This window comes from Methylobacterium sp. HJ2 (genome assembly GCF_056431005.1).
The window spans coordinates 618,713-734,055 of record NZ_JBWJYM010000001.1 but is presented as its reverse complement, the minus strand read 5'-3'; the positions used below and the strand labels follow the sequence as shown (position 1 = coordinate 734,055).

Here is a 115,343-nt window from a genome sequence, read left to right as displayed (position 1 = left end):
GTCGAGGTTGATCAGGCCTTCCTTGACCATCAGGTCGGTGATGCAGGCGACGCCCGAGTAGAGCACCTGGTCGGCCATCGCGAAGGCGTCGGCGAAGGTGGTCTTCTCGTTGGCGACCCGGAACAGGTTCTGGTTCGGGATCACGATCAGGGTGTCGACGGCGGCCTGAAGCTCCTGGATGCCGGCCTCGGCCGTGCGCATCCGGCGCATGCCCTCGAACTGGAACGGCTTCGTCACGACGCCGACCGTCAGGATGCCCATGTCGCGCGCCGCGCGGGCGATGACGGGTGCCGCGCCGGTGCCGGTGCCGCCGCCCATGCCGGCGGTGATGAAGCACATGTGGGCGCCCGAGAGCTGGTCGCGGATCTCGTCGATCACCTCGTCGGCGGCGGCCGAGCCGACCTCCGGGTGCGAGCCGGCGCCGAGGCCCTGCGTCACGCCGAGGCCCATCTGGATCACGCGCTCGGCCTTCGAGGAGGTCAGCGCCTGGGCGTCGGTGTTGGCGACCACGAACTCGCAGCCGAGGAGGCCGGACTCGATCATGTTGTTGACGGCGTTGCCGCCGGCGCCGCCGACACCGAACACGGTGATGCGGGGCTTGAGTTCGCGGATGTCGGGCGCCTGGAGGGAAATGGCCATGGTGTCGAGCCTCTCGTGACCTCGGTGTGGATGTTCGGCGCCGCGGCGCCGGATGCTCTCGATGGGCCCGCTCGAAGGTCGAGCGCGCCGGAAGACCTCAGAAGCTGTCGCGGATCCAGCGGCCGACCCGGGACAGGTAGCCGTCGGTGCCCGTGCCCGCGAAGGCGCTGTGCCCCCGCGGCTCGAAATGCTCGGCATGGGCGACCTGCGGGTAGACGAGCAGGCCGACCGAGGCCGAGAAGGCCGGTCCCTTGGCGGCTTCCGGCAGGCCGCGGATGCCCAGCGGCCGGCCGATCCGGACCTGACCCTGCATCACCCGGCGGGCGACCTCCGGCATGCCGACGAGCTGGCTGGCGCCGCCGGTGAGCACGACGCGGCGCCCGGCCTGGGCGGCGAAGCCCGCCGCGCGCAGCCGGTCGCGGACGAGCTCCACCACCTCCTCGACGCGCGGCTTGATGATGCGCACGAGCTGCGAGCGCGGCACGTGGGTGGGCGCCTCGCCCTCGTCCTCGCCGACGCCGTGGACGGCGATCATGTCGCGCTCGTCGGACGGCGTGGCGATGGCCGAGCCGTAGAGGGTCTTCAGCCGCTCGGCCGCGGCGACGCGGGTCGAGAGCCCGCGGGCGATATCCATGGTGACGTGGTGGCCGCCCACCGCGATGGCGTCCACGTGGACGAGGTGGCCGCCCTGGAACACGCCGACGCTGGTGGTGCCGCCGCCCATGTCGACGACGCAGACGCCCATCTCGGCCTCGTCGTCGACGAGCGCCGACAGGCCGGCGGCGTAGGGCGTGGCGATCACCGCCTCGACGCCGAGATGGCAATGCTCGACGGCGAGCATCACGTTGCGGGCGGCGGCGGCCTCCGCGGTGACGACGTGGAGATCGACGCCGAGCGCCTCGCCGATCATCCCCGAGGGGTCGATCACCGCGCCCTGGCCGTCCAAGGCGTAGCCGGTGGGCAGGGCGTGCAGCACGGCGCGACCGGGGCTGACGCCGTGGGCGCTCGCCGTCTCCAGGACGCGCTCGACGTCCTGGCCGGTGACGGTGCCGGTGCGGACCCCGACGCGGGCCTGGAAATGCTGGGAGGCGAGGCGCCCGCCCGACATGTTGACGATGACGGACTGGACCTCGACCTTGGCCATGCGCTCGGCGGCGTGGACCGCCTGACGGATGGCGCCCTCGGCGGCCTCGAGATCGACGATGGCGCCGCCCTTGAGCCCGAGGGAGCGCTGGTGGCCGATGCCGATGATGCGGGCGAGATGGGTGCGGCCCCTGAGCGTCGCCATCGCCTCGGCGGGCTGCAGCTCGGCCACGAGGCAGACCACCTTGCTCGTTCCGATGTCGAGCACCGACAGGATGGCGGAGCGGCGCGCGGAGAGCGGCTTCAGACGCGGCGTGAGGCCGTGATGGCTGTGCATCGAACGCTACCGGGCGACAGGAACGGGACGTGGCGGGCGGCTGGACGTCTGCGGACGGCTCATGTGGCCGCCCCCTTCTTGGTCTTCTTCTGCGCGTCCGCGCGCGCCGCGGCGGCTTCCTCGGTCAGGCGCACCACCACGCGGTCGGGCATGCGCAGGTCGACCGCGATGATGTCCTTCTCGAGAAGGCGGTTGTCGCGCTCCAGCGCCACGAGGCGGGCGAGGGCCGCGGCGGCATCGGCCTCGGGCAGGCGGATGTCGACGCCGTCGAGCTTCAGCGTCCAGCGCCGGCCCGAGACGTAGGTGCCGGCCTTAATCCGCTCGGCGAGCGGGCCGGCGCCGGCGATGAGCTGGAGATACTCGCCGAGCTTGGCGTTGGCGCCGTCGCCCACCACCAGCGGCAGGCTGGCGTAGCGGTCGTCCCGCATGGTGTCGATCACGGTGCCGTCGGCCGCGATGACGCTGACCTCGCCGTTCTTCTGCCAGAGGGCGGCGGGCTCGCGCTCGACCTGGTTGATGACGATCTCGTTGGGATAGATCTTGCGCACCGAGACCGAGGCGATCAGCGGCACGCGCAGCAGGCGCTCGCGCACCTCCGCCACGTCGAGGAAGGGCACGGAGGAGCGCCAGTCGATGCCGGCGGCGGCCAGCACCTCGCGCTCGTACATCCGGGAGATGCCCGAGATCGTCACCCGCTCGACGCCGAAGCCCGCGATCCGCGCCGCGATGTCGATGGGGCGGCCGTTCTCGGCGACGAAGCCGTCGTAGCGCCCGCTCGCCACGAAGCCGGCGACGGACAGGGCCGCGAAGGCCCCAGCGAGGCCGAGGGACCCGCCCCCGCGCGGCAGGCGGCGGTCGAGGGGAACCCGCGGGCGCAGGTGCCGGAAGGGCGAGCGCCCCAGAAGGCGGGGCAGCCGCTCCGTGAAGGCGTGGGCCAGCCGCCCGGCGATGCCGGGTGCGGCGGGGCTCAGCGGCCCAGAGAAGCGTCCTCCACCATCCATCGGACGAGCTCACCGAATCCGTAGCCCGCATGGGCCGCCATCTCCGGCACAAGGCTCGTCTGGGTCATCCCGGGTTGCGTGTTGACCTCGAGTACGACGAGGGCACCGGTTCCGCCCGGTGTGTCGTCGTAGCGAAGGTCAGCACGGCTGACGCCCCGGCAGCCCAGTGCTTGATGCGCCGTTAACGCCAACTCTTGGACACGCTGGTAAACATTTGGTTTAAGCTCCGCCGGGAGGACATGGATCGACCCCCCTTCGGCGTACTTCGCCTCGAAGTCGTACCACTCCCCCGATGCGGGCTTGATCTCGATGACCCCGAGGGCCTCGTCACCCATCACCGCGCAGGTGAGCTCGCGGCCCGCAACGTAAGTCTCCGCAAGGACTTCCTCGCCGTAGACCCACTCGTCGGAGGCCAGGATCTGGGGCGGGTGCGAGCGCCCGTCGCGCACGATGATGACGCCGACGGAGGAGCCTTCGGCCACCGGCTTCACCACGTAGGGAGGCGGCAAAGGGTGTGACTTCGCCGCCACGTGACGGTTAACGACGCGGCCCTCCGGCACGGCGACGCCGGCCGCCCGCATGACCACTTTGGCACGCTCCTTGTGCATGGCGAGCGCCGAGGCCAGCACGCCGGAATGGGTGTAGGGGATCCTCAGGATCTCCAGGAGCCCCTGGATCGTGCCGTCCTCGCCCGCCGGCCCGTGCAGGGCGTTGAAGGCGACGTCCGGGCGGAGCTCGGCCAGGACCTGCGCCACGTCGGCGCCGACATCGACCCGGGTGACGCGGTAGCCGACGCCCTCGAGCGCGGCGGCGCAGGCGGCGCCGGAGCTGAGCGAGACGACCCGCTCGCTGGAGGTGCCGCCCATGAGGACGGCGACGTGCTTGGACATCGGGGACTCCCGCGGATCGTCGGTTCGTGTGCTCATGCGGGATCGGCCGGCGACGGCCGGCCGATCCGCCGGATCTCCCAGTGCAGCTCGATCCCGGAGGTCTCGCGCACGCGGCGGCGGACCTCCTCGCCGAGGCCCTCGATGTCCGCGGCGGTGGCGCCGTCGCGGTTGATCAGGAAGTTGCAGTGCATCGGCGAGACCTGGGCCCCGCCGCGGGTCAGGCCGCGGCAGCCGGCGGCGTCGACGAGCTGCCAGGCCTTGCCGCCCTCGGGGTTCTTGAAGGTCGAGCCGCCCGTGCGCTCGCGGATCGGCTGGGCCGCCTCGCGGGCCGCCGTCACGCGCTCCATCTCGGCCTCGATCGCCGCGCGCTCGCCGGGCCGGCCACGGAACAGGGCGCTCGTGAAGATCACGTCCTCCGGCGCCGCGCTGTGGCGATAGGAGAAGCCCATCTCGGCATGGGTGAAGGTCCGGACGTCGCCGCGCCGGTCGATGCCGCGGGCCTCGACCAGCACGTCGGTGGTCTCTCCGCCATGCGCGCCCGCGTTCATCCGCAGCGCCCCGCCGATCGAGCCCGGGATGCCGCGGAAGAAGGCGAGCCCGTCGAGCCCCGACTCGGCCGCGGCCTTGGCGAGGCGCATGTCGGGCACCGCGGTGCCGGCCCGCAGGGTGTTGCCGTCGACCGCGATGCCCCCGAAAGCCTTGCCGCCGAGGCGGATCACCACGCCCGGCACGCCGCCGTCCCGCACGATCAGGTTCGAGCCGAGGCCGATCACCGTGACGGGCACCGCCGGATCGAGCGCGGAGAGGAGGAGCGCGAGATCCTCCTCGTCGGCGGGCGTGAACAGCACCTCGGCCGGCCCGCCGACGCGGAACCAGGTCAGGTCGGCGAGCGGCTGGTTCGCGAGCAGGCGCCCGCGGAGCTGGGGCGCGGCGGCGCGAATGGAATCGTGGAGGGCGTGGGTCATGCGGGGTTCTCCCCTCTCCCCGCCTGCGGGGAGAGGGCTTTGCCGACCTCGTCGTCGGCAAAGCGAGGCGGCAGCCGAGGGTGAGGGGGCGTTTCCGGATGAGACTCCCCCGGAAACGCCCCCTCACCGCCGCCCTGCGGGCTTGCCGCGCCGACGACGCGGTCGTCGCGGCCCTCTCCCCGCAAGCGGGGAGAGGACGGGAGCGCGGCGAGAACGGTTCCGAGAACGGCGTCGAGGCGTTCGGTCACGTCCGAGTTCCAGAACCTGAGCACTTGATATCCCTGGATGGCCAGAGATGCGTCGCGCCGGCGATCGTGCGCGCTGTCCGCGTGCTGGCTTCCGTCGAGTTCGATCACGAGGCGTGCCTCGCGGCAGCAGAAATCCGCGACGTAGCGGCCGATCGATTCCTGGCGCACGAACTTGAAGCCGCCGAGCCTGCGGTCACGCAGATGATTCCAGAGCCGGCGCTCACAGTCGGTCTGCTCCGCGCGCAGGGTCCGGCGGAAGCGCGTGCGTTCCGGCTTTCCTGCCCGCATGGCCTCATCACCGCTTCAGCGCGGCGAGGTCGCCCGGCAGCGCGTAGGCCCATTGGGTGATGTTGCCGGCGCCGAGGCAGACGACGTAATCGCCGGGCTTGGCCAAGCCCGCGACGAGGCCGGGCAGGTCCTCGGGGCGCTCCAGGGCCTGCGCGTCGCGATGGCCGCGGGAGCGCAGGCCGGCGACGAGGTTGTCGCGGTCGATGCCCTCGATCGGCGCCTCGCCGGCCGCGTAGACGGGGGCGACGATGACCGTGTCGGCGTCGTTGAAGCAGGTGCAGAAGTCGTCGAACAGCGATTGCAGGCGCGAGTAGCGGTGCGGCTGCACGATCGCGATGACGCCGTGATCGGTGGAGGCGCGGGCGGCCTTGAGCACCGCCTTGATCTCCACCGGATGGTGCCCGTAATCGTCGAAGATCTGGGCGCCGTTCCACTCGCCCGTGCGGGTGAAGCGGCGCTTGACGCCGCCGAAGCCCGCGAGCGCGTTGCGGATCGCCTCGGGCTTCACGCCGAGCTCGTGCGCCACGGCGAGCGCCGCGGTGGCGTTCAGCGCGTTGTGCTTGCCCGGCATCGGCAGGACGAGATCCTCCATCTCCATCCGGTAGCCGGGGCGGCGGTCGCGGATCATCACCCGGAAGCGGCTCTGGCCACCGCGCAGGTCCACGTCGATGAGGCGCACGTCGGCCTGCGGGTTCTCGCCGTACGTGATGATGCGCCGGTCCTCGATATGGCCGACGAGGTCCTGCACCACCGGATGGTCGATGCACATCACCGCGAAGCCGTAGAACGGGATGTTGTCGATGAAGCGCCGGAAGGCGTCCTTGACCGCGTCGAACGAGCCGAAATGGTCGAGGTGCTCGGGGTCGATGTTGGTGACGATGGCGACGTCCGCGGGCAGCTTCAGGAAGGTGCCGTCGGATTCGTCGGCCTCCACCACCATCCACTCGCCCTCGCCCATGCGGGCGTTGGTGCCGTAGGCGTTGATGATGCCGCCATTGATCACGGTCGGGTCGAGGTTCCCGGCATCGAGCAGCGTGGCGACGAGCGAGGTGGTGGTGGTCTTGCCGTGGGTGCCCGCGATCGCAACGCAGGACTTGAAGCGCATCAGCTCGGCCAGCATCTCGGCGCGGCGCACCACCGGCAGGCGCCGCTCGCGCGCGGCCTCCAACTCGGGGTTGTCGCGGCGGATCGCGGTCGACACCACGACGAGGCCGGCCTCCTCGACGTTCCGGGCGTCGTGCCCGACGAAGGTGCGCATGCCCTTCTCGGCGAGGCGGCGGACATTGGCGTTGTCGGACGCGTCCGAGCCCTGCACCGTGTAGCCGAGATTGTGCATCACCTCGGCGATGCCGGACATGCCGATGCCGCCGATGCCGATGAAATGGATGGGGCCGAGCTTCTCGGGCAGCTTCATGGCGGGACCATTCTGGACTTCGGGCGTGCGGCCGGAGCCGGGATCCCGGGACGATCAGGTGCGGGCGGCCGTCTCGGCGACCACGGTGGCGAGGCGCGAGGCCGCGTCGTGAATGCCCGCGCTTTTGGCCGCCTCGGCCGCGCGGGTCAATTTTTCGGGATTCTCGAAGGTGTCGACGAGGTCCGCCGTCAGCCGATCCGGCGTGAAGGCGGTCTGCGGCAGGGCGAGGGCGGCGCCGATCGCCGCGAGCGTCGCGGCGTTGGCGGCCTGGTCCTGGTCGAGGGCGCCGGGCAGCGGGACCAGGATGGAGGGACGCCCGATGGCGGCGAGTTCCGAGACCGTCGAGGCGCCCGACCGGGCGATGACGAGGTGGCTCGCGGCCATGCGGGCCGGCAGGTCCTTGAAGAACGGCGCCGCCTCCAGCCCCGCGAGCCCCATCGCGAGGTAGTGGTTCTGGACCGCGGTCAGGTCCTCGGGCCGGACCTGCTGGACGAGATGCACGCGCGCGCGGAGATCGGCGGGCAACCCAGCGAGCGCCTTCGGCACCACCTCGCCCATCACCCGGGCGCCCTGGCTTCCGCCGAAGACGAGCAGGCGCAGCACGCCGTCGGGCTCGAGCGGCGAGAAGGGCAGCTTCGCGGCCTCGATGACGGCGGGCCGCAGGGGATTGCCCGTGTGGATGCGGGGCGCGCGCGCCTTCTCGGGCACGCCGCGCACGTCCTTGAAGCCCGTGGCGATGGTGCGGGCGCCGCGCGCCAGGAAGGCGTTGGCGCGGCCCATCACGGCGTTCTGCTCGTGCAGGATCGTGGGCACCCGCAGGATCTGGCCGGCGAGGACCGGGGGCACGGTCGGGTAGCCGCCGAAGCCGACGATGGCGGCCGGGTTGATCCGGCGCACCTCCTGCACCGCGACCTTGAAGCCGCGCCCGAGGGTGAGCACCGCCGTGGCGCGGTGGAGCATCGAGCGCCCGGACGGCGTCGCCGCGGGGATGGTGACGATCTCCGAGGCCGGGAACTCCCCCTTCAGCGCGTCGACGCGGGCATCGGTCGCCAGAGCCACGGCGATGCCGCGCGCCCGCAGCGCGTGGGCGAGGCTCTCGGCGGGAAACAGGTGGCCGCCGGTGCCGCCCGCGCAGAGCAGGATCGTCGGGGTGAAGACCGTCACCGCATCACCCCCGCGACGAGGGCCGGCGCGGTGCCGGGCGGCTTCTGGCTGATCAGGGTCGAGCGCGGGCGCTTGCGGGTGAGCGCCACGAGGAAGCCCATGCCGAGCGCCAGGGAGATCAGCGACGAGCCGCCGTAGGAGACGAAGGGCAGCGTCATGCCCTTGGCGGGCATCAGCTGGGTGTTCACCGCCATGTTGATGCAGGCCTGCAGGCCGAACAGGCTGGTGAGCCCGGTGATCGCGAGCCGCGAGAAGGTGTCGTCGGTCCGGCGCGCGAGCCTGAGGCCGCGCAGGACGATGAAGGCGAAGAGCGCCACGAGGCAGAGACACACCAGCACGCCGAATTCCTCGCCGGTGACGGAGAAGATGAAGTCGGTATGTGCATCCGGGAGGTGGCGCTTGGCCACCCCCTCCCCCGGGCCGGTGCCGAACCAGCCGCCGGAGCGGAAGGATTCCTGCGACCAGAAGACCTGGAAGCTGTCGCCCGAATCCTTGTCGAGGAAGCGCGTGATGCGCTCGCGGACGTGGTGCAGGAAGGTGTAGGCGGCGAACACGCCGAGCAGGCCGCCGACGCCGAGCCCCGCCACCCAGAGCCAGTGCAGCCCGGCGACGAAGAACAGCGTGCACCAGACGATGCTGATCAGCATGGTCTGGCCGAAATCCGGCTGCAGCACGAGGGGCACGATGGTGACCGGCAGGAGCAGGATCGCCAGGAAGCCGCCCGGCATGTCGCGCCGCTGCGCGCCCTCCGAGAAGGCCCAGGCCGCCACCACGACGAAGGCCGGCTTCACGAATTCCGAGGGCTGCAGGCCGAAGGAGCCGAACTGGATCCAGCGGTGCGCGCCCTTGATCTCGGGGCCGAACTTGCCGGCCAGGATGCACAGGACGACGCCCGTCCCCCAGGTGACGAGGGCGAGGCGCCGGATCCCGCGCAGCGACAGGAACGAGACCGCGCAGATCAGCAGGATGGTCGGGGCGAGGTACATCGCCTGCCGGTTGAGGAAGTAGAAGGTCGGCAGGCCGATGCGCTCGGCCACCGGCGGTCCGCCGCCCATCAGGAAGACCAGGCCCGCCACCATCAGGGCGCCGAGCGCGGCGAGCAGGCCGCGATCGACGGTCCACCACCAATCCGTGAAGGGCGTGCGTTCCGCGCGGGACATCATGCGAGCGACCACTCCACGGCGCGCCGACCTGTGGCGGACCGCCCGCGATCCTGTCCCCGAATGGTAAACGCATCCTTATGCGGCCGCGGACGGATTTGTCGGGCGCGGATTACCGTCTGTTAATCCTCAGGGCACAACCTACAGGCGTACTTTTATCGAGGTTCGGGCAGCAGGGACCAGCCAGACCGGTCCCCTTCGCGCCGTCCGCGCCGCCCAGCGGAACACGCCCGCCATGTTCGAAGCCCGCAAGACGCGCGAAGCGCACGCGAAGCTCGCCGCCCTCGACCGGGTCCAGGGCGTCATCGAGTTCGACCTCGACGGCCGCATCCTGACCGCGAACGCCAACTTCCTCGACCTCGTCGGCTACACCCTGCCGGAGGTGACGGGGCAGCACCACAGCCTGTTCGTGGATCCGGCGATGCGAGAATCCGCGGAGTACCGCGCATTCTGGGAGCGCCTGCGCTCCGGCAGCTTCGAGGCGGCGCAGTTCCGGCGGATCGGCCGCGGCGGGCGCGAGATCTGGATCGAGGCCTCCTACAATCCGGTGCTCGACGGCCGGGGCCGCCCCTACAAGATCGTGAAGTTCGCCACCGACATCAGCCGGCAGCGCGCCGAGGAGGCCGACCGGGCCGGCCAGATCGCGGCGATCCACAAAGCCCAGGCGGTGATCGAGTTCGACCTCGACGGGCGGGTCATCGCGGTCAACGACAATTTCCTGGCCGCGATGGGCTATTCCCGCGAGGAGGTGCTGGGCCAACACCACGGCGCCTTCGTCGAGCCCGCGCACCGCGAGAGCGAGGCCTACCGGGCGTTCTGGTCGGCCCTGCGCAGCGGCACCTACCAGTCGGCGCAGTTCCGGCGCGTGGGCAAGAACGGCCGCGAGGTCTGGATCCAGGCCTCCTACAATCCGATCCTCGACGCCTCCGGCCGGCCCTACAAGGTGGTGAAGTTCGCCACCGACATCACCGAGCAGGTCCGCCTCCTGGGCAGCCTGCGCACGCTGATCGACAAGAATTTCGGCGAGATCGAGCAGGCGGTGGCCCACTCGACGCAGGCCGCCCTGCTCGCCTCGTCCGCGGCCGATTCCACCTCCGGCAACGTCCAGACCGTCGCGGCGGCGGCGGAGGAGCTCGCCGCCTCGGTCGCGGAGATGTCGCAGAGCATCGTGCGCTCGCAAGGGGCCACCGACACCGCCTATGCCTGCGTCCAGGCCGCCGACGGCCATACCAAGCGCCTGGCCGACACCGCGGCGGCGATGACGAGCATCGTCGGCCTGATCCAGAGCATCGCCGGGCAGATCAACCTTCTGGCTCTCAACGCCACGATCGAGGCGGCGCGCGCGGGCGAAGCCGGCCGCGGCTTCGCGGTGGTCGCCTCCGAGGTCAAGGCGCTGGCCGATCAGGCCGCGCGCGCCACCGACCAGATCAACAGCGAGATCAACAGCGTGCAGCTGGTCTCGCACGAGGTGGTCGGCGCCCTCGGCTCGATCGGCAGCTCGGTCTCGGTGATGCGCGAGACGGTGGTGGCGACGGCCGCCGCGATCGAGGAGCAGAGCGCTGTGACGCGCGACCTCGCCGAGAGCATGCAGAGCGCCTCGGGCGCGGTCAGGGCGATCACCGGGAACATCGCGGCGATCTCGCGCGCGGTCGGCGACGTCTCCCAGGCGGTCTCGACGACGCGCGAGGCGGCACAGGTCCTGGCGCGATAGAAACGCCTCAGGGCAGCGCGCGCACCAGCTCCCGGAAGCGGTCCCCGCGCTGCTCGAACGAGCGGAACTGGTCGTAGGAGGCGCAGGCCGGCGAGAGCAGCACCACGGGCTCCGGGGCGCTGGAGGCGGCGGCCCCCTCGGCGGCGGCACGGGTCGCCACGTCGAGCGTCTCGCAGCGGGTATAGGGCACGGCGCCCTCGAGGGTAACCGCGAAGGCGTCGGAAGCCGCGCCGATCAGGTAGGCGTGGGCGACCCGCTCGAAATACGGCACCAGCGGGAAGATGCCGCCCTCCTTGGCCTTGCCGCCGAGGATCCAGTGGATGTCCCGGAAGGCGGTGAGCGCCTTCTCGGTGGAATCGGCGTTCGTCGCCTTCGAATCGTTGACGAAGAGCACCCGGCCGCGCCGCCCGAGCAGCTCCATCCGGTGCGCGAGGCCCGGAAAGCTCGCGATCCCCGCCTGGATCATTCGCCGTTGCGCCTCCGGGTCCGGGTCGCCGAGGCCGAGGGCCTGGATCGCGGCGGCCGCGAAGCAGGCGTTCTGCGCGTTGTGCGTGCCCCGCAGGGTCTCGACCCCGGAGAGGTCGCACAGCACCTGCGCGGGCCCGGAGCGGGGATGCAGCACGACGCGGGTGCCATCGAGGCAGATTCCGGTCTCCAGCGGGCGCCGGACCGAGACCGGCAGCGCCGTCGCGTCGCCGCGGGGCTCGGCGTGGCGGGCGTAGATCGCGGCGCTCGGCGGATCATCGAGGCTCACCAGCGCCCGGCGGCTCCCGCCGATCAGCCGCTCCTTGATGGCGGCGTACTGCTCCAGGGTGCCGTGCCGGTCGAGATGGTCCGGGGTGATGTTGAGCAGGAGGCCGACGCTCGGGTCGAGCGAGGGGGTGAGATCGATCTGGAAGGACGACATCTCGATCACGTGGATCCGGCCAGGGGCCGGCGGCTCCAGCGACAGGATGGCGGTGCCGATGTTGCCGCCCATCTGCACGTCCGCGCCGGCCTCGCGCAGGATGTGGGCGATGAGCGCCGTCGTGGTCGACTTGCCGTTGGTCCCGGTGATGGCGATGAAGGGCGCGCCCGGGGCGATCGCCGCGCGCTCGCGGCAGAACAGCTCGATGTCGCCGATGATCGCGACGCCGGCGCGGCTGGCGAGGCCGACCGTCCAGTGCGGCTCGGGATGGGTCAGCGGCACGCCGGGGGCGAGGACGAAGGCGGCGAGGCCCGACCAGTCGATCGTGCGCAGGTCCTGCGTCTCGATCCCCTGCGCCTCGGCGCGCGCCACGCTCTCGGGGTTGTCGTCCCAGGCGAGCACCCGGGCCCCGCCCGCCTGGAGGGCCGCCGCCGTGGCGATGCCGGATCCGCCGAGGCCGAACAGGGCGAGCGTGCGCTCCGCGAAGGTGGTGATCGGGGTCATACGCATTCCGTTCGGCCCGGCCCGGTCGGGCCCGGGCCGCGCATCGTTATCGGGGTTGCGGCGCGCATCGACGCTCGCGAGGGTTGCGAGCGATACACGCGGCGCCCGCGCCGGCAAAGAGGCGGGGCTTGGCGGACCGCGACATTGCCGTGCGAGGCCCGGCCTCAGCGCAGCTTCAGCGTGGCGAGCCCCGCGAGCGCCAGGATCACCGCGATGATCCAGAACCGGATCACGACCTGCGGCTCCTTCCAGCCCTTCTGCTCGAAATGGTGATGGATCGGCGCCATCCGGAAGACGCGCTTGCCCGTGAGCTTGAACGAGGCGACCTGGATGATCACCGACATCATCTCCAGCACGAACAGGCCGCCGACGATGGCGAGCACGATCTCGTGCTTGGTCGAGACCGCGATCACCCCGAGGAGGCCGCCGAGAGCGAGCGAGCCGGTGTCGCCCATGAAGATCTGCGCGGGCGGCGCGTTGAACCAGAGGAAGCCGAGCCCGGCCCCGATCACCGCGCCGCAGACGACGGCGAGCTCGCCCGTGTCGCGCACGTAATTGACCTGCAGGTAGCTCGCCGTGAAGGAATTGCCGACGAGGTAGGCGATCACCCCGAAGGTGCCGCAGGCGATCATCACCGGGACGATGGCGAGGCCGTCGAGCCCGTCCGTCATGTTCACCGAATTGCCGGCGCCCACGATCACGAAGCCGCCGAACAGGACGTAGAACCAGCCGAGGTTGAGCAGCGCGTCCTTGAAGACCGGGAAGGCGAGCTGGTTCTGCAGCGCGACCGGCGAGTAGAGCGCGATCATGGTGCAGGCGGCCACCGCGATCAGCCCCTCGAGGGCGAGGCGGAACTTGCCCGAGAAGCCCTTGTGCGACTGCTTCGTCACCTTGAGGTAGTCGTCGTAGAAGCCGATCGCCCCGAAGCCGAGGGTCACCGTGAGGGTGATCCACACGTAGTGGTTGCGCGGGTTGGCCCAGAGCAGGATCGCCACGACGGCGCCCGCCAGGATCATCAGGCCGCCCATCGTCGGCGTGCCGCGCTTGGTCAGCAGATGGGTCTGCGGCCCGTCCTCGCGGATCGGCTGGCCCTTGCCCTGCCGCAGGCGCAGCAGGGAGATGATCCAGGGCCCGAACCAGAACACGAACAGACCCGCGGTGAACAGGGCCCCTCCGGTCCGGAAGGTGATGTAGCGGAAGACGTTGAGGGCCGAGAGCGTGCCGCTCAGGTCCGACAGGAGATACAGCATCCGTTCAGCCGAGCCCGCTCGTTCGGTGAGAGATGGCCGGGCGTCCCGGCCGGAGATGGCGCGCGCGCCGAATCAGGGCGCTGCCGCCGCAACGGGCGCGCGCTGCGTCGCGGCGTAGCGGGCTTTGAGGGCCTCGACAATCCGGCCCATGCGGATGCTGTTCGATCCCTTGACCATCACCGCGTCGCCCGGCCGCAGGATCCGGGCGAGCGGCTCGACCAGATCCGCGGAGGCGGCGGCGGCGATGCCGCGGCGCGAGACCGGCAGGGCCTCGAACAGGTGGCCCATCAGGGTGCCGGCGGTGAAGACGAGGTCGATCCCGGCCGCCTCGACCGCGGCGGCGAGATCGCGGTGCAGTCCCGGGCCCGCCTCGCCGAGCTCCAGCATGTCGCCGAGCACCGCGATGCGGCGACCGCGCGGCCCGGCGTCGATGTTGCTCAGGGTGGCGAGCGCCGCCCGGATCGAGGCCGGGTTGGCGTTGTAGCTCTCGTCGACCAGGAAGGCCTCGCCGCCGTCGAGATGGAGCGCCGTGCGCTCGCCGCGCCCGGCCGGCGGGCGGAGCGCGGCGAGCGACAGGGCGGCGCGCGCGAGGTCGGCGCCGAGGCTGTGCACCACCGCCATGATGCCGAGCGAGTTCAGGGCCGCGTGCCGGCCGGCCGTGCCGAGCTGGTAGGTCACCGGCTGGCCCATCACCGTGGCGTCGACCACCGAGAGATCGGGGCGCAGCACGATCCGGTTGGCCCGGACATCCGCCTCCGGATGCTCGCCGAAGCTCACCACGCGCCCGGCCCGGGAGGCCTGGGCATGGGCGAGGAGGCGAGGGAAATGCGGGTTGTCCCGGTTGATCACCGCGATCCCGCCGGGCTTCAGCCCGGAGAAGATCTCGCCCTTCGCGTCGGCGATCGCGGAGACGGAGGCGAAGTGCTCGATATGCACGGGCTCCACGGTGACGACCAGGGCCACGTCCGGCCGGACCTGGGCGGTGAGCGGCAGGATCTCGTGCGGGTGGTTCATGCCGATCTCGAACACGCCGTAGCGCGCCTGCGCGGGCATGCGGGCGAGCGTCAACGGCACGCCCCAATGGTTGTTGTAGGAGGCGACGGAGGCGTGCGTCGCCCCCTGCGCCCCGAGCACGTGGCGGAGCGCCTCCTTGGTGCCGGTCTTGCCCACCGAGCCGGTGACGGCGGTGATCGCGGCGCCCGTGCGGGCGCGCGCCGCCCGCCCGATCGCCCGCATGGCGTCGAGCACCGGGTCGGCGCACGCCCCCGGCACCGCGAGGACCGGCCCGAAGGCCGCGAGGTCGCCGGCCCGGCTCTCGGCCACCACGGCGAGCGCCGCGCCGCGTCCGAGGGCGTCCGGGACGAAATCGTGCCCGTCGCGGGCCTCGCCGCGGATGGCGAAGAACAGGTCGCCGGGCTGGAGCGTGCGGGTGTCGATCGAGGCGCCGGCCACGGGCCGGACCGGGCCGACGAGCCGGCCGCCGGTCGCGGCCTCTAGAGCCTGCGGGGCCCAGAGCGGTTCGGATGCGGTCTGCTGGCTCATGGCGGTTCCGATAGGCGTGCCGACGGGGCCCGCAGGCGCGGCGCTCATCGTCCGGCCTCGGCGATCGCGGCGCGGACCACGTCGTGGTCGGAGAACGGGAGGGTGCGATCGCCCACGATCTGGCCGGTTTCGTGGCCCTTGCCGGCCACCACCAGCACGTCGCCGGGCCCGAGGCCGCGGACCGCGACGCGGATCGCCTCGGCGCGGTCGCCGATCTCGGCGGCCCCCGGCGCGGCCGCCAGGATCGCGGCGCGGATCGCGGCCGGCTCCTCGCTGCGGGGGTTGTCGTCGGTGACGATCACGGCATCGGCGAGCCGCGCCGCGATGGCGCCCATGAGCGGGCGCTTGCCGCGGTCGCGGTCGCCGCCGCAGCCGAACACCACCACGAGGCGGCCGGGGGCGAAGGGGCGCAACGCCACGAGCACGCTCTCCAGCGCCTCGGGCTTGTGGGCGTAATCCACGAGGCAGAGCCCGCCCTGGGCCTCGCCGATCCGCTCCATGCGGCCGGGCACGCCGGTGAGATGCTCCAGCGCGGCGAAGACGCCGTCCGGGTCGGCGGCGCCCGCCGGCGTCTCCAGCACGAGGCCGGCGGCGACGAGGGCGTTCTCGACCTGGAAGGCCCCGACCAGCGGCAGGTCCAGGCGGCGCGAGCCGTGGGCGCCGTCGAGTGCGAGGCGCTGGGAGAAGCCCTCCGGCGCGGCCCCGACGAGACGGATCTCGGCGCCGGCGCGGCCGGTGGTGCGGACCGGGCGGTCGCTCGCCCGCGCCGTCGCGACGACCCGCTCGGCATAGGCGCCGTCGGCGTTGACCACGGCCGGGCAGCCGGGCGGCAGCAGCGTGTCGAACAGGCGCAGCTTGGCCGCGAGGTAGGATTCGATGTCGGGGTGGTAGTCGAGATGGTCGCGGCCGAGATTGGTGAAGCCCGCCGCCGCGAGGCGCACGCCGTCCAGGCGGCGCTGCTCGATCCCGTGCGACGAGGCCTCGATCGCCAGATCCGTGATGCCCTCCCGCGCGAGCTCGGCCAGCGTCCGGTGCAGGGTGACGGGATCGGGCGTGGTCAGCGAGCCGTAGCGCGCGCCGCGGTCGGTGACGATGCCGACGGTGCCGACGCTCGCGGCGCGGTGCCCGAGCCGCGTCAGGATCTGGCGCACGAAGTCGGCGACCGAGCTCTTGCCGGCCGTGCCGGTCACCGCCACCACGGTGCCGGGCTGCGGCCCGTGCAGCGCGGCTGCGGCGAGCGCCAGGGCGCGGCGGGCATCGGCGACGGCGATCCACGGCGTGGCGGGGGGGAGATCGGCGGGCCGCGCCCCCTCCCCGACCACCGCGACCGCACCCGCGGCGGCCGCCGCCGCCGCGAAGGCCCGCCCGTCGGCGCGGGTGCCCGGGACCGCCACGAAGACGGTGCCGGGCCCGGCCCGGCGGCTATCCGCGGTGATGTCGGACGCCGCGAGGCCGGACGCGTCCGCGCCGGCCTCGGGGAACAGCGCGGCGAGCGGCGTGCTCACGGGCCCGCCACCTTGTCGACGTGATAGGCGCCGAGCTTCACCATCAGGGGGAACGGCTTCACCGGCGGCTCGAATTGCGGCGGCAGGCCGAGGATCGGGGCCACGCGCTCGATCACCCGGCCGGTGACCACGCCCGAGTTCCAGGCGGCGGTGGCGTAGCCGCCGGATTCCGGCAGGCCCTGCGGCTCGTCCATGATGGTGACGAAGAGGTATTTCGGCTTGTCCATGGGCGCTGCGGCCATGAAGGTGGTGAACAGGCGGTTCTTCACGTAGCGCCCGCCGATCACCTTCTCGGCCGTGCCGGTCTTGCCGCCGACGAAGTAGTAGGGGATCGCGGCCTTCTTGGCCGAGCCCTCGGTGGCGTTGAGGCGCATGATGAAGCGCATCGCCTCGCTGGTGGCGGGCGAGAGGACGCGGGTGGCGCGCTCCTTCGCCTCGTCGGTGTTGCTCTTGAGGAAGGTCGGGCGGATCAGGTCGCCGCCGTTGACGATCGCGCCCACCGCCGAGGCCGCCTGGATCGGCGCGACGGCGATGCCGTGGCCGAACGCGATGGTGATGGTGTTGATCTCGGTCCAGCGCGACGGGACGATCGGGGCCGCGCTCTCGGGCAGCTCGGTCCGCAGGCGGTCGAGCAGGCCCATCTTGCGCAGGAAGGCGCGATGGCCGGGCACGCCGACGCCGAGCGCCATCTTGGCCGAGCCGATGTTGGAGGAATGCGTGAACACCTCCGGCATGGTGATGACGCGGTTGGTGCCGTGGTACTCGTGGATCTTCTGCCGGCCCCAGTTCAGCACGCCGCCGCGGGTGTCGAAGGTCGAGTTGACGTTGTACTTGCCCGACTCGAGCGCCATGGCGAGGGTCATCGCCTTGAAGGTCGAGCCCATCTCGTAGACGCCGACGTTCATCCGGTTGATGCGGTCGGGCGAGAGCGCGTCCTTCGGGTCGTTCGGGTCGAAATCCGGCATCGACACGAGGGCGATCACCTCCCCGGTCTGCACGTCGAGGATCATCGAGGCGCCGGCCTTGGCCTTGAAGTGGTCGATGCCCCAGGCCAGTTCGTCGCGCACGGCGAATTGCGCGCGCAGGTCGAGGGAGAGCTGGACCGGCTTGAGGTCGGTCTGCTTGTTGACGAGGCCGAACTCGTTGAGGGCGCCGTTGCCCTGGTTGTCGATGTACTTCTCGATTCCGGCGATGCCGATGTTGTCGAGGTTGGTCACGCCGAGGATGTGGGCGGCGGCCATGCCGTTCGGGTAGACCCGCTTGTGATCCGGCAGGAAGCCGATGCCGGGAATCCCGAGGCGGTGGACCTCGACCTGCTGCTTGGGCGTCAGTTCGCGCTTGACCCAGACGAAGCCCTTCTTGGTCGAGAGCTTGGCGCGCAGCTCCGTCGCGTTCAGCTCGGGCAGCACGGCGGTGAGCAGCTCGACCGCCTCGTCCTTGTCGTAGATGTTGCGGGGCTCGGCGAAGACCGAGACCGTGCGGATGTCGGTCGCCAGGATCTCGCCGTTGCGGTCGACGATGTCGGGCCGGATCGCGGTGGTCGCGGCGGCGGCGACCCGGTGGTCCTGGCTCGGGGGGGCCCCGAAGACCGCGATGGACAGCAGGCGCAGGCTGATGGCGCCGAACACGCCGAGGAAGGCGAGCCCGACGAGCGCGACGCGGGTGTGCGAGCGCTCGATCGCGAGGCGGAACAGGGAGCGCAGCAGAGGCACGATCCGGCCGCTTGGCGGCGCGACCGGGCGCTGCAGGGCGTCGGCGGCCGCCTGCAGGCGTGCGGGCCCGTCCGAGGCGTCGGCTTCGGGAGACGGATCGGACGCGTGCGAGGCGCCGGCCGCGTGCGAGGCGCCGGGCCCGTCCGCGATATCGGCCCTCTGCCCGGCATCCGCCGCGGCGTGCGCCGGCCCGTCCGCCCGCGCCGCGGCGCCGGCATCCGAAGAATCTGTACGGAAAACGTCTTCGGACACGGGCGGATTACCTCGATGCCGTGGTCGGGGTGCGGGTCGTGGCGACGGTGCGGGTCAGGGATCCGGTCGTGCGCGGCTCCGGCACGCCCTTCTCCTTGGGCGTGGCGGTGGCCGCCAGGAGCCGACCGATCTCGTCGCCGCGCTCGGGCCGGGCGGGCAGATCCGCGAGGCGTCCGAGATGGCTCGTGCCGATCGGCTCGAGGGCGAGGTGCTTCTCCACCGCCGCCTGGAGGCGGTCTGGCCGGGTCAGGAGCTGCCATTCGGCGCGCAGCACGGCGATCGCCTGCCGCTCCTGGTGCAGGCCGCTCTTCAGCTTCGAGACCTGACCGCCCTGATAGAGCGTGTCGTACTTGATCGAGTAGGCGTAGATCGCCGAGGCGACGAGGCCGCAGACCGCGAGGAGGTTGAGAAGACGGATCACCGGCGTGCGCCTCCGCGCGGGTCGGGCAGGCTCGCGAGCATGTGGATCGCCTCCAGCGGCGCCGGCACCGGCGCGTCGGTCCGCTCGCCGGCGCGAAGCTTGGCCGACCGGGCGCGCGGGTTGCGCCGCGTCTCCGCCTCGGAGGGCAGGACCGGCCCCTTGGTCACGGCCTGGAAGCTGCGGACCGGCGCGGGCCCGGCGACGCCCCCGGGCAGGTGCCGGGAGCCCTGCGCGGACCGGCCTGTCCGCGCCGCGAAGAACTGCTTGACGATGCGGTCCTCGAGCGAATGGAACGTCACCACCGCGAGCCGCCCGCCGGGCTTCAGGACCCGCTCGGCCGCGTGCAGCGCCCGCACCAGCTCGCCGAGTTCGTCGTTCACGGCGATCCGCAGGCCCTGGAAGGTGCGCGTCGCCGGGTGGATCCCGCTGCCGGGCTCGGTGCGGACGACGCCGGCCACGAGGTCGGCGAGCTGGGCGGTGGTCTCGATCCGGCCGCGACGGCGGGCCTCGATCAGGGTGCGGGCCACCGCGCGCGAGCGGCGCTCCTCGCCGTAATGGTAGAGGATGTCGGCCAGCGCCGCCTCGTCCGCCTCGTTGACGAGATCGGCCGCGCTCGGGCCGTCGCCACCCATCCGCATGTCGAGGGGGCCGTCGCCGCGGAAGGAAAAGCCGCGCTCCGGCTGGTCGAGCTGCATCGAGGAGACGCCGATATCGAGCACCACCCGGTCGATCGCCGTCTCACCGGCCGCTTCCAGCAGGGTATCGAGGGATCCGAAGCAGCCGGGCAGGAGGCGCAGGCGCCCGTGCGCTTCCGCGACGAGCGCGGCGCCGGCCGCGATCGCCGTGGGGTCCCGGTCGATCGCCACCACGCGCAGGGCGGGATCGGCGGCCAGCATCGCGCGCGTGTAGCCCCCGGCGCCGAAGGTGCCGTCGATGGCGAGGCCGGCCCCGGGCAGCGCCAACGCCTCGAGCACCTCGTCGAGGAGCACCGGCACGTGCGGCGCGCAGGCCGGCGCGCGCGATGCGGGCTCGGCCCGGTTCGCGGGCGACCTCATCGACCGGAAGCCCGGGATCGGAAGGGGAAGCCCCGCCTTGCGCACCGGACGGGCACGCGTTGCGGTTCGGCCGGAACGGCGCCTGCGGACATTCGGGTCATACGCACCTGTGCCCGGCCGCGACTGCGCCGACCGGTGAGCGGGAGCGCCGACGGATCGGCCGCGCGAATGCGCGCGTGCCCGGGCAATCCCCGCTCGGCGGTCGGGGCTGCCCGTCGATCCGAATGACGCCGTTGACGGTATGGTGCCGGTTAACATGGGCCTCGGAGGATCGTCAACGCACCCAAGACTGACGGGCGTCCCGAAGCGATCAGACCGCAGCAAGGTTAATCGAACGTTAGGTCCTCGAAAGATTTCAGGCGGCCCGGCGCAGCACGAATGACGTCAAGCCGTTGACGGGGCTCGGAGTTTTACACCCCCTCGCTTTCACGCGCGAAAGCTTCCGGGGCCACGCGCGAAGATTGCAGCAGCGCAGGGTCCGGCGCAGCCGGGACATGGGGGATCAGGCGGCCTGTAAGCCGGGTTCTGTAGGGCCCGGTGCTCCCGAAGGAGCGCCGGACGTGGCAGCCATTCCTCTGGGACGGTCGTTGCCGACCGCCTCGAGCAACCAACCCGGGCGACTGGCCTGGAGAGTGGGCCTGCCCCGCTCCGCGCGGGAGGGGGCGCGCCGCCCCTATTCGGTTTTGCTCCCGGTGGGGTTTGCCGTGCCGTCCGCGTTGCCGCGTCCGCGGTGCGCTCTTACCGCACCCTTTCACCCTGACCCCGCATCGGCACAGGCCGAAGCGGGGCGGTCTGCTTTCTGTGGCACTGTCCCTGGGGTCGCCCCCGCCGGAGGTTATCCGGCACCGTCTCTCCATGGAGCCCGGACTTTCCTCCCCGGGCACGAGGCCCGGAGCGGCCGCCCGGCCGCCTGATCCGCGGCCGGGATGCGCCGCGGCGGGCGCTCCGTCAAGGCGACGAGCGAGTACGGGCCGGACTGCCCAACCGCGCGGCACGCCCGGATTTCGCGCAGCCGCGTTGCCGATGCACCCGGTCCGGCACACCTCAGGACCCGAGGATGAAGCCCGCGCGGCGACGGTTCCGCGGGCGCCTCGATCGCGGAGGACGCCATGACGGAGACGACCTGGACGCTCGATACCGTGCAGACCCTGCGGGCGCTCGCCCGCGAGGGCATCCCGGTTCCGGTGATCAGCCTGAAGCTGAAACGGCCGATCGAGGCGGTGCGCGCCAAGATCGCCGAACTCGGGATCACGCCGCCGACCTCGGCGTGAGCGGCGCCTACCAGCTGCCGGTATTCTCCATCGAGGACCAGGGCTCCTGCGGCGGCTTCGCCCCCCCCTTCTGCAGGATCTCGATGGAGATGCCGTCGGGCGACTTGACGAAGGCCATGTACCCGTCGCGGGGCGGCCGGTTGATGGTGACGCCCGCGTCCTTCAACCTCTGGCAGAAGGCGTAGATGTCATCGACCTGATAGGCGAGATGGCCGAAATTGCGACCGCCCGAATAGGTCTCGGGATCCCAGTTGTAGGTCAGTTCGACCAGGGGCGATTTCGACGCCTCCGCGCGGGCGACGTCGCCGGGCGCCGCGAGGAAGACGAGGGTGAAGCGGCCCTTCTCGTTGTCGATCCGCCGGACCTCCTTCAGGCCGAAGATGTCGACGTAGAAGGCCAGCGCCCGGTCGAGGTCCGCGACGCGGACCATGGTGTGCAGATACTCCATCGGACGGCTATCCCTGTGCTGGGCCCTGGGCTGTCTCGGATGCCCTGAGCGGACGATCGGGCGAGCGGCTCCGTGCGGACGGCGCGCGCGAGCCACGCGATCGCCGCCGTAGCTAGCGCTTGGTCGTCCGGCGAGTAGGCCGCCGCCGGTGCCGGTTGACGGGCCCTGGTCTCGCCGGGCGTCCGCGGAGCGGGCGGAAGCTCCGCCCGATCCGGCGGGATGGCGTGCGGTCTCGCCGGCCGAGTCCGGGGCTGTGCGCCGTCGTCCACCCGCTCGAAACGTCCGCCGGCGATGCGCAAGCGCTGGACGTCGCCATTGCGATTGCCGCGGCGGCCCGTGTCGCGCAGCCGCCCGACGCTCCGGACCGCGGCACGACGCCGGGGGCCTTCCCCCGGAACGGGACCGCGCAAAGTGGCCGCATCCTCCGGGGTGGGGCTGTCGCCGGGAGGCCTGCGCCGACCCGTCACGGCGTCGGGCCCGTCCGCGGCCTGCACGGCTCGCGACGGGGATCGATCGGGCGCCTTCCGGCTTCAGCTCCCGAACGAAACAATCGTGCAGGCTGTAGGGGGGGCGCCAACACGCTCAAGCGCGTCTTCGCCAGGCCCGAGGAGGCGCCGCGCTGCTGCTCGCTACGACCTGCTGCGCGGCGTTGGCCGGTGCATGCGGTCCGCGCCCCCGCTCAGTGGCTTCCGCCGAGATAGGCCGCGCGGACCGCCGGGTCGTTGCGCAGCTGTTGCGCCGGGCCCTGGAAGCGAATGCGGCCGTTCTCCAGCACGTAGGCGTGGTCGGCGACGCCGAGCGCCGCCATCGCGAACTGTTCCACGAGGAGCATCGTCACCTGCTCGGCCTTGAGCTGACGGATGATCCGGAACACCTCCTCGACGAGCTTCGGGGCGAGGCCCATCGAGGGCTCGTCGAGCAGGAGGATCTCGGGCCGCAGCATCAGGGCCCGGCCCATCGCGAGCATCTGCTGCTCCCCGCCCGAGAGCGTGCCGGCGAGCTGCAAGCGCCGCTCCTTCAAGCGGGGGAACAGCTCGAAGGCCCTGTCCCTGTCGGCCGCGACATCGCCCTTGGGGCGCGAGCCGGTGAGCCGCGGAAAGGCGCCGAGGGTCAGGTTGTCCTCGACCGACAGCGTCGGGAACACGCGGCGGCCCTCCGGCGAATGGGCGAGGCCGAACCGGGCGACGTCGTAGCTCTCGAGGCCGCCGATCTCGCGGCCGTTCAGGCGGATCGACCCGGCCCGCGGCCGGATCATGCCGGAGAGCGCCCGCATCGTCGTGGTCTTGCCGGCCCCGTTCGAGCCGATGAGCGCCACGACCTGCCCCTTCGGGACCGCGAAATCGAGGCCGTGCAGCACCTCGATCTGTCCGTAGCCGGCGGACAGACCCTGGACCTCAAGCATGGGTCACCTCCTCGTCGGCGACCGGGCTGCCGAGATAGGCCTCGACCACCTTGGGATCCTGCTGCACGTCGCGGGCGCTGCCCTCGGCGATCTTGTTCCCGAAATCGAGGACGCTCACCCGGTCGCACAGGCCCATCACCACGTCCATGTGATGCTCGATCAGGATCACGGTGATGCCCGCATCCCGGATCTTGCGGATGATCGTGATCAGCTCGGAGATGTCCGGGGCGGTCAGGCCCGCGGCGGGCTCGTCGAGGAGCAGCAGGACCGGATCGAGGGCGAGCGCGCGGCCGATCTCGAGGAGGCGCTGCTTGCCGTAGGGAAGGTTCCGCGCCTCGACCTGCGCCAGAGACCCGAGCCCGACGAAATCGAGGATCGCCATGGCGCGGGCGCGCTGCTCGCGCTCCTCCCGGGCGCGACGCGGGGTGCCGAGGATCGCGTCGAACAGGTTGCCGCGGAAGCTGTGGTGGAGGCCGACCAGCACGTTCTCCAGCGCCGTCATCTCGCGGAAGAGCTGCACGTTCTGGAAGGTGCGCGCGACGCCCGAGGCCGCGATCTCGGCGGGCGTGCGCCCGTCGAGGCGCTTGGTCTCGCCCGCCCGGGCCAGGGTGACGGCCCCGTCGGTCGGCCTGTAGATGCCGGTGAGCACGTTCATCATCGTGCTCTTGCCCGATCCGTTCGGGCCGATCAGCCCGTGGATCGTCCCGGGCCGCACCGCGAGATCGACCCCGGCGAGCGCCTTCAGGCCGCCGAACTGCATCAGCACCTTCTCGACGGAGAGCAGGGGATCGGCGCCGGTGCCGCCGCTCTGGGCGCTCAGGGCCGCGCCCTCCGCGTGCAGGGCCTTGCCGGCCGCGGTGTGGACGGGGCGCAGGGCCGGGATCTTCTCGCGCACGAACCCGACGATGCCGTCGGGCAGGTAATACACCACGAACAGGATCAGCAGCCCGAATACCGTCAGGCGGAAGTCGGTGACCGATTGCAGGGCCAGGGTCGCGGGGAAGAAGGCGAGGCAGAGCCCGACCGGCACGAGCAGCGCGAACCGGTCCGGCCGGCGGCGCAGGAAGGCGAGTCCGCCCACGACGAGCGCGGCGAGCGCGATGAGGCCGGCCATGATGCGCACGAGTTCGATATCGGCCAGCACGTTGGGCATCATCACGATGATCGCCGAGCCGATGATCGGGCCCGCCCGCGACTTGCGCCCTCCCATCGTCACCGCGAGCAGGAACAGCACGGTCAACTCGAAGCCGTAGGAGTTGGGCGCCACGTAGCGCTCCGACCACGCGAACAGCGCGCCGGCGAGACCCGCGAGGGCCGCCGAGATCACGAAGGCGTAGACCTTGTAGCGGTAGACGCTGACGCCCATGCAGTCGCAGGCGATGGGCGAGTCGCGCAGGGCCTCGAAGGCGCGGCCGAAGGGCGAGCGCACGACCCGGTTGACCACCAGGATGGTGGCGAGCAGCGCGACGCAGACGAGATAGTAGAACTCGAGCTTGCGCCCGGCCGCACCCCAGGGGGCCTGGAGGCCCAGCAGCGAGAAGTCGAGCACGCGGACCGGCGGCAGGGTGATGCCCAGCGGCCCGTTGGTCAGCGGCGTCAGCTCGTTGATGAAGATCTGCACGATGGTGCCGAAGGCGAGCGTCACCATCGCGAGGTAAGGGCCGGTGACCCGCAGGGCCGGGACGGCGAGCAGGATGCCGAAGGCCGAGGTGACGCCGATCCCGGCGAGGATCCCCCACCAGATCCCGAGCTTGAAGTGCAGGAACAGCACGGCTGCCGCGTAGGCGCCGACGCCGAACAGGCCGGCATGGCCGAGGCTGACCTGCCCGGTATAGCCGACGACGATGTCGAGCCCGAGGATCAGGATCGCGTAGATCGCGATCACGATCATCAGGTGGATGTAGTACGAGCTCGTGACCACGTGCGGGAAGGCGGCCAGGAAGACCACCAGCAGCAGCGTGCCGGCCAAGCCGGCATGGCGGGCGAGGCTCGGGGCCGAGGCGGGCGCCGGGGCGGCGGGGGCGAGGGTCTGGGCCATGGCGTCAGGCTGCCGTGAGGGTGTTGCTTGCGGGCACGCTCAGACCTTCTTGATGACCGACTTGCCGAACAGGCCGACGGGCCGGATCGAGAGCACGACGAGGAGCAGGATCAGGCCCGGCACGTCCTTGTAGCCGGTCGAGATGTAGAAGCCGGTGAGCGTCTCCGCGATGCCGAGGATCAGGCCGCCCACGATCACGCCGAGGCCGGATTCGAGGCCGCCGATGATCGCCACCGCGAACGCCTTGAGCGCGAGGACCGAGCCCATCGTGGCGCCGGTCAGCGTCACCGGGGCGACGAGCACTCCCGCGAAGGCCGCCGTCATGGCGCTGATCGAGTAGGACAGCGTGATCACCCGCTGGGTGTTGATGCCCATCAGGCCGGCCGCGTCGATGTCGTTGGAGGTGGCGACCACCGCCTTTCCCCAGATCGACTTGCGGTTGAAGATCTCGACGGCGAGCATCATCAGGAGGGCGCCCGCGACGATGAGCAGCTCCATCGGCAGGATCCGGATGCCGCCGACCTGGATCGCCTGCTCGGGCAGCGGCGAGGGAAACTTCAGGTCGTCGCGGCCCCAGATGTTCTCCGCGACGTTCTTGAAGATGATGCCCAGCGCGATGGTGGCCATGATCCACCCGTACTCGGATTTGATCTTCACGGCCGGGCGTACGCCGAGCCGCTCGACGACGGCGCCGAGCGCGAACCCGAACACGAGAACGAGCGGAATCATCAGCCAGTAGCCGATGAACGGCACGAGGGTCAGGCCGAACAGAGCCCCGAGCGCGAGGGCCTCGCCCTGGCCGAAGTTCAGCGTCTTCGACGTGGCGAAGGTGAGCTGGTAGCCGAACGCGATCGCCGCGTAGATCATGCCGACCGCGATGCCGGACGCGATGAGCTGGAGCAGGATGGCCATGGGAGCGCCGTGGGAGGAGTAAGCGTGGCCCGGCGGTGGATCCGCCGAGCCGGTGGGTCCGGTGTGCGGCGGCCTCGCGGCGGCCGGAACCCGGAACGTCGGACGCGCGTCCGCCGAAGGCATTCGCCCGGGCAGGCACGCGAGACCGGACCCTGCGCGGGTGCCGTCGCGCGGGCCTCAGGCCGATCCCGGGCCAGCCCGGGATCGGCTTCGGCGAGACCTCAGTTCGAGGTCTTCTCCTTCACGCGCACGACGCCGGCGTTCTTGGCGTCCTCGGACTTGGCGTAGACGATCTTGCCGTCCTGCACCTTGCCGAACACGACCATGTTGCGCGAGATCGCGTTGTGGTCCTTGGCCGAGAACGGCTTGTCGTAGGTGGTGACCACGCCCTCGACCTTGGTGTTTAGATTCTCCAGGGCGGCGCGGATCTTCGGCCCGTCGGTGCCGCCGGCCTGCTTGATCGCGGCGGCGAGCAGGTAGATCGAGTCGTAGCCCTGGGCGCCGGCGACCGGGGTCGGAATCTTCGTGACGCCGTAGGTCTTGTAGTAGTTCTCCAGGAAGGCCTTGCGCTTGGGCAGGGTCTGATCCTCGATGAAGGTCTGAGGCATGATCACGCCGTTGCCGTTCGGGCCGGCGATATCGATGAAGCTCTGCATCGACGAGGGCCAGCTCGTGATCATCGGCACCTTCCAGCCGAGCTTGGACATGCCGTTGGCGATCTGCGCGAGCTCCGGCCCGATGCCGTAGGCGAGGATGACCTCGGCGCCGGCCTGCTGCGCCTTGAGCAGCTGGGCCGTCATGTCGACGTCCTTGATGTTGAACTTCTCGACCGCGACGGGTTTCACGTTCTTCGTGGCGAGGTACTTCTCGATGTCCTCGCGCCCGAGCTGGCCGTAATTCGTCGAGTCGGCCAGGATGGCGATCTTCTTGTGACCTTGGCCGAGGGCCTCGTCGACCATCAGGCCGGCCTGGAGGACGTCGTAGGCGGAATTCCGGAAGACGTAGTTCGCGTCGTAATCCGGCTCCTTGAACTGGTTGGTGATGATCGTCCCGGTGGCGACGTTGTTGAAGACCGGGATCTCGGCTTCCTGGTAGAAGCGCTGCGCGGCGAGCGCGACACCGGTGTTGATGAAGCCGACGCTGGCGACGACCTTCTCCTTGTTGATGAGTTCCTGCGCGACCTGGGCGCCGACCTCGTTCTTGGCCTCGTCGTCGCGCTCGATCAGCTGGATCGGACGGCCGAGGACGCCGCCGGCCTTGTTGATCTCGTCGGCGGCGAGCTTGGCGCCGTCGCGCATGGAGACGCCCATCGAGGAGGATCCGCCGGTGAACGGGCCGCTCAGACCGATCTTGATCGGATCGGCGGCTCTCGCTGGGGTGAGCGCGACAGCGCACAACAGCGCGGCGGCGGCCGCGCGTACCATGATGGTCATCGTTTCCTCTCCGGATCGGTCCGCTCGCGCGGCGTGCCCTTCGTTGTGGCACTCTGAATGCATCATTCATGGAGACGGCAGAGACCGTCAAGCTGTTGCCGATGCGAAGCGGCGACAATGAACACCGATCGTCGAGGGGCCAGGACCGGTGTCGTGACAGTCCAGTGCCGCCTTCTCCCGCCGGGCATCCGCAAGCTGGATTAAACCCGGCCCCTTGCCGTGTCCGAACGACTGGAAAAGACCGTCCGGCAAGCCGTGACCCTGCGACGCGTCCCGACGCCGAACCGGTTGAATGAACGTTCATTGACCTGTGAATGAACGTTCAATAGGGTGTGGACACACCGGTTCCGGCCGCGCCGCGGGCCGTCCATTCGGATGAAGCGAGATACCGCATGCACGCACCGGTCGGCAGGCTCGTCGAGATGCGGGGGGCTTCGGCTCTGCGGCGGGAGCAGATCCTGGAGGCGGCGCGCGCCTGCTTCGTGCGCAACGGCTTCCACCGCACGACGATGCAGGATCTCGCGCGCGAGGCCGGGATGAGCCCGGGCAACATCTACCATTACTTCGAGTCGAAGGAGGCGGTGGTGCTCGGCCTCGCCGCGCAGGAGCGGGCGGACGCGGCGACGCTCGTCGGCGCCTGCGAATCCGGGGGCGACCGCCGCGCCGCCCTGATCGCGATCATCGACCGCTACTACCTGGCGACCAGCCACGAGACGGCGGTGCTGCGGGTCGATCTCTGGTCGGAGGCGACGCGCAATCCCGACATCGCCGCCCTGATCGAGCACACCGAGGCGGAGGCCCGCGCGTGGTTCGTCGAGACCCTGACCGCGCTCGGCATCGCGCCGGGCCGCGACCCGGCCGAGCTGTTCACCACGATCAACGCCCTGATGAAGGGCGCCCTCGTGCTCCGCGCGCTGCTGCCCGGCCACGATATCGCCCCGGCGGCGGCCCACCTTCACACGCTCCTCGATTCGGGCGCGGACGCCCGACCCGCCGCCGAACACGCGGAACCGCACCGATGACCTCGATCCTCAAGGCCCTCGCCCCGGCCGTCCTGCGGACCGGGCTGGCGCTCGGCCTCGGGCTGTCGGCGGCCTCGTCGGCCTTGGCGGCCGACGGCCCGGCCCCCCGTACGCCCGCCGCCCCGACCGTCAGCGTGGTCGCGGCCGCGACGCGCGAGATCACCGAGAGCGTGATCGTGACCGGCACCCTGGTGCCGCGCGACGAGATCCTGGTGACGCCCGAGATCGAGGGCTACCGCATCACCGAGGTCCTGGCCGAGGAGGGCATGCGGGTCATGCGCGGCCAGGTCCTGGCGCGCCTGTCGCGCGACCTGATCGACCGGCAGCTCGCGCAGCAGAACGCCCTGGTGGACAAGGCGACCGCCGCGGTGCCGCAGGCCCAGAGCACGATCGAGCAGGCCGAGGCCGGCGAGACCGAGGCGCGCCTCGCCTACGACCGGGCCAAGCAGCTGATCCAGAGCGGGAACGCCACGGCCGTGGTGATGGAGGGCCGCACCGCCGCCCTGCGGCAGGCCGAGGGCAAGCTCGCCTTCGCCCGCAACGGCCTCGTCATCGCCAAGGCCGATCTCGCCCAGGCCCGGGCCGTGCGCGACGAGCTGGAGCTGCGCCTCGCCCGCACTGAGATTCGCGCGCCCGAGGACGGCATCGTCAACCGGCGCAGCGCCCGGGTCGGCATGGCCGCGACCTCGGCCTCCGAGCCGCTGTTCCGGCTGATCGCCCGCGGCGAGATCGAGCTGGAGGGCGAGGTCATCGAGACCAAGCTGCCGCTCCTGCGCGAGGGCGCGCCGGCCTGGATTGAGATCGGCGCCGGCGAGCGCATCCGCGGCCGCGTGCGCGCGGTCTACCCCGAGGTCGACCGCGCCACCCGGCTCGGCAAGGTCCGGGTGCGCCTCGACCCCGATCCCCGCCTGCGCATCGGCACCTTCGCGCGCGGCGCCGTCGAACTCGCCCGCACGCGCGGCGTGACCGTGCCGCAGGCCTCCGTGCTCTACGGCGGCGCCAGCCGCAGCAGCGTGCTGGTGGTGGTCAACGACGCGGTGGAGGCCCGTCCGGTCCGCACCGGCCTCTCGGACGACGACGACGTCGAGATCCGCGCCGGCCTCGCGGAAGGCGAGCGCGTGGTCGCCCGGGCCGGCAGCTTCCTGCGCGACGGCGACCGCGTCCACCCGGTCCTCGCCGCCCCGGCCGCGCCGCCGGCCGCCCGCGTCACCGCGGATGCCGAGGGGCCCTGACCGGGCCCCTCCCCCCTCCTCCAGCGGATCCCCCGATGCGCCTCAACGTCTCCGCCTGGGCGATCCGCAAGCCGATCGCGCCCCTCGTCCTCTTCCTCGTGCTGATCGTGCTGGGCCTCGTCAGCTTCCGCAGCCTCGCGGTCACGCGGATGCCGAATATCGACGTGCCGATCGTCTCGGTGGCGATCACCCAGGCCGGCGCGGCGCCCTCCGAGCTGCAGACCCAGGTGACGAAGTGGGTCGAGGACTCGATTGCGGGCGTGCGCGGCGTCAAGCACATCACCTCGGCGATCACCGAGGGCTCCTCCGTCACCACGGTCGAGTTCCGGCTCGAGGTGAACACAGACCGCGCCGTCAACGACGTGAAGGACGCGGTCTCGAAGATCCGCATCAACCTGCCCCGCACCATCGACGAGCCGGTGATCAGCCGCGTCGAGATCGCCGGCCTGCCGATCCTCGTCTACGGCGTGACCTCCCCCGCGATGACGCCCGCCGACCTCTCGTGGTTGGTCGAGGACAAGGTCGCGCGCACGCTCCAGGGCGTGAAGGGCGTCGGCGGCGTCGAGCGCGTCGGCGGCGTGGCCCGCGAGATCCGGGTCACGCTCCAGCCCGACCGCCTGCTCGCCCTCGGCATCACAGCGGCGGACGTGAACCGGCAGCTGCGCCTCACCTCCGCCGACATGGCGGGCGGCCGCGGCGAGGTGGGCGGGCGCGAGCAATCGATCCGCACGCTGGCGGGCTCGCGCAGCGTGCGCGACCTGAAGGCGACCTCCATCGTGCTGCCGGCCGGCCGCAAGGTCCGGCTCGACGATCTCGCCACCGTCGAGGATTCGATCGAGGAGCCGCGCACCTTCGCGCGCTTCAACGGCGAGCCGGTGGTCGCCTTCACGGTCTCGCGCGGCACGGGCGCCAGCGACGCCGAGGTGGCGGCGGCGGTGCAGACCCGCATCGCCACCTTCCGGGAGGCCTATCCCGACATCCAGTTCGAGCTGATCGATTCCTCGGTCCAGGCGACGATCGGCAGCTACGAATCGGCGATGCACACCCTGATCGAGGGCGCGGCGCTCGCCGTCCTCGTGGTGTTCCTGTTCCTGCGCGACTGGCGCGCCACCCTGATCTCGGCCGTGGCCCTGCCGCTCTCGGTCTTTCCGACCTTCTGGGCGATGGACGCGATGGGCTTCACCCTGAACGGGATCAGCCTGCTCGCCATCACCCTCGTCACCGGCATCCTGGTCGACGACGCCATCGTGGAGATCGAGAACATCGTCCGGCACATCCGGCTCGGCAAATCCCCCTACCGCGCGGCGATCGAGGGCGCCGACGAGATCGGGCTCGCGGTCATCGCCATCACGGCGACGCTCATCGCGGTGTTCGCGCCGGTCTCCTTCATGGGCGGCATCGCCGGGCGCTACTTCATGCAGTTCGGCCTGACCATCGCGGTCTCGGTCTTCATGTCGCTGCTCGTCGCCCGGCTGATCACCCCGATGCTCGCCGCCTACTTCCTGCGCGAGCACGGCCATCACGAGGAGCGCGAGGGGCCGGTGATGCGGGCCTACACCCGCCTCGTGGCGTGGTCGGTCCGCCACCGCTGGATCACCCTCGTGGTCGGTCTCGCGCTGTTTGCCGGCTCGATCGCCTCGACCGGCCTGCTGCCCTCGGGCTTCCTGCCCAAGCAGGACAACGCCCGGACCCTGTTCATGCTCGAACTCGCCCCCGGGGCGAAGCTCGCCGACACGGTGGCCCTGTCCGACCGGGCCGTCGCGCGCATCCGCGCCCTGCCCGAGGTCGTCTCCGTCTTCGTCGACGGCGGCCGGCAGGTCGGCGGCAAGAAGGAGACGCGGCTCGCGACCCTCACGATCAACCTGACGCCGAAGAACCGGCGGACGCGCAAGCAGGCGGCGATCGAGACCGAGATCGCCGCCCTGCTGGCCCAGGAGCCCGACATCCGCTCCTGGACCCTGCGCGACAGCGGCCAGCGCGACCTCGCCCTCGTGGTGGGCGGCCCGGACGTCGACGTGGTGACCGAGGTGGCGGCCCGCCTGCAGCGCGACATGGCGGCGATCCCGCACCTCGTCTCGGTGATGTCGACGGCGCCGCTCAATCGCACGGAGGTGCGCATCCGCCCCAAGCCCGGCGCGGCGGCCGATCTCGGCGTCACCACCGACGCCATCGCCGAGACGGTCCGCGTCGGCACGATCGGCGACATCGGCCTGAACCTCGCCAAGTTCAACGCCAAGGACCGCCAGATCCCGATCCGGGTGCAGCTGCCGGACAGCGCCCGCGGGGCGATCTCGCGCCTGGAGAACCTGAAGGTGCCGGCCAAGAACGGCGCGGCGGTGCCGCTCGCGGCGGTGGCCGACATCGAGCTCGGCCAGGGCCCGGGGGCGATCGAGCGCTACGACCGCGTGGTGCGCGTGGCCGTCGAGGGCAACATGGAGGGCTCCGACGCCCTCGGCGGGCTGATCGCCGAGGCGCTGAAGACGCCCACCGCGCGCAACCTGCCGCCGGGCGTCACCATCAGCCAGACCGGCGACGCCGAGATCATGGGCGAGGTCTTCTCGGGCTTCCTCATGGCGATGGGCGCCGGCATCATGATGGTCTACGCCGTGCTGGTGCTGCTGTTCGGCTCCTTCCTGCAGCCGCTCACCATCCTGTTCTCGCTGCCGCTCTCGATCGGCGGCGCGATCCTCGGACTCCTGATCCTCAACATGCCGATCTCGATGCCGGTGGTGATCGGCATCCTGATGCTGATGGGGCTGGTGACGAAGAACGCCATCATGCTGGTCGACTTCGCCGTCGAGGAGATGCGTGCGGGCGTCGACCGGGTGACCGCGATCGTCGATGCCGGCCGCAAGCGCGCGCGGCCGATCGTGATGACGACCATCGCCATGGCGGCCGGCATGGTGCCCTCGGCGATGGCGCTCGGCATCGGCGGCGAGTTCCGCGCGCCGATGGCGGTCGCGGTGATCTCCGGTCTCCTCGTCTCGACGATGCTGTCCCTGGTCTTCGTGCCGGCGGTGTTCCTGCTGGTGGACAGCCTGGGCGCGCTGTTCGGCCGGCTGCTCGGGCGCTTCGTCGGCGCGCGGGACGAGGCCCCCCTCGACGCGGGCGCGCATCGGGCCTGACGCCCGCAGGCGGGCCCCGGCGCCGATCCCGCCGGCCTCGCGGGCCCGCTCCTCACGCCACCCGCGCGGCGCGCCGGAGATCCGGATCGGCCCCGCGCGTGTGGTGGGCGAACTCGCCGATCGGCGCCGGCCGGCCGATCAGGTACCCTTGCGCCGATTCGCAGCCCTCGTCGGCGAGGAAGCGCAGCTCGCCCTCGGTCTCGACGCCCTCGGCCAGGACCGGCAGGCCCAGCCCGCGGCCGAGGCCGAGCACGGAGCGGACGATCGCCGCCGTCTGGGCGTTCGTGTCGACGGCGCGGATGAACGACCCGTCGATCTTGATCTTGTCGAAGGGGTAGGCCCGCAGGTTCGACAGCGAGGAGTAGCCCGTCCCGAAATCGTCCATCGCGATTCGCACGCCGAGCGCCTTGAGCTTGCGCAGGGTCGCTTGCGCCCGGGCGGGATCGCGGATCAGCGCCGTCTCGGTGATCTCGATCTCCAGCCGCTCGGGGCAGAGGCCGGTCTCGAACAGCACCTCCTGGACGCACGGCACGAAGTGGGGCGCGTGGATCTGCACGGCCGACACGTTGACCGCGACCATCAGCGGGTTGGGCCAGCTCGTGGCCTCCCGGCAGGCCTCGCGCAGCACCCATTCGCCGATCGGCAGGATGGCGCCCGTGTCCTCGGCGATCGGGACGAACAGGGCGGGCGAGACGGGCCCGCGCACGGGATGGCGCCAGCGCAGCAGCACCTCGAACCCCGTGACCGCGCCGGTCCGGACCTCGATCTGGGGCTGGTAGGCGAGATGCATCTCGCCCCGCGCGACGGCGTCGCGCATGTCGTGCTCGATCAGACGCCGCTCCCGCATCTTCGTCCCCATCGCCGCCTCGAAGGAGCGGACGGTGGCTCCGCCCTCCGCCTTGGCGCGGTAGAGCGCCATGTCGGCGCAGTTCAGGAGCGGCGCGCTCTCGGCGGCGTCGTCGGGATAGAGCGCGATGCCGAGGCTGGCGGCGATCGGCCCGCCCGCGCCGTCGGCGCCGCCGTCGCGCAGCGCCTCCAGGATGCGCTCGGCCAGCCGCCCCGGCGCGACGGCGGTCTCGCACGGCATCAGGACCGCGAACTCGTCGCCCCCGAGCCGGGCGATCATCTCGGCCTCGTCGAGGAGGCCGGTCACGACCTGCGCGACCCTGACCAGCATCGCGTCGCCGGCCTCGTGCCCGAAATGGTCGTTGACCTCCTTGAACCGGTCGAGATCCATGCAGAGGACGGCGAGCTTCCGACCGGTCGCGTCCGCGCGCTCGAGCTCCCGGTTCAGCCGCTCGGCGAAACGTGCGCGGTTCGCGACCCGGGTCAGGGGATCGTGATGGGCCAGGAACGCGATCTGCCCCTCGGCGCGGCGGCGCGCGCGCAGGTCGCGCACGGCGACCGCGTAGTGCGGCTGGAGCCCGTAGGTGACGGGCCGCACGATCAGCTCGACCGGGATGGTGCCGTCGGCAGCCCCGGCCAGCTCCGCCTCGACCGATCGATCCGGGTGCCCGACCCCCGCGCGGCGGGTGGCCGCCTCCGGCAGGAAGCGCGACAGCGCAACCCCCGCAAGGTCATCCGGGGTGCGGCCGACGAGCCGGGCGAAGCTCTCGTTGGCCGTCACGATCAGGTCGCCCCGGCACACCAGCAGGCCCTCGACGGCCGCGTTGGCGAGGCTGTGCAGCCGCTCGCGCTCCAGCGCGGCCTGACGCCGGTTCCGGATGTCGAGCGCGAGCGCGGCGCAGGCGAGGAGCAGGATCGTCAGGCTCGCCACCGCCACCGCGACCGCGAGCCAGCGCGCGGGCAGCGCCTCCGCCGAGACGGCGATGGCGGGATCGGGCACGATCGTCACCGCGCCCATCGCGGTGAAGTGGTGGCCGCAGATCGCCGCCAGCAGGAGGAGGCTCCCGGCGAAGCGGCCGACGGGGCTGCGGCCGCGATCGGCCAGCGCGGCGGGCAGAGCGGCCGCGCCGAGGAGCGTGCCGAGGGCGACGGAGGCCGCCACGAGACCGGGATCCCAGTGGATGCGCCCCGGCACCTCGAAGGCGGCCATGCCGGTGTAGTGCATGGCCACGATGCCGCCGCCGAGCACGAGCCCGCCCAGGGCGGGCGCCAGGGGAAAGGCCCGTGCTCGGGCGAGGGCGAGGCCGGCTCCGGTCAGGGCGATCGGATAGACCAGCGAGAGGCCGGTCAGGCCGAGATCGTACCCGCTCGGCAGGCCCGGTTCGAAGGCCAGCATGGCGACGAAATGCGTCGCCCAGATTCCGGAGCCGCCCGCGACGGCCGCGATCGAGAGCCAGACCCGGCGCGGTCGCCGGGTGGCCTCGTCGGCGTGCCGGAGCAGTTCGATGCAGGTGACCGCCGCGAGGCTGCAGATGGCCGCCGCAAGGCAGACCAGCCACGGATCGTGCCCTCCCGTATAGCAACCGATCACCTTGAGCATGGCACGCCGAAGCTGGATTCACGGGGCGTCCGCAGCCCTGACAGGCGCGCTACCGCTCCAGCATCGTGGCGCCAAACTCCTAATCCATGGTGTATCGGGGTAGTTTCCGCGTCAAACAGAAGACGCGATCACTATTCCAACGGCCGTGGAAGTACACGCTCCAGTTTAAAATCTCATCCATACTGCCATAAGGTTGCAGATCGGGCGCGGCGGCGTCAGGGGCCTGCCGCGCCGCGCCCGAGAGCATCCGATGTCTGGCGCGCGCGCCGCGTCAGGCGTTGTCGCCCCGGATGGCGGCGATGACCGCGTCCGTGACCATGCGGGTGGTGGCGCTGCCCCCGAGATCGGGCGTGTGCAGGCTCGGATCGGCCGTGACGCGCTCCACCGCCCGCATCAGGCGCTCGGCCGCCGGCGCCTCGCCGAGATGCTCCAGCATCTGGCAGGCCGTCCAGAAGGTGGCGATCGGGTTGGCGATGCCCTGTCCGGTGATGTCGAAGGCCGAGCCGTGGATCGGCTCGAACATCGACGGGTAGGTGCGCTCGGGGTTGATGTTCGCCGTCGGCGCGATGCCGAGCGACCCGGCGAGGGCGGCGGCGAGATCCGACAGGATGTCGGCGTGGAGATTGGTGGCCACGATGGTGTCGAGGGTCTGCGGCTTCATCGTCATGCGCATCGTCATGGCGTCGACCAGCATCTTGTCCCAGGTCACGTCGGGGAAGTCGCGGGCGACCTCGGCGGCGATCTCGTCCCACATCACCATGGCGTGGCGCTGGGCGTTCGACTTCGTCACCACGGTGAGGAGCTTGCGCGGGCGCGACTGCGCCAGCCGGAAGGCGTAGCGGATGATACGGTCGACGCCCGAGCGCGTCATCATCGAGACGTCGGTGGCGACCTCGTTCGGGTGGCCCTGATGCACCCGGCCGCCGACGCCCGCATACTCGCCCTCGGAATTCTCGCGCACGATCACCCAGTCGAGTTCCGGGCCCGATACGTGGCGGAGCGGACTGGTGATGCCGGGCAGGATGCGGGTCGGGCGGACGTTGGCGTACTGGTCGAAGGGCTGGCAGATGGCCAGACGCAGGCCCCAGAGGGTGATATGGTCCGGCACGTCCGGGGCGCCGACCGCGCCGAAGAAGATCGCGTCGTGGTTGCGGATCTGGTCGCGCCCGTCGGCCGGCATCATCACGCCGTGCCGCTTGTAATAGTCCGAGCCCCAGTCGAAGTGATCGAACCGGAAGCGGAACGAGCCGGCCTTCTCGGCCAGGACATCGAGCACCTCGATGCCGGCGGCGATGACCTCGATGCCGATGCCGTCGGCGGGGATGGCGGCGATGGTGTAGGTCTTCATGGCGAATGTCCTTCGAGACGGGGTCGCGGTCAGGGCGCGGCGGTAGCGCGGGCGAGTGCGGTGCGCCGTCCGGAGCGGGCGACGAGGAGGGTGACGAGGGCGGAGAGGACGAGGAGCGCCGCCACGAAGATCAGGCCGCCGGCGAAGCTGCCCGTCCGGTCCTTGATCCATCCGATCGCCCAGGGGCCGACGAAGCCGCCGAGATTCCCGATCGCGTTGATGGTGGCGATGCCCACCGCCGCGGCCGAGCCGGACAGGAACATCGTCGGCATGGCCCAGAGCGGAGGCTTGGCCGCGCTGATCCCGATATTGACGAGGCTGAGCGCGGCGACCACGGCGGCCACGGAGGCGGCGCCGCCCGCCAGCATCAGCCCGGCGGCGGCGACGATACAGGCGACGAACACGTGCCAGGTGCGCTCGCCGGTCCGGTCGGAATGGCGGGCCCACAGGACCATGGCGATTACCGCGAGGGTCGGCGGCACGGCGTTGAGCAGGCCCACCGCCATCGTGGACAGGCCGAAGCCCTTGATGATCTGCGGCGCCCAGATCCCCAGCGTGTAGAGACCGGCCGAGGTGCCGAAATAGACGAGCGCCAGGGCGAGCACCCGCGGATCGGCGAGCCCGCTCAGGAGGCCGTGCCGGGCGGCCGGCTGCGTGAGCGCGGACTCGGCGTTCATCTCCGCGACGAGCCAGCCGCGCTGCGCGTCGGACAGCCACCGCGCCGCCTCCGGCCGGTCCGTCATGTAGACCAGCACGATCCCGCCGAGCACGACGGCCGGGGCGGCCTCGAGGATGAACATCCACTGCCAGCCGTGCAGCCCCAGGATGCCGTCCATCGCGAGGAGCGCGCTGGACAAGGGCGAGCCGAGCATGACCGAGACCGGAGCCGCCGCCATGAACAGCGACACGACGCCGGCGCGATAGCGGGCCGGAAACCAGTAGCTCAGGTAGAGGATGATGCCGGGGAAGAAGCCGGCTTCCGCCGCGCCGAGCAGGAAGCGCATGACGTAGAAGCTCATCTCGCCCGTGATGAAGGCGAAACCGCCCGAGATCAGGCCCCAGCTGATCATCACCCGGGCGATCCACAAGCGCGCGCCGACCTTGTGCAGGATGATGTTCGAGGGCACCTCGAACAGGAAATAGCCGAAGAAGAACACCCCGGCTCCGAACCCGAAGACGGAGGCGGAGAAGCCGAGATCCTTGTTCATCGTCAGGGCCGCGAAGCCGATATTCACGCGGTCGATGAAGGCGATGAAGTAGAGCAGGCAGATGAAGGGAACCAATCGCCATGCGACCCGGCGCATGGTGGTTCGCTCGAGCGCGGCGTCCATCCTGTCCTCCCGGAGTTCCGGCACGCGTCGGTCTGTGTGCGCCAACTTGCATGCAAGATGGCGTAAATTGATCGCCATCCGGACGGCCTGTCAAGCCCGTATTGAACCTTGCATGGAAGGTGCTAGGACGGGCGACGCGGAGGGTGCGATGGCTCGGGGACGATCTGCGGCGGAGCGGCGGGACAGCCCGGAGGCGGAGCGGCGGCCCTCGCTCGTCGACGATGCCTACGCGGCCCTCAAGCTCGCGATCCAGGATTCGACCTTCGCGCCGGGCTACCAAGCCTCGGAGCAGGAGATCGCCCTGCGGTTCGGGATGAGCCGGACCCCGGTCCACGAGGCGGTGATCCGCCTGCAGGAGGATGGCCTCGTCCGGGTTCTGCCGCGCCGCGGCGTCCTGATCTGCGCCCTCGCGCCCGAGGACATGCGCGAGATCTACGACGTCATCATCGCGATCGAGGCGCGCGCGGCCGAGCTGCTGGCGGCCCTGCCGGAGGCGGAGCGGGGATCGATCGCCGCCGAACTCGCCGACCACACCGAGGTCATGGCCGAGGCTTGGCAGGCGCGCGACCTTCCGGCCTGGGGACAGGCGGATGCCGGCTTCCACCGGCTGCTGGTGGAGCGCGCGGGCAACGGGCGCATGAGCCGGATCATCCAGACCATCAACGACCAGTCTCACCGCGCCCGGATGCTGACCCTGAAGCTCCGGCGCGAGCTCGGCGCGTCGGTGATCGAGCATCGCGCCATCGTCGAGGCGATCCGCCTCGGGGATGCGGCGCAGGCCCAGGCCCAGGCCCACCATCACCGCCTGCGGGCCCGCGACGAGCTCCTGCCGCTTCTCGAGAGCTTCGGGCTGAAGCACCTCTGACACCGGCCGGACCGACCTGCGGCGGAACACGGCCTTCAGGCTCCGAGGGCCCTCCCCTCTCGGCCCTCGCCCGCTACCCCGACGGACGGCAGGATCGCCAGTCCCCCGGGAGCCGGTTGACCTCCACGAGCAATGCCCTTAAGGGGAGGTCGCTCCGGTGAGCGAGCTCTCAGCGCCGCGAACGGAATGCCGAACAGCACTTGGAACGACGTGTTTCCAAAGCTCTCGGTGGGGGATAGTTTAACGGTAGAACGGTGGACTCTGACTCCTCTAGTCCTGGTTCGAATCCAGGTCCCCCAGCCACCTATTTCAACCCGCTAGGTTAGAACCGGGCGGGTTTTTTATTGCCCGGCCCCTGCCCTTCCGGCTTGCACCGCGCCCCCTTATTCGACGACGGGTTTCGCTCAGCCGTCGGTCGCTCTCTACACCGCGGATCGAACAGGTCATGCGGTCCGCAGGATCGGTCGCCGGTCAGGCGATCCACGGGAGGGCGAGGATTGAGCGGGAGCGCATCGCAGGCTTCGCCCATCGTGGACAGGTGATGGCGGCCGGATTGCTTGCGGCCGCGGGTCCGGGGCGACAGGCGTGCACCGGCTTCCGGCTGGCCGACCAAGCCGCCAGCGCCCTCACCCGGCATCCGGGATCGCATCGCCTCCGACAGACTTCCGCCAAGCCGGGCGGATCCTCGCCTCGGGAACGGACGGCCGTCCCTCGCCACCGCGCTGCGTGGCGGGCCGTGACCCGGCGCCCGCGCGGCCGTCCACGATCGTGGTCCGGCTCGCCAATCCGCCCGGATGACGCCACCATGGGCGCCCATGCCACCGCCGCCCGGTCCGACGGGCTGCCCTCCTTCGTCCGGTCTCTCTTCCAGTGCACCAGCGTTCCCCCTCGCAGAGCCGTGCCGCCCATCCGCCCCATACCGCACCCGGCGCGGCGCGCTGGATACCGTCCGCCGTCGTCGCCGCGGGATTGCTCGCGACGGGATTGGGCACCGCCCTGACCTGGCGAGCGGCGGAGCTGCGCGAAGGACTGACCTTCCAGCACGCCACAGAGATCGAGCTGCGCACGCTGGAGGACCAGTTCCGCACCTACACAGCCCTCCTGCGCGGCGGAGCCGGGCTGTTTGCAGCGAGCAAGGACACGGTCACCCTGGCCGAGTTCCGGGCCTACGTGCAACGGATCGAGTTCCAGACCCAATATCCCGGCTTCCTCGGCATCGGCTTCACCCCGACCATGGCGGCCTCCGAACGGGAGCGCTTCGCCGCGCGCGCGGAGGCCCTGGGCGTCGCCGGCTTCCACGTGCGCCCGCCGACGGACAATCCGCTGATCAGTCCGATCCTGTTCGCCGAGCCGCCGAACCCGCGCAACCAGGCCGCGATCGGCTACGACGTGATGTCCGACCCCGTTCGCCGCGACATGGTCGAGCGCGCGCGCGACACCGGCCTGCCGGCCGCCTCGGCGCGCATCCAGCTCGTGCAGGAGATCGACGCGAACAAGCAGGCCGGCTTCCTCGTCGCCATGCCGGTCTATAGCGGCGGCGCCGTTCCGCCCGACCTCTCCGAGCGGCGCCGGCGCTTCCTGGGCTTCGTCTTCGGCGCGTTCCGGGCCGACGACCTGTTCGACAGCTTCGTGGCGGCCGAGGTCCAGGAGGATGCCGCCTTCGCGGTCTACGACGGCGCGCCGAGCGCGGAGACCTTGCTGCACCGGTCCGCGCGGACGGCGTCCGCCTCGCCGGGCCGCCTGACGCGGAAGGCGACCCTCGAGCTCGGCGGTCGCACCTGGACCGTCCTGTTCGAGCAACGGGTCTCCCCGGACCGCATGTCGGCACTCCCGGAGGTCTGGCTCGTCGGCGGCGGGGGGCTTCTGGCGACCGCCCTGCTCGGCTTCGCCGCGCTGCGCCAACGCCGCACGCAGCGTGAGATCGGACGTCTCAACGCCTCGCTGGAAGCCCGGGTCGCGGAACGGACGCGGGACCTGCAGGACGCGACCGATCGCCTGCGCCGCGCCGGCGAGGAAGGCGCCCGCATGGAAGAGGCGTTGCGCCAATCGCAGAAGATGGAGGCGGTGGGCCAGCTTACCGGCGGATTGGCCCACGACTTCAACAACCTCCTGGCGGGCATCTCGGGTTCGCTGGAGCTGATCGAGTCCCGCATCGGCCAGGGCCGGTTCACGGAGATCGGCAAGTACATCGCCGCCGCCCAGGGGGCCTCGAGACGCGCCGCCGCGCTCACCCACCGCCTGCTCGCCTTCTCGCGCCGTCAGACGCTGGCGCCCAAGGCGGTCGACGTGAACAGGCTGGTGGACGGAATGCTCGACCTGATCCAGCGCACGGTGGGGCCGAGCGTGGAGGTGCGCCACATCGGTGCGGAGGGCCTCTGGCCCGCGCTGGCGGACCCGTCCCAGCTCGAGAACGCGCTTCTGAACCTCTGCATCAACGCGCGGGACGCGATGCCGGGCGGCGGCCGGATCACCATCCAGACCGACAACCGCTGGATCGAGCGCCCCCAGGCCGCGGCGCAGGACATGCCGGAGGGGCAGTACCTCTCGCTGTGCGTGAGCGACACCGGCATCGGCATGCCGCCCGAGATCGTCGCCCGGGCCTTCGACCCCTTCTTCACCACCAAGCCCCTGGGCCAGGGCACCGGGCTCGGCCTCTCGATGATCTACGGCTTCGCCAAGCAGTCGGGCGGGCAGGTGCGGATCAATTCCGCGGTGGGGGCGGGCACGACGGTGTGCATCTACCTGCCGCGGCACCGGGGCGAGGCGGACGCGGACGGCCTCCACCTGGACAAGCGTCCGATGGCCCCCGCCGGGGCGGGCGAGACCGTGCTGATCGTGGACGACGAGCCGACCGTGCGCATGCTGGTGACCGACGTGCTCAGCGACCTCGGCTACACGGCGATCGAGGCCGCGGACAGCGCGGGCGGGCTGAGGCTCCTGCAATCGGAGGCCCGCATCGACCTGCTGGTGACGGATGTCGGCCTGCCCGGCGGGATGAACGGCCGCCAGATGGCAGACGCGGCGCGGGTGGGCCGGCCCGACCTGAAGGTGCTGTTCATCACCGGCTTCGCGGAGACGGCCCTCGTCGGCAACGGCGAACTCGAACCCGGCATGGCGATCCTGACCAAGCCCTTCGCGGTCGATGCCTTGGCCGCGCGCATCCGCGAGATGATCGCGCGCTGAGCGTCGCAGGTCCAACGCGTCTCGGCGTCCGTCATGGACGCCGCGAGCCGCCGAAGGACAAAGTGTAGAGCAAAGAATGACAGCGCTGCGACGTCGTCGCAGGCGCGCTGATCAGCGCCCGTCTGGGCAATCAGGCCAAAGCGCAGGTTGCAGCCTGCTCATAGACAATAGTCCAGGTGTTCCTTGCTCCGTGTCTCCTTCGGCGGATCCTGGCTCGCAGGAGCGTCGGCACCGACCCGCCCTAGGAGAACGAAGCGTTCTCGCCGGACGATTCTCGTGACGACGCCGGCGACGCCGATCGGCCGATTCAGGCCTGCGCCGCCCTTCGATTATCGGCTTCGGCGGTTCAATCCCGCCTTTCGCGACGCAGCGTGCTCAGACCGATGCCCGTCGCCTCGAACCCTCCGTCGACGGCGAGCTCCTGCCCGGTCACGTAGGATGCGCCGTCGGAGCAGAGATAGACGATGGCGTTCGCAAGCTCCGTCTCCAGGCCGTAGCGCCCGAGCGGCACGGCGTCGTGGTAATCCGCCCGGATCTCGGCGCTGTGGACCGCCTTGGCCATGGCGGTGTCGACCGGACCCGGGGCGACCGCGTTCACGCGGATCCCGAATTGCGCCAACTCGACAGCTTGCTGCTTGGTGAGATGGGCGAGCGCGGCCTTGCTGGTCCCGTAGGCCGTCCGCAACGTCGAGGCGCGCAGGCCGGAGATCGACGTGATGTTCACGATCGCGCCGCCCCGCCGCGCCAGGAGCGGAATTGCCGCCTGGGTACAGAGGAATGGTCCCGACAGATTGACGGCGAGCACCCGCGACCAATCCGCGAAGGTCGTCTCCGTCAGCGGCTTGAAGACCGCAATGCCGGCATTGTTAATCAGGGCGTCCAGGCGTCCGAACCGGTCCGTGATCGTTGCCACCGCCGAGGCCACCGCGTGCGGGTCCGAGACGTCCGCCGTCACGGCGAGAACACGCTCGGACCGGTCGAGCCGTGCGGCGGCCGCCTCGACGGCAGTGCCGTCGATGTCGAGGAGGGCCACACGCCATCCGTCCGCGAGAAAGCGTTCCGCCGTGGCGAGACCGATGCCGCGTGCCGCCCCGGTCACCAGGGCGGTCCGATCCTCATCGTGACTCACGAGACATCTCCGTCGAGCGGTGGCCGCACAGTGCGGCAGCAGGCTTCCCGGCCCGTTGACCGGGCCGGTATTTTGAACCGGGCCAGTTGCGAGGCTACTGCATGGTCGCGGCCAAGGGTAGCCGAACGGCCGGATCCGGGTAGCCGACGGGTGCAGGCGGCCGATCCAGACGGCGGACCCTTGCCGCTCGGCAGGTCCCGCAGCCCGTCCGAAGCGCGAAGTCAGCCCATTGGCTCAACCCATTGCGAACGTGAGTCTCCCGGGGCGAATGGATCGCCGAAATATTGCGTTTCTCGAACGACTTGCCCGTCCCGGAACTCCATGATGCTCACCGTATAGGACGGCTTTCCGTCATACGTGAGCAGGTACTCCGTCACCCACAGATCACCAGAGCCGACAATCCGTCGCACGGCAAACCGTTTCCTGTTGGGTTGCGCCGTACGAGATGCCTGGATGTTGCGCCGCCCGGTGATGCGCTCGCCGGATTGAGGATATTCAAGCACGGCGTCGTCACGATAGATCCGGTGCTCTGCCTCGAAATCGTCAGCATCGGAGGCGGCCCAATGCAGGTCGAGAGCGTCTTTGATCGCCTGATCGCTCATGGAAGCCTCCCCTCGTCGTTCTCAGCTTGCCTCGCGCATCAAGCGACCGACTCTCGAAGCCCGTGCCGTCGGCTTCGGGACCACAGATGGTGCTCGTGATCCGCACCGGCACGTCGGTCGGCCGCTCGATCCGCGCGTCGGGCACGTCCTGCACGGCGACGTCGCGGGGGCCGTTATAGACGACGGCTCGCATCGCGCTCTCCTGACCTGAAGCTGTCTGCCAGGCGAGCGGAGTCCATGCTGTCGGTCGTCACCCTATCCGGTTGAGGCCCAGGGTGTTCCTCTGTGGGCAATGTGGACCTCTTCCGGGGATGCACCGCCCACCGGCACCAGCCGACACGGGTTGGATCGAGGAGGTCCGGATCTCGGCAGCGGCCGGGGCCGGCCGAGTGGCCGAAAGCGGCCCCTATCCCGTTCACGCGCCGGGCTTCGACCTAGTGGCCGTCGTGCGGGGTGGGACGCACGTCAGCGGCGGTCGCGATGAGAACGGCCTCGGGCAGCGTACGGGCACCGAGCGCTTCCATGACGCGGGCACGGTGGATCTCCACGGTGCGCGGGCTCAAGCCCAGCGTCCGGGCGATGGTCTTGTTGGTCCCGCCCGCAAGCAAACCCTCCAGCACCTCGCGCTCGCGCCCGGACAGCGCTCCGATCCGGTTGCGGGCGTCGTCGCCCCCGCGCACGCGATCCGCTTCGGCGTGGAGTTCGGCGAGCGCTGTTCTCACCGCGAACAGCAGAGCCTCCGGCGTCCAGGGGGCTTCAAGGTAATCGACCGCACCCGCCTTCATCACGCGGACCCCGAAGCCGACATCGGTCCCGCTCACGCCGATCGCCACGACGGGCAGATGCGTGCGTGCCGCCTTCAACTCGCTCACGACAGAGAGGCCGCCGGCATCGCCCAGGCTGAGGACGACGCAGCCCGGTATCAGCGAACCCGCCATCTTGAGGAAGGCCTGATCGCTCGCGAAAGCCTGCGCCTGGTACCCGGCGGCCTGCAGCGTGCCGACGAGCCCACACCGGGCGTCATCCCCGGCCGCGACCACGTAGGCGCGCAGGCCCGTGTCGCCGGTGACGTCCTGCGCGATCCCACCCGCAGACCGGATCCGCCCGTCGAGGCCGGGGATCGGGAAGAAGGTATCGCGGATGCGGCGCACCGCGTGGTCCGAGGCGCGCTGGATGCGGTACTCCAGCACGAGTGTCTCGCCACAGCCGACGCGCGCGATCGCCTGCGCGGCGGCGTCGCGGTCCTCGGGGTGAACGTTCAGGAGCCAGCTCGCGATATCCGGCATGTCTTCGGGAGGCATACCCCAGACATGCGTGAAAGCCGGGCTGAGGTAGTCGAGTCCGCCGCTCTCCAGATCGGCGAGCCAGAGCACGTTGGCCGAATGCTCGGCGAAGCGCCGGAAGCGCTCCTCGCTCTCGCGCAGGGCCGCCTCGGCCTGATGGCGTTCGGTGACGTCGATCGAGACCGCAAGGCCACCGACGATGGCACCCGTCCCATCGCGAAGGGCGCTGACGACGTTGCGCACCCACACGGCCGCACCCTCCGGACGCAGGTAGCGCTTCTCGATGGTGAAGGATGCGCCGTCTGTCATGGCGCGCTGGTAGAGGGGTTCGTTGAACGCCCAGTCGTCCGGATGGGTCAGCTCCTGCACGGTGCGGCCGAGCAGATCATCGCGCGTCCGCCCCAGTATCTCGCAGTAGCGATCGTTGACGAAGCTGATCCGATGGGCGGTATCGATGATGACGATGCCGGCCTCGGCTTGCTCGGCCACGGCCCGGAAGCGCTCCTCGCTCGCGCGCAGCGCCACCTCCGCGATGCGCCGTTCGATCAGGTCCGCGGCGTGCCAATGCTGCGCGATGATGATCGCCGCGGTTTGGGTCAGGGCGGTGGCGAAGTCGTGATCGCGGGGCGTGGGCTCACGGGGCTCGCGGAAGTACACGGCGAAGGTGCCGACGACCCGCCCCGTTGCGGTTTGTGTCGGGAACGACCAGACGGCCCGGAATCCGTGCTCTTCGGCCAACCAGAGCCAGGGCTGCCAGCGTGGGTCCGTCCGCACGTCGACGGTGATGACCGGCTGGCCGGTGAAGACCGCCAGACCGCACGCGAGCGAGTCCGGCCCGATCGTGATGCCGCTCACGACGGCCAGGGCATAGGGCTCGGGCATGCCGATGACGTGCTGCAGCCCGGTGCCGCCCGGATCGGTCAGGTAGAAGGCGGCGCGAAGGTCGCCGCCGGACGGGGAGCAGGCCGTGTCCACGAGGATGCCCAGGGACTCGGCCAGCGGCGCGCCGTTGATGGCGGTCTGAAAGGCTTCCTTCTGGGCGGAAAGCCACACCGTATGCTCGACCAGACTGCCGAATGCGTGGGCGCCATCCGGGCCTTGTGACGCGGTGTCCGATAGATGGCCCATGATCTTTCACGGCATGTCGAGCGGCCAATGATGTGTGCCGAGGGGCGGCGCGCATGCGATCTGCGGACGCTCCGCCGAAGAACCTGTTCCTTAGTCCCTCTTGAGAAGACCAACTATAACCTGGGACACGATCGCCTTGCGACGGCCGACATCGGGCCGCGGGCGTTCGCCATCCTCGGCCGCGCCCGTCGAGGACCGTGATGTCAGGGCGAGACGGTGACGACGATCTTCCCGAACTGTGCGTTCGATTCCATGTAGGCATGCGCGTCGACGATCGCGTCGAGCGGGAAAGTCTTCGCGATCGTCGGCTTGAGGCTCCCGCTGGCCAGTCCATCGTCGATGAAGGCCGAGGCGCGGGCCAGTCGTTCCGGGTCCCGGATGAACTCGAACAGGGTGTAGCCCCGCAGCGTGAGAGCCTTCTGCATCGCTGCGATGACCGGGAACGGGGTGGGTGCGCTCGACAGGGCGCCGTAGACGAGGAGGACGCCGCGGTGGCTCATCGCCTGGGCGAGCGTCTCGACCTCGGGCCCCGCCACCGGGTCGAACACCAGGCGCGCGCCCTTGCCTCCGGTCGCGCGGCTGACCTCGGCGACGAGGTTCTGCTCGGACGTGACGACAACCTGCGCGGCGCCGGCCTCTGCCAGCGCCGCCGCCTTGGAACGCGTCCGGGTCGTCGCGATCGGGATCGCGCCGACGCTCCGCGCGATCTGGATCGCCGCGAGACCGACGCTCGAGGACGCCGCCGGAATGATGACCGCGTCGCCCCGGCCGAGATGACCGATATCGATGAGCGCACCCCAGGCCGTGAGGTAGGCCATCCAGACCGCCGCCGCCTCGATCGCCGAGAGGCCGGCCGGGCGCTGGACGACGCCGTAGTCCGGCACGAGGGCCGTGTCGGCGTAGACGCCGTAATCGTTCATGGAAAAGGCCGGAATGACACTGACGGCATCGCCCGGCGCGAAGCCGTCGACGCCCTCGCCCAGGGCCTCGATCGTCGCGGAGGCTTCGTAGCCGAGGCGCGCGGGCAGGCGCGGCGCTTCGAGATAGGCGCCCGACCGGAACATCGCCTCGGCGCGGTTGAGACCGATCGCCTCGATGCGGACGCGCATCTCGCCGCGCTGCGGTTCACCGACCGCGAGATCGTCGACCTGCAGCACCTCCGGTCCACCGGTGCGATGAAATCTGACCACGCGCGCCATTGCGACGTCTCCTTCGGTGGTTGCGTCCCGCGCGCGCGGACGCAGAGCGGCGTCCGCCGGCACCTCAGCGGCCGGTCGCTGACGGATCTTCCGGGCAAGCCCTGCTGAAAACTCCGATCCGCGTCTCAGGGCAGCTTCGCTGCGAGCACGTCGAGCTTTTCGATCTGTGGGGCCGAGGTGAACAGATCGGGCGCTCGCTCCATCAGGGCCGCCGCCACGCGGCCAGAGAGGTGGGCTTCCCGTCCCGCTTCGTCGGGAAACGCATCGAAGATCCCGAAGGTGGATGGGCCGAACCGGAGGCCGAACCAAGCGATGGTTCCCGGCTCGTCCTGCACGATGGGCCGGCTGTCCCTCAGAAACGCCTCGACGGCCGCTTCCTGTCCGGGCTTGGCGTTCAGGATGACGAGAAGTCCGAGCTTGGCCATGTGCCTGTTCCTTCCGAGGTATCCCAGAGACCGCGGACGCGACCGCCGGTCCGAATCCGGTCCGGCTCGCAGCCTCGGTCGAGGTGGCGGGCGCGCGTTGGATTAGCCGGTCAGCCGCAGAGCGGCCCTGACGCCGGTCAGTTCGGCATCAGGATCGGCCCTTCGCGCAGGCCTCGACGATCTGCCGGCGGACGAGGTCGGGCTGCGCCTGCAGGGCCCGGACGATCGCCCGCAGCACATGCCGCAAGCCGCCGACCTGATCGATGAGGTCGAGCACGACCGCGATGCCGTCGTCGTTGATCCCGAGATCAGCCTGCAGATCCCGGATCAATTGGGCCCTGGCCACATCGATCTCGACGTAGTACCGGACGCCCTCCCGGGACGCCGGTCGGAGCCAGCCGCTGTCGAGCCAGATCTCCAGCGTGTCGGGGGGCAGGTCCGACCGAGCCTCGAATTCGCGCGCGTCCATACCGTCCCCTCTTCACTCAGTCCGATGCCACGCGGCGATCGCGCGTTCGAGTTCGGGATCGGGCTTCTCCGGCAGCTTGATCAGCAGCGTGACGTAGGCATCCCCCGCGGTCCCGTCCGAGCGCGGGACGCCCTTGCCTTTGAGGCGAAGGACTTTGCCCGATGTGCTCCATTTCGGGACCGTCAGGGTGACGGGCCCGGACGGGGGTGACACGACGATCCGACCGCCGAGCACCGCCACGTGCAGCGGAACGCCCTGCTCGAAATGGATGTCGTCGCCCACGCGCCGGAAGACCGGGTGCGGGCGGACGCCGATCGCGATCAGCGCATCGCCGGGTGGCGCGCCGTTTCGACCCGGCTCGCCCTTGCCGCGCAGGCGCAGGGTCTGTCCGTCACGCGTGCCCGGCGGGATGCGGACGTCGAGCGTCGTGCCGTCCGGCAGGGTCACCGAGCGGGTGGCGCCTTCGACCGCATCGAGGAAATCGAGGTCGAGATGGTAGCGGGTATCGGCGCCCCGGCGCCGGACAGTCGACCGGCCCCGGCGTCCGAAGATCTCGGCGAGGAGGTCGTCGGTATCGAAATCGGCAAATCCGGCGTCGCTCGCATAGGCATGGTCGGAGGACGGCTCCGAGAAGTCGCGATAGGAGCGCTGCCGGGGCCGCTCGACGCCGGAGATGTCGATCTCGCCCCGATCGAACCGCGCGCGCTTCTCCGGGTCCTGCAACAGGTCATAGGCGCGCGACACGTTCTTGAACTGCTCTTCCGCCTCCGCGTTGCCCGGGTTCAGGTCGGGATGCAGTTTGCGCGCGAGCTTGCGGTAGGTCTTTTGGATCTGCTCCGGGGAGGCATCGGGCTTCACACCGAGAATCGCATAGGGATTGTCGCTCAACGCTTTCTCCCTGCACCGTCGTGTGGCGAAGCCCGCACCCGTTGCGGTCGATGTCCTAGGGATTGGCCTCTGTGTGATGGTCCCGGGCCATGCCGCGGCGGGTCACGGTGACCCGGGCGGGGCGGAGCAGCCGGTCGTGGAGGACGTAGCCCTCCTCCAGGACGTCGTGAACGGTCCCGGGCGCTGTCGTCGGATCATCGACCTCCATCATGGCCTCGTGCCGCGCCGGGTCGAACGGGGCGCCACGGGCCTCGACCCGCTGCACGCCGACGCCCGCGAGGGCGCCGATCAGGAGACGTTCCGTGGCGCGCACCCCCTCGACGAGCGACGCGTCCTGCGACGGCGGCTCCTCCGACGTGACGATGGCCCGGCGCAGGTTGTCCAGCACCGGCAGAAGCGCCCGGGCGAGGCTCGTCACGGCGAAAAGCCGCTCATCCGCCACGTCGCGCGCCGCCCGACGCCGGGTGTTGTCGGCCTCGGCCAGGGCCCGCAGGACGCGGTCCTGAAGCGCCGCGTTCTCGGCTCGCAGGGCCGCGGTCGCGTCCGCTTCCGGTTGAGGGGCCGCGCTCGCCGCGCCGGCCTCCGGCGGCGGGGACTGGCCGGCGGGGCCGGGTGGAGCGCTCGCTGGATCCGTAGGCGTCTCGGCCATATCTGGACTCCTGTCGGCACGGGGGATGTCAGGCCGCCTGAGCCAGGCTCGCGCCCTTGACCGTGAGCTGGCCGTTGAGGACCGAGACTGGAACCGGTTCGCCGTCCCGGATCACCCCCGCCAGGAGCATCTTGGCCAGCGGGTTCTGGAGATGGCGCTGGATCACCCGCTTGAGGGGCCGCGCGCCGTAGACCGGATCGTAGCCGGCATTGGCGAGCCAGTCCTTGGCCGCTGCCTCGACCTGCAGGACGATCTTGCGCTCGGCGAGCCGCCGTTCCAGGCCTTCGAGCTGGATGTCGACGATCCGGCGCATGTCGCTGCGGCCGAGGCGGTTGAACAGGATGATCTCGTCGAGCCGGTTGAGGAACTCCGGCCGGAATGCGCGGCGCACGACCTCCATGACCTGCTCGCGGGCCGCCTCGGCCGGCTGGCCCTCCATCAGGGCGGCCAGGAACTCGGCGCCGAGGTTCGAGGTCAGGACGATGATCGTGTTGCGGAAATCGACCGTGTTGCCCTGCCCGTCCGTCAGCCGCCCGTCGTCGAGCACCTGCAGCAGGATGTTGAAGACATCCGGGTGCGCCTTCTCGACCTCGTCGAACAGGATCACCTGATAGGGGCGCCGCCGGATTGCCTCCGTCAGGACGCCGCCCTCCTCGTAGCCGACATAGCCGGGCGGCGCGCCGACGAGCCGTGAAACCGCGTGCTTCTCCATGAATTCGGACATGTCGACGCGCAGCATCGCCCGGTCGTCGTCGAACAGGAATTCGGCCAACGCCTTGCACAATTCGGTCTTGCCGACGCCGGTCGGCCCCAGGAACAGGAAGGAGCCGATCGGCCGGTTCGGGTCCTGCAGGCCCGCACGGGCCCGCCGGACCGCGTCGGACACGGCCACCACCGCCGGTTCCTGGCCGACCACGCGCTGGCCCAGCTTGTCCTCCATCGCCATCAGCTTGTCGCGCTCGCCTTCGAGCATCCGCGTGACGGGAATGCCCGTCCAGCGCGAGACCACGGCAGCGATGTCCTCGGCCGTGACCTCCTGCTTGATCAGCCGGCTCTGGCTCGCCTGCATCGCGTCCGCGAGGCGCTTCTCCAGTTGCGGGATCACCGCGTAGAGCAGCTCGCCCGCGCGGGTCAGGTCGCCCCGCCGCTCCACCTGCTCGAGTTCGATCCTGGCCTGCTCGGCCTGTTCCTTCAGCTGCTTGGTCTCTCCGAGCTTCGCCTTCTCGGCCTGCCATTGCGCCGTCAGCTCGGATTGCTGCGCCTCCAGGGTCGCGAGCTCGTCCTCGACCCGCTTCAGACGCTCCCGGGCGGCCGGATCCGTCTCCTTCTTCAGGGCCTCCCGCTCGATCTTGAGCTGGATCACGCGGCGGTCGATCTCGTCGAGCTCCCGGGGCTTCGACTCCGCGGCGATCCGGAGCCGGCTCGCGGCCTCGTCGACGAGGTCGATCGCCTTGTCGGGCAGGAACCGGTCGGCGATGTAGCGGTGGGACAGCGTGGCGGCCGCGACGATCGCGCTGTCGGTGATCCGCACGCCGTGATGGAGCTCGTACTTCTCCTTCAGGCCGCGCAGGATGGAGATCGTCTCCTCGACGGAGGGCTCGCCCACGAACACCGGCTGGAAACGGCGGGCGAGCGCGGCGTCCTTCTCGATGTTCTTGCGATACTCATCCAGGGTGGTCGCGCCGATGCAGTGCAGCTCGCCCCGGGCCAGGGCCGGCTTCAGCATGTTGGAGGCATCCATCGCCCCCTCGGCCTTCCCGGCCCCGACGAGGGTATGCAGCTCGTCGATGAACAGGATGACGTCGGCCGAGGCCGAGACCTCCTGCAGGACGGCCTTCAACCGCTCCTCGAACTCGCCCCGGTACTTCGCGCCGGCCAGGAGAGACCCGAGATCGAGGGACAGGAGACGGCGATCCTTCAGGGTGTCGGGGACGTCGCCGTTGACCATGCGCTGGGCGAGCCCTTCGACGATCGCGGTCTTGCCGACGCCCGGCTCGCCGATCAGCACGGGATTGTTCTTCGTCCGGCGCGAGAGAACCTCGACGGTGCGCCGGATCTCCCCGTCGCGTCCGATCACCGGATCGAGCTTGCCCTGGCGGGCATCCTCCGTGAAATCGCGCGTGTATTTCCGCAAGGCCTCGTAGCCGTCCTCGGCCGACGCGCTGTCGGCCCGGCGCCCCTTCCGCAATTCCGCGATGGCGCCCTTGAGGGCGTCCGGCGTCACGCCCGCCTCCCGGAGGAGCGCGCCCGGCCCGTCCGGGGTCTCGGCCAGGGCCAGAAGCAGGGTTTCGACCGTGACGAAGCTGTCCCCGGCCGCCCGCGCCCGCTCCTCGGCCTGGTCGAACAGGCGCGCGGTTTCGGGCGCCATGAAGATCTGGCCGGCACCGGAGCCCCCGACGCTCGGAAGCTTCGCCAGCTCGCTGTCCAGTTCCGACGCGAGCGCCTCGGGGCGGCCGCCCGCGGACTGGATCAACGACTTCGCCAGGCCGTCCGCGTCGTCGAGCAGCGCCTTCAGGAGGTGGAGCGGCGTGAGCCGCTGATGGCCATTGCGCTGGGCCAGGCTCTGGGCGGCCTGGATCGCGCCCTTGAGATGATCGGTGTACGTGTCGATCTGCATCGCTCACCCCGGATGATGGATGCTGACGGCGCGGCGGATGCCGGCTCGGCGCGCGCCGAACCGGCGACGCGGAGCCGGGCCGGCTCTAATGCGCGCCCTGGTCCTGCCGGCCGTGCTCCTCGAATTCCGCGTCGACCACCTCCGACTGCGGGCCGCTCTCGCCGCCGCCTGCGCCGGCCTCGTGTCCTGCGGGCGGCGCGCTGATGACCTGGGCCAGCCGCTGCGCCAGCTGCGACAGGCGCTCGGTCGCCTGCCTGATGCGGTCGACGGCCTCGCCGCCGATCGCCTCGCGCAGAGCCGCGATGGCCTGTTGCAACTCGCTCTTCAGATCGCCCGGCACGCGCTCACCCGCCTCCTGCTGACTGCGCTCGGCGGTGTAGATCGCGGCATCGGCCTGGTTGCGGGCATCGGCGAGTTCCCGGCGGCGCCTGTCCTCCTCCGCATGGGCCTCGGCTTCCCGCACCATGCGCTCGATCTCGCTCTGGTCCAGGCCGCCGGAGGCCTGGATGCGGATCTGCTGTTCCTTGCCGCTGGCCTTGTCCTTGGCCGTCACGTTGACGATGCCGTTGGCGTCGATGTCGAAGGTCACCTCGATCTGCGGCGTGCCGCGGGGCGCCGGCGGGATGCCGACGAGGTCGAACTGGCCGAGCATCTTGTTGTCGGCCGCCATCTCGCGCTCGCCCTGGAAGACCCGGACCGTGACGGCGCTCTGGTTGTCCTCGGCCGTCGAGAAGGTCTGGCTGCGCTTGGTCGGAATGGTGGTGTTGCGCTCGATCAGCTTGGTCATCACGCCGCCGAGCGTTTCGAGGCCGAGCGAGAGCGGGGTGACGTCGAGGAGCAGCACGTCCTTCACGTCGCCCTGGAGCACGCCCGCCTGGATCGCGGCACCGATGGCCACGACCTCGTCGGGATTGACGCCCCGATGGGGCTCGCGCCCGAACAGGGTCTGGACCACCTCCTGCACCTTCGGCATCCGCGTCTGGCCGCCGACGAGAACGACCTCCGCGATGTCGGACGGTTGCAGCCCGGCATCCTTGAGCGCGGCCTCGCACGGCCCGATCGTGCGCTTGATCAGGTCGTCGACGAGGGCTTCGAGCTTGGCGCGGGAGAGCTTGATATTCAGATGCTTCGGCCCGCTCTGATCGGCCGTGATGAAGGGCAGGTTGACCTCGGTCTGGGTGGCCGAGGACAGCTCGATCTTCGCCTTCTCGGCGGCATCCTTCAGGCGCTGGAGCGCGAGCTTGTCCTTGGTCAGGTCGATGCCCTGCTCGCGCCTGAACTCGGCCGCGAGGTATTCGACCACCCGGTTGTCGAAATCCTCGCCGCCCAGGAAGGTGTCGCCGTTGGTGGACTTCACCTCGAACACGCCGTCGCCGATCTCCAGGATCGAGACGTCGAAGGTGCCGCCGCCGAGGTCGTAGACCGCCACCCGGCCGCCGCCCTTCTTGTCGAGGCCGTAGGCGAGCGCGGCGGCGGTCGGCTCGTTGATGATGCGCAGCACCTCGAGGCCCGCGATCTTGCCGGCATCCTTGGTGGCCTGACGCTGGGCGTCGTTGAAATAGGCGGGCACCGTGATGACGGCCTGCGTCACGGACTGACCGAGCTTCAGCTCGGCGGTCTCCCGCATGCGCTGCAGGATATAGGCCGAGATCTGGCTCGGGCTGTACGTCTTGCCCTTGATCTCGACCCAGGCGTCGCCGTTCCGCCCGGATACGATCCTGTAGGGCACCATCCCGATATCTTTCTTGGTGATCGGGTCGTCGTACCGGCGCCCGATCAGCCGCTTGATGGCGAAGACGGTGTTTTCCGGATTCGTGATCATCTGCCGCTTGGCTGGCTGCCCGACCAGAACTTCGCCGGACTCCGTGAAGGCCACCACCGACGGGGTCGTGCGACCGCCCTCGGCGTTCTCAATGACATTGGCCTTGCTGCCGTCCATCACGGCGACGCAGGAATTCGTCGTGCCGAGATCAATGCCGATCGCCTTGGCCATGGGAGATGCTCCTTCCTGTCCGCGCCTTGCAGATCGATCGAGATCGAGGCCGGATCGACGGGCGTTGCGGTGGGCCGCGGGGGGCCGACCGCCCGCACCGCGCGCTAAGGCCTGGACCGCACCGACTGGATGGCATTCGCCAGATGCCGGTAGTCGAAGGGACCGTCATGCCGACGGCCGTTGATGAAGAAGGTCGGCGTCCCGTTGACGCCACTCCGAACGCCGCTCAGGAAGTGCTGCTCGATCTTCGGGGCATAGGTCTTCGCCTCGAGGGCGAACTCGAACTCGCGCTCCGGCAGGCCGAGGGCCCGGGCGACGCCCAAAAGGAACCGCAGGCTCAACTGATCCTGATGCGCGTAGATCTCGTCGTGCATGTCCCAGAACCGACCCTGGGTGCCGGCGAACTCGGCGCTCTCCGCAGCCGGCTCCGCGAGCGGGTGGATTTCGGTGAGGGGGAAATGCCGGAACACGTAGGTGAGGTCGTCGCCGAAGTGCCTGCCGAGCTGCAGGACCTCGACATGCGCGAGGCGGCAATAGGGGCACTCGTAATCGCCGTACTCGACGAGCACCACGCGCCCGTCGGCACCGCCCCGGACATGGTCAGCCGCCGAAACCGGCACTCTGAGTTCGGCCATGGCTTGCCTCTTGGTTTCCGAGCCGATCCAGCGCATCGAGGATGCCGTCCGCGCCGGGGTTGACGGCGATCGGGGAGCGGTAGCTCCAGAACACGAGACCCTCGCGATCCAGGACGAACAGCGCCCGCTCGCAGACACCGTCGCCGTCGCGGTAGGCCCCGTATTGCCGGGCGACCGCGCCCTTGGGCTCGAAGTCCGCGAGCAGGGGGAAATGGAGATGGCGCGTCTCGGCGAAGGCCTGATGGCACCAGGCCCCATCGACCGAGATTCCGACGATCTCGGCGTCGTGCTTCCGAAATTCCGGCAAGACCTGATTGTAGACCGCCATCTGATCCCCGCATACGGGGCTCCAGTCCGCGGGATAGAACGCCAGAACAACGGGCCGTCCGCGCAGATCGCCGAGCGAGAGCGTCTGGTCCGGCGTGACGTGGAGCGTGAAATCGGGCGCCGCCGCCCCCGGCGCTAAGACCTGTCCCATCCCGACTCTCCCGGACAGCCTGCGGTGCGGCCACGGCCCATATGACGCCGCCGCCGGGTATCTCGGCACTGACGCACGTCAGTTCCGGTGGCGGAAATCGGGCCGCGCCTGACGCATCCGCGCCGGCTCTCCTACGCGCTATCCCTGCCGATCCTCCGGAAGCCGCCGAGCCGCAGAATGGGGCGCCAAACCCGGGATACTCCCTAGGCACCGTCCGAATGGTGCGACCTGCGGCGATGTCCGATCTTCGCGATCTCGCGAGTGAGGAGCGTCATGCTGCCCTATGGTCACGTCGTGCCCGCTCCCGGCCCGCACATTCACTGGCCCCCTGCTTCGGCCCGGGCCGCCGGCGAACTCGCGCTGGCGCGCATCACCGCCCTGGGACGGGTCGAGCATTTCTCGCCCGGCACGACCCTCTACGCCGAAGGCGATGTCGGGGATTCCGTCTACTGGGTGGTTGCCGGCCTGGTCCGCACGATCAAACTCGGTCGCGACGGCAATCGGGTCGTGCGCGGCTTCCATCTCGCCGGCGAGTTCTTCGGGCTGGAGCGCGCCGCGCTGCATGCCTCGTCGGCCGAGGCGGTCAGCGCCGCGCGGGCCATACGCTGTTCCCGCTCTCGGCTGAACGCGCTCGCGGCGTCAGATTCGCAGATCGCCAACGAGCTCCTGCTCTGGCTGCTGCGGATGACCGAGCGCGCCCAGGATCTTTCGGCGCTCGGCCGCGCCAGCGCCACGCAGAAGCTCGTGTATTTCCTGATCGACCTGATGGACCGGGTTTCCGCCGGTCGATCGATCGCGTTGCCGATGTCGCGCACCGATATCGGGGACTATCTCGGCCTCTCAAGCGAAACCGTGAGCCGGACGTTCACCGCCTTGCGCCGTGACGGGCTGATCGCCACGCGCGGACGCTCCGTCACCCTCCTCGAACCCGGCGCCCTCCGGCGCATGACCGGCGGTCTGATGCGCGACGCGGGCTAAACCTTCAGCTGCGGCAACACCGCGAGGCCGATCTCGTCGAGCACCTCGCCCGCGCTGCGGGTGCCGTATTTGAGGTTCAGGATCACGTGGTGGACGCCGATCGCGCGGAGCGCGATCAGAAAGTCCAGCAAGGCCTTGCGACCGCTGCGGAACCCGAGGTGAATGGGTTGCGGCGGGTGATCCGGATCGCTGTGCAGATCGACGTAGAGGGATTGGGCGAAGGGCTTGAACGTCCCGGGCGCCGCCGTTTCGGTGGTGGCCCGCCACCGGGCCGCGAGTTCAGCTTGGCGCTCGAGCGGGCGCGGGTAGGTGATCCAGCCGTCCGCATGCTCGGCGATCCACTCCAGGCTCTGCCGGCTCGATCCGGTGATGAGGATCGGCAGCCGCCCGAGCGGCTTCGGCACGAGGTCGACGGTGCCGAGCATCTCTCCGAAGCGCGAGCGCAGGGTGGGGAACCCCTCTTCGAGCGTCCTTCGGATGACGCCGAGGCTCTCGCGGAACAAGGCGTCGCGCTCCTCGGCGGGGACGCCGAAAGCCGGGAATTCGATCGGCCGATCACCCGAGGCCACCCCGATGACGAAACGGCCCCCCGACAAACGGTCGACGGAGGCGGCGGCCTTGGCGGTATGGATCGGGTGGCGCAGGGGAAGGACGATCGACCCCGTCGCCAGGGCGATCGTGCGCGTCTGCGCGGCGATCCACCCGAGCCAGACCCACGGGTCGTAGACCTGCCCGACGTCGCCGAAATTCGGGTCGCGCAGGGGCACGTCGCGGACCCAGAGCGCTGCGTAGCCGAGTTCCTCCGCTCGCACCGCGAGGCGCTCCTGATCGCGCATGGTCGGCTGGTCGCGCTGGAAGGCCTCAATGGGGAAGAAGACGCCGACCGTCAGATTACCCGGGGCGAACATGCGCCGGAATCCGGGCGTGCCGCTCGGGTCGGCTGTGCCTTGACCATGAAGCATCGGACGATTCCGGCGTTCGGCTGTCCCCTCGTCGTGGTCAGCAACCACGTTCCGGGCCGCCGGGCCCTGACGCAGATCAGCCGAATCCGGGGGCCTGATCGACCATCGCGCGGAGCTGTTCGCGTCCTCAAGCGAGCGTCGGACGGTGCTGGGGCGGAGCCGCAGGCCTTCGAGCGGGTCGCCTGCCTCCTCGGGCCGGGCGTCGCGTTCGACGGCGATGTCCTCCCAGGAGCGCCGCGCGATGGCCGCGCCGCGATCCGCCTTGCCGACGAAGTGGTGGTCGATGCTCGCGGCCCTGATGCCGACGTCGGCGGCGAGATCGCGATAGCTCAGCGCCATCGCCACCGTCGCCGAAACGGCGCTCGCCGACGCGGAGAGAGCCGAGGCAGCACGCATGGCGGGCGGCGCGCTCGGGCCACGGCACGGCGTGCCCTTCGGCGTGTCCGCTTCGGCCGGTTCGCCGGCCCGAAACAGCGACCGGCTGGCAGCGCAGCCGAAGCGCGGCGCCTGACCGACGCCGCCGGTGGATGCCGCCTACCTCTCGGCGCCTTCCGCGCTCACAGGTCCCGTTATCGACGCGCTGGCCTCGTTCGCGCCTGCAATGAACGCGGCTCAAGCCACTCTCACGCGGCTCGCACGGTGCCTAGGAAGCGCGCCACCTCCGCGCTCAGATGCTGGGACTGCCGCGAGAGCTCGGAGGCCGCCGACAAGACTTGTCCAGCAGCGGCCCCCGTCTCCTCAGACGCCTGGGCAACAGCGGAGATGTTGCTGGTCACCTCGGTCGTGCCGGTCGCGGCCTGAGCGACGTTGCGCACGATCTCCTGGGTTGCCGCACCCTGCTCCTCCACCGCCGCCGCGATGGTCGTCGAGACACCGGAGATCTCGCGGATGCGCGCCGTGATCGCGCCGATCGCCTGCACGGCCTGATCCGTGGAGCCCTGGATCCGGCCGATCTGAGCGGAAATCTCCCCGGTCGCTCGGGCGGTCTGGGTGGCAAGCTCCTTGACCTCGCTGGCCACCACCGCGAAGCCGCGGCCCGCCTCGCCGGCGCGCGCCGCCTCGATCGTGGCGTTCAGCGCGAGCAGGTTGGTCTGCCCGGCGATCGAGGAGATCAGGCTCACGACGTCACCGATCTTGGCCACGGCTCCGCTCAGATCCTGAACGAGCGCCGCGCTCTGGTCGGCCTCCCCCACCGCGACCTGCGCCATGCCGGCCGAGGCGCTGACCTGTCGGCCGATCTCCTGGACGGACGAGCCGAGTTCCTCAGCGGCGGCCGCCACCGTGCTGACGTTGGATGCGGCCTCCTCAGCAGCGGCAGCCACCGTGGTCGACTGGCTGGCGGTCTCGTTGGCGCTCGACGTCATCTGCTGGGCCGTGGCCTGCAGTTCCGTGGCCGAGGACGAGACCATGCCAACGATATCGCCGACCGCCCGCTCGAAGCTGTCGGCGAGCTCGACCATGGTCCGCCTGCGCTCCAGGGCAGCCGCTTCGTCGGCGATGCGCTTGACCTCGGCCTGCTCGGCCGCCTTCCGCGCAACCATGGCCTTGATGCCTTCGACGGCACGCCCCACGGCGCCGATCTCATCTCCGCGCGCAGCTTCGCGGATCTCCGCATCGATCTCGCCCTTGGCCATGCGCTGAAGAACAGCAACCAAGCTGCGAAGAGGACGTGTGATTCCAAGGACGGCGATGAGGCCGAGCAGAGCAAAGGCGGCAGAGAGACCGGCTGCGGCGACGAGCGTGAGCGTCCGGGTGGCTGAGGCAGCAATCTCGCTCGCGTGCCGCTTTTCCACATCCAGGGCATCGACGTTGGCGGCGACGCGCGTATTGACCGCCTCCACGAGGACCTTCCGTGCGGCCCGCCCATCGGTGTTGGACACCCGCGTCGCGGAAGCCACGTCCCCTTCGATGACGAAGTCGACCGCCGCCCGCGAGGTTTTGAAGAACCGGCTCGTGAGGTCCTTCAATGTTTGATTTTGGGCGTGGCGCTCGGGCGTATCCGATAGGGCCAGCAGGGTGTCGACCGCCTTGTGGGCCGCGCGCTCGGCTTCCACGTGCTGCTCGCGAAGCATCTGCCCCTCCGGGCCGCCCCTCTCGATGATGAGGTTCTTCTCGCGAATGGTCGCCTCATCCACGGCGACGGTCAGCTGCAGAGCCAGAATCGCGCGGCGCGCGCTGAAATCGACGATCTGCTGCGTGTTGTCGTTGAGGGTCGACAGGCTACTCCTCGCGAGGAGGATCATGCCGGCCGAGACAAGGACGAGCAGGGCCGCGGGGATCGCCAGTTTGGCGAGGAGCTTGAGATTGTCGAGGAGCTTCATCGCCCAACTCACGCGGGATCAGGACCCAGACCCCGCGCGGTCCCACACGCAGAGCGTGTATTTTCTCGGCGCTATGTTGTTAACGAGACCATAAGATGAGGGGCATGATACTGCTCTGAAACACTTCGATCTCGTTTTCCATACGCGTGTGTCAGCGTCTCCGCTCCCGGAACCGGATGCCCGGGCCGCGCTCGTTCTCAGATTTCAATTGAAGACCGAGCCAGTCAAACACGATCAGTTTTCCGGCAGGCCGGCTCGACGCAATCCTTCGACGATGCGGGCATATTCCGCCAGGAAGGTAGGATTGTCCGACCAATCGGCAGTCGCCCAGTTTTGTACCGTGTATCCGGGCTTCAGCCGAAGAATTTCCTTCACTGCCTCCGCTGCAGCTTGGGTATTCCCCAACCAAGCGTGCGCAGCAGCAAGATCGATGTACGCCGAAAAATAGGGCGAATGCCCGACTGATTTTTCACACCATTTTATGGCGTCTTTCCAATGGCCCAAATGAGTATGTGCATGACAAATATAATATTCCCAAATGCTCAACGCGGGGTCCTTGGGGCTCAATCGTATGGATTTTTCGACATGCGCGAATGTCTCTGCGGCTCTGCCTGCCCATAGGTTCGTGATTCCGGCGAGCGCATGGGCAATCGCCATGTTCGGATTATAATCGACAGCGATTGCTATCTCGCGCAATCCTTGTTCAAAATCTTTCGTTGTTCTTAATACCTCAGCCATGACATAATGCGCCATAGCACTCCGCGGATCTCCCTCAACCCCCTCTTTCGCGAGTCGAAACGCAACATTCCGGTCGATAGACAGGTTGCTACTCACTCGTGTGTTGACTGCTTGGGCAATCGCTCGCGCAAGCCCTATCTTTGCCTGCAGGCTTGCCGGATCTACCTGTAAACTCTTCTCAAAATATCCTCGCGCTTCCAAAGTGTTTTTGGATGTTCTTTCCCGGTTGAGCGCCGCCCATCCGAGCATATTGAGATCTGCGGCCGTGGGGTTTTCAGATTTTTCCTTATTGATGCGAAAACTTTCTGCTTGTGAGAGTTGTACGTCCAAGGAACGCGCCAATCTCGCAACAAAATCGGATTGTATTTCGCCCAGATGACTACGGTCTCCCTCGAAACGATCCGCCCAGAGGTGTGCGCCGGTCTGCGTAGAGATCAACTGAGCATTCAGCACGATCCGTTCGTCGGTACGCCGCACGCTCCCTTCGAGGGCATAGAGCACCCCGAGATCACGCCCGATTTGCTTCACATCGACGGCATTGCCTTTATAGGTGAAGGCAGTGTTGCGCGCGATGACGAAGCTACCGGCGAGGTGTGAGACGTCGGTGGTGAGGTCTTCCGTCAGGCCATCCGCGAAGAAATCCTGTTCCGGATCGTTGCTCAGGTTCGCGAATGGCAGCACAACCAGCGATAGCGGCGGCAGCGGCTTAGGCGGCAGGCCGGCCTGTACCGCGAGCGTATGATCGGCCGTCGGAGCCCTGGCGGCCCACATCCACCAACCCAGGCCGAGGGCGGCGGCGATGCTGAGCAGGCCGACCGTCGCGGCGGTCCACAGACGGCGGCGGCCGGCGGGGACAGCCTCGCGCGCCTGATCGGGTTCGTCTTCGGGGAGGTCGGCACTGGCCGCTATGGCCTCCGCCGAGAGGGCAAAGACGCCGATCGGACGGGCGATGTTCTTGAGGTCGACCTTGCCGCGATCCTCGAAATGATAGGGCAGCTTGTCCCGGACCTGATCGTGGATCGAGCGGGAGATACACAGCCCACCCGGCTCGGCCAGCGGTTCCAGGCGCGCGGCCACGTTCACCCCGTCGCCGTAGAGGTCGCCGTCCGGCTCGGCGAACACGTCGCCGAGGTTGATGCCGATGCGCATGCGCATCGCTTGGTTCTCGGGAAGGCCGGCATTGTGCGCCGCGGCCGCGCGCTGAATGGCGACGGCACATCCGACGGCGCGAACGGAGCTGTGAAACTCGACCAGGACACCGTCCCCGGTCGACTTGATGATCCGGCCATGAGCGGCGCTGACCAGCGGATCGATCACGGTGCGGCGGAGCGCCTTGAGCCGGCGCAGAGTGCCCGTCTCGTCCTCCGAAATCATCCGGCTGTAGCCGACCACATCTGTCAGCAGGATCGCGGCAAGGCGGCGCTCGACGGCCCGGTCCAACACCAACCCCCTTCGAAGTGTCCTGGCTTCGATTCCTGTATCACACTCGTATGACCTTGACCCGCCAGGCCGGTCCGCGCCGAGCGCAAGTTTTCGGTCCTCCTGAACCTTGAAGGAGAGCGGGTGCCATGCCTCGCAACCACTTCACGAACGAGCAGATCGTCTTTGCCCTGCGGCAGGCTGAGATCGGTGCGTCGGGAGACGAGGTCTGCCGGAAAATGGGCGTGTCGGAGCCGACGTTTCACCGCCGGGCGGTCCGTTCGTCGGCTTGGCCGTGCCGGAGATCCGGCGGCTGAAGCAGCTGGAAGACGAGAACAGCAAGCTCAAGCGGAAGGTCGCCGACCGACGCTGGATCGCTCCATGCTGCAGGACGTGCTTGAGCGAAAGTTGTGAGGCCCGCCGTTCGCCGCTCGATCGCCGCCCCCCTGCAAATGGCCTACGGCTCGAGTCGAGTGATGGGCCTATCAGGCTACCGGCAAAGGCGACCCGCAATCGGCGGTCCACTGTGGAGTGAGAAGAACCTTCTTCGCCTACACATTCTGACCAACCTCCAGTTCCACATAACGCGTCCGGTACTTATGAGGCTAAGCACTCGCGGTATCGACTTCCCTTTGGTCCTCGGAGATCTCAACCTCCTCGTGGTCGAGGCCGTGGATTTCGATTGGGCGGATGCCCTTCGAGGCAGGCCACATCCACAGCAAGCGCTCGTCATTTTCAAAATCTTGGATCTGGGCGCGAACGGCCGCCATGTCTTGCTCGGTCCAAGCTGCACGGTGCTTCTCGTCCCCGCCCGCAATCTCGGTGAACGTGAATATATTTCGAGGCAGACGAGCTTCGTCTGTCTTTTTCAGCGCGACGTTGATCGCAGCCTTGAGCAGTGCGATGTTCCGTTTGATCGCACCCGACGCGAGACCCGCGCCTCTTTCGCCGCCATTATTTTAAAGCCACCGCACAAAGCCCTCGGCGTCGGCAGCGCATTTTCGCTGATGACGGTGATATGGCTCGGCGAGTCCGGTCGAGCCGCAAGCCGATCGTCACGCTGTCGCTTTCAGTCGCGGCTACCGTCGAGCTATCAGGCAGATCGAATCGGGTTCGCGGCGCCATGATGGGTCGCTTGACGAATGTTACAGAGCCGGAGTTTTCCGCGCCACAGCCCCGTCAATCATGATCCGCTCGTGAAGGTGGTGCGTGTCGGCCGTGATCTGCCGAGCTTCGTCCCGGTCGGCAGGTTCAAGGCTATGGTCTTCAACGGCGCGCACGGGACGATGGATCGAAGGCTCGCCATGATCCTTGCGTGGTTCAGCGGGACGGCCATCGCGACAGACGATGCGGATGCCGAGCCTGCGCGCGAAATCGGCCCACATCATCGTTGCATATTGTTACATTGCTGGTGACAGGTCCTGGAACGTGAGGCGCTCCATCGGCGACCCTTTGCGGCGGAACGGCGAGACCCTTCCCGTCGGTCCCTCTTGCCCTGCCATCGCAGTCCCGCTATGACCCCCTCGACCGCACCGCGCGGCTATCACCGAGATCATCGTGATGGGCGTTAGCGACGGCCAATAGTGACGATCTAAGTGATGGTGGCCGAGACGCGAAGCTACTGAGATCGTTAGTGGAGAGGTGGCGGAGTGGTCGATCGCACCGCACTCGAAATGCGGCATGCCTGCAAGGGCATCGGGGGTTCGAATCCCCCCCTCTCCGCCAAGCACCCTTCTAAGTGCCTGATCCTCCAGAAGTCGTTGCACGGTAAGGCTTTCTTGATCCGCCTGTTGTACACACAGGTGGTACACAGTGCCTCTCCCGATGCCCCGACCCTTCAAGCACGAATCCGGCGTCTACTACCTCCGCAGGCGCGTGCCGGCCGACCTGGTGAAGCTCGTCGGCAAGACCGAGGTGAAGGTCTCGCTTCGGACGAAGGACCCGGCCGAGGCCAAAGGTCGGCACTACGACGAGATCGCAAAGCTGGACGAGCGCTGGGCGACCCTACGCAAGGGGCAGCAGGCCCTCACGGGCAAGCAGGTCCAGGCCCTGGCCGGGGACATCTACCGCGCCAAGGTCGCGAAGCACACGGACGACCCGGGATCCCCCGAGACCTGGCGCCGCCTCGCCGCCGCCGACCGTCGCCTGCAGGACCTCCGAAGCCGTACGTCCGGCAAGCCCTCAGCCTTACGGATGGCCACCGGCTGGTCGGAGGCGGAGGCCGTCATCCGGGCGCGTCACGGCGATGCGGTCGATGCGTTCCTTGCCGACAAGGGGATGGTTGTCTCCGAGGCGGACCGCCGACGGATCGTCCTCGCCGCGGCCGAAGCGACCCAGCGGGCGCACGAGAGCATCCTCAGGAACGCCCAGGGCGACTACTCGCCGGACGACTACGCCGACCGCTTCCCCCCATCCATGGCGGCCGTGGGGCCTGTCAGGTTCGAGCCCGTCTGGGCGGACTACCAGCACCAGAGCAAGCTCCGGCCAGCCACCGTGAAGCGCTGGACCCCGATCCTCAAGAAGTTCATCGCCTTCGTCGGCGTCGACGACCTCCGCCGCATCACGCAGGCCGACGTGATCCGGTGGCGGGACAAGATGCTGAGCAAGGACGCGGGCCTGGACCCGATCACCGTCCGGGACGTCTACCTAGCCGCGCCGAAGGCGCTGCTGGGCTTCGCGTCCGACCAGTCGAAGATCGGCGAAAACCCGGCCGCCAAGGTCACGGTGAGGGCCAAGAGTAAGGACTCCGCTCGCGAGCCCGACTTCAGGGACGAAGAGGCGGAGAAGATCCTGTCGGCCGCCCTGGCGCCACAGAACGACCTCTCCTCTACGGAACTCAAGGACGCTCGGCGCTGGGTGCCCTGGCTGTGCGCCTACACGGGCGCGCGGGTCAACGAAATGACGCAGCTCCGCCAGGAAGACGTCATGCTGATCGACAAGGTCTGGGTGGTTCACATCACACCCGAGGCGGGCGGGACGAAGACCGGGTTCGCACGGGCGGTCCCAATCCACGACCACTTGATCGAGCAGGGTTTCCTCACGTTCGCCCAGGGCAGGGCGAAGGGACCACTCTTCTACAGCCCCAAGCGCGCCAGGGGCGGCTCGGCTGGCAACCCGCCTCACGTTCGGATGGGCCAGAAGATCGGCGAGTGGGTCCGGGCCATCGGCGTAAAGGACCCCAACGTTCAGCCGAATCATGGCTGGCGGCATCGCTTCAAGACGGTCGGCCGTACCGCGGGCATGGACTCGCAGAAGCTGGACTTCATCCAGGGGCATGCGGCCGACACTGAGGGTCGGAAGTACGGTCGTTTCCCGCCCCGCGCTCTGAAGCCCGAGATCGACAAGATCCCGCGCTACCAGGTCGTGCCTGCCGCCGCGCTCGACCGCCGGAGGAAGGGAAGCCGCGCCAAGCCTGCCGTCGAGCTGGCTACGGCCGGCGACCGGGAGGCCGCCGAATAAGGCTCCGTCGGTGTCCGCGACGCGGATGCCCAGGGATCGTAACTGAAGCCCCCTCTTGGGGTGGATCGATACCTGCTCGGCCTACAAGGTAAGTGACGAAGGTCGCTCGGGATTGAACGCCATGACCGAAGCCGGAGGCTTACGGCAGAAGGTCCGATCCGTCGTGATGCCGCAGCGGTGGTCGACGTCTACCTCATGACAGGAGGGTAGCGGGTAGGGCTACCGCGTATCCGCTACCAAATGACCCCATGACGGGAGATGACGACGCTCAGGCCGCCGCCGCCGCGGCCTCGACGGGCTTGGGGATCTCGGGCGACATCGGAAACACGGCGAAGTGGTCCTCGCCGACATGGAACAGACCGAACTTCCTGCCCAGGATGCGTTGGGCAAGCTTCTCGCCGAGCCGCGTCGCATCCAGTTCCTCGAAGCCCTCGGCGGCCATCTCCAGGATGTCGCCGGGTATCAGTGGGAGCAGTTCGTCGGCTGTGACCGGTCGTCCCCCTGCGTAAATGATGTCCGAGACGCTCGACATCACCTCGTTCCAGAAAATCGTCGCCATGCGCGCGGCTATGCCGGTACGGCGTCCGCGTCCCTTCCTAATCCGTTTCTGTACGTTCGGAGCGACATCCTCGCTCAAGGCCACCGTCTGCCGAGGCGCCAACGCGGTGATCTCGTTCCTCAGCTGACGGTTCTCGTCTGCCAGCGTCGCGAGCTGCCGTTCCAGCCCCGTCACGATGCGCTGCATCTGCTCCAGGAGGTTCGCGGCCGGTCCTTGGCCGGACGTCACGGGCAGCGCCGCCAGCGCCCTGGCCTCGGCGATCTTCATCGCGGAGGCGGCAAAGCTGGCGATGGCTTTCTCCATCTCCTCCGGTAGGTCGAGCACGGCGAGATGCCCTTTGTATCGCCGCCGTGCCTTCCACTCGGCGAGGGGCTCCTGGATGTCTCTGTCCGAAGCGCCCTTGCCGCGTTTCCCCTTCAGGGCACGCTGGACAGAACTGTACGACACGAGCTCGCCGTCCTCGACGAGCTTGTCGGCGATCCTGTCGACGATGGGTTGTGCAATCATGGGGCGCCTCGGTGGGACGGCCCATGCTGACCGAAAACTGTGAAGGAGCTGCCAAGCCAAGGCGCCAAATGAGGGCGGCTCGAAACCTCCTTTCGCTTCGTCCGGGCATGGGTCTCGGCCCTGGGCCTCACCGTAATGATTGACCCAGAACAGCCACCGGTGCCGGAACGCAAGCATCTTCAAGTCGTTATCGAAGCGGCACATTCGAGCTTGGCGCTAGGTGGACGTGAGAACCCTTGACCCTTCCACGACGGTCCACGGCAAGGGCCAGGCGTGCCGCCGGGCGCCGATCTGATTCGGTGAGCGCTGAGGCCGCCTTGGACGAAGCCGCCTTCGACCCAGCCGAGCTAAAAGGTCTCCTTGCGGCGCTCACCCGCGAGCACGATGACTTAGGCGTCCGTGTCCGCACGCTCTCGCATACCGCCAAGAGCGCAAATTCGGGTGTCGCGCTGCATGGTCATTACCTGGCCTTCCGCAGTGGGGCGCCTACCGTCGAGGAGTTCATCGACCTTCTCACGACGAAGATCATCTCGTTTTGCATGTCCAGGAAGTCCATCAACGACGCGAGTGCGAGTTGGAAGGATCTCTCGGACCAAAAGAAGATCGAGAAGGTGCTCGCCTTGCGCAACAAGGCGGTCGACATGTTCAAGAAAGCTCAGAAGAGCACCAACCGCAATGGGGAGTTCGGAGAACTCATCACCTACCTGCTGATCGAGTATGTCCTCAAGGCCCCGCAACTCGTGGCGAAGATGAGCCTCAAGACGAACAGGCAGATGCCGGTCCACGGATCCGACGGCATACACTTCAGCTTCGACGAGGCGACCGGAGGGCTCACTCTGCTCTGGGGCGAATCCAAGTGCTACGCTTCCGTGACGAAGGCCATATCGGAGGCGGTCAAGTCCGTGGCCGAGAACCTTGAGCACGACAAGATGAAGCACGAGCTGTTCTTAATCGAGCAGCACGGCGACCTGTCTGCCTTCCCAGAGGCCGGTCAGAAAGCGATCCTGTCTTTCCTCGATCCGTACGATGAAAATTATAACAAGCGCATCGACCGATCGGTCATCCTGATCGCGTTCGACTTTCAACGATTCGCAGACATGAACTCCCTGAAGCCGTCCGAGGTCGAGGCTGCATTCGAGACCGCCTTGCGCGCCGAGCTCGTCGAGTGCGCCAACCGTCTCGACGGGCATCTCAAGACGCATGGTATCGAGCATCACGCCCTCGACGTCTTCTTCCTGCCGGTGCCGTCCATCGGCGACCTCCGCGCCGGGTTTCAGGACAAGATCGGCTGGGCGGCGTGATCGAGGAGCTGAGCGACCGGATCTGGGGGCATCCCGAGTTCCATGCCCAGAGAGCCGGGTTGGGCGGCATGTGGCTCCAGCGGGAGCTCGGGATCGATCCGACGCTATCCGTTCCCGACGCCGACCTTTTGCGTTGCGTCCAGGCCGCCACGGTCCTCGCGCTGTCCGAAAGCCATGAGCGCCAGGGTGCGGCATACGGCATAGCGGCATGCGCGGCCGGCCTGGACCGAGGGGATCTCCCTGGGCTGGCCGGCGTCCTGCGCATCGTGCTCAGCCGCCTCGGGAACTTTCCGGCACTCGGCTCGTCCCCGCACGTCGAGACCTTCCGGCGCCTGCCGCTGCTGACTGCCCTCGCGGAGGAGGTGCGTCGCGAGGGCAACCGCGTCAGCCTAGGCGACGTCTCGGTCGACCTGACGGATTTCCAGCGTCATCTCTGGCGCGAGCTCGACGGTGGCGCAAACGTCTCGGTGTCGGCCCCGACCTCCGCTGGCAAGTCCTTCGTCCTCCAAGCGTACCTGCGTAGCCTGGCGCGAAGCGGGAAGCTTTCTGTCGCCTGCTACATCGTCCCTAGCCGTGCGCTGATCGCCCAGGTCACCGATGCGGTCGCCGCGTGGCGCCGCTCCGACGAGCTCCGGGACTTCCGGATCGTGAACACGCCGTTGCCGGCGGAGACCCGGCTTCCGGAACGTGCGATCTACGTCCTGACCCAGGAGCGGCTGCAGGCGATCATTGGATCCCACCCCGGCTTCGTCGCCGATGTGGTCATCTCGGACGAGGCGCAGGGCATCGAGGACGGTTCCAGGGGCGTACTGCTGCAGGACGTGGTGGACCAGCTGATAGCCAAGCGGCCAGGGGCGCAGTTCATTTTCGCCGGCCCCAACATCCGGGATCCCGAGGTCTTCGGCCGGATCTTCGATCTGTCCGACCTGCGATCGGTGTCGACCCGCTCGCCCGCCGTGCTCCAGAACCTAATAGTCGTGAAGACGCGCTCGCCGCGCCAGAAGCTGGTCATCGAGCGCATGGCGGCCGATGGGAGACAGGAACTCGGTCAGGTCGAGATCGGGATGCCGCTGCCGTCCATAAAGGAGCGCCTCGTCCGCGTCGCCGAGAGGTTCGGGCAGTCGAAGCCGTCCATCGTCTATGCCAACGGTCCCAAGGAGGCCGAGGATATCGCGTTAGGGCTCACGGAGGTGTCGACCGCCGACGCGTCGGAAAGCCCGCGCATTGCGGAACTCATCGCACTGATCAAGGCGGCGGTGCACGACCAGTACGATCTCGTGAGATGTCTGGAGAGGCGGGTCGGCTTCCACTACGGCCGCATCCCCGCCATCGTGCGCCGCGGAGTGGAGGCGGCGTTCGCCGATGGTGACATCAAGTACCTCGTCACGACCAGCACGCTGATCCAGGGCGTCAATTTCCCGGCGGCCAACCTGTTCGCGTGCAAGCCCAAAAAGGGCAATGCCGGTCCGTTGGGAACCGCCGAATTCTGGAACCTCGCCGGACGCGCCGGACGGCTCGGACGCGAGTTTCAGGGAAACGTTTTCCTGATCGATTACGACGACTGGGAAACGAAGCCGGCCGACGAGGGGAACGAAGTCGATGTCCAGAGCGCCCTCAAGCGGACGTTGGGGAGCAAGCTGGACGACGTGGTGGAATGTGCCGTCGCGGACGTTCCCAAGCTCGAAAGGCCGGGGGTCGTCGACATCGAGGCGACGTTCGGCCGGTTGCTCTCGGACCTCGGCTCCGGGCGGTTGGACGCGACCCTCGACAGATGTGACGTGGCCCAGGCCGACCGGGGGCGGCTCGTCGAGGCACTGGAGAGGGCTCGCGAGCGGATCACGCTTCCCCGCGAGGTTCTGGCCAAGTCGCCTACGGTTTCTCCCCTCCGCCAGCAGCGGTTGGCCGACTACTTCGAGGCGGAGATCAAGGGTGGTGGCGTAGCGCGCCTGGAGGAACTCCTGCCTCGCCATCCGCGCGATGAGGATGCCTGGAAGTACCTCTCGGAGGTCTTTCGCGTGTGCCACGAGCAACTCATGAGCCTGGACGTCCCCAGGTTACATCTACGCATGGCGGCAATCGCCTTGAAGTGGATGCAGGGCAAGCAGCTTCCGGACATCGTCGAAGAATATCGGCGGCGCTCCCCCGAAGTGAAATTGCGTCCGGCGATCAGAAACACCCTGAAGGATATTGAGGAGGAGATCCGGTTTCGATACTTCAGGCTTTCACTTTGCTATCTGGCTGTCTTGGAGCACGTTCTCGTTCGGACGGGTCATGCTGACTACGTGAGAAGCTTGCCGCCGTTGCCCGGTTTCCTGGAGGTCGGGGCCTCCGATCCCACGATGATCAGCTTCGTCGGCCTGGGCATCTCGCGCTTCGTGGCGAGCTTCCTCACGGAGCAAACGCTGGACAAGCGCATGGACGAGCCTACCGCGCTTGCGTGGCTGAGAGCACAGGATCTCGACGCTATGCTCGGCAGCGGCCTGATGCGTCTCGACGTGCAGCGCGCCCTGGCGAACGCACCTACACCCTAAGCTTGCTGCGGGCCGTCTGAATCGTCGCCTCGCGTGGGGGCGACGCACTTCTTGTAGGAAAACCGAGCCCACGTGCCATCCACCCGCACCGCCCTGAAGCATTGCGAACCGTAGTCCGCGCTCTGCACCTCGAAATGATCGACGCCCGCGCCTGACCGTTCGTCGTATTCGGGATGCCTCTGGAACAAGCCGGACAGTTCCGCGGCATCCGCGTCGGACACCCGATCACCGGGTTTATAGCGCTTAAGCATCGACCCGAAATGGTCGCTTGCCGATAGCTGGTTTGGGAAGGTTCGAGAGGGCAGGACGACGGGTTTTCCACGCGCCATGGGTGCGGCTCCGCTTCGGCCTGTAGCATCTGGGGTCGCGAAGCATCTGTCGCCAGGGCAAAGCTTGCAAAAAAGAGGGTTGGATACAGCACCCCGCTCTCCCGCCACGCATCAGTAGGAGACGCAGCGAAATGCAGCGCGCATCGCCGTCAGAACTAAATCCTCGTTCCTTGTCGTTGCTGTGAGTTCAAACTCCCGGGCGCGACTGCTGCGGCAGGAATAAGCTTGCGTGCGAATATGGGACCAGCAATCGTGCCAAGCCCTGTGGATACTCGCGTCGGGACTTGCCCTCGCGTCCCGGCCAGGACAGGGTCTCTCATCGAAGGAAATTTCGTCATGAAACGCACCGGCCTGCACTCGTCCGACTGACCCCGGAGTGCCGCCGCGTGCCGAGCCTCCGCGCCCGCGAGAGGCTTCCGTGCCCCAAGTTCTCTTTACTTCCGACAGCCACGTCGGCCACGCCAACCTCACCCGAGGAGGGCTGCGTACGCGCCGGCCTTTCTCCTCGGTTGAGGAGCATGACGAGGCCCTAATTGCCGCCTGGAACGCCGCGGTCGGGCCCGAGGACACCGTCTGGCACCTCGGCGACTTCTGCTACCGCTGCAGCGAAGCGTATGCCCGGTCGGTGTTCGAGCGCCTGAACGGCCGGCGTCGCTTCCTCGTGCGCGGCAACCACGACCGCGTCTCGGCGCGCCTGTCCTGGGACGGCATCTTCGACGTCGCTCAGGTGTTCGTCCCCGATCCCGCTACCGGCGCGCCCGTGGGACTGTTTCTGTTCCACTACGCGTGTCGGGTATGGCCCCGCATGCACCGCGGGGACCTCCACCTCTACGGGCACTCTCACGGCACGCTGCCCGGGACCGCGACGAGCACCGATGTCGGGGTGGACTGCTTCGACTTCCGACCGGTCACCCTGGACGAGATCCGCGTGCGCCTCGCCGAGAACGCACGACGCGTGGGAGGCGCGCCATGACCGCTCCTCAGCGCCTATGGGCCTGGTCGGATATCCATGCTGAGCACCTTGAGAACGCGTGGGACCCTGCAGCCCACGCTCCGGCCGACGGCTTCGATGCCGTCGTGGTCGCCGGGGACGTGCATATGCCCCTGACGCGTGCCCTCGATTGGCTTGCGGAGCGCCTGCCCGGCGTCCCGGTCGTCTACGTGCCCGGGAACCATGATTTCTGGTGGGACCGGGGCGAGGACCGCTACACGATCTACGACCAGCTTGAGCGAGGGCGGGACCTGGCCGCCGCGCTCGGCATCCACCTGCTGCTAGACGACGCCGTGGTGATTGGAGGCACGCGTTTCGTGGGTGGAACCGCCTGGACCGACTACAGGCTAGGCTCGTATAGCCTCACGCATGCCTTCCGGACCGCCGAGGGGCGCAACGGCATGGTGGACTACCGCCGGATCAGGACGGGTCCCCGGTCCCGAAACAGGATCGAGCCCCGCGAGATCCTCGCGATGCACCGAGCGACGCGAGGGTGCATCGAGGCGGAGCTTGCCAAGCCCCACGATGGCCCCACCGTCGTCGTGACCCACCATGCACCGCACCCCGCCAGCCTGCCGGATCCGCATGCCGACCTTGCTTGGTGCTACGCTTCGGATCTCACCGAGCTGATCATGGCCCGCGGCCCCGACCTCTGGGTCCATGGCCACGTGCACCGGGCGGCCGACTATCGGATCGGGCGCACGCGCGTGGTCTGCAACCCGCGGGGGCATGCCGATGAGAGGTCGGGCTTCGACCCAGAAAAGGTTCTGGTGATGCTTGTCGGGCCCAAGTCGGCTTGATCTCCGGCTGCCAAACGAAGGTCCTCGGCAACAGGCGTACGTCGTGCGGCCACAAGGCTGACGCACCTGCGGGGCGGCGCTGTCGCCGTCAGTTCTTGGGTACCTCCATGCCGCGCTTGACCGCCGGGCGCTCGCCGACCCGGGCGAGCCACGCATGCACGTTCGGTACGTCACCGAGCGTGTTCGCCAACGGCTCCTTCAGGAAGGACGTGGCCGCCAGGGTCCAGGCGTAGCAGGCGATGTCGGCGATGGAGTAGTCCGCCCCCGCCAAATACGGCCCCTCGCCGAGGCGCCGGTCCATCACGTGCAGCAGGCGGTCGGCCTCGTCGGTGAACCGCTTGATGGCCAGCGGCGCCTTCTCGTCGGAGCGCACCGCGAAGAAGCCGAGCTGGCCGAGCATCGGGCCGAGGCCGCCGATCTGCCAGTGCAGCCATTCCAAGGCCTTGTAGCGGGCTGGCCCGGACGGCGCGAGGAAGCGTCCGGTCTTCTCGGCCAGGTAGGTCAGGATCGCCCCGCTCTCGAACACGGAGAGTGGCCCGCCCTCGGCCTCGTCGTCGACGATGGCGGGGATCTTGTTGTTGGGCGACACCTTCAGGAAATCGGGGGCGAACTGCTCGTCCTTGCCGATGTTCACCGGCACCACCGTGTAGGGCAGGCCGCATTCCTCCAGCATGATCGGGATCTTGCGGCCGTTCGGCGTCGACCATGTGTAGAGCGTGATCATGCGGTCCCTTTCGCCTTGCAGCTCCCGTCGACTCCAACCCTAGCGAAGGGTCGGGGATTCACCCGGCTTGAGGTGGGGATCGCCACCGTCGGGACCACCGAGCGAGACGTGATCGTTGAGGCGGCCCAGGTGTTCGAACACATGCTCGAAGGCCTCCGTGACGGCCCGCTCGAAGGAGCCGTCTCCCTTGCCCTGCGCGTCCCTGAGGGCGCTCAGCAGCGCACGGTGCTTCTCGATATCCGTCGACATCGCGTTTCTCCCGGGCAGCCCCGGCATCGGCTGAAAACCCAATTTGCTCGTGCCATGCCGGTTCCCATGACCTCTTCCATGGTACCGCTTTTGGTACGTGAGCCTGCTCGTTCGCGGGCATCATCCGCGCCGTCGGCTCCCTTTAAAAAATGTCGCGACCGGCCCCCCGCTTTGGCGTGAGTTGTCAGGTATCGGACATCTTTGCGCCAGGAAGTCCGCTACTGGACAACCCGACCATCAGCGCTGCGACCATCTCCCGTGAAAATCCGACCCTCGTCCGCCATCGACGGCAACCTGCTGCTCGAAGCCCTTGATGCCGACGATCGCGCACTGCTGGCGCCGCACGCCGAGCGCCGCGAGGTCCGCCGCGGCGACGTGCTGTTCCGGGCCGGCGACGACGTCAGCCACGTCACCTTCCCCGCACGCCACTGCGTCGTCACGCTGGTCGTGCCGCTCATGGACGGGAAGTCAGTCGAGACCGCAACGGTCGGTCGCGAGGGCGCCATGGGTGGCGTCGTCAGCCACGGCTACCTGCCGGCATTCGGGCAGGCGGTCGTCCAGGTCGGCGGCCCGGTCATCCGGATCGACGCCGCGCGCCTGGCCGAGGCCAAGCAGGCGTCGAAGGGCATCCGCGACCTGTTCGTGCGCTACGCCGACTGCCTGCTGGCCCAGGTGCTCCAGTCGGTCGCCTGCAATGCCGCCCACACCATCGAGCGGCGCTGCCTGCGCTGGCTCCTGACCCTGCAGGACCGGATCGGCACCCCCGAACTGCCGGTCACGCACGAACTCCTGGCCGACATGCTCGGCGTGCGCCGCGCCTACTTGACCGAGGTGCTCGGCCGCATGCAGCGCGACGGCCTGATCACCATTGGCCACGGACGCATCACCCTCCCGGACCGGGAGCGGGCCGAGGCCGGCTCGTGCGAGTGCCACGCCGCGGTGCGGCGACACTTCGAGGAGGTGATGGGCGCCGTGTACGCGCCCGGCGGCCGCATCGTCGCCGTCGATGTCGGCGACCCGGAGCGGCTGCGGCCCCCGTCCGCGCTCGTGAAGGACGCGACCCCGTGAACCAGGTCACGCGTCCCACCCGGGTCGAGGAGGACGCGCGGCTCGCCGCGCTCGCCGCGTTCGACATCCTCGACACTCCGCCCGAGCGTGGGTTCGACGACATCGTCAACCTCGCGCGACGCCTCTGCGCCGTGCCCGTCGCGCTGGTCAGCCTGGTCGACCGCGACCGCCAGTGGTTCAAGGCACGCGCAGGCTTCCCGCCCTGCGAGACAGACCTCGACCGCTCGGTGTGCAAGTTCGTGCTGGCCGAACCCGGCGTCCTGCAGATCCCGGACCTGACGCGCGACGCGCGCACCCGCGCCAACCCGTTGGTAACCGGCGAGCCGCGCCTGCGCTTCTACGCCGGCGCGCCCCTTCGCACGCCCGAGGGGCAGGTGCTCGGCAGCCTGTGCGTGATCGACCACGTCCCGCGCCCGGGCGGCCTCTCCCCGGAACAGGTTGTGGACCTTGAGGCGCTCGCCCGGCAGGTCATGGACCAGCTCCTGCTGCGCCGGTCGCTCTCGGATCGCGACCGCGTCGGGCGCCAGGGCGAGGCTGTCGCCGCGACCCTGGCCGGCGTTGCGGCGGCGGGCGGCGACCTCGACGAGAGCTTCCGGGCTGTGCTGGCGGGCGCGATGCGCGCCGTCCCCGCCGCCGAGGCCGGCACGGTCGAGATCCGCGAGGGCAATTTCCTTGTCTACCGCGCAGTCACGGACGGCCTCGCACCGCATCTCGGCCTTCGCGTCCCGCTCCGGGGTAGCCTCGCGGGTGCCTGCTACCGGGAAGGCGTCCCGCTCCTCATCCCCGATGTCCTGGGCGATGACCGGGTCGAGCCTGAACTGGCCGAGCGGCTTCGCCAGCGCTCGTGCATGCTGGTGCCCGTCCGCCGCGGCGGTGTCGTGGTCGGGGTCCTGAAGCTGCAATCCAGCCGCCCGGACGCGTTCGCCGAGGAGGACCTGCAGGTTCTCGGTGTCCTCGCCGGCTCCGTCGCCTCCGGCCTTGCCGAGGCGGGCGAGCGTGCCGCCAACCGAGCGGCAGCCCTGACCGAGTACCGGCGCCGCGCCGTATTCGACAGCGCTCAGGACTACGCCATCATCCTGCTCGACCTCGACGGCAAGGTCACCGACTGGAACGCCGGCGCGACCCGCATCCTCGGGTGGCGCCCCGAGGAGATGTGCGGTCAGACCGCGGACGCGTTCTTCACGCCCGAGGACAGGCGCGACGGTATTCCGGCCATGGAGATGCAGTCGGCCCTGGAGAAGGGTACCGGCATCGACGAGCGCTGGCACCTGCGCCGCGACGGCGAGCGCTTCTGGGCCAACGGCGAGATGATGGTGTTGCGCGACGACGGCGGCGCGGCCATCGGCTTCGTGAAGATCCTACGCGACCGGACGGAGCAGAAGGAGGCCGCCGCCCGCCTGCAGGAAAGCCAGGACCGCTACAGGCTGGCGGCCCGGGCGACCAACGACGCGATATGGGACTGGGACCTGGTTTCCAACCAGGTACTCTGGAACGAGGCCCTCACCGAAGCCTACGGACATAACCCCGAGGCCATGGAGCCGACCGGCGACTGGTGGGTCGCGCAGATCCATCCTGACGACCGCGCGCGCATCGACGCCTCGATCCACGCGGTCATCGACGGCGTCGGCACGACCTGGACGGATGAGTACCGCTTCCGGCGCGCGGATGGCTCGTACGCGCACGTGCTCGACCGCGGCCACGTGCTGCGCGGCGAGGACGGGCGCGCCGTCCGCATGATCGGCGCGATGCTCGACCTGACCGAGCGCAAGCGGGCCGAGGATGCCATACGGGAGAGCGAGCGCCGCCTCGGGCTTGAGCGCGGCTTGCTGGAGGCGATCTTCCGGCAGGCCCCGGTCGGCATTTCCATCGCCGGGACCGAGGCCGGCATGCCGTCGTCGCTGAACGCCAAGGCGGAGGAGATCCTCGGCCATGGGCTCCAGACCGAGGGCGACGCGCGCTACGTCTCCTACGGCGCCCTGCATCCGGACGGTCGCAGGTACGAGCCTGCCGAGTACCCGACCCTGCGCGCCCTGCGGAGGGGCGAGACGGTGCGCGGCGAGGAGATGCGCTACCGCAATTCCGGGACGGGCGAAGTGCGCCTTCTGGAAGTGTCGAGCGGTCCCGTTCGCGATGCCGAGGGCGCGATCCAGGCCGCGGTGACCGTCCTGGTCGACGTCGGCGACCAGCGCCGGGCCGATGCCGAGACGCGCCGCCTCGCCGCCCTGGTCGAGCAGAGCCAGGACTTCATTGGCCTGGCCGCCCCCGACGGGAGCGTCGACTTCGTGAACGAGGCCGGGCGCCGCCTCATCGGCCTGCCCGACCTCGCCGCGGCCCGGGCGATGCCCATCGTGGACTACTTCGTGCCGGAGGAGCGCGCGCGCGTCCTCGACGAGGTGCTGCCGGCGGTCGAGCGGGACAGCTTCTGGGAGGGCGAGCTCAATTTCCGGCACGTGGTCACCGGTGCGGCGGTCCCGGTCCTGTACAACCTCTTCCCCGTGCGCGACGCCAACGGGCGCAAGCTCGGCTACGGCACCGTCACGCGCGACCTCACGGAACAGAAGCGGGCGCGTCAGGCGCTGCAGGCGAGCGAGGCGTCGCTCCGGGCGGTCCTCGACACCGTGCCGGTCGGCATCCTGTTCGCCGAGGCGCCCTCAGGCCGCATCGTCGGCGGCAACCGACGGTTGGAGGAGATCTTCCGCCACCCGGTCCTGCCCTCGCCCGACGCCGAGAGCTACGGCGAGTGGGTTGCCTTCCACGATGACGGGCGGCTGGTCGCCGCCTCCGAGTACCCACTCAGCCGCATCATCCGGGAAGGCATCGAACACGCCGAGCTGCGCTGCGAGTACCAACGCGGTGACGGCAGCCGCGTCTGGATCGAGATCGTCGGTGTGCCGATGCGCGATGAGATCGGGAAGATGGTCGGCGCGGTCGTGGCGGTCGCGGACATCGACGTCCGCCGCCGGGCCGAGGAACGGCAGGAGCTGCTCAACCAAGAGCTCTCGCACCGCATGAAGAACCTGCTGGCGATGGTGCAGGCCATCGCTGCCTCGACCCTGCGTGGCGCCACCGACATGGAGGCTGCGCGAGAAGTCCTCGGCAGCCGGCTGGTCGCGCTCGGTAAGGCGCACGACGTGCTGCTCGGGGGGGCCGCGGAGAGCGCCTCCCTGGCGGCGGTGGTCCGGGAGGGCGTCGGCGTGCAGGAATCGGCCGGTCGGCGCGTCGCGTTCGAGGGACCGGACGTCGAGATCGGCGGCAAGGCCGCGCTGTCCCTAGCCCTGACCCTGCACGAATTGACCACGAACGCGGTCAAGTACGGCTCGCTGTCGGTGCCCGACGGTGCGGTGGCGGTGACGGCCTCGCTGGTCGGGCCGGAAGACGCGCCGCGCCTGCGCATCGTCTGGACCGAGCGCGGCGGCCCTCCGGTCGTACCGCCATCGCGAAAGGGGTTCGGGTCACGGCTGATCGAGCGCGGGCTGACGGCGCAGGTCAACGCCAACCTGTCCCTCGAATACCGTCCGGAGGGGGTCGTGTGTTCCGTCGAGGCGGCGCTGGCGGACTTCCAGGCGGTCGTTTGACCGTGCGGCGCAACGAAGGGTCGGACAGGCCGTTGCCGCTTGCCATGACCGATGCCCCGAACGCGAAGACCGCCCTGGTGGTCGAGGACGAGATGCTTTTCCGGCTGGAGGTCCGCGAGCTTCTCGAAGCGGAAGGCTACGCCGTGTTCGAGGCCGGCAACGCCGCACAGGCGCTCGAACGGCTGGACGGCGCGGTCACCCTGATGGTCACCGACGTGCGCATGCCGGGTGCGATGGACGGCCTGATGCTCGTTCACGAGGTCACTCGTCGCCGGCCGGACATGGCCGTCGTCGTCGTGTCGGCGCAGGTGACGCCGCGCCCCGGGGACTTGCCCGACCACGTCCCCTTTGTCGGACGGCCATTCCTGGAGAGCCGCATCCGCGAGGCCATAGGCCAGGCCGTCGCCGCGGCATGCTCGTCAGGATGATGAGGGTGGGACCGCCAACCCCGGTCGGGCCGTGACCCTGATCACGTCCTGGGAGTTGGTCAATGGATGCGCAGGTCCTCCGGGACGAGGACGCGAAGGTGGCCCGGCGGTACGATCCAACAGGTTCGGACGCCGCGGCGATTTCTGGGTAGGCCCGGCGGAGTTTGCGTCAGCCCCGGCGGTCAGGTCCCACCTTTGATCGGGGGACGTCACCTGGGGCATCTTCCTCTAGGGGTGCCGACATCAAGGCCGTCATCGGACAGCCTTCAGACAGTAGCCGCTCAGCGGCGAAGAGCCCGCGCGTCCTGGATGGCGCGGCGGAGAACGCGCGACAGGTCGGCGACCGAGTAGGGCTTTCGCAGAAGGTCGAACCCGTGCGTACCCTCGGCCGCCAGCACGTCGCTGTAGCCTGAGGTCAGCACCACCGGGATGTCCGGTCGGCGCTTCCGGATCTCGCCTGCCAGCTCGACGCCGTTCATGCCCGGCATCATCACGTCGGAGAACACCACTTCGAAGCGGAAGGGCACGCGCTCGATCTCGGCCAGCGCCTTCGTCGCGTCCGTCGCCCACACCGTGCTGTAGCCGAGCTCGCTCAGGGCCTGCTGGGCGAAGGCGCCGACATCGAGGTTGTCCTCCACGACGAGGACGCAGGTGCCGTGTCCCTCGGCCAGCGGTTCCGGCTCGGGCGCCGCATTGCGGATCGGCACGGCGGCCACGCGCGGAAGGTAGAGGGTGAAGGTCGTCCCGGCACCCAGCCGGCTCTCGACCGTGATCTCGCCGCCGGACTGCTTCGCGAAGCCGAACACCTGGCTGAGGCCGAGGCCGGTGCCCTGGCCGACGATCTTCGTCGTGAAGAACGGCTCGAAGATGCGCTCCAGGTTCGCCGGCGCGATGCCCGCCCCGGTGTCGGTGATCGAGACGGCGATGAAGTCGCCGCGCTGGGCCGGGTGCGCCCGGACCGCGGGGATGAGGGTGGCGCGGCGCAGCCCAATCCTGAGGCTGCCCTCGCCGTCCATCGCGTCCCGGGCGTTCACGACCAGGTTCACCAGCGCGGTGTCGAACTGGCTCGGGTCGGCGTTGACGTGGAGATCCTGCGTGTCCGGGTCGGGCAGGTCGAGTTCGACGTGGATGCGGGAGCCGGTGAGCGTGCCGACCATGTCGGCGAGCGCCGCCACGGCGCGGTTCACCGCGAAGGTCTCGGGCCTGAGCGCCTGCCGGCGGGCGAAGGCGAGGAGCTGGCCGGTTAGCTTGGCCGCCCTGTCGACCGTCTCGGAGATGGCGCCGACGTAGCGCTGCCGGCGCTCCTCGGCGAGGTCCGGGCGTTTCAGCAGGTCGGTCGAGGACTTGATGACCGTGAGCAGGTTGTTGAAATCGTGGGCCACGCCCCCGGTCAGCTGGCCGACGGCCTCCAGCTTCTGCGACTGGCGCAGCTGGTCCTCCAGGGCCCGGCGCTCGGTGATGTCCCGGCCAGCGGCGTAGAAGTGGTCGCCGCGCGGAATGGCGTTCCAGGACATCCAGCGGAAGCCGCCGTCCCTCGTCCGCACGCGCACGTCGACGTCCTGCAGGTGTTGGCCGCCGCTGACCCGCTCGAACGCCGCCTCGGCCGCCGGTAGGTCATCGGGATGCACGAGGGCGTCGAAGCGGGCGCCCACGACCTCGTCGGCGTCCCACCCCAGCAATTCGGTCCACGCGGCATTCGCCTTGCGGAAGACGCCGTCGAGGCCGCAGACGACGAAGAGGTCGCGGCTGGCCCGCCAAACCATGTCGCGCTCGTCGGCCCGCTCCTGGGCGGTGGCCTCCAGATGGTTCTCCAGGCGGCGGCGGTCGGTGATGTCGTTGAACAGGATGGCGACCCGGTGCTGCTCGGGCTCGCCCACCCGCAGGGCGTGCACGTCGAACCAGCGGCCCATCGCGACCGCGCCGCTCTCGAACCGCAACGGTACTCCCGTGCGGGCGACCGCGCCGTACGTATCGAACCACGAGCGTTCGAGATCGGGCACGAGCTCGCTCACCCAGCGCCCAACGGCGTCGTGCAGGCCCGTCTGCGTCGCGAAGGCCGGGTTCACCTCGATGAAGCGGTAGTCGACAGCCCGACCGTCCGCGTCGAAGCGCATCTCGACCACGCAGAACCCGCTGTCGACGGCGTCGAACAGCGCCCGATACCGGGCCTCGCTCTCGGCCAGGATGCCCTCGGTGGTCCGGAAGCGAGTGATGTCGAGCTGGCTCGCGAAGAAGTACCGGAGTTGCCCCTCTGGATCGAAGACCGGGCTGACGTAGAGCTCGTTGCGGAAGGGCGTGCCGTCGCGGTGGTAGTTCAGGATCTCGACGACGACGTCCCGCCGGGCCGCGATGGCGTCCCGGACCTTGGCGACATCGGCGGGGTCGGTGCCCGGGCCCTGCAGGAATCGGCAATTCCGCCCGATCAGCTCAGCGGCGTCGTAGCCGCACAGGTTCTGGAAGGAACGGTTGGCGAAGACGATGGGATTGTCCGGCAGGTTGGGGTCGGTGATGATCTGCGGCATGCGGGTCTTCTCCGCCGCCGTGAACAGCAGGTCGGCCGAGGCCGCGGACGTGCGCTGCCCCTGGCCCGGCCGGCGCAGGCCGTCGCCCAGTTGGGCCTCAAGCCTCGCCACGCGGTCTTCGAGCTCGCGCTCGCGCCGCCGCAGCCTCTCGTTCTCTGCGTCCATGGGCCCCCTCTGGCCGCGTTGAGTACCTTTGGCACCGGTGTCGGACAACGGTCAGGGGCGGGCGGCGCGGCGACGCGGCGCAGGCCGACGCACGCGTTTCGGCGTCGCCCAGTTCCGGCTGGAGGCCATCGCTTGGGACATTCGGGAACGTCGCGCGTTGTGTTTCGCTCCCATCCACGGGAGCAGGAAGTTGGGGGGACTCCATGCAATCCGATACGCCGCGGCCAGGGGATGACCCGCTTCCGCCCATCGGCGACCCACCGCCGGATCCGGCTCCGCCCGAGGGAGACCCGCCGACCGAGCCACCGGCACCGCAACCGCCCGGGCCGATCAACGCGTCCTAAGCTAAGCTGCCGTATTACCAAGTCCGGTTGCGACGGCTTGATACGGCGTTCGCAGCCTCGGCATGAGACCGCTCTCCACCCGACGGCTCAGTTCCGCACGAGCGGGATGCGAACGTTGATCCGCAGGCCATCGGGGTCTGAGGCGACATCGACTTCCGCGGCCGTCTGCGCCGCCAAGATCTTGTTCAGCAGCCGCATGCCGAACCCCTCGCGGGTCGGAAGAGTCGGCGGCGGTCCGTCGTGCTCGTTCCATACCCAGGCCAGGGCAGGTCCGGTGGGCCCGTCCTCGACGCTCCATGTCACCGCGACCCGGCCACCCGGGTGGCCCAGCGCGCCGTGACGGAGTGCGTTGGTCGTCAGTTCGTGGAGGGCCATGCTTACGGGCACCGCCAGTTCCGAGGGTAGCATGAGGTTCGGACCCTCAAGCGAGATGCGGCCGCCTTCGCGATAGGGGTCGAGCTCGGCCCGCAGCAGCCCCTCGAACGACGCCACCTGCGCCTGGTCCTCAGTGATCAGCGCGTGCGTCCGGGCGAGTGACATGATCCGCCCCGTGAAGGCACGGGTGAACTCGGGCATCGTCACCGACGAGCGTATGGTCGCGTTGAGGACTGCCTGCACGGTGGCCAGGGTGTTCTTCACCCGGTGGTGCAGCTCGCGCACCATGAGGGCCTGCCGGTCCTCGAAAGACCGGCGCTCAGTCACGTCGCGCTGCGCGGAGACCCAGTGCGTGATCCGGCCATCCCCGGCGCGTACCGGGGTGATCAACCACTCTACGCGGTAGGTCGAGCCGTCCGCTCGATAGTTGAGCGCCTCACCCTGGAACGCCTCTCCGGCCGTCAGGGAGGCACGGGTCCGGTCGAGCGCCGCGCGGTCGGTGCCCGGCCCCTGCAGGAACCGAGGGCTCCGACCGACCGCGTCCTTCGCCGCGTAGCCGGTGAGGCGAGTGAAGGCCGGGTTGGCGTAGACGATGGTGGGGCCGGGCTCGTCGAGGTCGGCGGTGGTGATGAGGATGGCCTCGCCGCTCGCCTCGACGGCCGCTTGGAGCAACATCGGGTCGGCAGGACCTGGGACAAACTGGTCTGGACGCGACACCCGAACTCTCTCTCGACCCGTTTTCCGCCGACTTGCCACGCTTCCGGGTCGACGGCGTGCTCAGGATATCAGCCTAAGTTACAACCCCGCGCGTCTCGCCCGGTTTCGGCCAGCCACGCAAGCCGCCGACGTGCCGCAGGCGGACCCACCTGCAACCGCTGGGAGCGGACCGGCCGCAAAAGGCCTGGACGGCGACCGCAACGACGGGCACCCGATCCTGCCGGGAGGGCCAGGCGGGTGCGACACCCCCGCACCCTGCCACGGTACGCGATTGCGTGGTGGGACGGGCATGGCCTACGTCTCCGCTGCAACCAGAGCCCGCGGATCCTATCTCGGCGGGTGGGATGCCACCTTCCGCCCTTGTCGGTCGCCCGGTTTGTTCACGTTCCCGCCCATCATCTCCGCAATGCCCCGCCCGGCGGCGCCCTCGACCAGGGGCGGGGCACGTCCGTGAGCGAGCCAGAGGTCGAGCGGCTCTGCAGGCGCGAACGGGAGTTGGAGGCCGAGGTGGCGCGCCTTCGCGGCGCAGGCCCCTCGCCGATGACGGGGCATTAGCCGCGCCGACGGAGCCGCCGTCGCCCTGGCCGATGACCTGCGCGGCCTCGGCGCGGCTGGGGCCTCCCTGTTCCGCTCTCGGCCCGGGTCGCGTTCCGCGTGCAGGCTCCGACGTGCTGCGTCCGCAACCGACGGAGAACTTCATCCATCCGCTAGGCCAGAAAGGAACGCGTTCACGGCGTCTCATCGCACATGGCATTCCCCGGAAGCTCCACGACCGGGACCCTTATGGCGCAGAGCGCCAGAGCGGCGTCCGACCCCGGGGCCGGTACGCCGCGTTTCAGGTGCCCGCTTACATGCGGTGCATCATGCGCTTCTTCATCATGTGACGGCGCATCATCTTCCGGTGCATCATGCGCTTCCTCATCATCATCCGGTCGCCGTGCATCATGCGGACCTGGGTGACGCCTGCCGGGCCGGCCTGAAGGCCATTAGGGCCCATCGGGGCGGCCGAGGCGGCGCCAGCTCCGAGCGCGAGGCTGCCGAGCACCGTGGCGGCGAGAGCGATGGTGGTGGTCTTCATCCGTTGTCTCCTGTACGGGGAAGGAATCCCCTTTCGCACAGGGAGGCAAGACGACAAACGCGCTGCAAGTTCCTGATTATACAAATAAAATAGCTCTGGTCGATGGTCGTTGGGCGCGGGTCTTCAGGCGCCGAAGCCGGGCCCCGCGCCACGCCCAGGCCGGGCGTATGCCGGCCTGTACGAAGGCTCGCCCAGGAAGGTTTCAGCCAGGACCGGGAAAGTCGCGTCCGTCCTCATGCCTCTGGCCGTTCGCCGCGCCTACCAAGCGATGACGTTGCCGCGCGCCCCCGAGACCTTGCCCGGCATGCGCGAGATTTGCTTGGCCAAGTGCGGCTCGTGCAAGAAGTCGAACCCGTGCGAGGCGTCCTGGCCGCAGACGCGGCCGTGACTGAGGTCACGACCACCGGCAAGCGTCGGCGAAGCTCCTCCGCGAGCACGACCCCGCCCATTCCAGGAATGTCCACGTCGGAGTACCCGCCTGATCACCGGCGGCGTCAGCGGGGAGCTCGGCGGCTTGGTTCGGCTTAAGTTCGCCGCTGGCGGCTTGCGCTGCACGCTCAGCGTGTTCCTCGACGTGCAGGACCGTTTCACCTCGTTCCGGGAGGTGGCGGGCAGCCATCTATCCGGCGCGGCATGACGGCGTACGCGGCGATCTCTACGTCGGTTGCACCCTTGGCCTAACGGGCTCGGGTGGCCGCGCGCCCTAGAGTCGTGTTTGGCCTGAGGTTCCCCGGCCAAGGTTCGGGCATCTGGCCGCACGCGGTGCCGCTGCGTTCCCTGGCCTGGATGCCTATCTGCCGCCAGCCGCTAAGCGGCTCAGCTCAACCTCTGCGTGAAGATTGACTGATCAATCGGACGACCAGATCACTTGGCTCGTGCGGACCCTGGCCGAGGACACCGACGCCCAGGATGCGGCCGTTGGGCTGATGGTGGAGCGGCTGAGGCGCATGGAGGACGAGGCCCGGCTCGACGGTGCTGACAGGCAGACCCTGCAGCGGATCATGTCCGGACGCCGCGTCCTGGGTGATGGGGCGAACCTCGGTCCAATCGGGCCGTCCAACCCGGCCGCGTAGACGCCGCGGCTCAGGCCGCGTTCCGCTGTGGCTCCTGCAGGGCCGCGTGGGCCTGCACTAGGATGTCGAGTGGCAACCAAGGCCAGCGGGTGTAGACCGTCTCCCCCGGTACCAGCTTCCGGCACGACTTGGGCGTATCCGTGCTCACCACCACGCGTATGCCCGGGCGGATCCTGCCGGCCGCCTTCGCGAGCTGATGCCAGTCGACCTCGCCCTGCAGCGTCGCGGTGGTCAGCAGCATAACGACGTCGCCGCCGCAGCGCTGCAGCACCTCGACCGCTGCTTCCCCGCTGGCGCAGGTGATCACGTCGAGGTCCGTCTCGCCCAGAAGCGTCTCGGCCTCGGCCATCATGGCCTGGTCTTCGTCGACCACGAGTACCAGCGGGGCGGCGTGGGTGATCTTCCGCATCAGTTCTCCTCGGATTGTTCCACGTGATCGACACGCTCGGCGAGCCGAGCGATCAATCGGCTCCAGTCCTCCGGCAGATTGTCGTCCACCAAGGTCGAATAGGCATCCTCTAACCCGTGGCCGAGCCCGTGAAGGCAAGGATCTTGGGTCGCCGAGTAAATATCAGGGTGCCGCAAATCACATTGGCGCATGGGTTCCCGTCCCGAGGCGGCGCTTGTCCCGCCAGCCCCGTGCTCACTTTAACGTGTGATAGATTGTCCCAACCAATGAACCCACGCGCGGTTGGTTTCAGCTTGGCCGTAACAGGACCGACGATTGCCGATGCCATCAGGCCTGCGGCGCAGAGAAGAACGTGTGAGGTCGATTGGCCGTGGGCCGACTTACCGAGACCGAGCGGCCGCCTGCCCGGAATTCGACGAACTCTGCCTGCGTTTGACGGTCTGGCCCATCGTCATGCCTCGCGATGGTAGCGCTCTGAGTAGACCTTCTTCAGCGCGGCGAACTGGCCCTGCATCTCTAGGATCCTGACCCTGTGACAGGTAGCGACCGTCAGCATGATGTCGGCGGCGGCCCCGTCGGGCGTCTCCGCCGCAGTCCGAACCAGTTGGATAAGCGGCCGGCCCGCAGCTGCCTCGCCGATCTGAGAGCCGCATCGAAGAACAATACGCACCGACTAGCCTACGTCTAGCCGAGCGCTTGAGGTGTAGCCCCCCGGCACCAAGAACGAGGGGAGCACCATGTCCCGGCTGGCTCACGTTGAAATTGAACCGAACCGGTCGAAAAATCGGATCTCAACTGCTCGTCGGGAGAAGGCCGCTTGCACGGTAGCCAGCGATGATGTCGTCGTACACGGCGACATCCGCACATGATCGAGCGACGACCTGTGCGCCACCAACGGCTGCGAAGATGGCCCGCGCCCGCTGCTCGACCGCAGGAGCCTCCATGCTTGGATTGGCTGCACCCAGGACCTTCGCCAACCAAGTGACCTGAACGTCGGCGAAGGTGCGAACCTCCGCCTGAACCGGCTCCGGAAGGTCGTCATGTTCTGCGGCCATGAAGCCGCAAAGGCACATCCTGTTGTCGTTCTCCAATGCTCTCCGGAACAGTGCCGGATACCGTGCGAGGCAGGCGGTCGGATCCTGGGTCTCCACCCAGAGCCGTTCAAGCCGGCCCTTAGAGTCTTCCCAGTAGCGCTTGGCGACCGCCGCGCCGAGGTCGGCCTTGCTGGGGAAGTAATAATGGATGCTCGCGCTCTTTATCCCGACCTCCGCCGCAATGTCGCGGAAGTTCAAGCCTACGTAGCCGTGGGCCTGCGCGGTCGCGCGCGCAGCAGCCAGGATTGCCTCTCGCCTGTCCATCGTTACCGTCAAATCCAGCTGACCAAGTGATAGATAGGGGTTGACGACGCATTTGAGTACGCCATTCTATCTATCAAGTGGCAGATAGATCCAATTGCGGTCGACGGACCGCTCTCGTTGGAAGTCGGCATGGATGCTCATGACCTCATCAGCGCGGATGCCACAGCGTTGGCTGCCCTCGTGCGGTCGCGCCGGGTCTCTCCCGTGGAAGTGGTCGACGCGCACCTGGCTCGCATCGCGGCGGTCAACCCCCGCCTGAACGCCGTCGTCACCCTGGCCGCCGAACAGGCTCTCGCCGCCGCAAAGGCTGCAGAGATCGCGGTCATGGCCGGCGCCGAGCTCGGGCCGCTCCATGGCGTCCCGTTCACCGTCAAGGACTCCCTCGATACCGCCGACGTACCGACGCAGCTTGGCTCGCACGTGTTCGCGGGTCGGGTCCCGCAAACGGACGCAACCAGCGTCGCACGGCTCAGGAGCGCCGGGGCCATCCTTCTGGCGAAGACAAATCTTCCGGAGTTCGCCTTCTGGACCGAGACCGACAACTCGCTGACCGGACGCACCAATAATCCGTGGGACCTCACGCGTACCCCCGGCGGGTCGAGCGGAGGCGAGTCAGCTGCCATCGCCGCCGGTATGTCGCCGGTCGGCATCGGTAGCGACGTGGCGATCTCAGTGCGGGGGCCATCCGCCCACACCGGCATCATCGCCCTCAAGCCGACCCACGGACGCATCCCCGTCACCGGACACTGGCCGCAGGTGCCTCGCCGCTTCTGGCATATCGGCCCGATGGCACGGAGCGTTCGCGACGTCGCGCTCGCCTACGGGATCATGGCCGGCCCTGACGGCGTGGACGGCTACGCAATGCACCCGCAGGGCTTCGACCTGGGGATCGGCGCCGATAACGGCAGGCAGATCCGGATCGGTTGGCTCACGGAACCCGGCTTCGGGCCGGTCGCATCTGACGTCGCCACGACGGTGGAGGCTGCCGCTCGTAGCCTGCGAGAGCTGGGATGCGCTGTCGAGCCGGTACGTATCCCGACGCTGGAGGCGAGCGACGGCGTCGCGCTCTCCGGAGTGTTGTTCGGCGCCGAGGTCAAGCCGGAGTTCAGGCGCGTCACGGAGAGTTGGCTTGGACCGCTCTTCAGGACCAGCGAAGCCGTCCTCGGCAGATCGGATGTCGCCTCGGCCGAGTACGTGAAGGCCCACCAGGCGGTGGAACGGTTGAAGGATGCCTTCGTCGCGTATTTCAACTGCTACGACGTTCTCCTCTGCCCGGTCACGCCGGTCCCCGCGACGCAGCATGGACTGCCCGAGCTGGTCATTGGAGGTAAGAACCTACCGGCGCGACATATCGTGAGCGCCACGGTACCCTTCAACCTAACCGGCCTTCCGGCGATGACCTTGCGCTTCGGTACGAGTGCGGAAGGATTGCCAGTCGGCGTGCAGCTCGTCTCCAGTTGGTTCGCGGAGTCCACGATCCTGCGTCTTGCGGCGCAGCTTGAGAGCGTGAGCGAGTTCAGGGACGTGCGCGCATCCCTGTGAGGCCTCGGCAGCGCGGGGATGCGTGTGACTGACGCGGCACGGACTACCTCGCGTCCGAGCGGTCGCAAGACCTGGGCGGGACCTGTCGCTCACGGGTGCAATACACGGCGGGAGCACGCACATGGACATCGGCTTCATAGGGCTCGGCGCGATGGGCCGCGCGATGGCGCGGAACTTGGCGGCAGGCGGCCATGCGGTGAAGGCCTGGAACAGATCGGGCGGCACGGTCGAAGGCGTCGACATGGTGGCTTCCCCGGCTGAGGCATTTCAGGCGGATGCGGTCATGACGATGCTCTCCGACGACGAGGCCATCCGCAGCGTCGTCCTGGACCAAGGCCTGCTTCGCACAGCTAGCCGCCGACCGGTGCATGTGGTCTGCTCGACCATATCCGTCGCGTTCGCCCGGGAGCTCGTCGCGGCGCACACGGCGGTCGGGCTCGGCTACGTGTCAGCACCGGTGCTCGGCCGCCCGGACGTGGCCGCGAAGGGCGAACTGAACGTATTGGCCGGGGGCGCACCGGAGGCGGTCGACAGGGCCCGTCCAATCCTGGAGGTCATCGGCGGCCGGATCTGGGACATGGGGCCTGAGGCGCCGACCGCCAACGCCGCCAAGATCGCCTGCAACATGATGATCACCATGGCCATCGAGGCCATGGCGGAGGCTGTCGTGCTCACCGAGGCGAACGGCCTCGCCCGAGATCATTTCTTCGAGCTGATCCTCGGTACCCTGTTCGGAAGCCGTTCCTACCAAGTGTACTCGGCGAACATCGCAGCCGGCACCTACGAGCCGGGCTTCAAGGCAAGCCTCGGCCTCAAGGACCTGCGCCTTGCGACAGAGGCGGCCGAAAAGGCCGGCCGGAGCCTGCCGATGCTTGAGGCTGTTCATCGGCGCATGACGGAGACGGTCCAGGGCGGTTTCGCGGAGCGGGATTGGTCCGCGATGGCCGAGTTCACGATCAACGGCGTCCGTCAGAGTTGAGGGGTTTGCTCGGTCTGAAGCCGGCACGACGAGCAGACTCCTGCCTGAAAGCCCGTGCCTGATCCGATGAATGAGAGCCGTCGATGACGCGGATGATCGTGGTATGTGCAGGTGACGCTCGCACGCGCTTTGATCGCGAATACTACGCCACCAAGCACCTCGCTCTGGCGATGGAGTGCTGGGGTCGATATGGCCTCGAAGCGGCCGACGCGTTCTTTCCTGCCGACGAGGGTGACGGCTGGCTTTCGATAGGCGTCTATCGGTTCCGGGAGCCTGGTGACGTCGATGCGGCGCTGGCCGCACCAGAGACAGAACGCGTGATGGCGGACGTGAAGAACTTCACGGATGCGACGGTCGTGCTGCGCAGCATGTTCTGCCCGATCCCGTCGCTGGGATGAGCTGCCTCATCTCCTTGGCTCGGCCTCAGTGATGATGCCGCGCATGGTGGCGCGCGAGGTGTCGATCCCGTCACGTTCGACTACGGTGCCATTCCATCCCTTGCAGGATGCCAACGATACGTCCCCGGCCGCGCATGCCCCGCCCGCAGCGAGCATGAACGCCGCTCCGGCAGCGAAACCGAACTGGCGCACGTCCAACTCCATAATGGCTGGCGCGGTTCGCGTCAGACCTTCAGCCGGTCGATCAGGGCCCTGAGGCCACCGGACAGGTGCCGTCGGCTCGGATAGTAGAGGAACAGGTCGTCCATCACTGGGCACCAGCGTTCGAGGCTTCGACGCAGCGTGCCGGCTTCGAGATGGGGCCTTGCGCGATCCTCCCAGACATAGGCCAGTCCGGCGCCTTTCAGTGCCGCCTCGACCATCAGTTCCTGGTGGTCGAGCGTCAGCGGCCCATCGACCTCGACCTCAATGGCCTCGCCGTCCCGTTCGAACCGCCAGTTGAAGATCCTGCCGCTGGGAAAGCTATAGCGGATGCCGACATGATCCCTGAGATCCCGCGGATGTTCCGGCGCCGGATGCCGGTCCAGGTAGTCGGGTGAGCCGATCACGGCGAAGCGCTGCGTTGGCCCAATCCGCACCGCCACCATGTCCCGCGACAGCACCTCGCCGAACCGGATGCCGGCGTCGAAGCCCTCCTCGACGATGTCGATCAGGCGGTCGGTCGCCACGACGTCGAGGCGCAGGCCCGGGTTCTCCGCGACGAGGGACGCCAGAACGTCCCGCAGCAAGAAGGGTGCGAGCGACGTCGGTAGGTTGATCCGAACCGTCCCGAACGGCGTCGCCCGGAACGTGTTCAGGCCTTCCTGAGCCTTCTCGATCTGCTCGAAGGCCGGCGCGAGGTCGGCGAGGAAGCGCTCCCCCGCGTCGGTGAGCGCGACGCTTCGGGTGGTTCGCTGCAGCAGCCTGACACCTATGCGCTCCTCCAGGCTTCGGATCGCGTGGCTGACAGCGGACGAGGCGACGCCGCGCTCGGTCGCGGCCTTGCGGAAGCTGCGATGCCGGGCGACCGCCAGGAAGGTCGCTAACTCGCCGAGCTCGCTGCCTCGCATTGCTCTGTTCCGCTCACCACCGCGCGCAGGATTTAGCGCGTTATCGGAACAGTCAGGTGTCGCTACGTTCGGGGCATCCGCAATTGCCCACAGCGAAGGAAGTCCAATGCCCCGCGTCGTTCGCTTCCATCAGATTGGCGGCCCCGAGGTCCTCAAGGTCGAGGACGTCGCGGTGCCCGCGCCGAAGGCCGGAGAGGTCCAGATCCGGGTCAAGGCCATGGGCCTGAACCGGGCCGAGGTCATGTTCCGGACCGGCCAGTACGTGACCCAGCCGCGCTTCCCGGCCATTCTCGGCTACGAGGCGGCGGGCAAGGTGGAAGCGGTCGGGCCGGACGTCACCGGCTTCGCCGTCGGTGACGCGGTGAGCGTCGTGCCCTGCTTCATGCTCGGCGAGTACGGCTTGCACGGCGAGCTCGTGAACGCGCCGGCCTTCGGGGTGGTGAAGCACCCGGAGAACTTGTCCTGGGAGGAAGCCGCCGCCACCTGGATGATGTTCACCACCGCCTACGGCGCGCTTGTGGACATCGCGAACGTCCAGGCCGGCCAGACGGTGCTCATCCGCGCCGCCTCCAGCAGCGTGGGCCTCGCCGCCATCCAGGTTACGAAGGCGCTCGGCGCGGTGCCGGTCGCCCTGACGCGCCGAAGCAACAAGCGTGACGAGCTCCTCAAGCATGGGGCGGCCCACGTCATCGCCACCGAGGAGCAGGACCTCGTAGCCGAGGTCAGCCGCCTCACGGATGGCAAAGGTGCTCAGGTCGCCTTCGACCCGGTCGGCGGCCCTGACGTCGCCAAGATCCTGGACGCGCTGGGCTACCTCGGCATCTTCTTCCAGTACGGCGCGCTCGATACGGCCCCGCTCGCGGTTCCGGTGATGCCGTTGCTGGGCAAGAACCTGACCGTGCGCGGCTACCAGCTGTTCGAGATTACCAAGGACCCGGCGCGCCTGGAGAAGGCGAAGGCCTACATCGTGAAGGGGCTCGCCTCGGGCGCCCTGAAGCCGGTCATCGCGAGGACGTTCAAGCTCGACGAGATCGTCGAGGCGCATCGCTTCATGGAGAGCAACGAGCAGGTCGGGAAGATCGTCGTCAACGCCTGAGTGGCAGCCGCGTGGCGAGCGCGCTGACCGGCGCGCCGCGCCAAGTTTTGGCAACGGCAGGAGTCCACCATGGACCTAGGACTGTAACGGCAAGACGGCGCTGTTCACCGGCGCGAGCCAGGGGCTCGGGCGCGCCATCGTCAAGGCTCTGGCTGCGGAGGGCGTCCGGGTGTTTACCACCGCCCGGAACTCTGCGCTTCTTTCCAGCCTCGCGAGCGAGATCCAGCATGATCGGGGAACCGCGCCTGTCTCCTTCGAGCAGGACTTCGTGGCGGAGGACGGCCCGCAGCGCATCGCAAAAGCGGCCCTGGAGGCGTTCGGGCACGTCGACATCCTCGTGAACAACGCCGGCGGGAGCCGTCCGATGTCCATCGATGCGCCGGAGGACCAGTGGACCGAGGGCATGACGCTCAACTTCGACCGTCACCGGCAGCTTACGCAGGCGCTCCTGCCCAACTTCCTCGCCCGGAAATCCGGCGCCATCCTGAGCATCTCCGGCACCTTGGAGCCGGAGGTCGTCAATGCGGCGGCGGTGGCCAAGGCGGGCTTGGTCGTCTGGTCCAAGGGCTTATCGGAGCAGCTCGGCCAACACGGTAGATGACCTCGTCGTGCGAGCGACAAGGTCGCCGTCGGCGTGACCCTGGCGAGTTCGCGGCACGACGCCAGCGGCCCGATCCGAAGCGCCCAATCAGACCGGACGGAGTTCCTCGACCTCGGCCGCGACCGAAGCGTTCGGTCGTGATCGGCGAACGTCAGAGGCCTATGGTCATGCGATGACGACCGCCGCCAGCCTGTCCGGAACCGCCGCCCTGATCGGGGATCCCGCACGAGCCAATATCCTCACGGCCCTGCTCGATGGCCGGGCCCTGACGGCCACGGAACTCGCCTACACGGCAGGCGTCACGGCGCAGACCGCGAGCGGCCACCTCGGGAAGCTGGTCAAGGGGCGCCTGCTGGGCGTCGCCGTCCAAGGCCGCCACCGATACTTCCGGCTCGCCTCGCCCGAGGTCGCCCGGATGCTGGAGACCATCCTGGTGGTGGCGGCCGCGGGACCGGGGGCGGCCAAGCCACGCGCGACACCTCGGGTCAGTCCGGAGTTGCGGGCGGCCCGAACCTGCTACGACCACCTTGCCGGACGTCTCGGTGTCGCCATCGCCGACGCGCTCGTGTCGCGCGGCCTGATCGTCTTAGGCGAAGAGGCCGGCGAGGCGACCGAGGCCGGCCGCGCGTGGCTCGCGCAGTTCGGGGTGTCGGTCGAGCCCGCCGCTCGGAGCAAGCGTATGTTCTGCCGTCCGTGTCTGGACTGGAGCGAGCGGCGCCCGCACCTCGCCGGTCGCCTCGGGGCTGCGCTGTGCCGCCGCTGCGAGGAGCTCGGCTGGATTGATCGGGCCAGGGACGGACGGGCCGTCACCGTGACCGAAATAGGCCGGAGCGGGTTCGCGGACGCGTTCGGGTATTACGGGTGAGCGCTGGCAGCCTCGGCGGGCATCGCCGCCGACCGGTGCGGCCCTGGTGACCGGGCGTCAGGGCCCGCAAGCATCTCGCCGACATCGACGACCGGATCGCGCGGCTCACGGGTCTGAGGCAGGAGGTCCAGGCCATGGTCGAGCAATGCTCGGGCGGACACGTCCGTGAATGCCGCATCATCGAGGTGCTGGCCGACCATGGCGAGTGCGTGCACGAGCAGCACTGACGGCAGCCGTCTTGTCCGCCGCCGGACCGCCGGCGATGCCTGGATGCAGAACCCGTTGTGGGCTCAGGTCGGCTCCCCGCCCCGGTAGCGCGCGAACGTAGACCGGCCTTCGGGGCCGAACAGCACGACCTCGTAGGTGTCCGGCTCCATGCCTTCGACCTCCATGCCGGGTGACCCGACCGGCATGCCCGGCACCGCCAGCCCGGTGCCCTGCGGCTTCTCCGCCAGCAGGCGCCTGATCGCGCCGGCCGGGACATGGCCCTCGACGACGTAGCCGCCGACCTGCGCCGTGTGGCAGGAAGCGAGGTCCCGCGGCACGCCGAGGCGCGCCTTCACAGGGTTCACTGGGCCCTCGGTCACCGTGACCGTGAAGCCGGCTTCGCGCAGGTGGGTGACCCACTTCTCGCAGCAGCCGCAGTTGGGGTCCTTGGTCACCGCGACCGCCGGCAGGCCCTCCGCCAAGGCGCCCCGTTCGAGCGCCAGCCCCGCCACCAACCCCGCCAGCACCGCACGTCGTGACGGCATCGCATCTCTCCTCATCGTCGTCTCCCGTTCGCACTCACTCGGCAGCTTCGGGCAGCCGCACGTCCTCTTCAGCCGCCTGGGGCGCGACGGCATGGGCCGGCGGCAGGCCCCATCCCTTCACCAGCGCGTAGACCGCCGGGATCACGACCAGGGTGAGGACCGTCGAGGAGACCATGCCGCCGATCATGGGCACGGCGATGCGCTGCATGACCTCGGAGCCCGAGCCGGTGCTCCAGAGGATGGGCAGGAGTCCGGCCATGATGGCGACCACCGTCATCATTTTCGGGCGTACCCGCTCGACCGCGCCGACCATGATGGCCCGCCGCAGGTCCGCGCGCGTGAGCGCACGGCCGTCGCGGTCGCACCCAGCCCGGACCTCGTCGAGGGCATGGTCGAGGTAGACCAGCATGATCACACCGGTCTCCGCGGCGACGCCGGCGAGCGCGATGAAGCCGACCGCCACCGCCACCGACAGGTTGAACCCGAGCCACCAGAGCAGCCAGACCCCGCCGACCAGGGCGAAGGGCAGCGACAGCATGACGATGAGCGTCTCGGTCAGGCGCCGGAAGTTCAGGTAGAGGAGCAGGAACACGATCAGCAGCGTCAGCGGCACCACGACCGCCAAGCGCGCCTCGGCCCGCTCCAGGTACTCGTACTGCCCGCTCCACTGCAGGGTCGTGCCTTGCGGCAGCTTGACCTCGTCGGCCACGGCCTGGCGCGCCTCGGCCACGTAGCCGCCGAGGTCGCGGCCCGCGATGTCCACGAAGATGTAGACCGCGAGCTGCCCGTTCTCAGTGCGGATCGAGGTCGGGCCTCGGGTCAACTCGACTTTGGCGACCTCCCGCAGGGGCACCGTGCCGCCGGCCGGCAACGGCACCTGCACCTCGTCGGCGATGGCCCGCGGGTCCGAGCGGAAGGCGCGCGGGTAGCGCACGTTCACCGTGTAGCGCTCGCGACCCTCAACCGTGTTCGTCACGGCCTGGCCTCCCAGCGCCGTGGCGATCACGTCCTGCACGTCGCCGACCATCAGGCCGTAGCGGCCCAGCGCCTCCCGGTCGGGGGTGATGTCGAGGAAGTAGCCGCCGATGACCCGCTCGGCATAGGCGCTCGACGTGCCGGGCACGTTCCGGACCACCGCCTCGACCTGCCGGGCGACGCCCTCCATCTGCTTCAGGTCGGTGCCCAGCACCTTGATGCCGACCGGCGTCCGGATGCCGGTCGAGAGCATGTCGATGCGGGCGCGGATCGGCTGCGTCCAGGCGTTGGACACGCCCGGGAACTGCAGGGCCCCATCCATCTCCGCCTTGAGGCTCGCCAGCGTCACGCCCGGGCGCCACTCCGCCTTCGGCTTCAGGGCGATGACCGTCTCGAACATCTCCATCGGCGCCGGGTCGGTTGCGGTGTTGGCTCGCCCTGCCTTGCCGTAGACCGACGCGACCTCCGGGAACGACTTGATGATGCGGTCCTGGGTGGCGAGGAGCTCCCCGGCCTTGGTGACCGAGATCCCCGGCAGGGTCGTCGGCATGTAGAGCAGGCTGCCCTCGTCGAGCTCCGGCATGAACTCGGAGCCGAGCTGCCGGGCCGGCCACGCGGTCGCCGCCAGCACGCCCACGGCGAAAAGGATGGTGATCACCCGGGCCCGCAGCACGCCGGCGATGAGCGGGCGGTACAGCCAGATGAGGAGCCGGTTCAGCGGGTTGCGGTGCTCGGGCACGATGCGCCCGCGCACAAACAGCACCATCAGGGCCGGCACCAGGGTCACCGACAGGAGCGCGGCCGCCGCCATGGCGAAGGTCTTGGTGTAGGCGAGCGGCCCGAACAGCCGGCCCTCCTGGCTCTCCAGGGTGAAGATCGGCAGGAAACTCACCGTGATGACGAGGAGCGAGAAGAACAGCGAGGGCCCGACCTCGGACGCCGCCTCGACCAGGACCTCGACCCGCGGCTTCCCAGGGGGAGCCCGCTCCAGGTGCTTGTGGGCGTTCTCGATCATGACGATCGCGGCGTCGATCATGGCGCCGACCGCGATGGCGATGCCGCCGAGCGACATGATGTTGGCGCCGATCCCGAGCGCCTTCATGCCGGCGAACGCCATCAGGATGCCGACCGGCAGCATCAGGATCGCCACCAGCGCGCTGCGCACGTGGAGGAGGAAGACGATGCAGACCAGGGAGACGACGACGCTCTCCTCGACCAACGTCCCCCGCAGGGTTTCGATGGCCGCGTCGATGAGATGCGAGCGGTCGTAGACCGGCAGGATCTCGGTGCCGGCCGGCAGGCTTTTCGCGACCTCGGCGAGCTTCGCCTTCACGCCCTCGATGACGTTCAGGGCGTTGGCGCCGAAGCGCTGCAGGACGATGCCGCCGGCGACCTCGCCATCGCCGTTCATCTCGGTGATGCCGCGCCGCTCGTCCGGCCCGAGCTCGACCCGGGCGACGTCACGAACCCGCAGCGGCGTGCCGCCCGCGGTCTTCAGGACGACGTTCTCGATGTCGGCGACGCTGCGGATGTACCCGCGGCCGCGGACCATGAACTCGAACTCGGAGAGCTCGACCGTGCGGCCGCCGACGTCGGCGTTGCTTGCCCGGATCGCGTCCCTGAGCTTGTTGAGGCTGATGCCCTGCGCGCGCAGGCGGTTCGGGTCGACGACCACGTTGTACTGCTTCACGAACCCGCCGACGCCCGCGACCTCGGCGACCCCCTCGGCCCGTGAGGCCCCGAACCGGACGACCCAGTCCTGCAGGGAGCGGAGTTCGGCGAGCGTCCGCTCCTTCGCGACCACCACGTACTGGTAGACCCAGCCCACGCCCGTCGCGTCGGGACCCAGCGTCGGCGTCACCCCCGCCGGCAGCCGGCTCGCCGCGCCGTTGAGGTATTCCAGCACGCGCGAGCGGCCCCAGTAGGGGTCGGTGCCGTCCTCGAAGATCACGTAGACGAACGATACGCCGAAGAATGAGAAGCCGCGCACCACCTTCGCCTTCGGCACCGTCAACATGGCGGTGGTCAGCGGGTAGGTGACCTGGTCCTCGACGACCTGGGGCGCCTGGCCCGGATACTCGGTGTAGACGATGGCCTGCACGTCCGAGAGGTCGGGGATGGCGTCGAGCGGCAGCGTGCGCAGCGCTAGGACGCCGGTCGCGACCGCGAACACGGTCCCGATCAGCACCAGGACGAGATTGCGGGCCGACCAGCCGATGAGGCGCGCGATCATGGCGTCGCCCCCGTGCCTGCCGCCTGCCGGTCGTCCTTCGGGGCTGTCAGGGACTGCAGCGCCGCCTTCAGGTTGCTCTCGGCGTCGATCAGGAAGTTCGCCGCCGTGACCACCCGGTCACCGGCCGAGACGCCCTCGCGGATCTCCGTGTAGCCCCGGCCGCGTAGGCCGACCTTGACCGCCTTCGGCTCGAAGCGCCCCTCGCCGTGATCGAGCAGCACGACCTGGCGCTCGCCTGTGTCGATGACGGCGTCGTCGGGCACCGCCACCACCGGCTTGGCGTCGCCGGTCGCGATCTCGACGTCGGCGTACATCGACGGGCGCAGCGCTCCGTCGGGGTTCGGCAATTCGATGCGCAGCCGGGCGGTCCGGGTCTCCGCCATCAGGTGCGGGTAGATCCGCGTCACGGTCCCGGAGAAGGTCCGGTCGGGAAAGGCCCGGACCCGCACCGTCGCCTTCTGCCCCTCCGCCACCCCGGCGAGGTCGCGCTCCGGTACGTCGGCCAGCACCCAGACGCGGGTGTGGTCGACGATCCGGAACAGGACGTCGCCGGACTTGGCCTTCATCCCGTCCGAGACGTTGCGCTCGACCACGACCCCGTCCCGCGGCGCTGACCAAGTGATGGAAGGCGGCACCTTATGGGTGCGCTCGATCTCGTCGATCACCTCCGGCGGGATGGCGAGGTTCTCCAGGCGCCGCCGGCCGCCCTCGTAGCCGATGGAGGTCAGGTACTGGGCCGCGACCGCGTTGATCTCGGGCGCGAACAGGCGCAGCAGCGGCTGGCCCTTGTGGACGTGGTCGCCCGTGGTGACCGGCTCGACCTTCTCGATGTAGGCGTCGGTGCGCATGGCGATGACGGAGATGCGGCGTTCGTCCTCCTCGACGCTGCCCGGCGCCCGCACCGGCAGCGACAGCACCCGGCGCTCCGCCACCTCGGTCCGCACGCCGGTGCGCTGGACCTTGCCCGGCGAGACCGTCACAACGCCGGCCTCGTCCTCGCCCGCGTAGACGGGGATGTAGTCCATCCCCATCGAGTCCTTCTTGGGCGTCGGCGAAGTGTCCGGTAGCCCCATCGGGTTGCGGTAGTACAGGACGCGCCGGTCGCCGCCTGCGGTCTTGGCCCCGTCGCCGTGCGTCATGCCATGCTTGGGCATGTCGTGGCCGGCCATGTCGGTGGAGACGGCCTCGCCCTCGCCGGGGTCGTCGAAGCGGACATCCTCGCTCGCCCGGACGGCCCGGAATTCGTGCCCGTCCTCGGTGACCATCGGCGACGCTGAGTAGACCGGCTTCCCGTCCGGGTCTTGGTAGTAAACCACCGGCCCGGATGACGGCGCGGTCGTGGGGGCGGGAGCCCTGGGGCCGGGCTTCGAGGCCGTCATCCAGTGCGCGAACGCCGTCCATGCGCGCTCGGCGAGCGCGGGGCCGAACTCGGAACGGGCGCGTTCCACGAGCGCTGGCACGGGGACGTCCCCGTGCCCCGCCCCGTAGCCGACGGCCCCCGCCGCGAGCGCGGCGAAGGCCCCGGCCGCCCAGGCGGCGCGGCTCATTTGACGGCCTGGAAGACCAGCTTGTCCTCGACCGTGCCGGTCTCGCCCTGGACCTTGGCCCCGAGCGACAGGCGCCAGCCGCCGGCCATCGTGAGCTTGGCCTTGAAGCGGTAGACGCCCGGCTCGGTCGAGGGGACCTGCTCGATCCTAGTGACCATCTCCTCCATGCTGTCGGGCGCCATGTCGAGGCGCTTGGCGAAGATCACGGCGTCGGGGACCGGCTTGCCGCTGCGCTTGTCGACGAGGCGCACGGCCACGACGGCCTCGCCGACCTTCGCCTCCTGCTGCATGAGTTCGAAGCGGTAGTCTTTGATGTCCGCCAGGGCGGGAACGGTCATCGCCGACGCCGACAGGACGGCGGCGAGCAGCGCGGCCGGCACGGCGCGCGCGAAGGGGTTCTTGGTCACGGGTGATGTCTCCTGAACGCGATGGATGGCGACGTGCGGGCGCGCGTCACCGTGCCGGCGCGGGCGCCGGCGGATCGGGTTCAGGCTCGGGGAGGCTCGGGTAACGGCGTTCCGTGCAGGCTCGCGAAGGAAGCAACGTCCGGCCAAGCCAGCGCGGCGCGCGTCGCGACTGGCGCCGGAACGGGCACCGTGGCCGGCACCAGTGATGCGACGCTGGCGAGGCACAGCGCCATCAGCGGGCAGCCCCCCTTGGCGCAATCCGGCTTCTCCGCCTTCTCGGGTGGGCAGCAGGGCATGTCGTCCATGCCCATCCCGGTCATGTCCATGCCGGCGTGGTCCATGGCGGGCATCGCACCGTGCGAGCCGTGGGCCTGTGCCGTCATGGAGGCGTGCATGCCCGCGGCGGCCGCGGAAGCGGTCACCGGCGTCAGGGCGAGGCTGAGAACCGCCAGGAGCGGGAGCAGCCGCCGGAGGGCGAGCCAGAACGTCACGAATCCAGGATGCCAAATTCCGGGCCGGCGCGAAACCCCGGCCGACGGTGTCAGGAACAGCGAACAGGCCGGTTGGTTGCGCCGCGCCTCAGGCCGGCACGGCGGGGTAGCCCGCAGCGGAAATGGCGGTGGCGATCCGGTCGGCCAGGCCTTCGGCCCCGAAGATCGTGACGAGCTTGGCGCCGAGGTCGACCTCGACCCGGGCGTCAGGCTCGATAGCCTGCACAGCACTGGTCACGGACTTGGCGCAGCCGCCGCAACCCATCTTCTCGACCTTCAAGCGGACGATGACGCTCTTCCTTGGATGACGTCCCGACCAGAGGGGCTTCCCACCGTGGCAAGGTCAAGAATCCGTGCCGGGAAACACTTCTCAGCCTGCAGGCTCGAACTCGAACAGGATCTCCGGCGGGTTTTTCGTGAGGGTCACGTTGTAGGCGCCGCCATCGTCCAGCCACATCGGAAGGTTCGCCGAAGGGAAGACCGCGCGCACGACTGCCTTTACGGCTGCCCGCGCCTGTCCGACACCCTGACGCGTTATCGGATCGCTAGCGTCTCCTCCGCCGTAGCAAACTTCGACGTCGTCGCCGCTGTCGCACGAGTCCGTCGCCTCGGCTAGAAAGCCCTCAAGTTCCGACGTCTTGTGATGTATGTTGTCATAGTGGAGCAGACCGGCCCAAGCCTTGGTCCGATTGATAATTGCGACCGCGATGCAGGGCCCCACGCCGTAGGTTACCAGTTCTTCGTCATCATCCCCGTCACGGATGAAGGCCCAGTCGTTCTGATCAACCTCCTTCATGTACATCCTTGCTCACTTGGAAAGCTTAGGCCCGTCGAGTGATAATTCGACGGCACCGATGGAGCGTCCCCCGTCGCGGTATCCGCCTCACATGTAGAACTTGTATTCCGACCTAACCGTCATCTCCGGGCTCACCTGCTTCAGGATCTCGCTGACCTTGCGCGAGAAGGCCATCGTGATCGGGACCCCGTCGGAGAAGGCGGCGTTGTTAACGTTCATTTTCGTGAGGGCGAGAATTTCGGCCGCAAGCTCCCTTGGGCCGCTGTCGCCGTGCTTCTCAAGGATGGTCCACGGTTCCGGGACGTGGACCCCCGGATAGGTGTCGAAGTACGGCGTGAAGCCGTGGGTGTAGAGGATGGGGTAGGCATCATCGACCATCGCGAAGGTACCGCGAACCGGGGGATAGCGCCCGATGCGGGCGAGGCGCACACGGCTTCGGTCGAGCGTCACCAGGTCGATCTCAGCGCGGGCGTTCACGGCGGAGATGCCTTCGAAAAAGCCCGCGAGCTCGTTGAACTCCCGATGCTCGGCCCCCCAGAAGCGCGAGCTCTTGTGCACCACGACGCGCTTGGGCGGCAGGCGGCTGATCTTCTCATATTCGGTGAGGACCTTCCTCATCAGATCGGCGGCCCCGGCCTGGGTGAGGTGCGGGGTCTTGCCGTGCTCGTCGACGTCCCATTCGAACGGGTCGCCGCGCAGCACGACACCCTGCCCGAGGTAGTCGAAGGCCTGCGCGACGCCGGTCCGCATCACGATCCGCCCCTGGGCGTCCTCGGCCTTGTAGAACGTCACCCCGACGTAGCAAGTGTCGGTGCCGCGGCCGTGCCCGCGCCAAGGAACTCCACCGCCCTTGAAGTACAGCGCTGTCGCGAAGTTCCAGGCCCGCGTCGCCCGGTCCTGTAGGGATGGCTTCTTCCCGCTTAGGGTATCTTCCCTCAGGATCTGGATCGGGACGCCCCACTTCATGCTTCGCGCCTTGAGCCCGCGGCGCAGGTTGAGCCAGCCCCCGTTTCCGAGCTGCGCCGTGGAGGAGTTTTCGAGGAGCACCTCCGGCATCGCCACCAGGATGACATCCGGCGCGGGAGAGACGGTCGCGATGCGCTCGATGTGCTCGGCGATGAGGTCGGTGGCCCGCTCGACGCGCTGGATTGGGTTGTCCCCGTCGGCGATGAGCCGCGCCTCCCGGTCCTGGAACGTGGCCCGCCAGCGTTCGGCCGTGAGGATCGAGGTGGCGAAGCTGCTCTCCGCCGACATGCCCACGAAGTCAGGGGTGAGGCTTTTGACGAGGGCCTCGACGATCACGTCCTCGTCGACCTCCTCCGGCAGCGAAGGCGAGCCGGCCGGCACGGTCCGGCGCTGGGTCTTGGTCGTCTCGATGTAGTGCCGGCACTCGTCCACCCAGCGCTCGCAAAGCTCGGCGGTGGCGCGGGTCCCGACGATGCCCACCCTGATCTGCGTCGGATGGAGGGCGGGGTCCGTGCGCCCGAAGGGGCCGGTCTCGGCGAGCCCGGTCTTCTTGTCGGGGTGGAGGAAGTGGCCGCCGAACTCCAGGTGGGGCTCGCGGATGTACTCGATGGTGACCGACATCTCACTTCCCCTTGGGTCGCTTGCGAACCGGGACCGGATTGCTCTGGATGCTGAAGGCCGCCTCCGCCGTCAGGGGGATGCCGCTCGCCGTGGCGACGGCTTGGTCCCCGATCTTGAGATCGAATCGTTCATGCCCGCCGGCCATCTGGTGGGCCCAGAACAGGATGTTGTTGAGGTAGGCGTCGTTGTATTCCTCGACCCGCGCCGAGATCGCGTATGACCTGGCCGCCTCTCCCTCCCACGGCCGCTTGCCGTCCGTGGTGAACATGAGCTGCGGGTGGATCGCGATGGCCCAGAGGTCGCCGAACCGTTCGAAGCCGTAGTCGAGGGCCTGGTGCCGGAAGAACTTGAGCTTCCCGTACTCGTAGTGCTTTGCGACGGTGCGCGGCTGCGTGCGGTTCGTCCGGGCGCTGGTCCATCGCTTCTGGATCGGGGCGTCGACCGCCAGGCCGCGATTGTAGAAGTAGCGGCGCGGCCGCTTCTCGTAGCTGAGCCCGATCCCCCTGAGGTGCCGGTGGATCAGGCTGTTCATCAGCCGGGCAAGGTCGACCTCATACTCGGTGCCCTGGGCGATCCAGTCCTCCAGATCGATCTCCTCGACCCCGCCGGCGTCGATCACGCCCGCGAACGCGGTTTCCCCGTCCGAGGGGTCCGAGAGCGTATGGATGAGCCCGCCCTTGTAGACGTAGGGCGGGATCATGCCGCTGAGCCGGTCATGGAACCCGAACTGCTTCTGCGGCAGCACCGGGGCGATCCAGACCTTCTCGGGACGGCGCTCGATCCTGAGGAGGTTGGTGTAGAGCGTCTCGCCGACCTCCATCGACACGCGTTCCGGAGCGGCCTCGCACAGGGCGAGGAGCGCCGGGTAGGCGTCCCCGTCGAAGCGGTCCTCGGACTTCGAGAATTCGATCCGGTGCGGGGCGGTCAGGGCGCCCGGGTTGTCCCGGAGGTAGGCCTTGACGTCCTTCCAGTAGAGCGCGTCGTCGTCCGGGTGGTACACGATGTAGATGACCGGCAGGTTGAAGCCGCGCCAGTAGTGCAGGTCCTTCTCCGCGACCGGGGAGGCGAAGCCTTCGTCCGTGTCCCGAATGACGAAGCTCAACCCTGACTTGGACTGGACCTTGACGATCTTGCCGGTGGCAATCGCGCCGTCTCCGTCGGAGCGGGGACGACAGAGCTCGATCTCGCCGTCGATGCCGACGTCGTCCTTCTCCTGCTCCCGCCAGATGCATTTCATGCCGTGGACGAGCAGGCCGATCCGGTCCAGCCCCTTCCACTCGGAGATCTTCGACTTCGCAACGATCTTGACGGGAGCATTCATCGGCATGGCTCCGGATGCGCCTGGCCGGGCACAGCTTCGCTGTTAACGGCGGCATTCATGGTTTGTTCGACCCGCGGACAAATTGATGCGATAGCGCCTGGTCGGAAGGGAGGTCAGTGCCCGAGCAGGTTGCCGGACCCGTCCGTCGCCATTGCCTGTGAAGCGTCCGCGCGGACGCTTGATCGGCGCGGGATAACGAGAGGCAACGGCTACTTGCGCACATTTAGCGAGATGAACGGTTCCAGGGCCGAGCTGAAGCTCGCCCACGCCATCCGTGAGCCCTGGCCCCCGGTCTCGATCATGGTCACGTCGGGGCGGCGGAAGGTGACCGAGGTAGACCTGCCAGCGAAGGGCCTGTTCTTCGCCAAGCCCTACCCGCCCGACGACATCATCAAGGCCCTGAACGGCATCGCGGCGCAGGTCTCGCACTGATCCCTATACGACGGTTGAGCGCCGGTTTCTTTCCTTTCGCGGGCCTATCGTGACCCGTCTCACCTCGCCCTTCTCGTCGCCTCGCAGGAACAGCCGGAACCGCTCGTTGACCAGCCTCGCGCAGGACTCGACATTCTCCTCGATGCGCCTGTTCGACATCCCCCGCCGTTTCGTGGTGCGTCCGCTGGACTTCTTCCGTGGCTCCTCCTTGAACATCAGGTGGTAGAAGGCGGTCCAGAACACAGCGGCGTCGTCGAACCCGATCTCGTTCATGGGTGCCAATACCGACAGACATCCGCTTTGCTGCATCAGGGTCTCCGCGAAGCCGCCGCGGGCGGCGAGGCAGGTCGAGAGGAACAGGCGTCGGCCATCCAGGTGGGGTTTGAGGAGCGCCACGAGCTTTGCGTTCGGGATCCTGCCCGTGGTGAGGGCCAGGCCCACCATCCGGTCCTTGTGGACGCTTCCGTGGCAGGACAGGTGCAGGTAGCGATGCGACGAGCCCCCGAACTCGTTTGCCACGGCCATCAGTTCGGGAACGCTCTTGATGTAGGCGTACGCGCTTCGCTTGCCGGACAGTTGCAGCGTCCTGCTGATGATCTCGCCCTCCCTCAGGCTCTGCTTCTCCAGGAAGCCAAGACTTTCGACGATGCAGACTGTCGGGTTCTTCGGCACGAGGGCTTCCTCTGGGCGAAGACGTTCCCGGGCGATGCGCGCGGTCGTTCAGCGGTTTGAGACGAAGCCTTCGTCAGCAGGTATCTGGACGTCGTGGGTCGTGATGCCAGCGTACCGGCATGACTGCTCTTGCAGGACGCCTCGGGAGCGTAATGGCGAACAGCGTCATCCGACGCCGCATACTCAAGGCATAGCGCGTTAACCCTGAGGGCGGGTTGTCCCCCGCTTCCGTTCCGGGACCGCTTGCGATCAGGGATCTTCACTCGCAATTAGGAGGGCATGTTCGCGACGTTCAAACGCTTGGCGAACCGGACGGGGATCCCCGTGCCGGCCTGCGCTGATTCCTCCCGCGGATAGCCGCGCGCCCGATCTCGCGCGTCCCGGGAGCCCGTTTGACGGAAGCCTCCCGATGACCAGGCACCTCCGAAAACACGCTGCCGTGCCCGCGGCGGGGCTTGCCCCGTCCGCCTGTCGTCACCGGCGCGTCGAGCGCCGCCCCGACCCCGACACCCGCGAGGGCTGACCCGGCGCCGAAGGACGCGCCCGGCTGCCCCGCGTGCGGAGGCAGCGATGATCCATGACCTGAAGAGACGCTCCGCCATGGCGGTGGAGCAGTACCACGCGATCCTCGATGAGGAGGAAGCCCAGCAGGCCGCCTCATCGGCCAGGCAGACTGCCCCCTCAAACAGGCCCTCCTCCCTCGTGATCTTGGGCCAGCTCCTGCTGGACGTGTTCCTAACCCCCGTGGAACGGAGGAGGCTGGTCAAGGCCCCGGGCCTTTCCGTGCTCGTCGAGGCGCCGAGCGCCGAATGGGTGAAGGCCCTCCATCGGGCCGTCGGCACCGTCGGTCCCTGGGTCCACAACGAGATGCGCGACGGCACGTCCCGCTACCGTCGCAAGCCCGACGACGGGGCGGACGAGATCGCCGCGACGATGGCCCGAGGTGGCCGTGTCTGCATCGTCTGCCACGCCCCTTCCGCCCACCTCCCCCGCTCGTTTCTCGGTGCCGTCGACCTGCACGTGAGGGTGGGGCAACCGACCGTCGAGCTCGTCAGGGAGGTTATCAGGCAGGTTACGGGCAAGCTGCCCAGAAACGGGCCCGCCACCGTCGCCGGGCTCGATTTCACCGACCTGGTGGCGGCGATCAGGGGCAACTCCGCAGCCCGTTGTGTCGCGCGGATCGAAGCGGCCGTGCGAATGAGGTCCGCCGGCTCTCAGCGTCTCAGGGACGTGCCGGGCGTGGAAAACGCACGGGGCTATGGGGCCGCGGGCGAGTGGGCCACACAACTCGTTGCGGACCTGAAGGACGGATCCGACGCCGCCTGGCGGGACGCGGAGAAGTCCGCCGTTTTTTACGGTCCGCCGGGCACCGGCAAGACGAGCCTGGCGCATTCTGTCGCCAAGTCGGCGAACTTGAGATTGGTCGAGACTTCAGTGGCTGCTTGGTTCGAGGGATCCTCTTATATCGAACGTGTATTGGGTAGGATGCAGGAAGCTTTCCGGGAAGCCCGAGCGAAGTCGCCATGCGTCCTCTTCTTGGACGAATGCGAGGCGTTCCCGTCACGCGAGCTAACTGACGACAGGAACGCCTCGTACTACGGTCCGCTACAAGCTGCGTATCTCAAGGAGCTGGAGGAGACGGCGGCGGAAGGCTCCCGGGTGGTCCTCATCGCCGCCACCAACCACATCCGGAAGCTGGACCCTGCGGTTCTCCGGCCCGGGCGGCTCGGCCGCTCGATCTACGTGGGCCCTCCGGACCGGGCGGCCCTTGCAGACATCATCCGGCAGCACCTGGGCGACGACCTGCCCGGCGCCGACCTGGGCGGCGTGGCCGCGCTCGGCATCGGCTGCACGGGCGCCGAGGCCGTGGCGTGGGTGCGGGGCGCCCGCAGGCGTGCCCGCGTCGCCGCCCGCGCCATGGAACTCGACGACCTCGTGCGTGAGGTCGCGCCGCCCGACGGGCGGTCCGAGGCGGCGCGATGGCGATGCGCGTGCCACGAAGCTGGGCACGCTGTCGTGGCTCACTATGGCGGTGAGAACGTCGAGCGTGTCAGCGTCGTCCCGCGTGGACGGGCCGGCGGCCACACGCTCACCTTCCCCGGCGAGGAAGGGCCGACGATGACGCCCGCCATCCTTGAGGCCGTCGTCGCCGCGATGCTCGGCGGCCGCGCCGCGGAGGAGGCGATGGGCCTGGGCCTCTCGACCGGCGCGCACGACGACCTTCGCGTCGCGACCGGCCTGGCGGCCGCGGCCAGGGTCTCGTTCGGGATGTCGGGCAGCCTCGTGCATCGCGCGCCGTCCGACCAGGCGGCAGCGCTTTGCGAGACCGATCCCGTCCTACGGGACGAGGTCGGTGCCGACCTCGCCAGGGCCTACTCGGCCGCCCTCGCCACGGTGACGAGACACAGGCGCTTCGTCGAGGCGCTCGCGAGGCTCCTGCTGGAGGTGAGGGTCGTCGAACGCGGGGATTTTCTTGCCCTGGCGGAGGCACACGACCGGGCCCTCGCTGAGGGAGGGCCGGACCATGGATGAGCGCGTCCTGGACCTTCTGACCGCGCTCGCCGCGATCCAAAGGGAGCTCGGCCCCGACGTCTACGACGACGCCGTGGAGCGCGCCCGCCTGGGCGTGGGAGTGGCGGCCCACATCGAGGCCGAGAGGCGTGCCCTTCGCCATCGCAGGCGCCGCCAGGCTGGCAACGTCATCGCCTTTCCGGCCTCCCCCGCCCTTGGGGACGACGGGCACGACGACGATGCATGAGCCATGGGCCGCCCTGCCGGGGGCGAGGAAACCGGACGCCTGACCGGCCCCTGCCGGACCCGAGGACGGCAGACTCGATTCACCACCAAAACCGAAACCGGCCCGATTTGCCGGCCGGGCCCACCCAACGGGCCGGCCGGCAAGGAAGGCTGAACCGGAGACGGACGATGCTTGGCCATGCAGCGGTCGCGTCGGGCAGGGAAGCCCGTGGCGACCGGAGGACGACGGCCCCCGTGATCATCACCCCGACGGAGCCACAACCCCAATACCACGCCACCATGGCGATGCCCGTCCACGGCATGCCGAAGGGTTGGTCCGCGCGGGTTCTCCTCCTCCTCCATGCGGATGGGACGGTGGCGCCGTACGCACCACTGATCGACTACATGAAGGACCATCCGACTCGCAGCCATACGTGGCAGGACGACGTCGCGCGCGGGCTCGGCCTCCTATGGGACTTCACCCGCTCTCGCGGAGAGGGAAACCTATCCGGGGCAGAGGAACAGGGGCGCGACTTCCTTCACTTCCACCTCCGTGCCTTTGCCCTGTCGCTGCTGAACGGCACAATTCGCCCCGGCGATGACGAGGACAGCCTGTTCTGGCCACGTACAGGGCTCAAGAGAGCGAAGGTATTGGTGAAGGCAATCGAGCTCTTCGCCGCCTGGCAGGCCGCAGAGCGAAAGGCTGCTCACGCCGAGCCCGATGACCGGGAGGGGCGCGACGTTCGCCTGGGCTTCACCGAGATGCTCGTCTGGGCCCGCGTCAGGAACGTCTCGATGCTGGCTTACCTCTCGCATCCCAAGACGGGCCGGGCGCGCGACAACGTCGACTTCGAGTCCCTCGGTGCCCCCGAGATGGCACCGGTCAAGTTCTTCCCGCCCGAACACATTGAGCGCCTCATCTGCGAGGGACACGTCCGACCGGGCCGCGAGCATGAGCCGGACGACATTCTCCGCTTCAACATACGCGACCAGATGATGGCGCTGCTTGATGGCTGGGGCGGCCTGCGCAGGAGCGAGGGCCTGCACCTCTGGGTGCAGGACGTTTTCCAGGACCCTGACAATCCGGGCCTTGCCATCGTGGTGCTCCACCATCCCGCCGAGGCCATCGTGAGGGTCCCCGACGGCAACTCCTCCCGGATGGTGAGGAGGTCGCGACAGGAGGTTCTGGACCTGCATTTCCACGGGCTCCGGCCGCGGCACCTACACATGCGGGGCGGCTATCACGCCGGCTGGAAGGGAATGGCGCTGAACGCAGACCTTTGCGAGTTCGTCTACTGGAGCGACCCTGCGGCGGGACGGCTGTTCTGGTCTCTGTACGTCGCGTACATGAGCCACGTCCGCCCGGCGCTGATGCGGAGACGCTTCGCGGCTGGCGGGCGCGACCACCCGTTTCTCTTCGTGTCCGAAGGTCGCGGTGAGCGGGTGGCCGATCCTGACGTCGGATCCCCGTACTCGCCCAAGGCTTACGAGAGGAACCACGAGGCGGCGGTGCGCCGGATTGATCTGCCCTACGCGAAGAATGCCGGCACGACGACGCATGGCCTGCGGCACTACTACGGCCAGACGCTGGCAGGCCGGGGGTTGTCGGCCGCCCTCATTCGCAAGTGCATGCATCACCTCAGCTTCCTGTCGCAGGTACCATACCTGGCGCCACCGCGCTCGGCCGTGAACGCTACCCTCCAGGCCGCGATCCAAGGGCGTCCAAGTTCTCGGCCGAGCGATGTCGACCTGCAGGGCTCTGAAAGCTCGCAGGCGCTGTACCGCCTCAACGAACGCATCAGGGGGAGGATGCCCGCATGAACGACTTCGAGCATGTCCGTATCGCCACGGACAAGGTCGGCCGTCACTGGTTCAATTTCGACCCCTTCCGCTTCGCCGTGCAGCCCGACGAGAGCGACGCCCACCAACACGCCATGGCGGAACGGGTCGAGCATCACGTCAGGACTTTCCGCGATGCCGACAGCCACACGGTTCGTCGCCGCATACTCCTCATGCTCCTCGACATGCATGCGGTGGGCGACATCCTCTGGCCTCTCGGCACCCCTTGGGGAACATCGTGCCTCGGCCCCTTGGGAAGGGATGGCTTTCGGTCGGCCCTCGCAGAGTTCGAGCCGTCGTTCGGCGCGATCTGGGAGTTCCTAAATAACGAGCCGACCATGAGATATGCTGGCAAGCAGCGCCTGACCATGCGGCAACATACTGGCAATGCCTTCATGGTGCTTGGCGCGATAAAGTTGGCAAGCGGAAATGATCCGAAGCGTCTCGTCGAGTTTGAAAGCGATGATTTCACGGCCTTTGTCGAGGTCGCCAGGCGCGATGGCGTTTGGGCTGCATGGTTGCCCATGATGGGACGGATGGGGCTGTTCGATATCTGCGATTACTTCGGAAAGCAGAGGCAAGACCCAAGTTTCGGCACCTTGAAGTTGCTGGCCAATTCCTATGCCCGTAGTGCCGGGCACGGGAAGGGGGACGTTTTCGGGAGGGCGCGCCATCTGCGGTGGATCGAGCAATCGTTCGACCAATACCTGAATGAGCGCAACACGATGACCCGGTTGAAGGAGAAGGCGGGCCAGAGATTGCTTGGCGAGTTCTTCGCCACCCTTCCCCGAGAGGAATGCGATGAACCGGAAGTTGCCTTTGGTCGGAAGACGATGCTGCAATTGCTGGTTTTCGCCAAGAACTGGCGCTCCTCCGGGACGCGGGCCAAGGCGGTCGCGAGTGTTCGTGATTACCTTACCTGGTACATCGACAATGTCCGGGACGAGCGCGGCTTCTCGATCCTTGAGCCGCTGTTCAAGGGTGATTATGACAGGTTCTTCCAGCAAGTGGACGCGACCGCACCCGCTAAGGTGATCGGCGAAGTTCGGGCTCGTCCGATGCCGGCGCGCTACCATGCCAAGCTCAAGGAGATCATCACGGAAGATGATTTCGCTTGGCCGAAGTCGCTGACGGTGCGCGGGAAGCCTCGTTACTGGAGGATGTTCAAGAACCCCGAAACGGGCAAGTACGAACAGGTTTTCTGTCCCGTCCTGCCCCGCCTGCTGCTGCTGATGCTCGACGTGCCGCTGAGGGGGATCCAGGCGCGCCGTCTCGACAGCGGCGAAGGCGATGCCATGCGGTGGGTGCCGTCCACGAGGCGATGGGAGGTCGCATCAGGACCGCATTCCGGCCATTGGGATAGGCAGGGCGCGTTGAATTCGCGTCGCGGGGTTTTCAGGGAACTCCAGGCCGACAAGGCTGCCAAGATCACCGGCCTGTGGATCAACTCGAACAAGTCCAACGACCGAGCCGCCCTATTCGACGAGACATCCGGATACGAGATCCCGTGGGAGTACCCCGAAGTCTTGGAGAACCTAGCGGCCATGCGGGAGTGGCAGGAAAAGTACAATCCGGTGTCCGGGCCATTGGCCCATAAGGACCTGCCGCCCGGAATTTTTCCGAACGATGACCCAGGCGAGGCCATTCGAGAGCGTCTACCCGACAGGTTCTACCTTTTTCGGTTCCCCTTCAACGCGGGGGATCGTGGTCGCGAGGCGCCTCCGAACGATCCACAGCTCCTGGCCTTCTTCCATGAAGCGCTCGGCGAGCTCGAACGGCGTTTGAACGCTGAAGACCCGGACACCCCGGTCAGGATCATCCTTGAGCGGACTGGAAAGACCGGTACGCCGACGAAGGCAGTGTTCTCGATCCACGGGATGCGCTCATCGACGCTGACGACATTACACCTCGCCGGTGTGCCGATTGAGATCCTGAGCAAGGCCGTCGCCGGCCATTCCTCTATTCTGATGACGCTCCAGTACCTGAAGTTCGACCCTCTCCACGTCAGCCGGGTGCTCACCGAGGGGCGGCTGAAGGCGGTGACCGAGGATCGGGCTGCCTTCCCCGAAGGCTTGGGCGCCACTAGCTTCGATCTTGCTGCCAGGATGACAGCACGACTTTCCGATGACGGCCTCCGTCAGATGTACGGGCCGTCGTACTCCGACCAGTCGATGTGGGCGAGGATGGACATCGGGCTTTGCCCGAACGGCTGCACGCTTTGCCACATCGGCGGCGAGGCCATCGTGAATGCGTCCGAGAAGCAAGCACAGCGCAGCATTCACGGCCGCACGCCGGGGATCCGCGCCTGCGTCAGGTGCCGCTTCTTCGTCACGGGACTGCCCTTCCTTATTCCCCTATGGACGCACGCCATGGCGGTGATGGCCCAGGCGGATGCACACGCCCGCCGCGCGGCCGAGCAGGAGGAGGCCGTGCGGGCGCTCAAGGCAGAAAAGAGGGAGGCTGCCAAGGACGGAGGCTTGATCGACCCCGGCCTGCGCGACCGGATCCGGATCGGGGAAGGCGTTGCGGACAACGCGCGTGAGCAGCGGGACCAGGCGCTCGCGGAACTCCATTCCGTCATGGCGCTGATCGAGCAGGTCCGTGCGATCAGTGCCGAGGGTACCGACGGAACCCTACCCATGCTGAGCCCGGCAGGCGAGGTCCCATCAGTCGTCGGCCGAGATTCGACCCGCTTCGAGGTCGCCGATGCGGTCGTTCAGGCCTCCCGCTTTTTCCCGTCACTGCGAAGCGACGAGCTTGAGCGCGAGCGCGACGCGTTCCTCGACCGCGTCCTCTATTCCAACGGCTACGTTCCGATAACCCTCGCCCCTCTCAGCCAGGAAGAGCGCCGACGGGCTGCCGACGCGATGAGCGCGCTGCTCCTCATCAAGCTCGGCGCCGTGGAGGCGCAAAAACTGATCGAGGGAAGCACCTCCATCGCGGATCTGGGGATCGAGGGACGGCTGCAGGAGACGTGCCGCAAGGCCATCGGTCGGCCTCTTGAGGCATTGGCACTCCCACCCCAAGCCAGGCCTGTGTTCGAGGCCGTCGCGGCGGAGTGAGGGAGCGTGACGTCATCGGGCCCGGGAATGTCCCGGCCCGACCAGCGGGACGGATGATGACCATGGATACGGCAACGAAGGCAGCAGTCGACGCCGCTGAGGGCGTCTCCGCTCGCCTGCGCGAAGGTGCCAGAACTGAGGACATGCGCACAAAGCTCCGGTTCCTCGACGAGGCGTGTAGGCGGATCGTGCTCAAGGACCGACGAAGGCTAACCGTCCCCATGGCGGTCGATGGCTTCCGGGATGCCGCACGTGGCACCGGGTTTACCCTAGCTGAGCAGTCTGTCCGGAACCGGCGGGACGCTGGAAACCCGCTCAACGAGCTCTACAAGGCGTGGGAAGCCGTCTCGATAGCCTCGCTCAGGACCGTCCAGCCGAGGCGTGCGCTGCGGATCTCGACCGACGAACTCGTCGGGCAGGACGAGCTCGAACGGATTGCCGACACAAGCCTTCGAGCCAAGGTTCGCCTCATCGTGGCGGAGAACCGAAACCTGCGAAGCGAGCGGGCGATCCTCAAGACCGCCAGGGGCGCGCCGGTCGTCAAGGTTGTCTCAAGCCTGGATCCCGACGTCCTCGAACTTATCCCTGGCATGGCGTCTCTGGAACTCGACGAGGCTGAACTGGACTCGATCCGAAACTTCGTCAATCCCTCGGCGATGGCGGCGCGGAGGCTGACGCGCGCTGATGATGGAGCCATCGAGATCCAGGGCAGGGGCCCGATCACAGACCCCGCCTTCGCCGACGCCCTGGACAAGATCCTCAGGAGCCAGGCCGGATAGGTCGCGCTCCGGCGCACCAGCTCCGGAAATCCGTGGAAGCGGCCGTCGGCTTGGGTGCCGGCGGCCGCTTTTGTTCGTGGCTGCCCCGTCTTGTCGGAATGCGGGCACCTAGTTGATCCGCGCCCCGCGCGGCTGATCCGTCCGCCCCTGCGGCCCCGCATCACATCAGTGGTAGCCTTTGGTCGACACGCGATAGGGGATCAAACGCGATATTTGTCCCCCTACCACCTACCAACCATTGGCAAACAACGTTTTTTTATTGGTAGGGCTACCACTGGCATGATGCGGGGCCGCAGGGGCGGACGGATCAGCCGCGCAGGGCGCGGCCTTCGTGTATCAGGGTTGCTTGGAAGGCTCGCCAAGAGGCAGGCATGCTGATCTCCGACATGATGCAGCCGGCCGGGCGCGTCTTTTTGAAGAGTGAGTGGGGGCCGATCAACGACTACTGGCCGTGCGTCTCCTTCACCAAGCCGTCGGTCGGGACATGGCTTCGGAGGGAGTTCGTCCCGGGGCGCGACGTGCTCGTCTACGTCGGCACCACGAGCCCGGCCTCCACGGAAAATCCCGACCACCGGAGCTGCCTGCTCTCAGCCGTCGTCATCGAGCCCAACCAGATCCTGGAGACGAAGAAGATCGTCCCGGCCGAGAGCTGGAACAACTCAATCGAGCATCACGGGGACCGGTGGCCGCACGCCCTGGCCGCGATCCGCGCCGCGGACATCGTGGGCCCGCCCTATCCCGAGGCGCGGAGGGTGATGCCGAAGTCGTACCGGTCCTTCTCCGAGATCGCCAACCGCGGCAACGTCATCGAGGCCCACCCCGACGAACGGGCGGCCATCATGGCCCTTGAGATCAAGCCGCTGACGCTGACGCTGCGGGAGGGCGTCGCCGCCTACATCGGCCTCAGGGAGAGCACGAGCCCCGCGATCGACAAGACGATCCGGCAGGAGGCATCACGGATGACCCAACTGATCTGCGAGCGGGTCAGCAGGGGAGGCGAGCAGAACGTACTGATCAACCCACAACGGTTCGCCCCTCCGTTCGCGGAGATGAACGCCCTGATCCTGCGGCTGTGGCTGGACGAGCAGCGAGGTAAGTGCGCCTTGTGCAGAGGTCCCCTGATCGCCTCCACCGGCAACCCGATGCTCAAGGCGTCCGCCGACCGGATCGACAGTGCCAACGGCTCCTACGCGCCCACCAACGTCCAGATCACGCACCTCGCCTGCAACCTCGCGAAGAACCAGTACGGGCAGGAGCAGTTCGACGATTGGGTGCTCGCCGTCCGGGGTGTCCAGCCCGAGCCGAGCGTCGCCCCGGTCACGATGCCATCCTGATCGAAAGCAGGCTGTCTCGGCTATGCGAGCGACGTCTGCTGGGCCGTCGTCGCGACGGGCTCACCGTCCAATTCCCCGACGTGCGAAGGGGGTCTTCAGGTCATCCCCAGGTGCTTGCACCTAGAGGGCTTCCGGTGCGTGCAGCAGCGCGTTCCAGTGGCCAGCCTACTGCCGCGTCCACTTCTGAATGCAGTCAGGGGGAACTTCGTGGTCAATCCGGCGGCATACCAAGTCCCAGGGGCACCAAAGATAACCTGGGGTCACGGGAAGCATTTGCCAAAGGCGACGAGGAGCTTCGGTGAGCCTTTGACGCGCAGCTTGCGCGAGAGCAGCAGGCCGGGAAGTCCGCGTTCCTTGCGTACGAACTGTAGCCAGGCTTCGCTGTCTGCCTGAACGACGAGGTTGGCGGTGCCCTTGAGGCCTTCCTCTATGGTGAGGTCACGGCGGCGCAAGGTGATGGTCACGTCCCGCTTCTCCGTTCCCGTGAAGCGGAAGTGGTAGACCGCGTCCAAATCGCGGGCCTTGTTGCGTTGGAAGGTCAAGCGCATCCCAACGAGCAAACTCGCGATGTTCTGCGGCCTGACGCCGTTTCCCACCCGCCTCACTGTCTTGGAAGGGTAACGCTTCCGGACGTGCTCCTCGGCATCCGAGCCCGGCACCACGTAGACGGGCTCCACCTTGGCTTGCAGAGGCTTGACGACGTCGCGGGCGAAGCCGACCCGATCATCGAGGTAGGGGCCGATGACGTCTTCCCCTGCCGGGCAAGCGGCGATGCAGTACGCGGCCTTGTAGTTTGCCCCGAAGGACAGGCTCTGCCACAGGGAGGCTTGCTCCGACCCGGTGAATGTCTCGCGGACGGCCAAGCCGTTCTTGGCATCGGCGATGCCCTCGACCCAGTCGGTGAAGCCCCCCATGAATTCTCGGTAGTTGTGGGTCAGGCAGGCCGAGAAGTTGAAGTAGCCGTCCGGTTCGATGGCGCCGACCGGGCAGGCGGCGACGCACAGCTTGCATGAGAGGCACGGATTGTAGTCAATCGGTGTGGTCTCGGTCGTGACCTCCGCTGCCACGAGAACTGTAGCCAGGTTGATGAAGCTACCGAAGACCGGGTGGATGACGCTGCGGTGGATCCCCACCTGCCCAAGTCCCGCCGCGACCGCAACGGGCTTATGCGAGACGACCCAGATCCGGCCCGGAAAACGGTCCATCTCCAT

Annotated in this window: 93 protein-coding genes, 2 tRNA genes, 1 other RNA gene and 3 pseudogenes (2 of these 99 running past the window's edge); 38 read left to right on the top strand and 61 right to left on the bottom strand. The window is 68.8% G+C overall.

The features are described from left to right. From ftsZ to ACS5RC_RS03380, 9 genes are all read right to left on the bottom strand, one after another. Positions 1-639 carry the 5' end (the start) of a cell division protein FtsZ gene (gene ftsZ, locus ACS5RC_RS03420; protein ID WP_478342399.1) on the bottom strand. Its footprint begins 1,104 nt before the window's first position, so the window shows 639 of its 1,743 coding nt (coding positions 1-639); its start codon is at positions 637-639; its stop codon lies off the left edge, out of view. Between the two features lie 97 nt (positions 640-736). Next, on the bottom strand, positions 737-2,059 hold the full coding sequence (gene ftsA, locus ACS5RC_RS03415) for a cell division protein FtsA (protein ID WP_478342398.1): 1,323 nt from the start codon (positions 2,057-2,059) through the stop codon (positions 737-739). A 59-nt stretch (positions 2,060-2,118) separates the two neighbouring features. Next, entirely contained in the window at positions 2,119-3,060 is a 942-nt protein-coding gene (locus ACS5RC_RS03410) for a cell division protein FtsQ/DivIB (protein ID WP_478342397.1), read from the bottom strand. Beyond that, positions 3,027-3,950: a D-alanine--D-alanine ligase gene (locus ACS5RC_RS03405; RefSeq protein WP_478342396.1), complete on the bottom strand. Its 924-nt coding sequence runs from the start codon at positions 3,948-3,950 to the stop codon at positions 3,027-3,029. Before ACS5RC_RS03405 ends, ACS5RC_RS03410 begins: the two co-directional genes overlap by 34 nt. 32 nt (positions 3,951-3,982) lie before the next feature. Continuing rightward, on the bottom strand, positions 3,983-4,915 hold the full coding sequence (murB, locus tag ACS5RC_RS03400; RefSeq protein ID WP_478342395.1) for a UDP-N-acetylmuramate dehydrogenase: 933 nt from the start codon (positions 4,913-4,915) through the stop codon (positions 3,983-3,985). After that, positions 4,912-5,451 carry an endonuclease domain-containing protein gene (locus tag ACS5RC_RS03395; RefSeq protein WP_478342394.1) on the bottom strand — a complete coding sequence of 180 codons (540 nt, stop codon included), beginning with the start codon at positions 5,449-5,451 and terminating at the stop codon, positions 4,912-4,914. The genes murB and ACS5RC_RS03395 overlap by 4 nt, the downstream gene beginning before the upstream one ends. A gap of 7 nt (positions 5,452-5,458) precedes the next feature. After that, the gene (murC, locus tag ACS5RC_RS03390; protein WP_478342393.1) at positions 5,459-6,865 is read right to left on the bottom strand and encodes a UDP-N-acetylmuramate--L-alanine ligase; all 1,407 of its coding nucleotides are present in this window, start codon (positions 6,863-6,865) and stop codon (positions 5,459-5,461) included. 54 nt (positions 6,866-6,919) lie between these two features. Further along, positions 6,920-8,029: an undecaprenyldiphospho-muramoylpentapeptide beta-N-acetylglucosaminyltransferase gene (gene murG / locus ACS5RC_RS03385; protein ID WP_478342392.1), complete on the bottom strand. Its 1,110-nt coding sequence runs from the start codon at positions 8,027-8,029 to the stop codon at positions 6,920-6,922. Beyond that, positions 8,026-9,192: an FtsW/RodA/SpoVE family cell cycle protein gene (locus ACS5RC_RS03380; protein WP_478342391.1), complete on the bottom strand. Its 1,167-nt coding sequence runs from the start codon at positions 9,190-9,192 to the stop codon at positions 8,026-8,028. The genes murG and ACS5RC_RS03380 overlap by 4 nt, the downstream gene beginning before the upstream one ends. A gap of 232 nt (positions 9,193-9,424) precedes the next feature. Between ACS5RC_RS03380 and ACS5RC_RS03375 the strand changes: the two genes are divergently transcribed. Continuing rightward, on the top strand, positions 9,425-10,900 hold the full coding sequence (locus ACS5RC_RS03375; protein WP_478342390.1) for a methyl-accepting chemotaxis protein: 1,476 nt from the start codon (positions 9,425-9,427) through the stop codon (positions 10,898-10,900). 7 nt (positions 10,901-10,907) lie between these two features. Here the strand turns inward: ACS5RC_RS03375 and murD are convergent, their stop codons facing one another. The 8 genes from murD to rnpB all read right to left on the bottom strand — a co-directional run bounded on the left by murD (position 10,908) and on the right by rnpB (position 20,962). Continuing rightward, positions 10,908-12,311, bottom strand: a complete 1,404-nt coding sequence (gene murD / locus ACS5RC_RS03370; protein ID WP_478342389.1) for a UDP-N-acetylmuramoyl-L-alanine--D-glutamate ligase — start codon at positions 12,309-12,311, stop codon at positions 10,908-10,910. 164 nt (positions 12,312-12,475) lie between these two features. Beyond that, positions 12,476-13,561 carry a phospho-N-acetylmuramoyl-pentapeptide-transferase gene (mraY, locus tag ACS5RC_RS03365; protein ID WP_478342388.1) on the bottom strand — a complete coding sequence of 362 codons (1,086 nt, stop codon included), beginning with the start codon at positions 13,559-13,561 and terminating at the stop codon, positions 12,476-12,478. A gap of 72 nt (positions 13,562-13,633) precedes the next feature. After that, positions 13,634-15,103 (bottom strand): UDP-N-acetylmuramoylalanyl-D-glutamyl-2,6-diaminopimelate--D-alanyl-D-alanine ligase, encoded by a 1,470-nt coding sequence (locus tag ACS5RC_RS03360; RefSeq protein WP_478342387.1) that lies wholly within the window; start codon positions 15,101-15,103, stop codon positions 13,634-13,636. Between the two features lie 44 nt (positions 15,104-15,147). After that, the gene (locus ACS5RC_RS03355) at positions 15,148-16,608 is read right to left on the bottom strand and encodes a UDP-N-acetylmuramoyl-L-alanyl-D-glutamate--2,6-diaminopimelate ligase (RefSeq protein WP_478342386.1); all 1,461 of its coding nucleotides are present in this window, start codon (positions 16,606-16,608) and stop codon (positions 15,148-15,150) included. Continuing rightward, positions 16,605-18,377, bottom strand: coding sequence for a peptidoglycan D,D-transpeptidase FtsI family protein (locus tag ACS5RC_RS03350; protein WP_478342658.1), 1,773 nt, complete (start codon positions 18,375-18,377; stop codon positions 16,605-16,607). Before ACS5RC_RS03350 ends, ACS5RC_RS03355 begins: the two co-directional genes overlap by 4 nt. A 202-nt stretch (positions 18,378-18,579) precedes the next feature. Further along, positions 18,580-18,993: a cell division protein FtsL gene (gene ftsL, locus ACS5RC_RS03345; protein WP_478342385.1), complete on the bottom strand. Its 414-nt coding sequence runs from the start codon at positions 18,991-18,993 to the stop codon at positions 18,580-18,582. Then, entirely contained in the window at positions 18,990-20,048 is a 1,059-nt protein-coding gene (gene rsmH, locus ACS5RC_RS03340; RefSeq protein WP_478342384.1) for a 16S rRNA (cytosine(1402)-N(4))-methyltransferase RsmH, read from the bottom strand. The genes ftsL and rsmH overlap by 4 nt, the downstream gene beginning before the upstream one ends. A 498-nt stretch (positions 20,049-20,546) precedes the next feature. Beyond that, positions 20,547-20,962, bottom strand: an RNA gene (gene rnpB, locus ACS5RC_RS03335) — RNase P RNA component class A. 195 nt (positions 20,963-21,157) lie between these two features. Between rnpB and ACS5RC_RS03330 the strand changes: the two genes are divergently transcribed. Continuing rightward, positions 21,158-21,319 carry a hypothetical protein gene (locus ACS5RC_RS03330; RefSeq protein ID WP_478342383.1) on the top strand — a complete coding sequence of 54 codons (162 nt, stop codon included), beginning with the start codon at positions 21,158-21,160 and terminating at the stop codon, positions 21,317-21,319. Between the two features lie 7 nt (positions 21,320-21,326). Here ACS5RC_RS03330 and ACS5RC_RS03325 read toward each other — a convergent pair whose 3' ends face one another. The 5 genes from ACS5RC_RS03325 to ACS5RC_RS03305 form a co-directional block, all read right to left on the bottom strand. Further along, positions 21,327-21,767, bottom strand: coding sequence for a VOC family protein (locus ACS5RC_RS03325; RefSeq protein WP_478342382.1), 441 nt, complete (start codon positions 21,765-21,767; stop codon positions 21,327-21,329). A 679-nt stretch (positions 21,768-22,446) separates the two neighbouring features. Beyond that, entirely contained in the window at positions 22,447-23,169 is a 723-nt protein-coding gene (locus tag ACS5RC_RS03320) for an ABC transporter ATP-binding protein (protein WP_478342381.1), read from the bottom strand. Further along, on the bottom strand, positions 23,162-25,207 hold the full coding sequence (locus ACS5RC_RS03315) for a branched-chain amino acid ABC transporter ATP-binding protein/permease (RefSeq protein WP_478342380.1): 2,046 nt from the start codon (positions 25,205-25,207) through the stop codon (positions 23,162-23,164). The genes ACS5RC_RS03320 and ACS5RC_RS03315 overlap by 8 nt, the downstream gene beginning before the upstream one ends. A 39-nt stretch (positions 25,208-25,246) precedes the next feature. Then, the gene (locus tag ACS5RC_RS03310) at positions 25,247-26,119 is read right to left on the bottom strand and encodes a branched-chain amino acid ABC transporter permease (RefSeq protein WP_478342379.1); all 873 of its coding nucleotides are present in this window, start codon (positions 26,117-26,119) and stop codon (positions 25,247-25,249) included. 221 nt (positions 26,120-26,340) lie between these two features. Next, on the bottom strand, positions 26,341-27,552 hold the full coding sequence (locus ACS5RC_RS03305) for an ABC transporter substrate-binding protein (protein WP_478342378.1): 1,212 nt from the start codon (positions 27,550-27,552) through the stop codon (positions 26,341-26,343). A 392-nt stretch (positions 27,553-27,944) separates the two neighbouring features. On the opposite strand from ACS5RC_RS03305, the gene ACS5RC_RS03300 reads away from it, so the two are divergent. Genes ACS5RC_RS03300 through ACS5RC_RS03290 form a run of 3 tightly spaced genes read left to right on the top strand, consistent with a single transcriptional unit; the run spans position 27,945 to position 32,931 of the window. Then, positions 27,945-28,574: a TetR/AcrR family transcriptional regulator gene (locus tag ACS5RC_RS03300; RefSeq protein WP_478342377.1), complete on the top strand. Its 630-nt coding sequence runs from the start codon at positions 27,945-27,947 to the stop codon at positions 28,572-28,574. After that, positions 28,571-29,806 (top strand): efflux RND transporter periplasmic adaptor subunit, encoded by a 1,236-nt coding sequence (locus ACS5RC_RS03295; RefSeq protein WP_478342376.1) that lies wholly within the window; start codon positions 28,571-28,573, stop codon positions 29,804-29,806. Before ACS5RC_RS03300 ends, ACS5RC_RS03295 begins: the two co-directional genes overlap by 4 nt. 35 nt (positions 29,807-29,841) lie before the next feature. Continuing rightward, positions 29,842-32,931: an efflux RND transporter permease subunit gene (locus ACS5RC_RS03290; RefSeq protein WP_478342375.1), complete on the top strand. Its 3,090-nt coding sequence runs from the start codon at positions 29,842-29,844 to the stop codon at positions 32,929-32,931. 52 nt (positions 32,932-32,983) lie between these two features. Here the strand turns inward: ACS5RC_RS03290 and ACS5RC_RS03285 are convergent, their stop codons facing one another. The 3 genes from ACS5RC_RS03285 to ACS5RC_RS03275 form a co-directional block, all read right to left on the bottom strand. Further along, positions 32,984-35,377: a bifunctional diguanylate cyclase/phosphodiesterase gene (locus ACS5RC_RS03285; RefSeq protein ID WP_478342374.1), complete on the bottom strand. Its 2,394-nt coding sequence runs from the start codon at positions 35,375-35,377 to the stop codon at positions 32,984-32,986. Positions 35,378-35,648: 271 nt separating this feature from the next. Then, positions 35,649-36,725: a tartrate dehydrogenase gene (locus ACS5RC_RS03280; RefSeq protein WP_478342373.1), complete on the bottom strand. Its 1,077-nt coding sequence runs from the start codon at positions 36,723-36,725 to the stop codon at positions 35,649-35,651. A gap of 29 nt (positions 36,726-36,754) precedes the next feature. Then, positions 36,755-38,056 (bottom strand): MFS transporter, encoded by a 1,302-nt coding sequence (locus ACS5RC_RS03275; protein ID WP_478342372.1) that lies wholly within the window; start codon positions 38,054-38,056, stop codon positions 36,755-36,757. A gap of 148 nt (positions 38,057-38,204) precedes the next feature. Here ACS5RC_RS03275 and ACS5RC_RS03270 point away from each other — a divergent pair, with 148 nt between their 5' ends. From ACS5RC_RS03270 to ACS5RC_RS03260, 3 genes are all read left to right on the top strand, one after another. Beyond that, positions 38,205-38,921 (top strand): GntR family transcriptional regulator, encoded by a 717-nt coding sequence (locus ACS5RC_RS03270; RefSeq protein ID WP_478342371.1) that lies wholly within the window; start codon positions 38,205-38,207, stop codon positions 38,919-38,921. Between the two features lie 229 nt (positions 38,922-39,150). After that, a tRNA-Gln gene (locus ACS5RC_RS03265) sits at positions 39,151-39,224 on the top strand. Between the two features lie 567 nt (positions 39,225-39,791). Beyond that, positions 39,792-42,104 (top strand): CHASE domain-containing protein, encoded by a 2,313-nt coding sequence (locus tag ACS5RC_RS03260; RefSeq protein WP_478342370.1) that lies wholly within the window; start codon positions 39,792-39,794, stop codon positions 42,102-42,104. Positions 42,105-42,450: 346 nt separating this feature from the next. On the opposite strand, the gene ACS5RC_RS03255 is transcribed toward ACS5RC_RS03260, so the two are convergent. From ACS5RC_RS03255 to ACS5RC_RS03200, 12 genes are all read right to left on the bottom strand, one after another. Next, positions 42,451-43,233: an SDR family NAD(P)-dependent oxidoreductase gene (locus ACS5RC_RS03255; protein ID WP_478342369.1), complete on the bottom strand. Its 783-nt coding sequence runs from the start codon at positions 43,231-43,233 to the stop codon at positions 42,451-42,453. A gap of 221 nt (positions 43,234-43,454) precedes the next feature. Further along, entirely contained in the window at positions 43,455-43,835 is a 381-nt protein-coding gene (locus ACS5RC_RS03250) for a nuclear transport factor 2 family protein (RefSeq protein WP_478342368.1), read from the bottom strand. A 434-nt stretch (positions 43,836-44,269) separates the two neighbouring features. After that, positions 44,270-46,246: a PAS domain S-box protein gene (locus ACS5RC_RS03245; RefSeq protein ID WP_478342367.1), complete on the bottom strand. Its 1,977-nt coding sequence runs from the start codon at positions 46,244-46,246 to the stop codon at positions 44,270-44,272. A 203-nt stretch (positions 46,247-46,449) separates the two neighbouring features. Then, a complete protein-coding gene (locus tag ACS5RC_RS03240; RefSeq protein ID WP_478342366.1) occupies positions 46,450-47,445 on the bottom strand; it encodes a zinc-dependent alcohol dehydrogenase family protein in 996 nt (331 codons plus the stop codon). A 125-nt stretch (positions 47,446-47,570) separates the two neighbouring features. Beyond that, a complete protein-coding gene (locus tag ACS5RC_RS03235; RefSeq protein WP_478342365.1) occupies positions 47,571-47,870 on the bottom strand; it encodes a putative quinol monooxygenase in 300 nt (99 codons plus the stop codon). 148 nt (positions 47,871-48,018) lie between these two features. Then, positions 48,019-48,339 (bottom strand): MerR family transcriptional regulator, encoded by a 321-nt coding sequence (locus ACS5RC_RS03230; RefSeq protein ID WP_478342364.1) that lies wholly within the window; start codon positions 48,337-48,339, stop codon positions 48,019-48,021. 12 nt (positions 48,340-48,351) lie between these two features. Continuing rightward, positions 48,352-49,227, bottom strand: a complete 876-nt coding sequence (locus ACS5RC_RS03225) for a DnaJ C-terminal domain-containing protein (protein WP_478342363.1) — start codon at positions 49,225-49,227, stop codon at positions 48,352-48,354. Between the two features lie 55 nt (positions 49,228-49,282). Beyond that, positions 49,283-49,876 (bottom strand): nucleotide exchange factor GrpE, encoded by a 594-nt coding sequence (locus ACS5RC_RS03220; protein ID WP_478342362.1) that lies wholly within the window; start codon positions 49,874-49,876, stop codon positions 49,283-49,285. A 28-nt stretch (positions 49,877-49,904) separates the two neighbouring features. Next, positions 49,905-52,493 (bottom strand): ATP-dependent chaperone ClpB, encoded by a 2,589-nt coding sequence (clpB, locus tag ACS5RC_RS03215; RefSeq protein WP_478342361.1) that lies wholly within the window; start codon positions 52,491-52,493, stop codon positions 49,905-49,907. 85 nt (positions 52,494-52,578) lie between these two features. Continuing rightward, positions 52,579-54,486, bottom strand: coding sequence for a molecular chaperone DnaK (gene dnaK / locus ACS5RC_RS03210; RefSeq protein WP_478342360.1), 1,908 nt, complete (start codon positions 54,484-54,486; stop codon positions 52,579-52,581). Between the two features lie 104 nt (positions 54,487-54,590). After that, a complete protein-coding gene (locus ACS5RC_RS03205; protein WP_478342359.1) occupies positions 54,591-55,121 on the bottom strand; it encodes a DsbA family protein in 531 nt (176 codons plus the stop codon). After that, positions 55,087-55,599 (bottom strand): redoxin domain-containing protein, encoded by a 513-nt coding sequence (locus ACS5RC_RS03200; RefSeq protein ID WP_478342358.1) that lies wholly within the window; start codon positions 55,597-55,599, stop codon positions 55,087-55,089. The genes ACS5RC_RS03205 and ACS5RC_RS03200 overlap by 35 nt, the downstream gene beginning before the upstream one ends. Positions 55,600-55,872: 273 nt before the next feature. On the opposite strand from ACS5RC_RS03200, the gene ACS5RC_RS03195 reads away from it, so the two are divergent. Then, on the top strand, positions 55,873-56,577 hold the full coding sequence (locus ACS5RC_RS03195; protein WP_478342357.1) for a helix-turn-helix domain-containing protein: 705 nt from the start codon (positions 55,873-55,875) through the stop codon (positions 56,575-56,577). Here ACS5RC_RS03195 and ACS5RC_RS03190 read toward each other — a convergent pair. From ACS5RC_RS03190 to ACS5RC_RS03180, 3 genes are all read right to left on the bottom strand, one after another. Then, a complete protein-coding gene (locus tag ACS5RC_RS03190; protein ID WP_478342356.1) occupies positions 56,574-57,485 on the bottom strand; it encodes an LLM class oxidoreductase in 912 nt (303 codons plus the stop codon). The genes ACS5RC_RS03195 and ACS5RC_RS03190 overlap by 4 nt on opposite strands. 677 nt (positions 57,486-58,162) lie before the next feature. Next, positions 58,163-59,860, bottom strand: a complete 1,698-nt coding sequence (locus tag ACS5RC_RS03185; RefSeq protein WP_478342355.1) for a methyl-accepting chemotaxis protein — start codon at positions 59,858-59,860, stop codon at positions 58,163-58,165. 234 nt (positions 59,861-60,094) lie between these two features. Next, the gene (locus tag ACS5RC_RS03180) at positions 60,095-62,038 is read right to left on the bottom strand and encodes an adenylate/guanylate cyclase domain-containing protein (RefSeq protein WP_478342354.1); all 1,944 of its coding nucleotides are present in this window, start codon (positions 62,036-62,038) and stop codon (positions 60,095-60,097) included. 128 nt (positions 62,039-62,166) lie between these two features. On the opposite strand from ACS5RC_RS03180, the pseudogene ACS5RC_RS03175 reads away from it, so the two are divergent. The 5 genes and pseudogenes from ACS5RC_RS03175 to ACS5RC_RS03155 all read left to right on the top strand — a co-directional run. Further along, positions 62,167-62,487, top strand: a pseudogene (locus tag ACS5RC_RS03175) (transposase); the annotation flags it as partial. 189 nt (positions 62,488-62,676) lie between these two features. Further along, positions 62,677-63,144 carry a hypothetical protein gene (locus tag ACS5RC_RS03170; RefSeq protein ID WP_478342671.1) on the top strand — a complete coding sequence of 156 codons (468 nt, stop codon included), beginning with the start codon at positions 62,677-62,679 and terminating at the stop codon, positions 63,142-63,144. A 69-nt stretch (positions 63,145-63,213) separates the two neighbouring features. Beyond that, entirely contained in the window at positions 63,214-63,432 is a 219-nt protein-coding gene (locus ACS5RC_RS03165) for a hypothetical protein (RefSeq protein WP_478342353.1), read from the top strand. A gap of 220 nt (positions 63,433-63,652) precedes the next feature. Continuing rightward, a tRNA-Ser gene (locus ACS5RC_RS03160) sits at positions 63,653-63,742 on the top strand. A 99-nt stretch (positions 63,743-63,841) separates the two neighbouring features. Next, the gene (locus ACS5RC_RS03155; protein ID WP_478342352.1) at positions 63,842-65,476 is read left to right on the top strand and encodes a DUF6538 domain-containing protein; all 1,635 of its coding nucleotides are present in this window, start codon (positions 63,842-63,844) and stop codon (positions 65,474-65,476) included. A gap of 268 nt (positions 65,477-65,744) precedes the next feature. Here ACS5RC_RS03155 and ACS5RC_RS03150 read toward each other — a convergent pair whose 3' ends face one another. Next, entirely contained in the window at positions 65,745-66,542 is a 798-nt protein-coding gene (locus tag ACS5RC_RS03150; protein WP_478342351.1) for a DNA-binding protein, read from the bottom strand. A gap of 299 nt (positions 66,543-66,841) precedes the next feature. Here ACS5RC_RS03150 and ACS5RC_RS03145 point away from each other — a divergent pair, with 299 nt between their 5' ends. Both ACS5RC_RS03145 and ACS5RC_RS03140 read left to right on the top strand, forming a co-directional pair. After that, positions 66,842-67,843 (top strand): HamA C-terminal domain-containing protein, encoded by a 1,002-nt coding sequence (locus ACS5RC_RS03145; RefSeq protein ID WP_478342350.1) that lies wholly within the window; start codon positions 66,842-66,844, stop codon positions 67,841-67,843. Next, positions 67,840-70,374 (top strand): DEAD/DEAH box helicase, encoded by a 2,535-nt coding sequence (locus tag ACS5RC_RS03140; RefSeq protein WP_478342349.1) that lies wholly within the window; start codon positions 67,840-67,842, stop codon positions 70,372-70,374. The genes ACS5RC_RS03145 and ACS5RC_RS03140 overlap by 4 nt, the downstream gene beginning before the upstream one ends. On the opposite strand, the gene ACS5RC_RS03135 is transcribed toward ACS5RC_RS03140, so the two are convergent. Further along, positions 70,371-70,703, bottom strand: a complete 333-nt coding sequence (locus ACS5RC_RS03135) for a DCL family protein (protein WP_478342348.1) — start codon at positions 70,701-70,703, stop codon at positions 70,371-70,373. The genes ACS5RC_RS03140 and ACS5RC_RS03135 overlap by 4 nt on opposite strands. 418 nt (positions 70,704-71,121) lie before the next feature. Between ACS5RC_RS03135 and ACS5RC_RS03130 the strand changes: the two genes are divergently transcribed. Then, entirely contained in the window at positions 71,122-71,676 is a 555-nt protein-coding gene (locus ACS5RC_RS03130) for a metallophosphoesterase (protein ID WP_478342347.1), read from the top strand. Continuing rightward, the gene (locus tag ACS5RC_RS03125; protein ID WP_478342346.1) at positions 71,673-72,494 is read left to right on the top strand and encodes a metallophosphoesterase; all 822 of its coding nucleotides are present in this window, start codon (positions 71,673-71,675) and stop codon (positions 72,492-72,494) included. The genes ACS5RC_RS03130 and ACS5RC_RS03125 overlap by 4 nt, the downstream gene beginning before the upstream one ends. Positions 72,495-72,582: 88 nt before the next feature. Here ACS5RC_RS03125 and ACS5RC_RS03120 read toward each other — a convergent pair whose 3' ends face one another. Both ACS5RC_RS03120 and ACS5RC_RS03115 read right to left on the bottom strand, forming a co-directional pair. Then, a complete protein-coding gene (locus tag ACS5RC_RS03120) occupies positions 72,583-73,218 on the bottom strand; it encodes a glutathione S-transferase family protein (protein ID WP_478342345.1) in 636 nt (211 codons plus the stop codon). Between the two features lie 39 nt (positions 73,219-73,257). After that, positions 73,258-73,467, bottom strand: a complete 210-nt coding sequence (locus ACS5RC_RS03115; RefSeq protein ID WP_478342344.1) for a hypothetical protein — start codon at positions 73,465-73,467, stop codon at positions 73,258-73,260. 258 nt (positions 73,468-73,725) lie between these two features. Between ACS5RC_RS03115 and ACS5RC_RS03110 the strand changes: the two genes are divergently transcribed. From ACS5RC_RS03110 to ACS5RC_RS03100, 3 genes are read left to right on the top strand one after another with little or no spacing between them, the layout of a single operon-like run. Continuing rightward, a complete protein-coding gene (locus tag ACS5RC_RS03110; protein WP_478342343.1) occupies positions 73,726-74,535 on the top strand; it encodes a Crp/Fnr family transcriptional regulator in 810 nt (269 codons plus the stop codon). Beyond that, the gene (locus ACS5RC_RS03105) at positions 74,532-78,110 is read left to right on the top strand and encodes a PAS domain S-box protein (RefSeq protein WP_478342342.1); all 3,579 of its coding nucleotides are present in this window, start codon (positions 74,532-74,534) and stop codon (positions 78,108-78,110) included. Before ACS5RC_RS03110 ends, ACS5RC_RS03105 begins: the two co-directional genes overlap by 4 nt. Before the next feature lie 32 nt (positions 78,111-78,142). After that, positions 78,143-78,538 (top strand): response regulator, encoded by a 396-nt coding sequence (locus tag ACS5RC_RS03100; RefSeq protein ID WP_478342341.1) that lies wholly within the window; start codon positions 78,143-78,145, stop codon positions 78,536-78,538. A gap of 281 nt (positions 78,539-78,819) precedes the next feature. On the opposite strand, the gene ACS5RC_RS03095 is transcribed toward ACS5RC_RS03100, so the two are convergent. The 3 genes from ACS5RC_RS03095 to ACS5RC_RS03085 form a co-directional block, all read right to left on the bottom strand. Continuing rightward, positions 78,820-81,225 (bottom strand): hybrid sensor histidine kinase/response regulator, encoded by a 2,406-nt coding sequence (locus tag ACS5RC_RS03095; RefSeq protein ID WP_478342340.1) that lies wholly within the window; start codon positions 81,223-81,225, stop codon positions 78,820-78,822. A 431-nt stretch (positions 81,226-81,656) separates the two neighbouring features. Beyond that, complete coding sequence (locus ACS5RC_RS03090; protein ID WP_478342339.1) at positions 81,657-82,619, bottom strand: HWE histidine kinase domain-containing protein; 963 nt, start codon at positions 82,617-82,619, stop codon at positions 81,657-81,659. A gap of 889 nt (positions 82,620-83,508) precedes the next feature. Continuing rightward, complete coding sequence (locus ACS5RC_RS03085) at positions 83,509-83,739, bottom strand: hypothetical protein (protein WP_478342338.1); 231 nt, start codon at positions 83,737-83,739, stop codon at positions 83,509-83,511. Between the two features lie 514 nt (positions 83,740-84,253). On the opposite strand from ACS5RC_RS03085, the gene ACS5RC_RS03080 reads away from it, so the two are divergent. Both ACS5RC_RS03080 and ACS5RC_RS03075 read left to right on the top strand, forming a co-directional pair. After that, positions 84,254-84,376 (top strand): hypothetical protein, encoded by a 123-nt coding sequence (locus ACS5RC_RS03080; protein WP_478342337.1) that lies wholly within the window; start codon positions 84,254-84,256, stop codon positions 84,374-84,376. A 202-nt stretch (positions 84,377-84,578) separates the two neighbouring features. After that, on the top strand, positions 84,579-84,812 hold the full coding sequence (locus tag ACS5RC_RS03075) for a hypothetical protein (RefSeq protein ID WP_478342336.1): 234 nt from the start codon (positions 84,579-84,581) through the stop codon (positions 84,810-84,812). Between the two features lie 10 nt (positions 84,813-84,822). On the opposite strand, the gene ACS5RC_RS03070 is transcribed toward ACS5RC_RS03075, so the two are convergent. Both ACS5RC_RS03070 and ACS5RC_RS03065 read right to left on the bottom strand, forming a co-directional pair. Next, a complete protein-coding gene (locus tag ACS5RC_RS03070) occupies positions 84,823-85,221 on the bottom strand; it encodes a response regulator (RefSeq protein WP_478342335.1) in 399 nt (132 codons plus the stop codon). A gap of 791 nt (positions 85,222-86,012) precedes the next feature. Next, positions 86,013-86,579, bottom strand: coding sequence for a TetR/AcrR family transcriptional regulator (locus ACS5RC_RS03065; RefSeq protein ID WP_478342334.1), 567 nt, complete (start codon positions 86,577-86,579; stop codon positions 86,013-86,015). Positions 86,580-86,708: 129 nt separating this feature from the next. On the opposite strand from ACS5RC_RS03065, the gene ACS5RC_RS03060 reads away from it, so the two are divergent. The 3 genes from ACS5RC_RS03060 to ACS5RC_RS03050 all read left to right on the top strand — a co-directional run bounded on the left by ACS5RC_RS03060 (position 86,709) and on the right by ACS5RC_RS03050 (position 89,498). Continuing rightward, positions 86,709-88,121 carry an amidase gene (locus ACS5RC_RS03060; RefSeq protein ID WP_478342333.1) on the top strand — a complete coding sequence of 471 codons (1,413 nt, stop codon included), beginning with the start codon at positions 86,709-86,711 and terminating at the stop codon, positions 88,119-88,121. A 121-nt stretch (positions 88,122-88,242) separates the two neighbouring features. Beyond that, positions 88,243-89,100: an NAD(P)-dependent oxidoreductase gene (locus tag ACS5RC_RS03055; RefSeq protein ID WP_478342332.1), complete on the top strand. Its 858-nt coding sequence runs from the start codon at positions 88,243-88,245 to the stop codon at positions 89,098-89,100. Positions 89,101-89,183: 83 nt separating this feature from the next. Further along, entirely contained in the window at positions 89,184-89,498 is a 315-nt protein-coding gene (locus ACS5RC_RS03050; RefSeq protein ID WP_478342331.1) for an EthD family reductase, read from the top strand. 224 nt (positions 89,499-89,722) lie between these two features. On the opposite strand, the gene ACS5RC_RS03045 is transcribed toward ACS5RC_RS03050, so the two are convergent. Next, positions 89,723-90,607 carry a LysR family transcriptional regulator gene (locus ACS5RC_RS03045; RefSeq protein WP_478342330.1) on the bottom strand — a complete coding sequence of 295 codons (885 nt, stop codon included), beginning with the start codon at positions 90,605-90,607 and terminating at the stop codon, positions 89,723-89,725. Positions 90,608-90,713: 106 nt separating this feature from the next. On the opposite strand from ACS5RC_RS03045, the gene ACS5RC_RS03040 reads away from it, so the two are divergent. The 4 genes and pseudogenes from ACS5RC_RS03040 to ACS5RC_RS03025 all read left to right on the top strand — a co-directional run. Continuing rightward, on the top strand, positions 90,714-91,703 hold the full coding sequence (locus ACS5RC_RS03040; RefSeq protein ID WP_478342329.1) for a zinc-dependent alcohol dehydrogenase family protein: 990 nt from the start codon (positions 90,714-90,716) through the stop codon (positions 91,701-91,703). A gap of 100 nt (positions 91,704-91,803) precedes the next feature. Further along, entirely contained in the window at positions 91,804-92,304 is a 501-nt protein-coding gene (locus ACS5RC_RS03035; RefSeq protein WP_478342657.1) for an SDR family NAD(P)-dependent oxidoreductase, read from the top strand. Positions 92,305-92,476: 172 nt separating this feature from the next. Further along, complete coding sequence (locus tag ACS5RC_RS03030; RefSeq protein ID WP_478342328.1) at positions 92,477-93,169, top strand: ArsR/SmtB family transcription factor; 693 nt, start codon at positions 92,477-92,479, stop codon at positions 93,167-93,169. Positions 93,170-93,231: 62 nt separating this feature from the next. After that, a pseudogene (locus ACS5RC_RS03025) lies at positions 93,232-93,396 on the top strand (MerR family transcriptional regulator); the annotation flags it as partial. A gap of 63 nt (positions 93,397-93,459) precedes the next feature. Here ACS5RC_RS03025 and ACS5RC_RS03020 read toward each other — a convergent pair. The 9 genes from ACS5RC_RS03020 to ACS5RC_RS02980 form a co-directional block, all read right to left on the bottom strand. Beyond that, positions 93,460-93,936: a DUF411 domain-containing protein gene (locus tag ACS5RC_RS03020; RefSeq protein WP_478342327.1), complete on the bottom strand. Its 477-nt coding sequence runs from the start codon at positions 93,934-93,936 to the stop codon at positions 93,460-93,462. 19 nt (positions 93,937-93,955) lie between these two features. Then, on the bottom strand, positions 93,956-97,129 hold the full coding sequence (locus ACS5RC_RS03015; RefSeq protein WP_478342326.1) for an efflux RND transporter permease subunit: 3,174 nt from the start codon (positions 97,127-97,129) through the stop codon (positions 93,956-93,958). Further along, a complete protein-coding gene (locus ACS5RC_RS03010; protein ID WP_478342325.1) occupies positions 97,126-98,676 on the bottom strand; it encodes an efflux RND transporter periplasmic adaptor subunit in 1,551 nt (516 codons plus the stop codon). Before ACS5RC_RS03010 ends, ACS5RC_RS03015 begins: the two co-directional genes overlap by 4 nt. Then, entirely contained in the window at positions 98,673-99,083 is a 411-nt protein-coding gene (locus tag ACS5RC_RS03005; protein WP_478342324.1) for a FixH family protein, read from the bottom strand. Before ACS5RC_RS03005 ends, ACS5RC_RS03010 begins: the two co-directional genes overlap by 4 nt. A gap of 80 nt (positions 99,084-99,163) precedes the next feature. Beyond that, positions 99,164-99,574 (bottom strand): hypothetical protein, encoded by a 411-nt coding sequence (locus ACS5RC_RS03000; protein ID WP_478342323.1) that lies wholly within the window; start codon positions 99,572-99,574, stop codon positions 99,164-99,166. Between the two features lie 88 nt (positions 99,575-99,662). Next, positions 99,663-99,863 carry a heavy-metal-associated domain-containing protein gene (locus ACS5RC_RS02995; RefSeq protein ID WP_478342656.1) on the bottom strand — a complete coding sequence of 67 codons (201 nt, stop codon included), beginning with the start codon at positions 99,861-99,863 and terminating at the stop codon, positions 99,663-99,665. Between the two features lie 81 nt (positions 99,864-99,944). Next, a complete protein-coding gene (locus tag ACS5RC_RS02990) occupies positions 99,945-100,370 on the bottom strand; it encodes a hypothetical protein (protein ID WP_478342322.1) in 426 nt (141 codons plus the stop codon). A gap of 87 nt (positions 100,371-100,457) precedes the next feature. Then, on the bottom strand, positions 100,458-101,957 hold the full coding sequence (locus ACS5RC_RS02985; protein ID WP_478342321.1) for an argonaute/piwi family protein: 1,500 nt from the start codon (positions 101,955-101,957) through the stop codon (positions 100,458-100,460). Between the two features lies 1 nt (position 101,958). Then, positions 101,959-103,278, bottom strand: coding sequence for a DUF4365 domain-containing protein (locus tag ACS5RC_RS02980; protein ID WP_478342320.1), 1,320 nt, complete (start codon positions 103,276-103,278; stop codon positions 101,959-101,961). A gap of 231 nt (positions 103,279-103,509) precedes the next feature. Between ACS5RC_RS02980 and ACS5RC_RS02975 the strand changes: the two genes are divergently transcribed. Further along, positions 103,510-103,710 (top strand): hypothetical protein, encoded by a 201-nt coding sequence (locus ACS5RC_RS02975; protein ID WP_478342319.1) that lies wholly within the window; start codon positions 103,510-103,512, stop codon positions 103,708-103,710. A 3-nt stretch (positions 103,711-103,713) separates the two neighbouring features. Here ACS5RC_RS02975 and ACS5RC_RS02970 read toward each other — a convergent pair whose 3' ends face one another. After that, the gene (locus tag ACS5RC_RS02970; protein WP_478342318.1) at positions 103,714-104,382 is read right to left on the bottom strand and encodes a hypothetical protein; all 669 of its coding nucleotides are present in this window, start codon (positions 104,380-104,382) and stop codon (positions 103,714-103,716) included. 570 nt (positions 104,383-104,952) lie between these two features. Between ACS5RC_RS02970 and ACS5RC_RS02965 the strand changes: the two are divergent. From ACS5RC_RS02965 to ACS5RC_RS02935, 7 genes and pseudogenes are all read left to right on the top strand, one after another. Further along, positions 104,953-106,119: pseudogene (locus ACS5RC_RS02965) on the top strand (AAA family ATPase); the annotation flags it as partial. 180 nt (positions 106,120-106,299) lie between these two features. Continuing rightward, positions 106,300-106,914 (top strand): hypothetical protein, encoded by a 615-nt coding sequence (locus ACS5RC_RS02960; protein ID WP_478342655.1) that lies wholly within the window; start codon positions 106,300-106,302, stop codon positions 106,912-106,914. Beyond that, positions 106,907-107,140, top strand: a complete 234-nt coding sequence (locus ACS5RC_RS02955; RefSeq protein ID WP_478342317.1) for a hypothetical protein — start codon at positions 106,907-106,909, stop codon at positions 107,138-107,140. The genes ACS5RC_RS02960 and ACS5RC_RS02955 overlap by 8 nt, the downstream gene beginning before the upstream one ends. Positions 107,141-107,373: 233 nt before the next feature. Beyond that, on the top strand, positions 107,374-108,939 hold the full coding sequence (locus tag ACS5RC_RS02950; protein WP_478342316.1) for a hypothetical protein: 1,566 nt from the start codon (positions 107,374-107,376) through the stop codon (positions 108,937-108,939). Beyond that, a complete protein-coding gene (locus ACS5RC_RS02945) occupies positions 108,936-112,019 on the top strand; it encodes a VPA1269 family protein (protein WP_478342315.1) in 3,084 nt (1,027 codons plus the stop codon). Before ACS5RC_RS02950 ends, ACS5RC_RS02945 begins: the two co-directional genes overlap by 4 nt. A gap of 62 nt (positions 112,020-112,081) precedes the next feature. After that, the gene (gene gmtX, locus ACS5RC_RS02940; protein ID WP_478342314.1) at positions 112,082-112,798 is read left to right on the top strand and encodes a gamma-mobile-trio protein GmtX; all 717 of its coding nucleotides are present in this window, start codon (positions 112,082-112,084) and stop codon (positions 112,796-112,798) included. A 371-nt stretch (positions 112,799-113,169) separates the two neighbouring features. Further along, positions 113,170-114,132, top strand: a complete 963-nt coding sequence (locus ACS5RC_RS02935; protein ID WP_478342313.1) for a hypothetical protein — start codon at positions 113,170-113,172, stop codon at positions 114,130-114,132. Positions 114,133-114,392: 260 nt separating this feature from the next. Here ACS5RC_RS02935 and ACS5RC_RS02930 read toward each other — a convergent pair whose 3' ends face one another. Beyond that, on the bottom strand, positions 114,393-115,343 hold the 3' portion of the coding sequence (locus ACS5RC_RS02930) for an SCP2 sterol-binding domain-containing protein (RefSeq protein ID WP_478342312.1). It continues 378 nt past the right edge of the window; 951 of the gene's 1,329 nt are visible here — the last part of the coding sequence; the start codon falls outside the window, past its right edge; its stop codon occupies positions 114,393-114,395.

Excerpts from the sequence above, each read along its gene's own strand:
- ACS5RC_RS03120 (WP_478342345.1), bottom strand. The coding sequence starts at position 73,218 with ATGATCACGCTCTACACATGGTCGACGCCGAACGGCCGCAAGATCCCG.
- murD (WP_478342389.1), bottom strand. The coding sequence starts at position 12,311 with ATGACCCCGATCACCACCTTCGCGGAGCGCACGCTCGCCCTGTTCGGC.
- ACS5RC_RS03410 (WP_478342397.1), bottom strand. The coding sequence starts at position 3,060 with ATGGATGGTGGAGGACGCTTCTCTGGGCCGCTGAGCCCCGCCGCACCC.
- dnaK (WP_478342360.1), bottom strand. The coding sequence starts at position 54,486 with ATGGCCAAGGCGATCGGCATTGATCTCGGCACGACGAATTCCTGCGTC.
- ACS5RC_RS03220 (WP_478342362.1), bottom strand. The coding sequence starts at position 49,876 with ATGGCCGAGACGCCTACGGATCCAGCGAGCGCTCCACCCGGCCCCGCC.
- ACS5RC_RS02990 (WP_478342322.1), bottom strand. The coding sequence starts at position 100,370 with ATGAAGGAGGTTGATCAGAACGACTGGGCCTTCATCCGTGACGGGGAT.
- ACS5RC_RS03405 (WP_478342396.1), bottom strand. The coding sequence starts at position 3,950 with ATGTCCAAGCACGTCGCCGTCCTCATGGGCGGCACCTCCAGCGAGCGG.
- ACS5RC_RS03115 (WP_478342344.1), bottom strand. The coding sequence starts at position 73,467 with ATGTCGACGGATATCGAGAAGCACCGTGCGCTGCTGAGCGCCCTCAGG.
- ACS5RC_RS03250 (WP_478342368.1), bottom strand. The coding sequence starts at position 43,835 with ATGAGCGATCAGGCGATCAAAGACGCTCTCGACCTGCATTGGGCCGCC.
- ACS5RC_RS03240 (WP_478342366.1), bottom strand. The coding sequence starts at position 47,445 with ATGGCGCGCGTGGTCAGATTTCATCGCACCGGTGGACCGGAGGTGCTG.
- ACS5RC_RS03135 (WP_478342348.1), bottom strand. The coding sequence starts at position 70,703 with ATGGCGCGTGGAAAACCCGTCGTCCTGCCCTCTCGAACCTTCCCAAAC.
- murC (WP_478342393.1), bottom strand. The coding sequence starts at position 6,865 with ATGAAGCTGCCCGAGAAGCTCGGCCCCATCCATTTCATCGGCATCGGC.
- rsmH (WP_478342384.1), bottom strand. The coding sequence starts at position 20,048 with ATGAGGTCGCCCGCGAACCGGGCCGAGCCCGCATCGCGCGCGCCGGCC.
- ACS5RC_RS03205 (WP_478342359.1), bottom strand. The coding sequence starts at position 55,121 with ATGGCCGAACTCAGAGTGCCGGTTTCGGCGGCTGACCATGTCCGGGGC.
- ACS5RC_RS03305 (WP_478342378.1), bottom strand. The coding sequence starts at position 27,552 with ATGACCATCATGGTACGCGCGGCCGCCGCCGCGCTGTTGTGCGCTGTC.
- ACS5RC_RS03060 (WP_478342333.1), top strand. The coding sequence starts at position 86,709 with ATGGATGCTCATGACCTCATCAGCGCGGATGCCACAGCGTTGGCTGCC.
- ACS5RC_RS03290 (WP_478342375.1), top strand. The coding sequence starts at position 29,842 with ATGCGCCTCAACGTCTCCGCCTGGGCGATCCGCAAGCCGATCGCGCCC.
- ACS5RC_RS03055 (WP_478342332.1), top strand. The coding sequence starts at position 88,243 with ATGGACATCGGCTTCATAGGGCTCGGCGCGATGGGCCGCGCGATGGCG.
- ACS5RC_RS03325 (WP_478342382.1), bottom strand. The coding sequence starts at position 21,767 with ATGGAGTATCTGCACACCATGGTCCGCGTCGCGGACCTCGACCGGGCG.
- ACS5RC_RS03010 (WP_478342325.1), bottom strand. The coding sequence starts at position 98,676 with ATGAGCCGCGCCGCCTGGGCGGCCGGGGCCTTCGCCGCGCTCGCGGCG.
- ACS5RC_RS03045 (WP_478342330.1), bottom strand. The coding sequence starts at position 90,607 with ATGCGAGGCAGCGAGCTCGGCGAGTTAGCGACCTTCCTGGCGGTCGCC.
- ACS5RC_RS03375 (WP_478342390.1), top strand. The coding sequence starts at position 9,425 with ATGTTCGAAGCCCGCAAGACGCGCGAAGCGCACGCGAAGCTCGCCGCC.
- ACS5RC_RS03195 (WP_478342357.1), top strand. The coding sequence starts at position 55,873 with ATGCTGCCCTATGGTCACGTCGTGCCCGCTCCCGGCCCGCACATTCAC.
- ACS5RC_RS03300 (WP_478342377.1), top strand. The coding sequence starts at position 27,945 with ATGCACGCACCGGTCGGCAGGCTCGTCGAGATGCGGGGGGCTTCGGCT.
- ACS5RC_RS03185 (WP_478342355.1), bottom strand. The coding sequence starts at position 59,860 with ATGAAGCTCCTCGACAATCTCAAGCTCCTCGCCAAACTGGCGATCCCC.
- ACS5RC_RS03245 (WP_478342367.1), bottom strand. The coding sequence starts at position 46,246 with ATGGGCCATCTATCGGACACCGCGTCACAAGGCCCGGATGGCGCCCAC.
- ACS5RC_RS03270 (WP_478342371.1), top strand. The coding sequence starts at position 38,205 with ATGGCTCGGGGACGATCTGCGGCGGAGCGGCGGGACAGCCCGGAGGCG.
- ACS5RC_RS02985 (WP_478342321.1), bottom strand. The coding sequence starts at position 101,957 with ATGTCGGTCACCATCGAGTACATCCGCGAGCCCCACCTGGAGTTCGGC.
- ACS5RC_RS03125 (WP_478342346.1), top strand. The coding sequence starts at position 71,673 with ATGACCGCTCCTCAGCGCCTATGGGCCTGGTCGGATATCCATGCTGAG.
- ACS5RC_RS03200 (WP_478342358.1), bottom strand. The coding sequence starts at position 55,599 with ATGGGACAGGTCTTAGCGCCGGGGGCGGCGGCGCCCGATTTCACGCTC.
- ACS5RC_RS03295 (WP_478342376.1), top strand. The coding sequence starts at position 28,571 with ATGACCTCGATCCTCAAGGCCCTCGCCCCGGCCGTCCTGCGGACCGGG.
- ACS5RC_RS03085 (WP_478342338.1), bottom strand. The coding sequence starts at position 83,739 with ATGAAGACCACCACCATCGCTCTCGCCGCCACGGTGCTCGGCAGCCTC.
- ACS5RC_RS03040 (WP_478342329.1), top strand. The coding sequence starts at position 90,714 with ATGCCCCGCGTCGTTCGCTTCCATCAGATTGGCGGCCCCGAGGTCCTC.
- ACS5RC_RS03155 (WP_478342352.1), top strand. The coding sequence starts at position 63,842 with ATGCCCCGACCCTTCAAGCACGAATCCGGCGTCTACTACCTCCGCAGG.
- ACS5RC_RS03090 (WP_478342339.1), bottom strand. The coding sequence starts at position 82,619 with ATGTTGCTCCAAGCGGCCGTCGAGGCGAGCGGCGAGGCCATCCTCATC.
- ACS5RC_RS03050 (WP_478342331.1), top strand. The coding sequence starts at position 89,184 with ATGACGCGGATGATCGTGGTATGTGCAGGTGACGCTCGCACGCGCTTT.
- ACS5RC_RS02975 (WP_478342319.1), top strand. The coding sequence starts at position 103,510 with ATGAACGGTTCCAGGGCCGAGCTGAAGCTCGCCCACGCCATCCGTGAG.
- ACS5RC_RS03065 (WP_478342334.1), bottom strand. The coding sequence starts at position 86,579 with ATGGACAGGCGAGAGGCAATCCTGGCTGCTGCGCGCGCGACCGCGCAG.
- ACS5RC_RS03280 (WP_478342373.1), bottom strand. The coding sequence starts at position 36,725 with ATGAAGACCTACACCATCGCCGCCATCCCCGCCGACGGCATCGGCATC.
- ACS5RC_RS02960 (WP_478342655.1), top strand. The coding sequence starts at position 106,300 with ATGGAACTCGACGACCTCGTGCGTGAGGTCGCGCCGCCCGACGGGCGG.
- ACS5RC_RS03395 (WP_478342394.1), bottom strand. The coding sequence starts at position 5,451 with ATGCGGGCAGGAAAGCCGGAACGCACGCGCTTCCGCCGGACCCTGCGC.
- ACS5RC_RS03015 (WP_478342326.1), bottom strand. The coding sequence starts at position 97,129 with ATGATCGCGCGCCTCATCGGCTGGTCGGCCCGCAATCTCGTCCTGGTG.
- ACS5RC_RS03020 (WP_478342327.1), bottom strand. The coding sequence starts at position 93,936 with ATGAGGAGAGATGCGATGCCGTCACGACGTGCGGTGCTGGCGGGGTTG.
- clpB (WP_478342361.1), bottom strand. The coding sequence starts at position 52,493 with ATGCAGATCGACACGTACACCGATCATCTCAAGGGCGCGATCCAGGCC.
- ACS5RC_RS03275 (WP_478342372.1), bottom strand. The coding sequence starts at position 38,056 with ATGGACGCCGCGCTCGAGCGAACCACCATGCGCCGGGTCGCATGGCGA.
- ACS5RC_RS03330 (WP_478342383.1), top strand. The coding sequence starts at position 21,158 with ATGACGGAGACGACCTGGACGCTCGATACCGTGCAGACCCTGCGGGCG.
- ACS5RC_RS02945 (WP_478342315.1), top strand. The coding sequence starts at position 108,936 with ATGAACGACTTCGAGCATGTCCGTATCGCCACGGACAAGGTCGGCCGT.
- ACS5RC_RS03070 (WP_478342335.1), bottom strand. The coding sequence starts at position 85,221 with ATGCGGAAGATCACCCACGCCGCCCCGCTGGTACTCGTGGTCGACGAA.
- ACS5RC_RS03230 (WP_478342364.1), bottom strand. The coding sequence starts at position 48,339 with ATGGACGCGCGCGAATTCGAGGCTCGGTCGGACCTGCCCCCCGACACG.
- ACS5RC_RS03285 (WP_478342374.1), bottom strand. The coding sequence starts at position 35,377 with ATGCTCAAGGTGATCGGTTGCTATACGGGAGGGCACGATCCGTGGCTG.
- murB (WP_478342395.1), bottom strand. The coding sequence starts at position 4,915 with ATGACCCACGCCCTCCACGATTCCATTCGCGCCGCCGCGCCCCAGCTC.
- ACS5RC_RS03310 (WP_478342379.1), bottom strand. The coding sequence starts at position 26,119 with ATGGCCATCCTGCTCCAGCTCATCGCGTCCGGCATCGCGGTCGGCATG.
- ACS5RC_RS03150 (WP_478342351.1), bottom strand. The coding sequence starts at position 66,542 with ATGATTGCACAACCCATCGTCGACAGGATCGCCGACAAGCTCGTCGAG.
- ACS5RC_RS03190 (WP_478342356.1), bottom strand. The coding sequence starts at position 57,485 with ATGTTCGCCCCGGGTAATCTGACGGTCGGCGTCTTCTTCCCCATTGAG.
- ACS5RC_RS03380 (WP_478342391.1), bottom strand. The coding sequence starts at position 9,192 with ATGATGTCCCGCGCGGAACGCACGCCCTTCACGGATTGGTGGTGGACC.
- ACS5RC_RS03030 (WP_478342328.1), top strand. The coding sequence starts at position 92,477 with ATGACGACCGCCGCCAGCCTGTCCGGAACCGCCGCCCTGATCGGGGAT.
- ACS5RC_RS02935 (WP_478342313.1), top strand. The coding sequence starts at position 113,170 with ATGCTGATCTCCGACATGATGCAGCCGGCCGGGCGCGTCTTTTTGAAG.
- ACS5RC_RS03235 (WP_478342365.1), bottom strand. The coding sequence starts at position 47,870 with ATGGCCAAGCTCGGACTTCTCGTCATCCTGAACGCCAAGCCCGGACAG.
- ACS5RC_RS03095 (WP_478342340.1), bottom strand. The coding sequence starts at position 81,225 with ATGGACGCAGAGAACGAGAGGCTGCGGCGGCGCGAGCGCGAGCTCGAA.
- ACS5RC_RS02980 (WP_478342320.1), bottom strand. The coding sequence starts at position 103,278 with ATGAATGCTCCCGTCAAGATCGTTGCGAAGTCGAAGATCTCCGAGTGG.
- ACS5RC_RS03360 (WP_478342387.1), bottom strand. The coding sequence starts at position 15,103 with ATGAGCCAGCAGACCGCATCCGAACCGCTCTGGGCCCCGCAGGCTCTA.
- gmtX (WP_478342314.1), top strand. The coding sequence starts at position 112,082 with ATGGATACGGCAACGAAGGCAGCAGTCGACGCCGCTGAGGGCGTCTCC.
- ACS5RC_RS02955 (WP_478342317.1), top strand. The coding sequence starts at position 106,907 with ATGGATGAGCGCGTCCTGGACCTTCTGACCGCGCTCGCCGCGATCCAA.
- ftsA (WP_478342398.1), bottom strand. The coding sequence starts at position 2,059 with ATGCACAGCCATCACGGCCTCACGCCGCGTCTGAAGCCGCTCTCCGCG.
- ACS5RC_RS03315 (WP_478342380.1), bottom strand. The coding sequence starts at position 25,207 with ATGGCCCAGACCCTCGCCCCCGCCGCCCCGGCGCCCGCCTCGGCCCCG.
- ACS5RC_RS03320 (WP_478342381.1), bottom strand. The coding sequence starts at position 23,169 with ATGCTTGAGGTCCAGGGTCTGTCCGCCGGCTACGGACAGATCGAGGTG.
- mraY (WP_478342388.1), bottom strand. The coding sequence starts at position 13,561 with ATGCTGTATCTCCTGTCGGACCTGAGCGGCACGCTCTCGGCCCTCAAC.